We start from the raw sequence: 115,343 nt of genomic DNA on the forward strand, positions 1-115,343 counted from the left end.
ATCAAGAGCTCCTCGAGATGGGCGAGGTCGTTATGGCGCCAGATCTGGCGCTCGCAGCCGGACTGGCGCACGCCCTCGATCATCGAATTATGGTTCAGCGCGTCCGACAGGATCAGGCAGTTCGGGATCAGCTTGGCCAGCGTGGAAATGCCGGTCTGGTTGGAGACGTAGCCGGAGGTGAACAGCAGCGCCGCTTCCTTGCCGTGGAGGTCGGCGAGCTCCGCCTCGAGCTGCACCAGCGGGTGGTGCGTACCGGCGATGTTGCGGGTGCCGCCGGCGCCGGTGCCGACGCGGGTCGCGGTCTCGACCATGGCGCCGACCACCTTCGGATGCTGGCCCATGCCGAGATAGTCGTTGGAGCACCAGATCACGACGTTGCGCGGGCCGTTTGGCGAATGCCAGATCGCGTGCGGGAACCGGCCGGCGATGCGTTCCAGATCCGCAAATACACGGTAACGGCGCTCCTCATGCAGACGACCGAGGGCGGCACTGAAATACTGGCTATAGTTCATCACGAAACCTAACGTGGCGCGCTGCAGTGCAGCACCGAAAACGGAGCCTCGCGGCAGCGAAGTCTGACGATCTTATTAGAGCGTTTCCAGCTCGGCTGTCGAGTTAGAATCCCGAGCCCGGCGTTGGGCGATTTGTCCAAGCGCCAGCCCTCGGGGCTCAACCATCAAGCGCCGACGATCGCGACTGAACCGCGCTCGCATTGCGGCGACGCTGCGGCGGGATCGCAGCCGGTTCGGGCCGGCGGATTTGCCGCGGCCTCAGGTCGTCCGATACTGGAGCACGCCGCCCACTTCCGCCGCCGTGAGGCGGCCTTCGACCAGCATGTAGTTGACATGTGCGATCAGCTCGCCCGCGGCAAAGCCCATCTGGTGCGGATCGAGCACGTGCTTGTGGAACACGACCGGCACCAGCTGCGCCGAGGTCTTCGGCTCATCGAGGCAGGCTTCCGCGATCATGCGGCAGCGCTCCTCGTGATGATCGGCGAGCTGCTTGATCCGCGTCTTCAGGCCGTAGAACGGCACGCCATGGCCGGGCAGCACCAGCGCGTCGTAGGGCAGGGTGGTGGTGAGGCTCGCCAGCGAGGCCAGATATTCGCCGAGCGAGTTCTGGTCGGGCTCGACCGCCCAGACGCTGACGTTGGGCGAGATCTTGCTCAGGACCTGATCGGCCGAAAGGAACAGCTTGTCGGAGGCACAATACAGCATCACCTGGTCGAGCGCATGGCCGCCGCCGGTGATCACCTTGAAGCGGCGGCTGCCGATCTGGATCTCGTCGCCGTGGGAGATGCGCCGATAGGAGGGCGGCAGCACCGAGACCCGCTTCAGATAATCCTGGCCGCGGCCGAGCAGCTTGTCGGTCAGCGTTTCGTCCATGCCGTGGCGGCGGAAGAACTGGCGCTGCGCGCCCAGCCGCTCCTCGCTGCCGCGGTTCTGGTGATAGACCGACTGCAGATACTCGACCTGCGACATCAGAAGCGAGCAGTTGAAACGCTCGACGATCCATCCCGCGAGGCCGACGTGATCGGGATGCGAATGGGTCACGATCAGCCGCTTGAGCTTCACATGCTGCAGCGGTCCTTCGAGCAGCCTGGTCCAGGCCGCAATCGACTCCTCATTGCCGAAGCCGGAATCGATGGCGGTCCAGCCGTCGCCGTCTGCGAGCAAATAGATGTTCACATGGTTGAGGCGGAACGGCAGCTTCAGCCGCAGCCAGAGCACGCCGGGCGCGACCTCGACGACCTGATCCTCCCCGGGATGGCTTTCCCAAGGGTATCGCAATGCCTCGGCGGAGGAGTGAACGGGGTGTGTCTTCGAATGCATGCCATCGGCTTAAACGCCGCCGCGGACGAGCGCCAGCCGAAAAAATGCGGGCGGGTAGCGGCTCGGCGCAAGGCTGCCAATCGCACGGACATTCGGGGTCTGGCGCTTCGCGCCATCCCGGAATGACGACTCCCCTACGCCGCCCGGATATTGGTCAGGAACGCGTCAATCTCGGCGCGCAGGCTGTCCGCTTCATGTCGCAGGGCGTCAGACGCGCTCAAGACATCTGCCGCCGCGTTGCCGGCCTGGGCGGCCGCGCTGGAGACGCCGGTGATGTTGCCGGAGACTTCGCTGGTGCCGCCGGCCGCTTGCTGGATGTTGCGGGCGATCTCGCGCGTGGCGGCGCCCTGCTGCTCGACTGCGGCGGCGATCGTCGTGGTCACGTCGTTGATCTCGGCGATGGTCTCGCCGATGTTGCGGATCGCCGTGACCGCCGACGATGCGACCTGCTGCATGCCGGCGATCTGGCTGCGGATCTCGTCGGTCGCCTTGGCGGTCTGGCTCGCGAGGCTCTTGACCTCCTGCGCCACCACGGCGAAGCCGCGGCCGGCTTCGCCGGCGCGCGCGGCCTCGATGGTGGCATTGAGCGCCAGCAGGTTGGTCTGCGAGGCGATCACCTGGATCAGGTCGACCACCACGCTGATGCGGCTCGCATTGTCCGCCAGGCCCTGCATGGTGGCGTCGGTCGCGCCGGCCTCCTCCACCGCCTTCTTGGCGATCCCTGCCGAGGTCACGACCTGTCGGCTGATCTCCGCGATCGAGGATGACAGCTCCTCGGTGCCGGCCGAGACGGTCTGCACATTCGCCGAGGTCTGCTCCGCCGCCGCGGCCACCGCGCCGACCAGCGAATTCGATTGCTCGGCACTGTCGGACATGCTCTGCGCCGTCGTCTGCATCGCGTTCGCCGAGGCCTGCAGGTTGGCCAGCGCATCGCGCACCGTCGCTTCGAATTCGGCGATCCGCGCTTCCATGCGCGTGGCCCGCTCGGCTTTGACCAGGCGATCCTGATCCTGCTCGGCCGCAAGCGTACGGGCGTTGATCATGCCCTCGCGGAACACCGCGAGCGTCGCCGCCATCGCACCGATCTCGTCCTTCTGGCCGCCATGCCGGATCTCGGCGTCGAGGTCGCCGCTCGAAAGCCGCTGCATCGCCCGTTGCAGGCGGCTGATCCGGCGCAGGATGTTGCCGCCGACATAGAGCCAGACGAACAGAACCGAGCCGATCAGCGTTGCGGTGCCGGCCCCGATCATGATCAGGGTCGCGAGCTCAATGTCCTTGCCCGCGCGCGTGGTCGCGGTCTCGGTCGTGGTGCGGACACCCTCGACCAGCTGCTGCACGCTGATCTCCAGCCCGATATTGAGCTTGCGCGTCTCCTCCAGCACGGTCTGGCCGTAATCGAACGCGTCGAGTTCCTTTTCGCGCAGCTTGAACACGCGCGTCTTGCCTTCGCCGAGCGCAGCGAGCTTCGCCGCCGCCTCGCGCAACGCGGCGGTCGCGCGATTGTTCGGCAGCAGTTCGAGGTTGGATTTCAGCTGCGCCAGCGCTTCCTTGAAGGCCTTCTCGGTCGTCTCCAGCGTATCGGCATCGTTGGCGGAGAGCGCGGCGGCCATGTGCGCGGCAATCAGGTTGCCGCTGGCGATAACATTGCCGAGCTGTTCGACGAACCGCGCGGCGGCGGTCGCGTCGTCGACGGAGATCTCGGCGGCGCTGAGCACGGCGTTCAGCTCGGTCTGCGCGTCCAGCATGGGCGCGCTTGCGGCCGCGGTGAAATCGGCCTGGGCCCGGCGCAGCGCGTCGTATTGCTTGTTGTGAGTTGCCGTCACCTCCAGCCGCTCGCGCGCGGCCGAGACCAGGCTCTGGTTAGCCTCGCTGATGTTCTTGATCGTTTCGGCAAGTGGAGCGACGACACTCTTGTCGGCGCCGAGCGTTGCGATCTCCTTCAGCCGCTGCTCGGTGATCTTCTGGATCTCCTGCATCTTCTTCAGCCGCTCATCGAGGGCCTCGTGAGTCTGTGATCCCAGGAGGGCGGGGCCGAGGCTCGCAAGGCTCTGGCTCTGCGCGAGCAGCTGCAGGCTTGCGGTGAGGCGCGGAATGTCGCGGCCCGACAGGTCGACCATGGTGCCGCCGATATAGCGCAGCATCACGCCGGCTCCGGCGCTGATGAGGATGGCCATGCCGGCAATCACGGCAAAGGCGGCGAACAGGCTGCCCTTGACGCCCCATCGCGGACGCAACAAGGCGAACGCCCTGCCGATGCTGAACCGAACCGCCATTCTGTTTCCCCCGACACACAACGACTTGGAGCCGAATTTTGGGCGCAGTATCGCGGTCGCGAGTTAACAAATCCGGGAAAACACTGGATCGATGCAGAAATTTTAGGCGCCTGCGCATTTCATCCAGCGGGATTTAACGGAACGGCAACGCTTGGTCGTGCTGCGCGGAGCGCGACGCCGTCGAAGCGACATGCGGCGACGAGCGGGTGCGCAAAAGGAAGGGGCCGGCATCGCTGCCGGCCCCCTTTGACGTATGTAGGTCGTTGGATGCGGCTCAGTAGCGCGCGGCCACCGGAGCGCCCCAGTTGAAGCGATAGTTCACGCCGGCCTTGAAGGTGTGATCGTCGGTGGTGAAGCTGCCGGTCGGCACCAGTGCCGGCGGCGCGGTGAAGCTCGCGCTGCCGAAATTGTAGTAGTCGTACTCGACCTTGGCCGACCAGCTCGGGGCGAACATGTATTCGAGGCCCGCGCCGACCGTGTAGCCGTTGCGATGGTCGCCGGTGGTGCCGAACCCGACCGGAATCCCGCCCAGCGTCACGCTCTCGTTGTTGTCGGAATAGGCGTAGCCGCCCTTCACGTAGACGAGGCCCGGACCCCAGGTGTAACCGAAGCGGCCGGTGATCGAGCCGAGCCCGCGCTGGCTGTTCTTATAGGTGTAGCCGCCGGGGAACACGGCGCCCACGTTGCCGCCGACCCAGCTGTACTGACCCTCGGCACCGATCACCCAGTTCGGGGCGAACTGCCAGTCGGCACCGACCTGCAGACCACCGAGGAAGCGGCCGTTCGAATTGTTGCCGGTGGCAAGGCCGGAGAAATTGCTGTCGCTGGAGAAGGCGCCGCCGAGATGCGCGCCGAGATAGAAGCCGGTCCAGTTATAGATCGGCGCGACATAGGCCGGAGCCTTGGTCGCATAAGGATAGGAGCGCGCTCCGAGATCGGCAGCGCGAGCGGACTGCGCGCCGGCCAGGACCGCGAGCGCCACAGTCACGAGCAGAAACTTCTTCATCGTTCATCTCCAACGCATACAAACGTCAAGTCGGACACCAAGTGCGGCGTCATCGATGCGTCAGGAGATAGATCGCTTTTGAATAAAATGCTGTCACTCGCGAAACACAGGGGTCCTTAACCCAACCTGTTGGCGTGCGAACGTTTTCTCGTGGTTAGCGGAAGCTTAAGGAAGGCTGAAGCGGGCGTTAAGGTCGGCTCGCGCCGTGTCGGTTTGAGACATCGGAATTAAGGTGCGTTAAGCGCTGCGTGAAGAGCTGCGACGGCCTCGGCCAGCTGGTCGCGATGCAAGACATCGTCCTTGGGAATCGTTCCGATGTCGGCGGCGATCTCGCGCAGGATCGCGGCGAGCAGGCCATAGTTCAGATGGAGGTGGATCGACTTGCGGACTTCCTCCGATCCCGGATGTTCCAATGTCAGCGCGAGCCCGCTCGGTTCGAGACGAGCCTCGAAGCGGGAGGAGTGCTCGAAGGTGCCGACGTAGAATTTGTCGGGATATTCGAGCGCGACCTCAGCCTTGTCCGGAACCGGTTTTGACATCAGGTACCTCATTCAGATCGAGCGAATGTTGGCGGGATGGCGCCAATCGGCTTTGCGCCAGATCATGTCCTGCGCCTGCGGCTCGCAGTGGGCACCCGCAGTTCTAGAGCATGATCCGGAAAAGTGGAAACCGGTTTTCCCTCGCGACAAACGCCATAGGCGTTTGCGCGGAGATCATGCTCAATCAAAGAGATGAGATCATGAGGCGAGCCCAAGGAGCGATCGCCTTTCCGGAGGCGAGCAACGTTCCATCAGTACTGTCCATTTTGAGTTCCCGCGGCTCGCTGCTGGTCATCTCACCGCTGCGTAGCGGCTTCAATTCCTCATCGGCTGATCGAAGATAAGGGGACGGCTGCCGGGATCTTGGATGTATCCTGCTAAGCGATATCGTCGATATCGACGCGGAGCGCAGCCGCGATCTTCTTGAACGTATCGATCGTTCCCTCACGATTGCCGGTTTCGAGTTGCGAAATGTACGGCGCGGCAAGGCCGGTTTTCTCGGCCAACTCTTTGCCGGTCATGCCGCGATATTCGCGCCAGACACGGATCTTGTTCTCGCCGTTGATGAGTCTGTCCGCGAATTCAGCGGGGATCAGCTCCTCCTCACCCGTCGCAAGCTTGCGCTTGATCTCATCAACAGCGCGCGCGTCGGCAGCCTCCTCGGCAGCTTCGATCAGGCGCTCATATTCTTCGAAAGGAATCACCACCATACGATCCCCGCTCGGGGAGGTGATGATGTTCAGTTTGCGCATGATCCTAATCCTCGTAAACGCTGCCGCGCGGGCCCACCTTCAGGACGTCCATGACAACGCCGTCTTGGGTAAAGATGACGCGCCAATCACCCACCCGCAGCCGCCATTCGTCCTCGCGCCCTTGAAGCTTCTTCACGTTGTTCGCCAAACTTGCCGGATTCTCCGCGTATTGACGGATTTTCTCCTGGATCAGCTGCGCCGTGTTGCTTGGCAATTTCGCTAGGGCCTTGATGGCGGCTTTGGTGTAGCGAATTTCCATGGGTTGAATATTAGCAAATAGCTAATCGATGTCAATTTCAAAATAGCAAATCGCTAATATTTGTAACTGCCCCTTTTAGCTCGGGCAAAATGCCGCTCCTGAGTTTCTTGCCAGCTACAAGGACATCGGACCGCCTCGATCCGGGCGTTCACGGCACGCGCAGCGATGCCGGAACAGGGCCGGGACCGCGGCAGCGGCCCCGACCGCCAGTTTAACGCTTCAGGAACGCTGTCATTCCGAGGCAGTAGCGCTCCATAGTTCGATACTGTCGCATCGCTCCGGAATGACGCCTGCTAGTTGGTTTGCCGCACCAGGTCGCTGATCCGCACCGGGAAGCGCCGGATCCGCACGCCGGTGGCGTGCCACACCGCGTTCGCCACTGCACCGGCCGAACCGGTGATGCCGATCTCGCCGACGCCTTTGATGCCGAGCGGATTGACGTACGGATCGTGCTCCTCGACCGTGAACGCTTCCATCGCCGGGATGTCGGCATTCACAGGCACATGATACTCGCCGAGATTGGCGTTCATGATGCGCCCGGTGCGTCGGTCGGTGATCGCCTCCTCGTGCAGCGCCAGCGAAATGCCCCAGATCATGCCGCCGAGCAGCTGGCTCTCCACCAGCTTCGGATTGATCACCCGGCCGGCTGCGAATGCGCCGATCATGCGGCTGACCCGGACCTGGCCGAGATCGGGATCGACCTTCACCTCGGCGAACACCGCGCCATGCGAATGCATGGCATATTGCTCGTTGAGCGCCGGATCGGGCGCGCCGCTGCCGGAGGCGTCAATCTCGGCGAGGCCGGCGCGCGCCAGGATGTCGCCGTAAGCTTCGCCGCGGCCCTCGTCGTCGCGCCGGAACAGCCGGCCGTTGCGCGCGATGACGCCGGCATTGCCGGCGCCGAACAGCGGTGAGCGTTCGTCCGAGGTCGCAAGCTCCGCGAGCTTGGCGATCACGGCCGCGCCGGCGTTGTGGATCGCGGTGCCGACGGTGGCGGTATGCGCCGAACCGCCGGCGATTCCGGCATCCGGCAGGTCGGAGGTGCCGGCCTTGTACGCGACCTGATCGATGTCGAGTGCCAGTGCATCGGCCGCGACCTGCGCCAGCGCCGTCCAGGCACCCTGGCCCATGTCGTGCGAACCGGTTTCGATGGCGCCAGTGCCGTCGCGGCGGATCACCGCGCGGGCTTGGCCTGCGAACATCAGCGCGTGGAAGGTCGCCGTCCCCATGCCCCAGCCGACCAGGAAGCCGTCCTTGTCGCGCATCATGCGGGGCTTCAGCGGCCGATCCCACCAGCCGAAGCGCGCCGCGCCCTGCGTGTAGCATTCGCGCAGCGCTTTCGAGGAGAATGGCTTGCCGGTGGCCGGCTCGACCTCGGCGTAGTTCTTGACGCGGAAGGCGAGCGGATCGAGGCCGCAGGCTTCCGCCATCTCGTCCACCGCGCTCTCCAACGCGATCGATCCCGGCGCAATGCCGGGCGCGCGCACGAACAGCGGCGTGCCGGTATCGACGCGCACGGCGTCATATGTGGTCGCGATCGCCGGCGCCGCATACAGCGTATGCGTCAGATGCGCCGCCCCCTCGTAGAAGTCTTCGAAGCTGGAGGTCACCACCCGGGCGTGATGATGAATCGCCGACAACTGGCCTTCGGCGCTCGCACCGAGCCGCAGCGTCTGACGGGTCGGCGAGCGATGGCCGAACGGACCATAGAGCTGCTCGCGACGGACCACGAGCTTCACCGGACGTCCCACCAGTTTGGCGGCGAGGATGCCGAGCACCTGCGGCCCCGCCATGATCCCCTTGCCGCCGAAGCCGCCGCCGAGGAATGGGCTGCGGATCAGGATGTTCTCCGGCGGGATGCCGAACAGGCCGGCGATGCGCGCCTGCATCATCGCAAGCCCTTGCGTCGGCGTGTCGATCACCAGCCTGTCGCCCTGCCAGTTCGCTACGATCGCGTGCGGCTCCATCGCATTGTGGTAATGCGGCGGCGTCTCGTAGGTGGTCTCGATCGACTTGTCGCTGCCGGCCAGCGCCGCCTCGACGTCGCCATGGCGGCTTTCCGCGGGAAAGCCCATGCCGACCACGGGAGGCACATAGGCCCCGTCGGCATCGAGGCCGATGCGCACCGGCTCGACTTCATAACGCGGCGCCAGCAGCGCCGCGCCTTCGGTCGCGGCCTCCAGTGTCTCGGCGATTACGACTGCGATCGGCTGGTTTACATAGCGGACGCGATCGTTCTGCAGCGCCTCGAACCTGAAGGCGAACGGATTGGGCTTGCCGTCGGGATCGTCCGCGAGCGGCGGACGGTTGGCTGAGGTCCTCACCTCGATCACGCCGGGATGAGCCTTGGCCGCTTCGACATCGAGCGAGACCACGCGGCCGCGCGCGATACTGCTCACGGCAAGCACCGCATGGAGCAGGCCAGTCGGATTGTTGTCGGCGGCGTAGCGTGCGGCGCCGGTGACCTTCAGCACGCCGTCGCGGCGGGACAGCGGCTGGCCGATGGTCGAGCCGTGCCGGACGTGGGCTGGATCACGGGACAGGTTGAGTTCAAGCATGATGGAGAACTCCTGGAACGGAGGAAACGGGAACGGAAGAAAACGGAGAGGCGGGTAGCGCCGGCACGCGGTCGGGCGTGCCTTGGGCGGCGGCTTGCAGCGCGCGTACGATCAGGTTGGTTGCGAGCGGGATCTTGTAGGCGTTGTCGCCGGACGGCTTTGCGCCGGCGAGTGCCGCAGCGGCCGCGCGTTGAAACGCGCCGGCTTCGGCGGCTTGGCCGGCGAGCAGGGCTTCGGCTTCGCGCGCCCGCCACGGCTTGGCGGCGACGCCACCGAGCGCGAGGCGCGCTTGCTTGATCGCGCCGTTCTCGACGATGAGACCGGCTGCGGCCGAGACCACGGCGAAGGCGTAGGAGGTGCGCTCGCGCACCTTGAGATACCGCGCGTGTGCGGCGAAGGCGCGCGCGGATGCCGGCAGCCTGATCCCGACGATCATTTCGCCCGGCTCCAGCACGGTCTCGCGCTCCGGCGTGGTGTCTGGCAAAAGGTGCAGTGCCTCCAGCGCGACCTCGCGCCGCCCCGGTTTGCCCTCGATCTCGACGACCGCATCAAAGGCCGCGAGCGGCACGCAGAAATCCGATGGGTTGGTGGCGATGCAGGCCTCGCTCCAGCCCAGCACCGCGTGCTGGCTGTTCTCACCGTCCCGCGCGTCGCAGCCGGCGCCGGGGCTACGCTTGTTGCAGGCCGAGGCCGGGTCGTAGAAATAGGCGCAGCGCGTCCGCTGCAAGAGGTTGCCGCCGACGGTCGCCGCGTTGCGCAGCTGCGCCGAGGCGCCGGAGAGCAGCGCTTCCGCCACGGCCGGGAAGTCGTTTGCGAACACCGGATCGTGCGCAAGGTCGGCATTGCGCACCAGCGCGCCGATCCTGACGTCGCCATTGCCGAGCCGCTCGATGCGGTTCAGTTCGGGCAGGCGGGAGATGTCGACCAGCCGTGATGGCCTGACCACATTGCCCTTCATCAGGTCGAGCAGATTGGTGCCGGCGGCGAGATAGGCGGCGCCGGGCTGGCTCGCGGCAGCAATTGCTTCGGCAATGCTCGCCGGCTTCACATAGTCGAACCGGTTCATGCCGCGCGCTCCGCCTTCGTCTTGCTCGCAAGGGTCTGCTGGGCGTCCTGCACCGCCTCGACGATGCCGACATAGGCGCTGCAGCGGCACAGATTCCCGCTCATGCCTTCGCGGATGCGCTCGGGGTCATCGCCGGCCTGGCCTTCATTGATCAGGCCGATCGCGCTCATGATCTGGCCCGGCGTGCAGAAGCCGCATTGCAGGGCGTCATGGACGATGAAGGCGTCCTGCACCGGGTGGAGCTGGTCGCCGTCGGCCACGCCCTCGATCGTGGTGATCGCGGCGCCGTCGAGGCTGGCGGCCAGGGCGAGGCAGGAATTGATGCGGCGGCCGTCGACCAGCACGGTGCAGGCGCCGCATTGGCCGCGGTCGCAGCCCTTCTTGGTTCCGGTGAGGTCGAGGCGTTCACGCAGGAGGTCGAGCAGCGTGACACGGGGGTCGTCGAGCGCAAGCGTTCGCGGCTCACCGTTGACGGTGAGTCTCACAGTCCAATTCATGCGTTGTTCCGATCGAAGCTATGGCCTAATCGGATCGCGGGCGGCCACGCCTTACGGGCGGTGGTCCGTGCGGGATCCGGGCACCCCTGGGCTTGGCAAGGAGAAGTGACTGGCCCGGGGTGACACGCCCATTTATACGGAGGACTCCTCCGTTTATCAAGGGGGACCTCACAGGGGTTCATCAAGAGCTGGTGAGATGGCGACCAAATCACAAGAGCGGCCCCGGAAGCCGCGTGCCGATGCCCTCCGCAACCGCGAGCGCGTGCTGGAGGCGGCCAAGGTCGTGTTCTCGGCCGGTGGCGCGGACGCGAGCCTCGAGGCGGTGGCGCGGCAGGCCGGCGTCGGCATCGGCACGCTCTATCGGCATTTCCCGACCCGCGAGGATCTGTTCGAGGCGGTCTATCGCCGCGAGGTCGAGCAGCTCTCCGAGCTGGCTGAGCAATTGAAGAGCGAGCCCTCGGCGCTGGAGGCGCTGCGGCGCTGGCTGCGCTCGACCGTGCAATTCGTCGCCACCAAGAAAGGCATGATGGCGGCGCTCGCCATCGTCATGAATGCCAATTCCGAGCTCGCCGCCTATTCGCATGCGCATCTCATCGCTTCGATCGGCGCGTTGCTGTCGCGCGCGGTCGCGGCCGGCGAAGTCCGCGGCGACGTCACCGCCGACGACCTGCTCCGCGCCCTCATCGGCATGTGCTACATGCACGACCAGACCGGCTGGCATCAGAGCGTGCTGCGGCTGCTGGATGTGTTCGTGGATGGGTTGCGGGTGACGAGACCTGGAGCAACTCCATCAATTGATTGATGCTCGCCGATGTCGCCGGCGTTGTGCGCTATGATCTAGGAAGATGAAGCGGCCCTACCGCTTCGGCAAAATGGCTGCGCCTTTCGCCAGCGCGAATCCCCGGGGATGACGGCGCTCCAACGCGAGCCATTTTAGCCCCGCAGCCACTCCACCAGCGCCTGCGCGGTTTCCTCCGGCTGCTCCAGCTGCGGCAGGTGGCCGCAATTGTCGAGCACGACCAGCCAGCTGCCGGCGATCTCGTCGGCCATCTCGGTGGACAGACTGTTCGGGATCATGTCGTCGGTGTCGCTGGTCAGCACCAAGGTCGGGCAGCGGATTGCGGTCAGCGTGGGGCGAGAGTCCGGTCGTGCGATCATCGCGGTCTGCTGCCTGACGAAGCCGTCGACGCCGACATCGTCGGCCATATCGCGCACGAGCCTGCGCAAGCGTGCATCCTCGCGCCGCGACGGATGCACGAAATTCACGGCTAGCCCGTCGACGATGGCGTGATACTCGCCTTCCCTGGCGCGGGTGATCATGGTGCGGCGTCGCGCACCGGCTTCCGGCGCATCCGGCCGCGCCTGGGTGTTGATCAGCGCCAACTTGGCGACGCGCTCCGGAGCCTGGCGCATGATCTCGAAGGCGATGTAGCCGCCCATCGAATGGCCGGCGAGCGCGAAGCGCGGCGGCGCTTCTGACAGGATGCGGCGCGCGATCGCGCCCATGCTGTCGTCGCGGATGTGGTTGGCGATCATCACCGGCCCGTGCCGCCACAGCGCGGGAACAAGAGGCGCATAGATCCGGGGCGAGCAGATCAGCCCGGGCACCAGCACGATCGGCAAAGTTTCCGTCATCAGCCTCCCCCCCATGTGTGCGCGTTATTGATCCGGCCACGCCGGCGGCCTAGCCTTTGCCGCCACCTGCGATGCGGCGGTCTGCTACCTCAGTAACACTGCGTCATTGCGCGGACATTCTGCGGCACTATCGCCGGATGACCGGAGCGTATCACAGCCAAATCGGGAAACGCCATGCGCCATCTGCTTGTCCTGCTCGTCTTCGGTCTTGCCGCCTTGCAGCCCGCCGCCGCCGCCGAGCCATGGGAGATGCTGCCGCCGACGCCGCAGCCGGTTGCTACGCAGCGCGCCGGTCAGGCCGCCGTGAACGGCATCAAGATCTATTATCGTGTTTACGGCCAAGCGCCGCAGCAGGGCGGCACGCCGGTGATCCTGCTGCATGGCGGCCTGGCGAACGCCGATTATTGGGGGCATCAGGTCGAGGCGCTGGCGCCGCATCACATGGTGGTGGTGATGGACAGCCGCGGCCATGGCCGGAGCACCCGCGATGCGCGCGCTTACGGCTACGATCTGATGGCCGACGACGTCGTGGCGCTGATGGACGAGCTCAAGATCGCCAAGGCCGACATCGTCGGCTGGAGCGACGGCGGCATCATCGGCCTGGATCTCGCGCTTCGCCACAAGGACCGCGTCGGCAAGGTGTTCGCCTTCGCCGCCAATTCCGTCACCTCGGGCGTCAAGGACGGCGTCGAGAAGAATCCGACCTTCGCCGCCTTCATCGAGCGCGCCGGCCACGAATACCGGTCGAATTCCGCCACGCCGAATGCCTATGAGGATTTCGTCGCCCAGATCAGTAAGATGTGGGCGGAGCAGCCGAACTGGAGCGACGCGCAGCTGCAGTCGATCACTTCGCCGGTGTGGATCGTCGACGGCGACCATGACGAGGCGATCAAGCGCGAGCACACCGAATATCTCGCCGCCACGATCCCGCATGCGGGGCTGTTGATCCTGCCGAATACCAGCCACTTCGCCTTCCTGCAGGACCCGGAGCTGTTCAACGCCGCGATGCTGCGCTTCCTCGACGGCAAATAGCGCGACCGAAGGACGCGCCCGGCTCCGCATTACTACGGAGAGTGGTCCGTACTTAGCCAATTGTTAGTTGTCCAGGTCACATGTTCCAAACAAATGATAAACATGTGGTGGAAGCCGGACCTATGAAGATCGGTCAGTTGTTTGCGGTGTCGATGCTGTCGGTGACGGCGCTTGCCGTCGTGCCCGCGGCGGAGGTCGTGGTTGGGCAATATCGGATCCTGGCCGATAGGGCGGATGCCATCAAGACAGTCGAGGCGTTCGGGGCGGTTCTCCTGTTTGCGCAGAACATGGTGGGCAACCGGGCGCCCTACATCACCCCGTTGTTTGCGGAGGGGCCGGCCACCGAAGCGCAGCTGGCGGTGATCGCCAAGACCAGGCAGTCGACCGATGCGGCGTTGGCGAAGGCGCGAAGCGCCATTGCGGAGCTCGGCGACGGCAAGGCGGTTGGCCAGACTCTCGATCAGGCCGGAGCCAAATTCGCCGAGATCCGTGCCGCGACGGACGCCGCGCTCTCCCGTCCGCTGAGCGCCCGCGACCCGGCCGTGACCAAGGGCTTCCTGCCTGGCGTCGCCCAGGTCGCGGTGATGATCGAGCCGATTCTGAACCGCCTGCAAAATGATGTCGCCAACGCGGATGCCTCGCTCACGACGCTGCTCGACGTCTCGCGCACGGCTCAGGACTTGCGCGTCACGGCCGGTGGCCGCGCGGCCCTGCTGTCGCCTGCGCTGAGTGCTCACCGCCTGGTGACGCCGACGGAGAAGGCCACGATGGACCGCGGCCAGGGCCGCATCGAGACGGACCGCGACCGCATGGAAGCGGGCGTCCAGCAGCTCGGCGATCCGGCCGGCCTTGCGGCGGCGCTGAGGAACGCCAAGGAGTCCTATTTCGGGCAGGCGGGGCCGCTGATCGACAAGGAGATCGCGGCGGGGCTGAGCGACACCAATTATTCCATCACCGCCGAGCAGCTGGGTGAGCGGGTGGTTCCGGCGGTCGAAAAGTTCTTCGCGGTTCGGGATGCCGCGATCGCGGAAGCGCGCGACCGCGCCAGCGCCTCGCGCGACTCGGCGCGCGTGATGCTGGCCGTCGCCGCCGCGCTCGTGATTGCCTTGCTCGGGCTCCTGGTCGGCGTCACCATGCTGCTACGCCGCCGTGTGATCGCGCCGATCGTGAACCTGACCAAGGTGATCGGCGAGATGGCCCAAGGCCGCGACGATGTCGCGATCCCTGCGAGCGATCGCGACGACGAGATCGGAGCCATGGCAGGATCGCTGGAGACGTTCAGGGAAGCGCTGCTGGCGAACAAGGCCGCCGAAGCCGCGGCTGCGGCCGATGCGCAGGCCAAGATCGAGCGCGGCCAGCGCGTCGAGCGCTTCACGCGGGAGTTCGAGACCGCGATCGGCGAGGTCATCAGCGTGGTCTCGGAGGCCGCAGGCGAATTGGAGCGCTCCGCCGGCACGCTGACCGCCACCGCCGGACGCTCGCTGGAATTGGCGACCGTGGTCGCCGGCGCCTCCGAGGAGGCGTCGACCAACGTGCATTCGGTTGCTGCAGCGGCCGAGCAGATGACCTCCTCGGTCGACGAGATCAGCCGCCAGGTGCATGATTCCGCGCGCATCGCCGGCGAAGCCATGGAGCAGGCCCGCCGGACCACCGATCGCGTCGGCGAGCTCGCCAAGGCGGCGTCGCGGATCGGCGACGTCGTCGAGCTGATCAACGCGATCGCCGGCCAGACCAATCTCTTGGCGCTCAACGCCACCATCGAGGCGGCGCGCGCGGGCGAAGCCGGCCGCGGCTTTGCCGTGGTCGCCTCGGAGGTGAAGGCGCTCGCCGAGCAGACCGCGAAAGCGACCGGCGAGATCGGCCAGCAGATCGGCGGCATCCAGAGCGCGACGCAGGAGTCGGTGGGCTCGATCCAGGAGATCAGCGAGACCATCTCGCGCATGTCGGAGATCGCGTCCGCAATTGCCTCCGCAGTCGAAGAACAGAGCTCGGCGACGCGCGAGATCTCCCGCAACGTCCAGCAGGCCGCCCACGGCACCCAGGAGGTGTCCGCCAACGTCGCCGATGTCCGCAAGGGCGCCGACGAGACCGGCTCGGCCTCCTCGCAGGTGCTGTCGGCCGCGAAGTCGCTCGCCGGCCAGAGCAGCCGCCTGCGCAGCGAAGTCGCGCGCTTCCTGGATTCCGTCCGCGCGGCGTGACGGCAGAGGACGAGTAGTTGGGCAAAGCGACTTGTCCGTCGTAGCCCGGGGGCGAAGGCGGAAGCGCGCCCGCCGCCCAGCTACCAACTCAGTGTGGTAGGCTTCAATGTGATGCCCTTGGTCGGTGATCGCTGAATGGCATTCAGGCTCGGCATCATCTCCGATACGCACGGCCTGTTGAGGCCGGAGGCCGTGCATCGGCTCGCCGAGGTCGATCACATCATCCATGCCGGCGATATCGGCCGCCCAGATGTGTTGGACGGACTCCGCCGCATCGCGCCGGTCACGGCGATCAGGGGCAATGTCGATAGCGCCGAATGGGCCAGAGGCTATCCCGAGACGGCGACGGTGCAGCTTGAGGGCCGATCGTTCTATGTCCTGCACGATGTCAATGCCCTGAGCATCGACCCAGTCGCGCGCGGCATCGACGCGGTGATCTCCGGCCATTCACACAAGGTTCGCATCGAGACGATCGGCGGCGTGCTCTATCTCAACCCCGGCAGCGCCGGCCCGCGGCGCTTCCGCCTTCCCATCACGCTGGCGACGCTCGACCTCGGGCTGGGTGACCTGCAGCCGGTGATCCACGACCTCAGTGGTGGTTGAACGGATGAGTGCGGCGGTGCGCTCCCGTCGAGCACTGTCAGGCACTTCTCCTGCACTGCGGCACACTGGGTTTTGGCTGCGCGGAGGCTCGCGCCGGCTTGGAAAAGGCGCTACGATGGAAAACGTGATGTCAATTGAGCCCAGGGAGGCTCGTCATGAAATCACAAGCTGTCCCCTTCGAAAATCGCTGGACCAACGGTGAGCACGCCCGGCAGTGGCATCGCGAGCTCGAGCGGCTCGGCGTGCAGAATGTCAGGACGATGTTTTGCGAGCACGAAACGCATCATGGCGAGGAGTGCGCCGTCGTCTTCGATATCCCTGCGGGATTTGTGCGAGACTGGCTCGCCTTCCACGACCGCCAGACCGCGCGTCAGCAGCTCCTCTGGCGCGGCGGCGTCATTGCATTGGGCCTGATCGCCGCCTCAGGAGCCGTGCTCGGGCTTTTGAGATAGAGGCGCTTGACTGGCTTCGCCGGATTGCGCCCGCGAATATCCCGTTGCCGAGTTGAACGCAACTGATAGGCGCCAGTGGCGCGGTGACGGCTTAGTCGGAACTATAAACGTGTTCTTCTAATTGGAATGGCGGGGCAATAGGGGAGTAATTCTCGCAAGCTCGTTGCAGAACCGGTTTTGATGGCCGTTTCCCGGGAAAGGGAGCGAATAGACGGTAGCATTGCTTCCGGCTGCTCTGGCGGCTTCCGCAACAAAAGGCGCAATGCTTGTCATCAGAGATACAATCGCTTGTGGCTGATAGATGGCGATGCGATCACGTAGACTGCTTACCGCGTTCCGAAGCTCGGCTTTGCGCGCAGCGCCTTTGAGGCGGTCGACCGGCTTGGTTAGAACAAGGTCGTCGAGATACCAGCCGTAGGCCTTGAACCGCTCGAAGAAGTCCCGCGTGTCAGGTAGCGCAGTTTCGATTGCTCGCCGCGTGTACGTCAGCATCGCGTTATTTCCATTGTAGAAGAACTTGCCGCCCGTTGGGGCGGACTCGCCTACGAAAAGAGTCATGACTTTGGCCGGTCGATGGGAGAGTCGCGCGGCCTCTATCGCTTCGATCGCATCGGACATTTCGAGTTCACCCAAGTGATGGTCGCCGCCAATTCGCGCTTTGTTGAAGGCCCGTGATGACATTTCTCCTATGGCCCGACGCTCTAGGATCTACGGAGCCGTGTCTGCTCGGCTCCTATCATAGGGAGAAGACAAATGACCAAATTTAACTTGGTGTCGGTCGCGCTGATTGCGGCAGCCGTATTTGTAACTGAAGCCCAGGCGGCCCGCAGCAACAATGCCGCGGCACATCGTGCCATGAGCAAGACCCATGCTATCACGGATTGTGTGCGGGCTCCGAAAGCGGGCGCGTTTGCCTCGGATCCCTACACCGAACCTCCTTGCATGCCAAACACCATCAACTGAAAGCACAAGAAGTCGGGTTGGCGGAAATCCGCCAGCCCCGATCATGCGCAATCCGACTTTCGGTGACAGTGCACTCAACCGGATGGGTGAGCTAAGGTCGTATAAGGGCGGATCGGTGAGCGCACAGGTCACCAGTGCGTCTCATCCAGTGCCGCAGTGGAATTTAGTGGACTGGACCGTCGCCGGAATTGGATGCCACCCATAATGAGAGGGGAGTTGTCGTGTGTGCCGCTTTCGTCGATGTAAACTGTGATCAACATTGGTCTAAAGAACTAGCCCTCCTTACCGGCTCAGGCAGCTACGTTGTGCCTCTCTCTGAAGGAAGGTGCTTGCGTGGGTCCTGCGACCGCTGGCAGCGGGTGGGAGGCTGTGTCACTCAACAGCTGAATACCCATGATGCGGCGGCGCCCTTGCTCAGTCGTTCCCTGCGTTAGCTTGATTGCGAATGCTCGCAAGTCTTCGATGCGCCGGTCGATTTCCTTATCGAGGGATTGAAAGACCTGAGTCGCCGTGGTGTGACGAAATGCCTGCGACCAGCCTCTTACCGTCTTGTGAAGCAAGACCATTGCCTGATGATAGCCCTGTCCATTGGTCGGAGATTGTCCCATCGCCGCTAGGCTCATTTGCTTCTTGGCCTGTTCTACGATGACATCGCACCTCTTTCGGAACGCCTGAATGGCCGCTGCGGAAGGTTGCCGAGATGTGCCTGACACCCTGTAGCCAAGCACGTCGGTGCCGTCGTACACGTTGCCTTCATCGAACTTCCCTGCGCGTCGAGCGGCTTCGTCGGCATGATCGTAGACATCCATGCCTAATCGTGCGAGGTGCTCGCGTGCTGCGTTGTACGCCGCTCCGACCTTCGTGCGGGATGCACCCAGCATGATGAAGTCGTCAATGTAGCGGACGCAAACGATCCCGCGGCCATTCATCAGTTCGTCAAAGGACCGAAGGGCAACGTTTGCCGCAAGAGCAGACAGCGCCGACCCCTGAGCTACACCGACGTCTTCGTCGGGGAATAGCTTAAAGTGTTTGCGCTCCTCCAACTGTGCCCTGTTCCTCAAGTTCGTGGCTAGTGCCGACCTGAAGATGTCTACGAACTGCCGATCAGGTACCGCCTCAGCGATGAACGCATTCACGTCCGCGAGCGGAATGCGGGTGAAGAAGTTCTTGATGTCAGACCTCACAAACCAAGTTTTACCATTGCGGACCGCTTCATCAATCAAGGATAGTCCATGAGGAACGCCCCGATCTTTGATCCCGCCGACGCTGGTTCTTGTTTCCATGATCTGTCTGACCGCAGGAACACCTAGCCAAGCCTTTCGCGAGTTGTCGGATCCATAGCCTTGCAGCACTTCGAGGATAGCTCGACGTACGATCCGGTTCGCGATCGGAGCCATCACCACCGGGCGGAGACCTTTTCCTTTCCCCTTGGGGATGGTGATCCCCTCTTCTCCATCGAAGCGGAGCTTGCCGCTTCGGAGCCGCTTGCTGATTTGCTCGAGATTGCTCAACCACGCATCATCATAGCGCCTGATTGCGCTCACGGTGGTCTCGCTGGGCGATGTGAGCCCGCTCTGTTTCACAGCCGCCCACGATCGATGAAGAACCTCTCGGGACCTGAGCCTCTTGTAGAGATCGTCGGCCATCAACAAGCCTGTGGTGTGAGGGCCTATCGGTTCGCCCGCCCTCGGCCAGAGCTCTAAGTCCGATCCCCAAGGCTCCGAAGGCGCAGTGTGCATCCCTCGGGTGCGACCTGATCCGATGTAGCAACAGCCACCCGGACCTCACCCCCGGAACAACCGACGCTCAGATCGAGCCCGGCCCCCAGAAGCGAGTGGACTGGATGTTCCTACGATAACTGATTCGGTTCGCTACCACAATGGGTAGTGGCGATGGATATCGGTTAACCCTATATGCTGTGGGTACCTGCAGGGACTGCAAGTGGAAAAGCGCTGATTGCACCGAATGGAACCTTATACCGTGAGTCGTGCCGCAACCCGAGCTACCTGTGTTGCTGTCCACTGATTTCCTCGGCGCGGCGTGGGGGTGCGCCGCGCGTTGAGTGCACGTGCGATAGAGCTCCACGAGGTGATGCCATGTCGTTTCAACTCGCTGAAAATGGGACGAGGTCAGCGGCGCGATTGCGGGCTCTCGCTGCTTGCGCGTCGCGGCCCGCTTTGCGAGCAACCTGCGAAAGCCGAGCGCCACGGTCGCCGCCAAGCCTCACTCCACGCTTCTTCGCTTCCGCCAGGGCGGCCTTGGTTCGCTGCGAGATCATGTGCCGCTCTTCATCCGCCACCATCGCCATGATGCCTACAGTCAAATGATTTGCGTGCGGCATGTCCGCTGCTACGAAGTCAACGCCTGCTTTCTCCAAGCCCAGTAGGCAGTGCGCGTCACGGGACAGTCGATCCAGATTATAGTGACAGTGCACTCAACAGGATGGGTGAGCTAAGGTCGTATAAGGGCACATCGGTAAGTGCACAGGTCATCAGTCCCATTCAGCAGGCGGCAATGATGATGACGCTAGCCGAGGTAACGCGGGTATCTCCCGTCGGTTGCGGGAATAAGGCCGCTGCTGGATTGAGGAACAGCCACCATGACCCCAAATTCCTCTTTCGTTTTTTCAGAAATCATGCTATATCCCCCACATCCCGCCTCGGTGCGAGGGGCGTATCGCGGTCGTCACGAACGTGGAGGCGGGGAGCGGTGGCCGTGCGGGCGCGCAGCATTCTCTTGAATGCCGACGAGCGGGCTCGTGCGGACGGCGAAATCGTGTGGTCCTGACCTCCCGGTGCTGGGGTCAAGCTCGCGTGCTTCGACGCGCATGCGGGTGATGGGGGCAAGAGAGCCGGTCCCCAAGGAGAGCGCGTATAAGCCGTAAGCCCATCGCGCAGGGAAGGCCGGGTGTTTTCGGCCCAACCTGTGGTGACTGCCGCCTGCTTTTCTTTCTGCAGGCGGGCCACGGGCGCGGCCGGCGCCCGGCCTTCCCTGCGCCCTTGCGTTTTCGCGAGGGCGGTCGACCAGCAAAGCTCGGACGCGAAACGCGCCGCGAGACCGCGAAGCTGCGCGTTCGGCCAATTCAATGGATCATGAAGGGGAGGAGCCCTGGGTCCCATGGTGCTGCCGGACAGGATTGAACTGTCGACCTCTCCCTTACCAAGGGAGTGCTCTACCACTGAGCTACGGCAGCAGACGGGACATCGCGGGAATCGGCCCTCGAGGGCCGCGACCAAGCGCGGGCGGTTCTTGCCACAAGGTCTCCCCAGGTGCAAGCGCGGCGGCAGGGTGTCGAGGCCAAGAATGGGCCGACGGCGCACCAAATCGGTGAGAATCCTCGCCATGATGCACAAATGCCTGGGCCCGGGCTTGATCCAGGCCGGCGGGCGTCCGGTTGCGAGGCGGGACGGGGGGCTGCCTGTCTGCCGCAACCTCCCCATTAGGGCAGGAGACGCTGGCCGCGGTGGAACTTACCTGTGCCGGCGCTTGCGGGCCTGGTCTTTGCTTTGGCGCTTGCTCGGCTCTTCCTTGGCTTTTGACCGCGTGGCCCCAATTGTGCCTTGAAACGACGTGACGGGACGCTACCTGACGGTGCTTTACTTGACGGGACTTGGGCATGACGGACCAGAAGCAGAGTGGGGCAATTCCCGTGACAAGTCCGGTGAAGGGATCGCGGCAGGAGCGGTTGAAGCGGGCGCTGCGCGAGAATCTCAAGCGGCGCAAGGCGCAGACGCGCGAGCGCAAGCCCGACGACGCGGCGCCTGCGAGCCTTCATGACGCTGGATCGGATGATGCCACCGATCGCGGGCCGGACGGGTCCGCGGGCGGCGTGTGAACTCAGTGACGAAAAGGGGGAGAGCGATGACTGCGGAAAACGAATGGGACAGCGCCGCGGCGGGGCGTGCCGATCTCGCCAAGACAATGCCCCGCTTCGACCAGACCTTTCCGGAGCTGACGGCGCAGGAAATCGAACGGCTGCGCGGCTTCGGCGAGGTCAGGCGCTATCGTGACGGCGAGCAGCTGTTCGCGACCGGCAAGCCGGGGCCCGGCATGTTCGTGATCCTGTCCGGGCATGTCGCGATCACCCAGCGCGACGGCCTCGGCCGAATCACGCCGGTGATCGATCAGGGGCCGGGCCAGTTCCTGGGCGAGATCGCCCAGCTCTCCGGCCGCGCCGCGTTGGTCGATGGCCATGCCGAGGGCGACGTCGAGGTGATTCTGATCCCCCTGGAGCGGTTGCGTGCGCTTTTGATCGCCGAGGCCGAGCTTGGCGAGCGCATCATGCGCGCGCTGATCCTGCGCCGGGTCAATCTGATCCAGGGGGGCGCGGGCGGGCCGGTGATGATCGGGCCGCCGCAATCGGCGGCAACGGCGCGGCTGCAGAGCTTTCTCACCCGCAACGGCTTTCCGCATCATCTGCTCGATCCCGCCAGTGATCACGACGCCGCCGACCTGATCGCGCGCTATTCGCCGCGTCCGTCCGATCTGCCGCTGGTGGTGGTTGCCGACGGCAGCGTGCTGCGCAATCCGAGCGAGACCGAGCTGGCGCGTGCCATCGGCATGATCGGCGGGCCGCGCGGCGAGAAGGTCTACGATGTCGCGATCGTCGGCTGCGGGCCGGCGGGGCTCGCCACCGCGGTGTATGGCGCCTCTGAAGGCCTGTCGGTCGCCGTGCTGGATTCCCGCGCGTTCGGCGGCCAGGCCGGCGCCAGCGCGCGAATCGAGAACTATTTCGGCTTCCCGACCGGCATCACCGGGCTGGCGCTGACGGCGCGCGCCTTCAACCAGGCGCAGAAGTTCGGGGCCGAGATCATGATCCCGGTCTCGGTGACCTCGCTCGATTGCCAGCGCCAGAACGGCGCCTTCGTGCTCTCGCTCGATTGCGGCGACGAGGTGCGGGCGCGCTCGGTCGTGGTGGCGAGCGGGGCGCGCTACCGGCGGCCCGACATCGATCGCCTGAAGGAGTTCGAGGGCCGCGGTGTCTGGTATTGGGCCTCGCCGATCGAGGCGCGGCTGTGCTCGGGCCAGGAGGTCGCTCTCGTCGGTGCCGGCAATTCGGCGGGGCAGGCCGCCGTGTTCCTGTCCGGCCACGTCGACAAGGTGCGGATGATCATCCGCGGCGGCGGGCTCGCCGCCAGCATGTCGCGCTATCTGATCGAGCGCATCGAGGCGACGCCGAACATCGAGCTGATGTTCAACACCGAGATCGTGGCGCTCGATGGCGGCGCCGACACCGGACTGGAGCGCATCACCTGGAAGAGCAGGCTGTCGGCCGAGCAGACCACGGCCGACATCCGCAACCTCTTTCTGTTCGTCGGTGCCGATCCCGCCACCGGCTGGCTCGACGGCTGCGGCGTCACGCTGGATCGCGGCGGCTTCATCGTGACCGGCGCACAGTCGGAGCAGAATGCCGGACGCCTGGTGTCGTCCTTGGAGACCTCGGTTCCCGGGGTCTATGCGGTGGGGGACGTGAGGTCGGGGTCCGTCAAGCGCGTCGGCGGTGCGATCGGCGAGGGCGCGCAGGTCGTGGCGGCATTGCACGGGTTTCTCGCCGACAAGCTGACGCCGCCGGTCTGACGAGGAGGGGCTTATTTGTTGCACCGCTGTGGAACCTTCGCGGGTTCCGTGTGGCAATACCCATTTTCGCCATATCGATCCTGGCATTGTGGCGGGCTCGTCACGGGGGAGGAGCCTGCGCCATGATGCTCGGATTGAGCCTGTCCGCGTTCACCACGCTTCACGTCATCATCAGCCTGATCGCGATCGTGACGGGTCTTGCGGTTACGTTCGGCATGCTCGGCTCACGCCCGCTGCCGGCGCTGACCGCGACCTTTCTGTTGTTTACGATTCTGACCAGCGTCACCGGCTTCCTATTTCCGTTCACCGGGCTCTTGCTGTCGCACATCTTCGGCATCGTCTCGTTGGTGCTGCTCGCAGCCGCCTGCATCGCGCTCTATGGGATGAAGCTGAAGGGCCTGTGGCGGCCGATCTATCTCGTGACCGCGCTGCTCGCGCTCTATCTCAACATGGTGGTACTGGCGGTGCAGGGGTTCCTGAAAGTTCCCGCGCTGCATGCGCTCGCGCCCGGCAATCCGCCGGATGGCACCATCTTCCTGATCGTGCAGGGGGCGTTGCTGCTGTTTTTCGCCGGCCTGGTCGCGGGCATCCTGTTGCGCTTCCGGCCGAGGCCGCTCGTTGCCTAGCCGAGGAGCACGTTCCCCGGCCATTGCGAACTCATGAAATCGCCGTAATGTCGCGACTCTTGCCGGAACCCTCCCTTTCCTCCCGGCAGTCTCAGCAGGATCAGTATGGATCGCATTCGCATCATCGGCGGCAACCCGCTCAATGGCACCATCCCGATTTCGGGGGCGAAGAACGCCGCGCTGCCGTTGATGATCGCGGCTCTTTTGACCCCGGAGACGCTGATCCTGGACAATGTCCCGCGGCTCGCCGACGTCGCGCAGCTGCAGCGCATCCTCGGCAACCACGGCGTCGACATCACCGCGGTGGGCAAGCGGCACGGCGATGGCGAGTATCAGGGCCAGACCTTGCAGATCTCGGCCGGAGAGATCATCGACACCACGGCACCTTACGAATTGGTCTCGCGGATGCGGGCGAGCTTCTGGGTGATCGCCCCGCTGGTGGCCCGCATGCATGAGGCGCGGGTGTCCTTGCCCGGCGGTTGCGCCATCGGGACCCGGCCGGTGGATCTTTTGATCATGGCGCTGGAAAAGCTCGGCGCTCAGATCGAGATCGACGGCGGCTACGCGGTCGCCAAGGCACCCGGCGGCCTGCGCGGTGCCGAGATCGTATTCCCGAAGGTCACGGTGGGCGGCACCCATGTGGCGGTGATGGCAGCGGCCCTCGCCAGGGGGACGACCGTCATCAGCAATGCGGCCTGCGAGCCGGAGATCAAGGATCTTGCGGACTGTCTGAACAAGATGGGCGCGCGGATCGAAGGCGCCGGCACGCCGCGCATCGCGGTCGAGGGCGTCGAGGCGCTGCACGGCACCCGGCACAGCGTGCTGCCCGACCGGATCGAGGCCGGCACCTATGCGATCGCGACCGCCATGACCGGCGGCGATGTCCAGCTCGCCGGCGCCAGACCCGAATTGCTGCAGTCCGCGCTCGACGTGCTGGCGGAGGCCGGCGCCGAGATCACGGTCAACCGTGAAGGCATCCGCGTCACCCGCAACGGCGGCGGCATCCGGCCCGTTCAGGTGACGACCGCGCCGTTCCCGGGCTTTCCGACGGACCTGCAGGCCCAACTGATGGCCTTGATGGTGCGGGCGCAGGGGGCCTCGGCAATCACCGAGACCATCTTCGAAAACCGCTTCATGCACGTGCAGGAGCTCGCCCGCTTCGGCGCCAAGATCAGCCTCGACGGCGAGACTGCCCGGATCGAGGGGATTTCGACCCTGCGCGGGGCGCCGGTGATGGCGACCGATCTGCGGGCCTCCGTATCTCTTGTGATTGCGGGGCTTGCGGCGGAAGGCGAAACCATGGTCAATCGTGTCTACCATCTCGATCGCGGCTTCGAGCGGCTCGAAGAGAAGCTGCAGGCCTGCGGAGCGGCGATCGAGCGCATCCGCGACTGACGAATGAGGGTGGGATGCCGTGACCGACCGCCTCAAACTGATCGCGCTCGACGCCGATGATCTCGCGGTCATTTCCACCCATGTGCAGGATGCGCGGGTGCAGATCGCCGACATCATCTGGCGGCAGGCCGAGAAGCGGCTGGTCATCGGCATCAACCGGCTGGATTGGGAGCAGACGCTGTGCGGCCAGACCGAGCCGCGACGGCTGGTGGCGGCGCTGAGGTTCGACCGGGTGCTGGCCTGCAAGTCCCGCAAGATCGACCTCGAGACACCCGATGCCGTGCTGGAGCTGATCGGGATCGAATTCCATCCGACCGAGCCGCCCGGCGGCTGCGCGCTTCTGTTGTTCTCCCATGGCGGCGCGCTGCGGCTCGACGTCGAATGCCTGGAATGCGAGCTGACCGATCTCGGCCCGGATGAACTTGGTGCCGCCGATCCCGGCGAAGAGCCGGGGCCGGGCGGGAAGGGTTGACGGCCCGGCGCCGCCGCGCCATTGAGCAATGCTGGGTCGCACACCCAAAATCCTGCCGGAAAGCTCCAGAGATGCCCATCCGCCTGACCCGTAACAGCGCCGATTTCGACAAGAATTTCCGGCAGTTTCTCGCCGCCAAGCGCGAGGCCTCCGCCGACGTCGAAGCCGCCGCGCGCGTCATCGTCGATGACGTTGCCAGGCGTGGCGATGCGGCGCTGATCGAGGCGACGGCAAAGTTCGATCGGCTCGAACTGGATGCCTCGTCCCTCCGCGTCAGCCCTGCCGAGATCGCAGCGGCGGTGAAGGCTTGCGATTCCACCACGGTCGAGGCGCTCAAATTCGCCCGCGACCGCATCGAGGCCTTTCACCTCAAGCAGAAGCCGGCCGACCAGCGCTTCATCGACGCGGCCGGCGTCGAGCTCGGCTGGCGCTGGACCGCGATCGAATCGGCCGGCCTCTATGTGCCCGGCGGGACCGCCGCCTATCCGTCCTCCGTGCTGATGAACGCGGTGCCGGCCAAGGTCGCCGGCGTTGCGCGCCTCGTGATGGTGGTGCCGGCGCCGGACGGCAGGCTCAATCCGCTGGTGCTGGCGGCCGCCCAGCTCGGCGGTGTCTCCGAGATCTACCGCGTCGGCGGCGCGCAGGCGATCGCCGCGCTGGCCCATGGCACCGCGACCATCGCGCCGGTCGCCAAGATCGTCGGGCCCGGCAACGCCTATGTCGCGGCCGCCAAGCGGCTCGTGTTCGGCAAGGTCGGCATCGACATGATCGCCGGGCCCTCCGAGGTGCTGGTGATCGCCGACGACACCGGCAATGCCGACTGGATCGCCGCCGATCTGCTGGCGCAGGCCGAGCACGATGCCAGCGCGCAGTCGATCCTGATCACCGACAGCCGGCGGCTGGCGGATGACGTCGCCCGCGCCGTCGAAGGCCAGCTCAAGACCCTGCCGCGCGCCGCGATCGCCGGCGCCTCCTGGGCCGATTTCGGCGCCATCATCGAGGTCGATCATCTCGACCAGGCGGTGCCGCTGGCGGATGCCATCGCCGCCGAGCATCTGGAGATCATGACGCGCGACCCCGACGCCTTCGCCGCCAAGGTCCGCAACGCCGGCGCGATCTTCCTGGGCGCCCATACGCCGGAGGCGATCGGCGATTATGTCGGCGGCTCCAATCACGTGCTGCCGACCGCGCGGTCGGCGCGGTTCTCTTCCGGGCTCGGGGTGCTCGACTTCATGAAGCGCACCTCGCTGCTGAAATGCGGCCCCGACCAGCTGCGCGCGCTCGGACCGGCCGCGATGACGCTGGGCAAGGCGGAAGGGCTCGACGCCCATGCGCGCTCGGTGGGATTGCGCCTCAATCTGCCATGACCCAGAACCCGCCAGCCGACGATGCGACCAATCGGATCGTCGCGGTGACGCTCGACGAGGAGTCGATCGGCCGCTCCGGTCCGGACATCGAGCATGAGCGGGCGATCGCGATCTACGATCTCATCGAGCAGAACCTGTTCGCGCCGGAGGGCGCTTCCGGCACCGGGCCGTTCACGCTGCATCTCGGCATCACCTCGAACCGGCTGATGTTCGACATCCGGCGCGAGGACGGCACGCCGGTGGTCACGCACCTGTTGTCGCTGTCCCCGTTCCGGCGGATCGTGAAGGACTACTTCATGATCTGTGACAGCTACTACCAGGCGATCCGCACCGCGACCCCGGACAAGATCGAGGCGATCGACATGGGCCGGCGCGGCATCCATGACGAGGGCTCGCGCACCCTGCAGGAGCGACTCAAGGGCAAGGTGCGGATCGATTTCGAGACCGCGCGGCGGCTGTTCACGCTGATCACCGTCCTGCACTGGAAGGGCGAGGGCGGCTGATGCGCGCGATCCCGTATCTCGCGGCGGCCCTCCGGGCCGAAGGCCCGTAAGCGCATGGCGGAGGCTCCGCGTGCGCACCATCCGCAGGCGGTGCTGTTCGCCTGCGGCCAGAACAGCGTTCGTTCGCCGATGGCCGAGAGCCTGTTGCAGCACATGTTCCCCCAGGCCCTCTACGTCCGCTCCGCCGGCGTGAAGAAGGGCGAACTCGATCCGTTCGCGATCGCCGTGATGGCCGAGCTCGGCCAGGACATCTCGCACCATAAGCCCATGACGTTCGAGGAGCTGGAGGACTGGGAGGGGCTGAATTTCGACCTCATCATCACGCTGTCGCCGGAGGCGCATCACAAGGCGCTGGAGTTGACCCGCACGCTCGCCGCCGATGTCGAATATTGGCCGACGCCCGATCCGACCGGCGCTGAGGGCAATCGCGAGCAGAAGCTCGCCGCCTATCGCGAGGTCCTGGACGGTCTGCTGGCGCGGATCCGCAGGCGTTTCGCCCGGCCCGCCGGATTGTGATCGGCTGCGGCCGGTTCCACCCCGGCTGTCATCGAACCGAAACATCGACGTCGCGTCCCGCTCACGTTACCGTCTTAGACGGAACGTGAATCGCCTCATCTGCAGCGCCGGCGTCGGGTTGTGGAATGACAGCCCATCCGATAGGTTCCGCGCGCCTCATTCATCCGAACGAATCTGTTTAGCCCCTCACGCATGCTCGGCCGCCCCAAAATCGTTCTCGCATCCGGTTCGCCGCGGCGTCTGGCGCTGCTCAATCAGGCCGGCATCGAGCCCGACGCGCTGCGTCCGGCCGATGTCGACGAGACCCCGAAGCGCGGGGAGCTGCCGCGCGCCTGCGCCAACCGGCTGGCGCGGGTCAAGGCCGAGGCGGCGCTGAAATCGGTCCAGATCGACGACGAGTTGCGCGGCGCCTTCATCCTTGCCGCCGACACCGTGGTCGCGGTCGGCCGCCGCATTTTGCCCAAGGCCAATCTGGTCGACGAGGCCGCGCAATGCCTGCGGCTGCTGTCGGGCCGCAATCACCGCGTCTACACCGCGATCACCCTGGTGACGCCGCGCGAAGGCTTCCGCCAGCGCCTGGTCGAGACCCGCGTCCGCTTCAAGCGCCTCAGCGACGAGGACATTCAGGCCTATATCGGCTCCGGCGAGTGGCGCGGTAAGGCCGGCGGCTATGCCGTGCAGGGCATCGCCGGCTCCTTCGTGGTCAAGCTGGTCGGCTCCTACACCAATGTGGTGGGGCTGCCGCTCTATGAGACCGTGAGCCTGCTCGCCGGCGAGGGGTTCCCGATCCGCTTCGGCTGGCTCAACACGGTGGGCGTGTAAGCTGCCTTCCGGCAGGGATGGACCCGCGGGCCATCGTGCCTAGATAGAAGACGATGTCGAACGAATCGCACCTTCAGTCCAAGGGCGCCGTGAAGGCCTCCGCCAAGCCCGTCCGCCGCTGCCCGATCTGCTCCCGCCCGGCCGCCGACGACGTGCGCCCGTTCTGCTCGCCGCGCTGCCGTGACGTCGACCTGCACCGCTGGCTCGCCGGCGCCTACGTCATCCCGTCTCGGGAGGGCGAGGAGGACGACGTCGAATAGGCCAGCTTTTTCAGCCTCTTGTCTGCGCGGCGTGCCTTCGTCACGGAGCCGCCGGCCCGGTTCAGCGATGATCCCCGGCATGTGGAAACAATCCGTGCGCAGGCGGTAGACAGCGCCGTCCCGGCCCACTATAACCCGCCGGCTTGTCGGGCTTTTTCCGCCCCGGCGAGTTCGCCCAGGTAGCTCAGTTGGTAGAGCATGCGACTGAAAATCGCAGTGTCGGTGGTTCGATTCCGCCCCTGGGCACCACGCTTCGCCCGTTGGGCTACGCGTGGCGCGGCCACGCTCGACGCTCTCTTCGACCGCAAAGCGGTGAAGCTTACCCGGCGAAGCTCCCGAGCGAAGCCGGACCGCTCCGCATTCTGATTCAACTGTCAAACAGCCCCGAATTGATGGCCGCCGTCACTTCGGCTGTCATCGCCCGGTTCAACCTGGCGATCCAGTATCCCAGAGACCGCAGTCTTTGCCCGTGACGCCTCTCCGAGCGCCGTCATGGCGAGGCGCAACGCGCCGAAGCAATCCAGGGCCAGGCACGAGATGCTGGCAAGAGATTCTGGATTGCGTCGCTTCGCTCGCAATGACGGCGGCATAGGTCCACATCCTCGCGGCGCGATCGGCGTCCGAGCTCTGCATCAGGCCGCCCTTTCGAAAATCGAGAGGGCGCGGGGAAGGCCGGGCATCGGCTGATGCCCGTGGCCCCCGTGCGAACAAAAAGCACGGGGCAGGAACCACAGGTCCAGCCGGATGATCCGGCCTTCCCCGCGCGATGGGTTACGGCTTACTCCGTGCTCTCCCCGGGGATCGGCATTCTTGCCCCCGTCCGCGTGATGCGAGGCATCATCGCGTTGCGACAACGCGTGAAGCGTTGCGCAGAGCGCCAGCACCGAGGCGCCAGGACCACACGGCTTGACCGTCCGCGAAAGCCTGCGCGCGCGAACCGAACCGACGGACTTGGTACCCTCCCGTCGAAGCCTCGCGCGAAAGCCGATCGGCTCGTTCGTCGGCGTCATCAGACGCACATCGAGCCGTCGCGGCCACCGCTCCCCGCCTCACGTTCGTGACGATCGCGATCCGTCCCTCTGCTCGAGGCGGGATGCGCGAGAAGATGCAGGTGATTTGCCCGACGCAGCAAGGCGCACGGACTGCGACAGAGTGGCACGACGGGCAGTTTGCGCAGAGCTGGGATAGGTCGAGCAATGGAGTGCGTGCCTGGTCAGAGGATTGATTGAATGCACTGTGACCGTAATCCGCAGCCGACAGGTGGATGTGACCGATGCTGAAGCCTTTGATGCGCGATGTGCATGCACGGCGTGGCGTACTCGTCTGCATGGATGGCCATTCGGAAGCGGCAGTTATGCGAGAGGAGCAGGCAATCGACATCCGGCTCTTGAGTGAGATCGAGGTTTTGGAGATCGACCATGCGGCGATCCCTGTCCGCATTGTCGAGACGAGAAGCGCAAGCGGGAGGCGGCCGCTCGCCGAGGCGCCCGTATGTCCGAGCAACTCACTCGAAAACACAGGTTGAAATTTGGTAGTTTTTTCTTGGCGGAGAATCATGCGCTCATTAAACTCTCCAGTTGTGGGGCCTCTGCGGGATGTCGAGCTCGGTTGCAGGAGGAGCGAGGTAACGGCGGACTAATGCCGTGACGCTACCGTCTGTGTGCCGCGTCGGCGACCAATCCATTTCGATCGGACAAGCCGGAGCCGGAGGCGTTCGTTCTGCCACGGTTAAGCGGAGGAAAGACACGGAGTTTGTGGTGAATAGTAGTGACCTCGCCGAGAAGAAGAACGCCGCGAAGAGGGCGCGTCGCAAGAGCCATCCGAAGATCGTCGCTATAGATTTGTTTTGCGGAGCTGGAGGTCTTACCAACGGGCTTGCAAAAGCTGGGGTCGACGTTCGTCTAGGGGTCGATATTGATCCTGCGTGCGAGTATCCTTATACCGCCAACAACGACAGTAAGTTCTTGCTCAAATCTGTCGTCGATCTTTCGGCCGAGGATGTCGACGTCGGTGGCGGACCTTCCTTAAAGCTATTGGCGGGTTGTGCTCCCTGTCAGCCATTCTCAAGCTATCACCAGAAGGCAACTACCGCAGATCAGCGCTGGAATCTCCTGAATCACTTTGGCCGTTTGGCCGAAGAGGTTCAGCCGGATCTCATTACGATGGAGAACGTACCCAACCTCGCCAAGCAAGAAGTGTTCAGCCAATTCGTCAGCCGCCTGAAAAAGGAAGGGTTTCACGTCTCACATGAGGTGATCGATTGCTGCGAGTTCGGTGTTCCGCAAACAAGACGTCGACTCGTGCTGCTCGCATCGAAACTCGGTCCCATAAGCCTCATAAAAGAGCGGAAACGAAAAGTCAGGACCGTCAGGCAGGCAATCTCCAAGCTGCCGCGTTTGAAAGCGGGGCAAGCCTCTGAGCACGACCCTCTGCATCAGGCTTCCAAGTTGTCGGAATTGAATCTGAAGCGCATCCAGGCTTCAAAGCCGGGTGGATCATGGCGTGATTGGGATGATGACCTTATTGCGCGTTGCCACAAGCGCAAGACGGGTAAGTCGTATCCCGGCGTATATGGTAGAATGTCCTGGAACGAACCAGCGCCCACCATAACAACCCAATATTTTGGATTCGGGAATGGACGCTTCGGTCATCCCTCGCAGGATCGCGCCATTTCGATCCGCGAGGGTGCAATACTTCAGAGCTTTCCAAAGGGATATCGGTTCGTAAAATCCGGAGATCCTATATACCTGAAGACGATAGGACGGCTGATCGGGAACGCCGTGCCCGTAAAGCTTGCCGAAGCGATCGGCGAAACATTGATCGCGCACAGTGCGAAATACGCACGCAGTAGATCGAAGAAGAATTCGAAATTGGCGAAGGCATGAGATGGCCCCGAGAAACAATTTCAACTTCGAAATATCCCTCAGTGTTCTAAATCACCTGGGGCGAAATCTTTATCGCAATTCCATCACGGTGTTGGGCGAAGCGATTTCGAATTCGTGGGACGCGGATGCCAAGAACGTTTGGATCGCTATCGATCATCATAGCGGATCATTCACTATCAAAGACGACGGCACTGGTATGGATGCTAGGGACTTCCAGGGTAAGTTCCTGAAGATCGGGTACACCAAACGGGCCAATGGAAAAATGCAAACACCGGGCAAACGCCCATTCATCGGCGCGAAGGGCATCGGGAAGTTGGCGCTTCTATCGTGTGCAGATCGGATCACGATTTTCTCGAAAAAGAAGGGCAAGGCCTATGTCGGAGGTACGATTGACAATTCGGGTCTCGACAAAGCTATCACGCACGATCTGACGCCAGATCAATACCCTCTTGAAATGCCGGACACAAAGCTACTCGCTGCGCTGTCGAAGGACCACGAATCCGGCACCATCATAATTTTTCAAGGCACCAAAGAGCAAATCAGGAGTTCCGTCGACCACATTCGGAAGATGCTCGCCCTGTATTTCCGCTTTTCGATTTTGGACGAGGGCTTCTCGATCTACGTCAATGACGACAAAGTTGGGTTAAACGATCTAACGGACCTTCTCGATTCGACAGAGTTCGCGTGGATTATCAACAAATACGAAGATGAATTCATAACGTCGCTTCCTCGGCTAAAAAGCAAACCGATCGCACTTGCGACCGCGCTAGGTGTTCGCGGTTTCATCGCCACGGTTGAAAAGCCGCGGAACTTGAAGATAACGGGTACGGAGGAGCGGGCGACCTTAGACCTTTTTGTGAATGGCCGATTGCGCGAAAAGAATATCCTTCGGCACATACCGTCGCAAAGGATTATCGAAAGTTATCTGTATGGGCAAATTCATTTCGACAAGATGGACAAGAAGGGGAGCGACCCCTTCACCAGCAGCCGCGAAGGCATTGTGGAGGGCGACAAGAATTTTGCCGCACTCCTGAAATACCTGAAAGAAAAGGCGCTCCCCAAAATCTTCGACACGTGGGACGATCTTCGTCTGAAACGGGGTGAAGAAGGCGACGACGAAAATTCTCGCAAATCGAAGAAAGAGCGGAAAGCGCGCGATCTTTATAACATTGCAAGCGGAGAATATTCTCCAGACGCGTCCTCCCCTCGAAGAGATGTTGTCGATGGCTGGCTCGACCAGCTTCGGGATGACGCCGAGTTCAATATCGGCGCCTACGTTGATTGCTTTCTATCGGAAAATTTGGCTCGTCGTTACATTGCAGAGAGAACGCTCCCATTGAGCCAACGCACAAAGTCAGAGGCCGACCAATGGCGCGAAAGAGAGGCAGCAAAAAAGACAAAGGCCAATTTGAGTTATGGTATTCGCAAGAACGACAAAGACATTGACTATCTCGGCATGGACGACTTGGCCTTTACCGTCGAAGGGAAGAAAGGTAACGCCGGAGAAAAGTCTCTCACGCTTGATGCCATCGAATACGCGCCTGTCAGGAATGTCGTCGGCCATACCGGGCTCTTGACCGCCAATGGAAAGTCGTTGCTCAGCCTTAAGCACGAAAACATCAAAGCTCGCATCAAAACGTTGGTGGCGGAGAATCTCCCAGCAAAGAAGAAGGGTAACGCAAAAAAGGGCGCGCCTCCGAAGTAGCCAGATTAGCCGATGACATTGCCTGGGGCGATGAAAGCGAAAAAAGCTCTCGATACGATCGATCCGCAGAGAAGCGCTCTAATGGCGCGCGTGCGGCAACGTCATTCGGCTCCAGAGCAGGCGGTGCGCCGAATTCTTCGGTCGCTTGAAATCCCATATCGACTTCATCGAAAATCGTTGCCAGGCACGCCGGATATTGTCTTGCCGGACCGAAAATGTGTGATTTTCGTCCACGGATGTTTCTGGCACCGCCATACATCCTGCTCCAAGGCGACAATGCCTAAATCTCGCATTTCATTCTGGGCCGATAAATTCGAGAAGAATGTTGCACGGGACCGACGAAATGCAAGAGCTATCAGGAAGCTCGGTTGGAAAGTCGTGACAGTGTGGGAGTGTCAATGCAAGCACCCCGAGAAGCTATCCAAGCGGTTGAAGCGCTCCCTTAGTCTTTGATTTCGCGAATGCCCCCGCGTTATGACCGGGGATTGAACGTAAAGAGCGCAGGTTAACCGGCTGGATCACCAGGGTCGGATACACGAAGCGCTGCCCGGCGGCCCCCTACGCTAGCGCCAATCCGCCCGCACAGCTGCGTTTACTCCGCCTTTGACTCCAGGTTGCCGAGGTGATCATCTTCTCCCGATACGGGAGAATCGGAATCAAGCAATTCACACATGTCGAGGGGAGGGCGACCATGAACGGCAACGGCAACAAGCTTGTGGCGGAGGCGATCGGGACGTTCTGGCTGACGTTCGGCGGATGCGGCAGTGCGGTGATCGCGGCCGGAGTGCCCGATGTGGGAATCGGAATGCTCGGCGTGGCCCTGGCGTTCGGTCTCACCGTGCTGACGATGGCCTATGCGATCGGGCACATCTCCGGCTGCCATCTCAATCCGGCGGTGACGGTGGGGCTGGCCTGCGGCGGGCGGTTTCCGACCGGCCTGATCGTGCCTTACATCATCGCGCAGCTCATCGGCGCGATCGTTGCCGCTGCCGTGCTGTATGCGATCGCCAGCGGTGCGCCCGATTTCAGCCTTGCCGACGGCTTTGCCGCCAATGGCTATGCCGATCATTCGCCGGGCAGATATGGGCTCGGTGCCTGCCTGCTCAGCGAGTTCGTGCTGACGATGATGTTCCTGTTCGTCATCATGGGCTCGACGCACGGCAAGGCGCCGGCCGGATTCGCGCCGATCGCCATCGGCCTGGCGCTGACGCTCATTCACCTGATCAGCATCCGCGTCACCAACACCTCGGTGAACCCGGCGCGCAGCACCGGGCCGGCGCTGTTCGTCGGCGGCTGGGCACTGGCGCAACTCTGGCTGTTCTGGGTGGCGCCGCTGCTCGGCGGCGCCGCCGGCGGCTTCATCTATCGCTGGCTGAGCCCGGAGCCCGCCGGCGAGGTGATCGGAGAGAGCAAGATCCAGAAGGTCGCGTAAGCGCTTTCTCGCCCGACAGGCTGCGGGGCCATCGCATATGGCTGGAAATAGCTTCCGGCGGTTTTCTTTGCGGCCATCCTTCGAGACGCCCGCCTGCGGCGGGCTCCTCAGGATGAGGACATCTTCCGCGGCGAAATCGTAGACCCTCATGGTTCTCTCGGCGATGCGTAGCATCGTCCGGAGATACGCCGCATGCGGCGCATCTCACCATGAGGTCTGCCATTTTGCCGCAAACAAGCCCTCGTCCTGAGGAACTCGCCGGAGGCGAGCGTCGAGAACCAGAACCTGTTGCTGGTCGGCCCGGACCGGACGATCGTCGATGTCATCCATCGCGACCGCCGCCTCTGAGGCAAGATCGCGAGAGCGTCAGGATATGACGGCGCGGTACTCTCGCCCTCACGCCTTCACGTCGAGCAGCGCCTTGCTCATCTGCTCGTCCGCCTTCATGACCTTCAGATTGGCCACGTAACTATATTTGGCGACCATCTGGCCGATCATCTCCTGCGCGAGGTCGACATTGGGCGCGGCGACGAGGCCGTTCTGGTTGGCGAACGGCGCCTGCGGGTCCGAGCTTGCGACGGTGGACGGATTGCTGGTCCTCACGCTGGTCTGCGTGCCGCCATCGGCGCTCGCAGTCTGCACCACATCGAGCGCCGCATAGGCCTGCGGCGCGCCTGAAGGCACCGTGCCGTCGGTGTTCGGCAGCGCGCCCGTGCTCGTGACATTGGCGACGTTGCTCGCGGACACTTCGAGCCGGCGCGACGCCGCATTCATGCCGGACAATGCGATGCTGGAAATGCTGCTCATCGACGGGACCCGCGGAGGACGATTCGTGCCGTCATCTAACTAGCGCCTGCGACCGCAAGCAGGACCTAAAATAGAGCGCGGCATTTGCGCGCGGCCGGTGAGGCGCCGTTTACCATGAAGGCCGGACAGCCCGGGATCAGCCTGAGCGCCGCGCGCCGGCGTGCAAAGGCGCGGGGCGCCACTTGCGGGAAGCTTTACCGCGCTACCTTAAGGTTTGGCTTACTCTCTGCACCGATACTGCCGCCAGGGGAAGTCATGCTGCTTCGATCCGGCAGATCGGAGCGCGTTGCGCGCGCCGGATGAGACCTTGCAATCTGCACGGCCCGCGCGTCGCAAAGCATCTGATTGGGGACCGGAGATGAGACTGACTGTCAAGACGAAGTTGGCCGCGGCTTTTGGCCTCGTGATCCTGCTGTCCGCCGTTGCAGGTGCGGTCGCCTACCTGAAGCTCAACGATCTGGCGACGACGACGGAGGTTCTGACCGGCGCGGCCGGCCGCCAGGACAAGGCCGCCCAGCTCAAGGAGCTGATGCTGCTGCAGATCCGTGCCGAGAAGAACGCGCATCTCGCCTCTGCCGAGGCCGACGTGGAGCGCTACACCAACGATGTGCGCGATCTGCGTGTGAAGTTGCTGAAGACCAAGGACGACGTCTACGCCACCGCCACCGAGACCGGCAAGAAGCTGCTCGACCGCTTCGTTGCCGCCTATGCCCAGATGAACAATGCGCAGGACCAGGCGCTGAAGATAGCCAAGACCGATCGCGCCAAGGGCGTCGAGGTGTCGACCACCGAGGTTCGCAAATCGGTCGGCGAAGCAGGCGCCATTCTCGATGAATATGTCGCCTTCCTGCGCAAGCTGATGGCGGACCGCTCGGACGAGGCGAAACAGGAAGGCGCCCGCGCCGAGATGATCGTCGTCAGCCTGGTCCTCGTCTCCCTGCTGGTCGCGATCGCCGCCGCCGTGCTGATCGCGCTCAACATCAGCCGCGGCCTCGGTCGCGCCGTGAACCTTGCCAATGCGGTCGCAATCGGCGACCTCGGCCAGACCATCGAGGCCTCCAGCGACGACGAGGTCGGCGACCTGATCAAGGCGTTGACCGCGATGACTGCCAACCTCAACGCGACCGCCGCCGTGGCCGGCGAGGTCGCGCAGGGCAATCTGGATGTCGTGGCCAGGCCGCTCTCCGACAAGGACACGCTGGGCCTTGCGTTGCAGAAGATGCTGGCGAGCCTCAACGCCACCGCCGCGGTCGCCGATGAGATCGCGCAGGGCAATCTCACCGTCGAGGCCAAACGCATCACCGACAAGGATAAGCTCGGCATCGCGCTGGAGCGCATGGTCGAAAAGCTCCGCCAGGTGGTGTCCGAAGCGCTGACCGCGGCGCAGAACGTCTCCGCCGGCAGCCAGGAGCTGTCGGCCTCCGCCGAGCAGCTCTCGCAGGGCGCGACCGAGCAGGCGTCCTCCGCCGAAGAGGCTTCGTCCTCGATGGAGGAGATGGCGGCGAACGTGAAGCAGAACGCCGAGAACGCCAGCCAGACCGAGAAGATCGCCGCGCAATCCGCCAAGGACGCGGAGGCGAGCGGCGCCGCCGTCGGCCGCGCGGTGCAGGCGATGCAGACCATCGCCGAGAAGATCACCATCGTGCAGGAGATCGCGCGGCAGACTGATCTGCTCGCGCTCAACGCGGCGGTCGAAGCCGCCCGCGCCGGCGAGCACGGCAAGGGCTTCGCGGTGGTCGCCTCCGAAGTGCGCAAGCTCGCCGAGCGCAGCCAGGCGGCCGCGGCGGAGATCGGCACGCTCTCGACCGACACCGTGAAGGTGGCGCAGGAGGCCGGCTCCATGCTGGCCAAGCTGGTGCCAGATATCAAGAAGACGGCCGAATTGGTCGAGGAGATCACCGCCGCCTGCCGCGAGCAGGATGTCGGCTCGGCGCAGATCAACCAGGCGATCCAGCAACTCGACAAGGTCGGCCAGCAGAACGCCAGCGCCTCCGAGCAGGTGTCGTCCACCTCGGAAGAGCTGGCCTCGCAGGCCGAGCAGCTGCAGGCGACGATCTCCTACTTCCGTATCGAGCAGGGCCACGACCGCGCCTACGCGCCGGTCGATCACGCCGTCGAGCAGCTCCGCGCCAAGGCGTCCGCGATGGGTTCAAGCCCGGCCGCCGGCCGCGGCGCGCGCAAGCCGATCCCAGCGGCAAAGCCGGTGCGCGCGGCGAAGGTCGCGGCGGGCGGCGGCTTCGCCTTCGACATGAATGGCGGCGGCGATCAACGCGATGCCGATTTCGAGCGCTAGGCGCCCGACCGATCAACATCGACCGCAATGAGAAAGCCCGCAGCGGGTGACCGCTGCGGGCTCTTTGTTGTTGATGGCTGCTTTCGCGATCAGTAGCGCCAGCCCCAGTTCCAGGCCTGGTGGCCGCCGAAGACGCCGTGCTCGTTCCAGCCGTGATGATCGTCACGGTCATGATCGCCGTCGTCGTCGCGATCGCCGAAGGTGAAGAGGTTCATCAGGTCGCCGATCGCCGGACGGTTGAGCGGCTTGTAGCGGTGCTCGGACCGGTCGTGGATCGGGTTCGGCAGGTGGTCGCGGCTGAGCGAGGAGATCTTCGGCAGGCGCCAGTTGCGCTCGATGAATTTCAGCACCGAGACGTGATCATAATAGGTGTGATCGACATAGCCCTGCTTGGCATAGGGCGACACCACGATGAAGGGGATGCGGGTGCCGTCGCCGAAGAAGTCGACCGGCTGCACATACCCTGAGTCGTAGTAGCCGCCGCCTTCGTCGGTGGTGATGATGATCGCGGTCTTGGCCCACAGCTGCGGATTGGCCTTGACGCGATTGATCAGCTCCCCGAGGAACTTCTCATAGAGGTCGGTCGTGGAGTCGGCCGGATGCCCGGCCAGCGCCTCGAACGGACGCACGAACGACACCGCCGGCAGCGTGTTGTTCTGGACGTCGTTGAGGAAGGCGCCGTAGTTCTGCAGCTTGGCTTCCTCAGTCGGGTTCTTCATGATGCTGAGATAACCCGTCAGCGGATCGCAGATGCCGCAATAGGAGTGGAACAGCAGCGACACACCGTCGACCGAGCTCGCGAAGGTGGTCGGATCGTTGCCGCGGTCGGCGCTGTAATACTTCCAGGAGATGCCGTGCTTGGTCATCACGTCGGCGATGGTCGGCGCCGACTGCGGCGGCAGCGTGAACTGGTCCGAGCCCAGCTTGCGCGTCGCGCTGGAGGTCTGGTTCCAGTACATGTTGTAGTTATTGACGAGGTAATAGGTATTCGACGCGCACTTGCCGTCGGCGACGCCGTGCTTGTAGAGCTGCTCGTTGACGGACGAGACGCCCGGCGCGCTCGGATCCGAGCAGTTGACGTAGGAGCCGCCGCTATAGCCGTCCTGCGTGTAGTAGTTGTTGGTGCCGGCGACCGGATCGGGATTCTCGATCTGGTTGGCGTAGGGCACCGCGGCCGAGCCGTCGAGCTTGTCCGGATTGGTGAAGAAGGCGGCGTGACCGTTCACCAGCGCCTGGAAGTTGGCGCCCGTGCCGCCCATGATCGCCTGGTGATAATTGTCGCTCATCGCATAGGTGTCGGCGAGCTGCTTGAAGAACGGCGCATCGCCGCTCTGCGCCTTGCCGGACGCGTCCGTGTAGGGATTCATGTTGTAGAATCCCATCGAGATCGCGCCTTCTTTCGGGTTGAAGCCGCCGGCGGGATAGGGCGCGCCGTTCGAGCCGGTGCCGATGGTCTGTTCGACCCAGACGAACTTGTCGTGCTTGCCGCCGTCGATGTCCTGCCACATCTGGAAGAAGCGGTGCACGGGGTCGCCGGAATAGGCGGCGTAAGGCACGTATTTGGAGATCTGGTACGGGCCGTTGGGCAGGTTGGCCGGGAAGCGGGTATCCGGCACGTTCTGCGGCAGGCCGATGCCGTAGGTCGTGTAGGGCTGCGGCAGCGTCGTGTAGGCGCCGGTCGAGGCGGTCTCGGCGTTGTAGCGGACCTCGTCGCGGCCGATGCGCTGCTCGGCCTTCTTGAAGTGCGGCCCCGGCGTGCCGTCCTCGTTGACGATCCCCTTGCTCAGGAGGTTGTCGATGGTCTGGCCGGCCTTCGGCTTGTAGGTGCCGAACAGGTTGTCGAACGTGTGGTTCTCGCCGACGATGATGATGACATGCTCGATCGGCGTGGTGGTCGACGCGCCGGCAAAGGCCGGCATGACGCTCGTGGCGGTGAAGAGCACGGATGTGGCGAGGCAGAGCGCCTTGAACCGCCCTGTGGGCACTTTCATGAATCGTCTCCAATTGGGAAAGCTGAGGCGCGACGAAACGTCGCGAAGGTCCTCGCCGCCCTTATCGTGTCCCCACATTTCCGTGCGTTGTCAGTTGCGAGTCGGTTTGATGAAACCAATGTGACGTGGCGGTCACGAACGCTCTTGCAACGCAATCGCAAATAGCCGCTGCCGTGCATGGCGGAGGACGCGGAGCGGCCGATCGGACGGGACAACGCGGTTGCCTCGCGGCGCGAGCTATTGCCCATATGAAGATCATATGTTCTGGTGCGCCGATGCCCGCCCCAGAGAGGGATTTTTAACGGCGCCATGGCCGCCAACGACAGCGACAAGTCCCGTCTCGACGACGCCGCGCGCGCCGGCTGGCTCTATTTCATCGCCGGTCATACCCAGGACGAGATCGCCAAGATGCTGCAGGTGTCGCGCGCCTCGGCGCAGCGGCTGGTCTCGCTCTGCCTCGCCGAGCGTCTCATCACCTTCCGGCTCGAACATCCCATCGCATCCTGCATGGAGCTGGCGGCGCAGCTCAAGAGCCGGTTCGATCTCGTGCATTGCGAGGTGGTGCCCACCGATCCGGCCGCGCCGGCAGCGGCGGCCGGCATCGCTGAGCGCTGCGCCAACCTTTTGGAATTGACCCTGCGCGCGGAGACGCCGGTCATCATCGCGCTCGGCACCGGGCGCGCGGTGCGCGCCGCGGTCGAGCGCGTTTCCCCGATCGATCGGCCCGAGCATCAGATCGTCTCGCTGGTCGGCAACATCCTGGCCGACGGCTCGGCAAGCTTCTTCGATACCGTCGGCCGGCTCGCGGACCGCACCGGCGCGCGGCATTACCCGATGCCGCTGCCGTTCCTGATGGCTTCCGAAGACGAGCGCGACCGCATGGTCCGGCTCGATGCGATCACCAAGGTCAAGGCGGTGGCCGACAAGGCCGACCTGAAGCTGATCGGCATCGGCCAGATGGACCAGAAGGCGCAGATGTATGTCGATGGCTTCGTCACCCGTGACGAGCTCACCGAGATGATGCGGCTGGGCGCGGTCGGCGAGATCACCGGCTGGGCCTATGATGCCAAGGGCCGGCTGATCCAGGGCGGCACCAACCGCCGCCTGACCAGCATTCCGCCGGACGTGCCGGCGAAAGCGATGACCATCGCCGCGGCGCTTGGGCCGGCAAAAATTCCGGCGATCCGCGCCGCGCTTGCCGGGCGCCTGATCAACGGCCTGATCACCGACGAGGCGACCGCGCGCGCCATTCTTGCGTGACGTGCTGCGACTGAGACCGCCGCGGCCGGTTGCGGACTGGCTGCAACCTCACTCCGCCAGGTGAGGGAACGCATCGCACTCGTCTTTGACCTGCCCGCACCCGCACAGCAGCAATCTTCCGCATTGCGTAACTACAAGGCGCCGGGCTGTCCTTGACAAAACTTGACTGCTGTAGTGAACATCAGCTCAACGCGTGAGCATATATTCAGAATGCGCGGGTAAGGGAGGATGCTGTGAGGAACGATGCTGCAAGGCACGCTGCTGTAAGGCACAGTTACAGTTTGAGGACCGGCTTCACTGCGACACGACTTCTGGGCGGCCTGTTCGGCGCCGCGGCGTTGCTCCTGGCAATGCCGGCGAAGGCCGAGACCACCCTGACCATCGCCACGGTCAATAACGGCGACATGATCCGCATGCAGGGTCTGACCGGCGAATTCACCAAGGCCAACCCCGATATCTCGGTCAAATGGGTGACGTTGGAGGAGAACGTGCTGCGCCAGCGCGTCACCACCGACATCGCCACCAAGGGCGGCCAGTTCGACATCCTCACCATCGGCACCTACGAGGTGCCGATCTGGGCCAAGAAGAGCTGGCTGGTGCCGCTCGACAAGCTCGGTCCCGACTACGACGCCGGCGATCTGCTGCCGAAGATCAAGGATGCGGTCTCCGTCGACGGCAAGCTCTATGCCGCGCCGTTCTACGGCGAGAGCTCGATGACGATGTATCGCACCGACCTGTTCGACAAGGCCGGGCTGAAGATGCCGGAGAGCCCGACCTGGGACTTCGTGGTCGATGCCGCCAAGAAGCTGACCGACAAGCAGGCCGGCGTGTTCGGCATCTGCCTGCGCGGCAAGGCTGGCTGGGGCGAGAACATGGCCTTCCTGACCGCGATGTCGAATTCGTTCGGCGCGCGCTGGTTCGACGAAAAATGGCAGCCGCAGTTCAACACGCCGGAATGGAAGAAGACGCTGACAACTTACGTCGAGCTGATGAAGGAGGCTGGCCCTCCCGGCGCGAGCTCGAACGGCTTCAATGAAAATCTGGCGCTGTTCGACGCCGGCAAATGCGCGATGTGGATCGATGCCACCGTCGCTGCATCCTTCGTCACCAACCCGAAGGACTCCAAGGTCGCCGACAAGGTCGGCTTCGCGATGGCCCCGAATACCGGGCTCGGCAAGAGCGCGAACTGGCTCTGGGCTTGGAGCCTCGCAATCCCCGCCGGCTCGAAGAAGGTCGATGCGGCCGAGAAGTTCATCGCCTGGGCCACCGGCAAGGACTATCTCAAGCTGGTCGCCGCCAAGGAGGGCTGGGCCAACGTGCCGCCGGGCACCCGCACCTCGCTCTATCAGAACCCGGATTATCTGAAGGTCGCTCCGTTTGCGAAGCCGACGCTGGCCTCGATCAATGCCGCCGATCCGAACCATCCAACGGTGAAGCCGGTGCCTTACGTCGGCGTGCAATATGCGGCGATTCCGGAATTCCAGGGTATCGGTACGGCGGTCGGCCAGCAGTTCTCGGCGGCGCTCGCCGGCTCGACCACGGTCGATGCAGCGCTCGCCGCGGCGCAGTCGGCGACCGAACGGGAAATGAAGCGGGCCGGCTACATCAAATAGGCCGCGATTTGTGTCAGCTCGTCAAAATTCCTCCCGAGCTGATCCTTGCGGCCATCCCTTGTACAGCTTGGGATGGCCGCCTTTTTCTCTCTCTCTTCTCCGTAGGCTGTTGTGCAGGGCGTAGGGTGGGCAAAGCGAAGCGTGCCCATCGAGAGATGATCAACTCGAACTGACGTGGGCACGGCGCACCGCGCCTTTGCCCAACCGACGCAAGCCATCGGTTCGTCATTGCGAGGAGCCGAAGGCGACGAAGCAATCCAGGATCTTTCCGTTCGACGATACTGGATTGCTTCGCTCCGCTCGCAATGACGACCTCTCATCGCGCGTAAGGAACGACGATATGGCCACCAGACAGACGCAATTGCTGGCGCGGGCGCTGATGTCTCCGGCGGTGCTGCTGCTGTTCATCTGGATGATCGTGCCGCTGGCTCTGACGATCTACTTCTCGACCTTGCATTACAGCCTGCTCGATCCCGGCTCGGAAAGCTTCGTCGGGCTGGAGAATTACACCTACTTCCTCACCGATCCCGCCTTCCTTGCCTCGCTGCAGAACACGCTGGTGCTGGTCGGCTCGGTGCTGGCGCTGACGATCGGACTCGGCATCCCGCTGGCGATCCTGCTCGATCAGCCCGTGATCGGCCGCAATTTCGTGCGGCTGATGGTGATCGCACCGTTCTTCGTGATGCCCACGGTCAGCGCGCTGGTCTGGAAGAACCTGTTGATGCACCCGGTGTCCGGCCTGTTCGCCTGGATCGCGACCTCGCTGGGGTTGACGCCGATCGACTGGTTCACCGACGCGCCGCTTCTCGCCATCATCTTCATCGTCGCCTGGCAGTGGCTGCCCTTTGCCACGCTGATCCTGCTCACCGCGCTGCAGTCGCTCGACGAGGAGCAGAAGGAGGCGGCGGAGATGGACGGCGCCAGCGCGTCGTCGCGCTTCATCTATCTGACGCTGCCGCATCTGGCGCGTCCGATCACGGTGGTGATCCTGATCGAGACCATCTTCCTGCTTACGGTCTTCGCCGAGATCTTCGTCACGACGGGTGGCGGGCCGGGCCTGCAGACCACCAATATCGCCTTCCTGGTCTATTCGCAGGCGCTGATCCAGTTCGACGTCGGCAGCGCGTCGGCCGGCGGCCTCGTCGCGGTCGTCATTGCCAACATCGTCGCCTTCTTCCTGGTGCGGATCGTCGGCCGCAATCTGGAGGCTTGATAAATGGCGCGCAAGGTCACCGGACGACACGTTGCGATCTCGACCATCGCCGCCTGGCTGGTCGGCTTCCTGATCTTCTTCCCGATCCTGTGGATGGTGCTGGCGAGCTTCAAGACCGAACTCGAAGCCTTCGCGACCCCGCCGTCCTTCCTGTTCTTCCACTGGACCACCGAGAACTATGCCACTGTGCAGGAGCGCAGTGACTATCTGCACCACGCGCTCAATTCGATCATCATCGCCGGCGGCTCGACGCTCATCGCGCTGTTGATCGCGATTCCCGCGGCGTGGTCGATGGCCTTCTCGCCGACCAAACGCACCAAGGACATCCTGCTCTGGATGCTCTCGACCAAGATGATGCCGCCCGTCGGCGTGCTGGTGCCGATCTATCTGATCTACAAGAATGCCGGGCTGCTCGACACCCGTGCCGGCCTCGTCTTCATCCTCTGTCTTGGCAATCTGCCGATCGTGATCTGGATGCTGTTCACCTATTTCAAGGAAATCCCGAAGGACATCCTGGAAGCGGCGCGGATGGACGGCGCCACGATCGGCCGCGAGCTGATCTATGTGTTGACGCCGATGGCGATCCCGGGGCTGGCCTCGACCCTCCTGCTCAACCTGATTCTCGCCTGGAACGAGGCATTCTGGACCTTGAACCTGTCCACCTCGGAGGCGGCGCCGCTGACCACCTTCATCGCCTCCTATTCGAGCCCGGAAGGCCTGTTCTGGGCGCGGCTGTCGGCGGCGTCCACGCTCGCGATTGCGCCGATCCTCATCATCGGCTGGTTCAGCCAGAAGCAGCTCGTGCGCGGGCTGACGTTCGGCGCAGTGAAATAACGAAAGGCCGGATCATGGGACGGATCACGTTGGAAGGAGTCCAGAAGTCGTTCGGGCCGGTCCACATCATCAAGGGCGCCGATCTCGACGTCGCCGACGGCTCGTTCGTCGTGTTCGTCGGGCCGTCCGGCTGCGGCAAGACCACGCTGCTCAGGCTGATTGCCGGCCTCGAAGACGTTTCGGACGGCAAGATCCTGATCGACGGCAAGAACGTCGTGAATGTGCCGCCGGCCAAGCGCGGGCTCTCGATGGTGTTCCAGTCCTACGCGCTCTATCCGCATATGAGCGTGCGCGGCAACATCGCCTTCGGCCTCAAGATGGCGGGCCTGCCGAAGGACGAGATCAACCGCAAGGTGGAGGCGGCCGCCGCCACCTTGAACCTGACGCCGTATCTCGACCGCAAGCCGCGCGAGCTTTCCGGCGGTCAGCGTCAGCGCGTCGCGATCGGCCGCGCCATCGTGCGCGAGCCGAAGGCGTTCCTGTTCGACGAGCCGCTGTCGAATCTCGATGCCGCGTTGCGGGTGCAGATGCGGCTCGAAGTGACGCGGCTGCAGAAGCAACTCGGCACCACGGCGATCTATGTCACTCACGACCAGGTCGAGGCCATGACCATGGCCGACAAGATCGTGGTGCTGAACGCCGGCAAGATCGAGCAATATGGCTCGCCGATCGAGCTGTACCAGAAGCCGGCCAACCTGTTCGTCGCCGGCTTCATCGGCTCCCCGAAGATGAATTTCATCACCGGCGCGGAAGCCGCTATGCGCGGTGCCGCCACCATCGGCGTGCGGCCGGAGCATTTCAACATCGTCAGCGACGGGCAGGGCTGGCCGGGCAAGGTCTTGGTGGCCGAGCATCTCGGCAGCGACACTTTTCTTTATGTCGACGCCGGAGCGCTCGGCACCTTGACCGTGCGCTGCGTCGGCGAGAAGAGCCTCAAGCCCGGCGACCAGATCGCGCTGCAGCCCGACCCCAATCGGATCTACCGCTTCGACGACAACGGCAACGCGATTGTTGCGTGAGAGGTGACGTCCCCTTTGGGCGTCAATGAGAAAGACGGACGACGACCATGTATCTGGAAAAATTCAGGCTCAACGGACGGATCGCGCTGGTGACCGGAGGCGGGCAGGGCATCGGGCTCGCCTGTGTCGAGGCGCTGGCGGAAGCCGGCGCCAAGGTCGTCATCGCCGACCGCGATCCCAAGGTTGCCATTGCGGCGCAGGCCGAGATGAAGGGCAAGGGCTTTGACACCGAAACCGTGATCATGGACGTGACCGACTCGGCGCGCGTCACCGAGGTTGCCGATGAACTGGCGGCGCGGTTCGGCAAGGTCGACGTTCTCGTCAACAATGCCGGCATCGCCCGGAGCGAGACGCCGGCGGAGACCGTCACCGATGAGCATTGGCTCAACGTGCTGGACGTGAACCTGAACGGCACCTTCTGGTGCTGCCGCGCGTTCGGCAAGCACATGATGGCGGCGAAATCCGGCAACATCGTCAATATCGGCTCGATGTCCGGCTTCATCGTCAACAAGCCGCAGGAGCAGTGCTTCTACAACGCCTCCAAGGCTGCAGTGCACCATCTGACCAAGTCGCTGGCAGCCGAATGGGGTGCGCGCGGCGTACGCGTCAATGCGGTCGCGCCGACCTATATCGAGACGCCGCTGAACGCCTTCGTGAAGAACAATCCGCGCATGTATGATGCCTGGATTGGCGGCACGCCGATGGCGCGGATGGGGCGGGTCGACGAGATCGCGTCGGTCGTTTTGTTCCTCGCCTCCGAGGCGGCCAGCCTGATGACCGGCAGCGTCGTCGTGGTCGATGGCGGCTACACTTGCTGGTAAGCTCGCGTCAAATCATTGGCGGGAGTGAAACATGCGGCAGGCCTTTATCGGCGTCGATGTCGGAACGTCGAGCACACGCGCAGGGATATTCGACGAGGCCGGCCACCTGCTCGCAGCGGCGCGGCACCCGATCAGACTGTGGCAGGAGGCCGGCGACATCGTCGAGCAGTCGTCCGACGACATCTGGAGCGCTTGCTGCATCGCGGTGCGGGCGGCGCTGGCGGAGGCCGGCGTCACCCCTGATGCGGTCAAAGGCCTTGGCTTCGATGCGACCTGCTCGCTGGTGGTGCTGAACAAGCAGGGCGGGCCGCTCACCGTCAGCACATCGGGCGATCACGCGCGCAACGTGATCGTCTGGATGGATCACCGCGCCGTCCCGGAAGCGCGCGACATCAACACCGCTGGGCACGAGGTGCTGCGCTACGTCGGAGGGGTGATCTCGCCGGAAATGGAGATGCCGAAGCTGCTGTGGCTGAAACGGCATCTGCGCCAGAGCTTCGATGAAGCCGGTCATTTCTTCGATCTCGCCGATTATCTCACCTTTCGCGCGACCGGTTCGCCGGCGCGCTCCATGTGTACTGTCACCTGCAAGTGGAACTACCTCGCGCATGACGGGCGCTGGAGCGCCGACTATTTCCGGCGGATCGGGTTGCAAGACTTCGTCGAGGAGAACTATGCGCGGATCGGCACCGACATCGTGGCGCCAGGCACGCCGCTTGGCGCGGGGCTTTCGCGCGCCGCGGCGCAGGATCTCGGCCTCACTCCCGGCACGCCGGTCGGAGCTTCGCTGATCGACGCCCATGCCGGCGGCGTCGGCGCGATCGGCGGCCGCGAGGCCGATGGTGCCGAGGTCAATGTCTGCGAACGGCTCGCTTACATCATGGGGACGTCGGCCTGCATCATGGCAACCACGGTCGAGCCGTGCTTCGTGCCAGGTGTGTGGGGGCCTTATTACCAGGGCATGGTGCCGGGCTTCTGGCTCAACGAGGGCGGTCAATCGGCGGCGGGTGCGGCGATCGATCATCTGCTCCGTTCGCATCCCTGCTATGGGGAGGCCAGCGCCGCCGCGCGGGCTCAGGGCATCGACGTCATCGACTATCTGGAGCGGCGGATCATCGCGCGCGTGAAAGCTCCGGGTGCGGCCGCACTCCTTGCACGCGACATTCATGTCCTTCCCGAGTTTCTGGGCAATCGCTCACCTTACGCTGATCCGGATTCACGCGCGGTGATCGCCGGCCTCGACCTCGCGTCCGACATCGGCGCGATGGAGCGGCTGTTCGTCGCCGCCCTTTGCGGCCTCGCCTATGGTCTCGCCGACGTCATCGATGCGTTCGCAGCGAACGATGTGAAAAGCCGCATCGTGGTGATGGCGGGCGGCGCGTCGCGCAGTCCGCTGGTGCGACAGATCATGGCCGACACCACGGGGCTCGTGGTGGCGCTGCCGCGCACCCAGGAGCCGGTGCTGCTGGGTGCGTCCATGCTCGGTGCGGTCGCGAGCGGCACCTTCCGCTCGATCGGCGACACGATGGCGGCGATGTCGGCACTCGGGCGTTCGAGCGATCCGACCAACCCGAAGCTCGCCGCCTTTCATCGCAGGAAGCGTGAGGTGCACGGGCTGATGCGCAGGCTCGATCGCGACAGTCGCGCGATGATGCGCGACATCGTAACGGAGGGACGCGCATGATCCTGAGTTGTGGCGATGCGCTGATCGATTTCGTGCCGGCGGCTACGGCGGACGGACGGGCCGCTCTGCGGCCGGTCGTCGGTGGCTCCTGTCTCAATGTCGCGGTCGGGCTGGCACGGCTGGAGGTGCCGACCGGCTTTGTCGGCGGCATCTCGACCGACATGTTCGGCCGCATGATCGCCGAGCACGCGCAGAGTTCGCAGGTCGACCTGCGTTATGCGACCCGCAGCGCCGACCAGGCCACGCTCGCCTTCGTGCAGCACATCGCCGGCGAGGCGCAATATGCGTTCTATGACGCCGAGACCGCGGCGCGGAAGTGGACCTATCGGCCGGGCAGCATCCCGTTCGATACGGTGGAAGCGCTGCATGTCGGCTCGACCACCCTGGTCCACGACCACGGCGCGGCCGAGACGCGTGCGTTGATCGACGCGGCCCGTCATCATGCGACGATCTCGTTCGATCCGAACTGCCGGCCGAACCTGGTCACGGACAAGGCGGCCTATCGGGTGCGGATGGACGAATTCGCCAACCTGGCTGGCATGATCAAGATGTCGGATGTCGATTTCGAATACCTCTATGGCGGCGACGATTATGCCGCACGCGCCGAGATCCTGCTGAGAGGTGGCTGTCATCTTTTCGTCGTGACCTGCGGGCCGAAGGGGGCTTTGGCCTGGCACCGCAAGGCCGGTGCGGTCGAGGTCATGGCGCCCGCAATCGAGGTCGTTGACACGATCGGAGCCGGCGACAGCTTCCAGGCCGGCCTGTTGTTTGCACTGCGCGCATTGGGCCGAGTCGGGCGGGATGATCTGGCCGCGCTCAGTGCGGCGGAGCTCCGCCGGACGCTCTCCTTTGCTGCCGCCTGCGCGGCAGTGACCTGCACCCGGCCGGGGGCGGACCCGCCACGATGGCCTGAGATGGTGGCGACCTGGCATCGGCTCGGCTGACCGCGGCCTTGCACAGCGCAACGGGCATTGCATAGCGCAAACGGAACTGGTTGGCTGTTCCTCAGTCATATTAAGGTGGGCAACGGCCCGGTTGCATGCCGGTTCGGTATGCGGGCGGACCGATCGCACTGCCGACGCAAAAGGAGGAAACCATGGCACCCGCCGGAACTGAGCCGCTATCACGCCACGCGCTCGCCTTCGTGCTGGCAGGGGGACGCGGCAGCCGGCTCCTGGAGCTGACCGACCGCCGCGCCAAGCCCGCGGTCCATTTCGGCGGCAAGTCGCGCATCATCGATTTCGCGCTGTCAAACGCGGTCAATTCCGGCATCCGCCGCATCGCGGTCGCCACCCAATACAAGGCGCACAGCCTGATCCGCCATCTGCAGATGGGCTGGAATTTCTTCCGTCCCGAGCGCAACGAAAGCTTCGACATTCTCCCGGCAAGCCAACGTGTGTCCGAGACCATGTGGTACGTCGGCACGGCTGACGCAGTCTATCAGAACATCGACATTCTCGAGACCTACAACAGCAAGTACATCGTCGTGCTCGCCGGCGACCACGTCTACAAGATGGATTACGAACTGATGCTGCAGCAGCATGTCGACCAGCGCGCCGATGTCACTGTCGGTTGCCTGGAGACGCCGCGCGCGGAATCCTCGGGCTTCGGCATCATTCACATGAACGAGGATGAAACCATCCGCGATTTCATCGAGAAGCCGAAAGATCCGCCGCCGATCCCGGGTAAGCCCGACATGTCGCTCGCCAGCATGGGTATCTACGTGTTCGACGCGAAGTTCCTGTTCGACGAGCTCAAGCGCGATGCGGCCGATCCCAACTCGAACCATGATTTCGGCAGGGACATCATTCCCTATCTTGTCAAGAACGGCCGTGCGGTCGCACATCAGTTCAACCGCTCCTGCGTGCGCACCGACCACGATCCGCGCAGCTACTGGCGCGACGTCGGCACGGTCGACGCCTATTGGGCGGCCAATCTCGACCTGACCGACGTGACGCCCGAACTGGACCTTTATGACCGCACCTGGCCGATCTGGACCTATTCCGAGATCACGCCGCCGGCGAAATTCGTCCATGACGAGGATGGCCGCCGCGGTGAGGCGACCTGTTCGCTGGTGTCCGGCGGCTGCATCGTCTCCGGCGCCTGCGTGCAACGCTCGCTGCTGTTCACCGGCGTGCGCCTGCACTCCTATTCCAGGCTGCACAATTCGGTGCTGCTGCCTTACGTCAATGTCGGCCGCCATGCACGGCTGCAGAACGTGGTGGTCGATCGCGGCGTGCAGATTCCGGAAGGATTGGTCGTGGGCGAAGACCCCGAATTCGACGCCAAGCGTTTCCGGACAACCGAGAACGGCGTCACTCTCATCACCCAGCCGATGATTGACGGGCTCAATCGATGACGCCCATGCGCGTGTTGTCGGTCGCGTCGGAGATCTATCCGATCGTGAAGACCGGCGGGCTTGCCGATGTGGCCGGTGCGCTGCCGATTGCGCTCAGGACCGAAGGCGTCGAGATGCGCACGCTGGTGCCGGGCTATCCTGCGGTGATGAAGGCGCTGGAGCAGACCAGCGAGATCAGCTCGCTGCCGAATTTCTTCGGCGGCAACGCGCGGCTGCTCGGCGGCTCGCATGGCGAACTCGACCTGTTCGTGCTCGACGCGCCGCACCTCTATGCGCGCGAGGGCAATCCTTACGTCCAACCTGACGGCACGGATTGGCCGGACAATGCGTTCCGCTTTGCCGCGCTGGCGCGCGCCGCGGCCTATATCGGGCTTGGCTCCGCGCCCGGCTTCGTGCCGGATGTGGTCCACGGCCACGACTGGCAGGCCGGGCTGATGCCGGCCTATCTGCTCTACAGCCATCAGCCGCATCCGGTCACGGTCATGACCGTGCACAACATGGCGTTCCAGGGCCGCTTTCCCCGCGACCTGCTGGGCCCCCTTGGGCTGCCGCCGGAATCGTTCTCGATCTATGGGGTCGAATATTACGGCGACATCAGTTTCCTGAAGGCGGGCCTCCAGTTCGCCGATCGCATCACCACGGTGTCGCCGACCTACGCCGTCGAGATCCAGAGCGACGAATACGGCATGGGGCTGGCTGGTCTGCTGCGCCAGCGCGCGGGCGATCTGTCCGGCATCCTCAATGGCATCGACACGGCGGTATGGGATCCCGCGACCGATTCCGCGCTTCCCGCGAACTACAGCGTCGAGCGGCTCGAAGCGCGCGCCGCCAACAAGGCGGCGCTGCAAAGGCGCATGGGGCTCGAGGTCTCGCCGGATGCCTTCCTGCTCGGTGTGGTCAGCCGGCTGTCCTGGCAGAAGGGGCTCGATCTGTTGCTGGCGTGCCTGCCGACATTCGCGAGCGGCGGCATGCAGCTGGCGCTGCTTGGCGACGGCGATGCGGACCTGCGCGATGCGTTTCGCGCTGCTGCTGCTGGCGATCCCGGCCATATCGGCGTCGTCACCGGTTATGACGAAAAGCTGGCGCATCTGATCCAGGCCGGTTGCGACGCGCTGGTGGTGCCGTCGCGTTTCGAGCCCTGCGGCCTGACCCAGCTCTGTGCGCTCCGCTATGGCGCGATCCCGATCGTCGCGGCGGTCGGTGGCCTCGCCGACACCGTGCGCGACGAGAGCGCGGCAGGTCCGGATGCCACCGGATTCACCTTCGGCCCGGTGACGGCTGAAAACCTCGACCAGGCGGTGCGGCGCGCTGCGGCGGCGTTCTTCGCCTCACGCAGCCATGCCTCGAACTGGCCGCGCATGCAGCTCAACGGCATGCTGACAGACGTTTCGTGGCGGCACCGCGCCGGCAGATATGCCGAGCTCTATCGCAGCCTCGTCGCCCAGCACGGCGGCTGATTGTAGCCGCCGCGAGACTCAGCTCTTCAGCGGCAGCCGCGCCGTCTCCGGCGTCGCCAGCACGGCCAGCGCGCTGATCAGCGAGAGCGCGATGATGTAGAGCGAGATCGCCCAGGATGCGCCGGCCCAGACCAGCAGTGCGGTGGCGATCATCGGCGAGAATCCGCCGCTGAGTGCCGCCGCGACATTGGCGCCGAGCGAGGCGCCGCTATAGCGCACGCGTGTACCGAACAACTCCGGCATGAAGGCGGCCTTCGGCCCGAACAGCAGCGCGTGTGTCATCGTCATGGTGACGATCATCGCGACCGTGATGATGGTCGGATCCTTGGTGTCGAGCAGCCAGAACAGCGGGAAGGCGAGCACGATCGTGGTCAACGCGCCGGTCAGGTACAGCGCCTTGCGGCCGTAGATGTCGGAGAGCCAGCCCGCCAGCGGCAAGGTGATGAATTCGACGAGAGCGGCATAGACCACCGCGTTGAGCACGACCTCGCGCGGCAGCGCCAGCCTGCTGTTGGCATAGGTGATCACGAACACGGTCAGGATGTAGGCGAGACCGACCTCGGAGACGGTGATCCCGACAGCCAGCAGAAAGCTCCACCAGTCGCGCCTGATGACCTCCACCACGGGCTGAGCGACCCGCTCCCGACGCGCGACCAGTTCCTGAAATGCAGGCGTTTCGGCCAACCGGAAGCGGACGAACAGGCCGATCGCGACCATGATGATGCTCGCGAGAAACGGCACGCGCCAGCCCCAGCTCAGGAAGCTCGCCTCGGGAAGCGCGCTCATCACGCTGAAGATCGCGGTGGAGGCGGCGACGCCGGCCGGAAATCCGACCTGCACCAGGCTGCCCCAGAAGCCGCGGCGATCGCCGGCATGCTCGGCCACCATGATGACCGCGCCGCTCCATTCGCCGCCGAGCCCGATGCCCTGCACGAAGCGCAGCGCGACCAGGAGGATCGGCGCCCAGATGCCGATCTGCTGGTACGTCGGCAGGCAGCCGATCAGGAACGTGCCGGCGCCCATGATCAGCAGCGTTGCCATCAGCATCGTCTTGCGGCCGAGCCGATCGCCGAAATGGCCGATAATGGCACCGCCGATCGGCCGGGCCACGAAGCCCACGGCATAGGTGCCGAACGCTGCGATCGTCCCCATCAACGGATCGAAGGCCGGGAAAAACAGTTTGTTGAACACCAGCGCGGCAGCCGTGCCGTAGATCAGGAAATCGTACCATTCGATCGCGGTGCCCAGCACGCTGGCGCTCACCACATGGGCGATCGGCGAAGCCGTGGTGCGGTCGGATAGGGTTTCGGTCGCCATCGTCATCGTGCAATCCCTTTTGATGCAATCCACCAGGCTGGCATTCAGTAACAGCCAGGCCTCGATCAAAATGCAGGCTCAGTCGTCAGCATGTGTCATGCTACCGCCGTTTGCGGAAGCCAACCAGAACGCGGCGTGAGCCGTCCACGCAAAACAAGAGCGAGCTGAGCGCGCCACCGCCACGCTCAGCCGCATGGCAGCCCGTGCTCGATCCGACGGAAGCGCACGGGCGCGATCGCCGCCGCGCGCTCCCACCACTCGACCACACGTTGGTCGAGCGCGCTGCCGCCGCGGCCCTGGCCGGGAAATATCGCGATGCGCCGGATCGCCTCCGCCTGATAGCCTTTGTCCAGCCGCCGGATCCTGATCACGGTGCCTTCGCGCGAGGGGCCGGTGAGCGGCAGCAGCAGCCGTCCTCCGGGCCGCAGCGCGTTGATCCATGCCGGATGCGGCTGCGTGAAGCCGGCATGGACGATGATCACGTCGGCCTTGCCGCCGATGTCCCGGCAGCCGTCGCCGCAGACGACCTCGACATTCCCGTAGCTGCGCAGGTTGGCCCCGGCGCGCGCGGCGAACGCCGCGTCGCATTCGATGGCGCGGACGTTACCTTTGGGGCCGACGATCTCGGACAGGATCGCGGAGTAATAGCCGAGGCCGCAGCCGATCTGCACCACGCGCTCGCCCTCCGCGACGTCGAGCACGTCGATGAAATGAGCCCAGAGACTCGGCAATCCGGTGTCCAGGCGCCGGCGCGCATCGATCGCAACCAGCACGTTGTCGTAGAGATGGACCGGATCGGCGCTTTCGGTCTTGTAGTAACTGCGTGAGAATTCGCTTCTGATCCGCCAAGGGCCCTTGCGCAGGAAGGCTTCCCGCGGCACGGCTTCGAGTGCTGCAAGCAGCCGCGCGGAGGCGATGTGCTCCCGGCCCGCAATGCGCGCGACGTAATGCTGCCGCGCGGCTGCGAGCTCGTTCAATCCGTCGGCTCGCTCCATGGCTGATCCTTGCTGTCCAGGCCGAGCTCGTCCATCAGCTGGATCGCGTCCTTCATGTCGGGCGTCTCAAACCCTTCGGTGAATTTGCGGCACACCGGCAGGATGAGCTCCGCGGCCTGCTGCTGCCGTCCGGTGTCGCGCAGCAGGCGGGTGAGGCTGACGGAGCTGCGCAGCTCCCACGACAACGCGCTCTGCTCGCGGGCAATTTCGAGCGATTGGCGAAACAGCTCCTCGGCATCAGGCGCAGCGGTCAGGCCGCCTTGCATCAGGGTGATGTCTCCCTGCAGGCGGTAGATCTCGGCCAGGAGGAAATGGTCGCCGGTGCGCTTGGCCATGGCGAGCGCACCGTCCAGCGCGCGAAGCGCCGCGTCGGGCATGCCGGCGCGGACATAGGCGCAGGCAAGCATGCTTCTGAACCAGGAGCTGGCGAGCCAGGAGTCCGTACCCTCATAGGCATCGAGGCCGGCCTGCAATTGCTTCAGACCGTCATCGATGTCGCCAAGCTCGGCGGCGGCCCAGCCTTTGAGGATGCTGGCTTGATATTTGTAATGCAGAAAGCCGTGTTCGGACGAGATCGCGAAGGCGCGCTCGGCGTGCCGCATGGTGCCCTCGACATCGCGCAGATGCTGGCACAGATAGGCACCGAACTCGCACGCAAAGGCCAAGGTGAACGGATGGCGCAGCGTGCCAGCGATCGAAATTGCCCGTTCGCTGTATTCGCGCGCCATGTCGGGATGGCCGAGAAACCAGAGCAGATAGCCGAGATAGGACAGCGACACGACGCCGGAATCGATGCCATGGCGCTCACGCAGGTCGTCATAAAGATCGCTGCCGTAGAGATTGATGCAGCGCTGCAGATGGTGATGTGAGGCGGTGAACCGGCCGCGATACAGCATGGTCATCGCGATCGCCCGGTGCGCCTCGATCAGATATTCCTTCCTGTGATGCGCCACCTGCTGCGTTTGATTGGCGCGATCGCGCTTGGCGAATTTCAGCAGCTCCACGCTGAGATCGTGAGCCTTCTTGAGATCGGCGCGGATGAAGTGGCAGACCCAAAGCCCGCGCATCGCGGCGAACACCTTGGCCTCGTCGTCGAGGCGCTGACCCAGCTCGAGCGCGCGCGCGAAATTCTCCTCGACCTCCTGCACCGCATAACCTTTGGCGGCGATCAGCGCGGTCCCGAGTGCGAGCCGGAGCTCGAGCTCCATCTCGTCGCACCGTGGCATGTGCGGATTGCCCTGGACGACGCCAAGCCCGCGCCGCAGATGGCCGATGGCTTCGAGATTGGCGCCGGTCTGAGCCGCCTGCCGGCCGGCTTTGAGCCAGAAGCCCGCAGCCGGTTCGCTCTGGCCGGATTCGGTCAGGTGATAGGCAAGCAGTTCCGGCTCCCGCTCGGCCTTGTCGGGATATTGGCTCGCCAGCACCTGCGCGATCCTGGCGTGCAGCTTGCGCCGGTCGCTGTGCAGCAGGCTTGCATGCGCGGCATTCTGGATCATCACATGCTTGAAGGTGTAGGCCGCCTCCGGCGGATAGCCGCGGCAGACGATCAGCCCTGCCTCCTCGAGATGATCGAGGGCCGCTTCGATATGGTCCGGCGTGGCGTCGGCCACCGCGTTCAGGATCTTGTAGGAGAATTCCCGTCCGATGGTGGCGCCGACCTGGGCGATCTTCTTGAACGGCCCGGTGCGGTCGATGCGCGCCATCAGCGAGTCCGTCAGCGTTGCCGGGATCGCGAGCTGCCGCCAGGGTCCCGCGAACACATAGCGTCCCTGCTTTTCGGTCAGCATGTTGGATTCGATCACCGCCTTGGTCAGCTCTTCCAGGAACAGCGGTACGCCGTCGGTCTTGACGATGATCTCCTCGATCACCTCGCGGGGCAGCTCGGTGCGGCCGGCGACACGTTCGACCAGGGTCGTCCGCAGCTCGCGGTTGAGCCGGCTCAAGGTCAGCATCGCCATATGGTGATCGGCCTTCCAGCTGGGCTGAAATTCCGGACGGCAGGTGATCACCAGGAGAATGCCCGCGTTCTGGACCTTCTCCACCAGCAGATCGAGCACCTCGAGCGAAGACGGATCGATCCAGTGCACGTCCTCAAAGCCGACCAGCAAGGGCCGGTCGCTGGCCAGGCCGATCAGGTGGTTGACCAGCGCCACCACCATTGCGTCCTTCTGCTGTTGCGGAGAGAGGTCGAGGCGGGCGTAGCGGTCGGCGGTCGGTATCGACAGCAACGCCGCAAACAGCGGCGCCACGCGCTCCGCATCGCCCTTGGCCGCGGCGACCGTCGCCTCGAGTCCCGACAGCGACGGCGCGCCGGGACTGTCATAGTCGAGGCCGAGGGCGAATTTGAGCTGTTCGACAAAGGGGTGAAACGGGGTGCTGACATAGTAAGGAGAGCACTGGAACGACACATGGCCATGCGGCTCACCCGCGACCCTCTCGCGGATCTCCTGCACGATGCGCGACTTTCCGATGCCGGGATCGCCGGACAGCAGCACGACCTGGCCCTTGCCTTCCTTGGCCTGCAGCCAGCGGCTCATCAGCACCGTTAGCTCTTCGTCGCGATTGACGAGCCGGGTCAGTCGCGGTCCCATCGCGGCGAAACGAGTTTCGACCCGAGACGGGCGGACCACGCGCCATGCCTGGATCTTTTCGGTGATCCCTTTGAGCGCGTGCATGCCGAGATCTTGGTAGTCGAACTTGCCCTTGAGCAGGGACTGCGTCGACTGCGCAATGACGAGGCCGTTGGCCGGCGCAAGCCCCTGCAGCCGCGCGGCGAGATTCAGCGTCTCGCCGACGGCGGAGTCGCGCTCCTCCGTGCTCTGGCCGATGAGGTCGCCGACCACGGCGAGTCCCGTCGCAATGCCGATCCGAACCGCGGGTGTGTGGCTCGGCTTGCCGGCGGGCTTGTCGTCCCGCGCCATCGACAGCGTTCGCACGATCTCAAGGCCGGCGCGCACCGCACGCTCGGCATCGTCTTCATGCGCGTTCGGATACCCGAAATAGACCAGAATGCCATCGCCGACATAGCGGGCCGCGAAGCCTTCGTAGCAGCGCACCACCCGCACGCAGGTCTCGCGGAAGCTTGCGATGATCTCGCGGACGTCCTCCGGATCGAACTGTTCGGACAGCGAAGTCGAATCCACCATGTCGCAGAACATGACGGTGAGCTGTCGCCGCTCGGCCAGCACGGTCGTGCGTGGCGCGGCGCTCTTTGAGTTCTCTTGAGTCTCGGGAGCCGCCGCGCGTAGCGAGGCTGCCGCGCGTTGCAGCCGCTTGCGATCGCCGAGCGGGATGCCGAGTTCGGCGAAATTGGCCTCATTCAGATCGGGGATGACGTCGAGATCGATGCGATGAAGAACGAACAGGTCGTGATATTGGCCAAGTCCGAAATCTTCGAGCCAGCGCGCTAAACCTTCTCCGCGTCCGGAGCTCAGCTCTTGTTTCGGCATAACGACCTGTCTGGCTTAAGCGTCGCCGCAAACGTACCGTCTCCGCATTATTAGATAAATTGGGGACTCCGCTCTACGTTGGGCTGGACACGCTCTCAAAGGTTTAAAACAATAGCCTACACTTTCAGAAAAGGCACCAATTTGCCAGATATTGATTTTCAGTCGTCCCCAGGATCAGCCGCCGAGCCATTCTTCTCGAGCATCGGGGCACTTTTGCAATGTCATGCAGCAGCGAGTCCCGATCGCGCAGCCATTATTGGTCCAACGGGCGCCGCGGTTAGCTATGCGGAGCTCTGGGCGCTCACGTCCGAGCTCTTGCGCGATCTCCGCGCGCTGGGCATCGGCTCCGCCGACCGGCTCGCAGTCATGCTGCCGCGCGGCTCGGAGAACGCGATCATCTTGACTGCAGTCGCTGCAAGTGCGGTCTGCGTTCCCGTCAATCCGGATTTCACCGCGGATGAGCTGCTGCGCTATTTCAGTGACCTCCGCCTTTCCGCCCTGGTGACGCGTGCAGACATGTCGTCCGCCAGTCGTGGCGTCGCGCACACGCTCGGCATTCCCGTCATCGAGATCGCGCCGAGAGAGCGTGCAGGTTTCGTGTTGACCGGCCGTCCGATCCGGCCCGCCGTGGCAGCGGGTGTGGCGACGTCAGCGGACGACGCTTTCATCTTGCTGACGTCGGGGACGGCCTCGCGGCCGAAAATGGTGCCGCTCACGCAGGCGAGTGTCTGTCGTTCGGCCTACAATGCGGGTGCGGTGTTGCGGCTGACGGGCGAAGACCGTCTGCTCAATGTGCTGCCTTTGTTCCATGCCCATGGTCTGATCTCCGGCGTGCTCACGGCGCTGAGCGCCGGATCGAGCGTGATCTGCACGTCGGGCTTTGATGCGCAGGGCTTCTTCGCCTGCCTGCGCGAGTTGCGGCCGAGTTGGTACACCGCGGTGCCTGCGATCCATCGCGCGCTGCTGTCGGCGGCGGAAGCGCAGGCCGATTCTGTTTCCGACTGTTCGCTGCGCGTGATTCGCTCTGCCTCGTCATCCCTGGCGCCGGCCGTCCTCGAAGGCCTGGAGGCGCTGTTCGGCGTGCCGGTCATCGAGACCTATGGCATGACCGAAGGCGCATCGCAGATCGCGGCCAATCCGATCGAGCTCCGCAAGGTCGGGTCGGTCGGGCGGTCGGCCGGTCCTGAGATCGCGATCATGGACGAGCAGGGCGGGGTGCTCCCGGTGGGCGCCCGCGGCGAGATCATGCTGCGCGGCCCGACCATCACGCGCGGCTATTGCGATGATCCCGCCGCAACCGCAGCCGCGTTTCGTGACGGCTGGTTCAGGACGGGCGATCTCGGCTATCTCGACGCGGATGGCTATCTCTTCATCGCCGGGCGGATCAAGGACATCATCAATCGCGGCGGGCAGAAGGTGTCGCCGGAGGAGGTCGAGCAGGTCCTGCTTCGTCACCCTGACGTGCTGGAAGCGGCCGCTTTTGCGATGCCGCATCCACGGCTTGGCGAGGCGGTCGCAGCCGCGATCGTCCCGAAGCCAAAAGCGAGGTTGGATGCGGACCAACTGCGGCAGTTCGCCGGGACGCAGCTCGCCGGATATAAAGTCCCCAGCGTGATCCATCTCGCGACGGCGCTGCCGAAAGGAGCGAGCGGCAAGATCAAGCGGAGCGCTCTCGCAGAGACGTTTGCGGCGCCTGTCAACGCGCCGGCGGCGGGCGCGTCGGCACCGCGGACCGAGGCGGAAATGCAGCTCGCCGGGATCTGGGCTGGACTGCTCGAGTGCAGCGAGATCGGTGTCGATCAGGACGTGTTCGCGCTCGGTGCCGACTCGATCCTGGTGACGCAGTTCCTCTCCCGCGTGCGCGACCAGCTTCGGGTCACGCTGTCATTTCGGGATGTATTCGACGCACCGACGGTGGCGGCCCTCGCCGCGCGGCTGCAGGCAACCTCGCGCAGGCGGGCAATCGCCGCACCAGGCTGGCGCGCCCCGGCCGCCTATGAGGTCGCAGCACCGCTCTCCTTCCAGCAGCAGCGAATCCATTTTCTGGCCGATCTCGATCCGACAGGCTGTCATTATAATGTCGTGGAAGCCGTGCGGCTCACAGGTCCGCTCGACGTTGCGGCTCTCGACGCCAGCATTGCCGAGATCTGCCGGCGCCATGACACCCTGCGCAGCACCTTCTCCGAGCGGCGCGGCAGGCGGGTTCAAATCGCTCAGCCAGCGCCGGCTGAGCTGCATCGGATCGACCTGGGCGACACTCCGGCCGCCGACCGGGATGGGGTGGTGCGCAACGAAGTGCTGCAGATCATGCGGTCGAAAGCCGACCTTGCGCAGCAGCCGCCATTCCAGGCCTGGCTGTTTCATTTGGCTGACGCCGACCATGCACTCGTCATCCGCATCCACCATGTCGCGACGGACGGCTGGTCGCAGCGGCTGTTTTGGGAGGAGCTGGGCGCCCATTACGGGCGCCATTGCGGCCTTTCGGCCGATCGGCTGCCACCGCCTGCGATCCAGTATCGCCAATTCGTCGCCTGGCAACAGGGTTGGCTACGCACCCAGGCCGCCAAGCAACAGCTGGCCTATTGGCATGCGCAGCTCGAGGGCCTCACGGTGTTGCCGTTGCGGACCGATCGTCCGCGCCCGGTGAGCTTGAGCGGCCGCGGTGCCCGCCATGCTCTGGCGTTCACGCCCGTTTTGTCTGAGCGAATCCGAGCATTCTGCCGCGCCGAAGGCGTCACACCGTTCATGACGCTGCTCGCGGCGTTCCAGGGCCTTCTCTATCGCGTCACCGGCCACGCCGACGTCGCGGTTGGCTCGCTGATCGCCAACCGCAACCAGGTCGAGATCGAGCGGCTGATCGGCATGTTCGCCAATACGATCGTGCTGCGCACCGATTTATCGGGCGATCCGAGTTTCCGTGCGCTGCTCGCGCGCGTCCGCACCGTCACCATCGATGCCTATCGCAACCAGGATCTGCCGATCGAGGAGGTGCTGCGGACCGCGCCGCTGTTGCGCGGCCAGGATGCAGCGCCGCTGTTTCGGGTCATGTTCATTCTGCAGAATGCCACGACCACGACGCCGACGCTTCCAGGATTGTCGGTCGATCTCATCGACGTCGATCCGGGACTCGCGCGCTTCGATCTGACGCTGGAGCTCAACGATTCCGGCGAGGCCTATGCCGGCTTCTTCGAATACAGCACTGACCTGTTCGAAGCCGGCACGATTGCGCGAATGGCGGCGCATCTCGACGCGCTACTTCAGGCTGCCCTCGACGATCCGGGCGCGCCGATAACGCAGTTGGAGATGCTGCCCGCCTCGGAGCGGCGTGAGGTTCTGAAGCTGGCGGCGGGCTCGCGGATCGATTTCGGATCGCAGGGCGATGTGCTGGCGGGCCTCGCCGCGCAGGTCGCGCGCATGCCGGAGGCGATCGCGGTGTCCGATGCCGGGCATCGCATCAGCTATCGTGAACTCGATGCGTCCAGCGCAGCGATTGCCGGCCGGCTGATCAGCGAGGGTCTAGGGCCGGAAGCGGTGGTCGCCCTATGGGGCGCGCGCTCGCCGCATCTGCTGGCGGCTATGGTCGGCGTGCATCGTGCCGGCGCCGCGTTCCTCTGTCTCGATCCTGCGCAGCCGGCGGCGCGCCTCGTCCATATGCTCAAGGACAGCGGCGCAGCCTTCATTCTGGCGTCGGAGGGCGAGGTCGCGGCGCTGCAGCCGGTCATGGATCAATTTGCGACCGAGGTTCAGCCGAGGATTGCTCTGATCGACGAACTGGTCACGACGCCTCCGTCCGGTGGCGCTGCGTTGCCGAGCGTCGCAGAGACTGGTCTCGCCTATGTCATCTACACGTCGGGCTCGTCGGGTTGGCCGAAGGGTACGCTGATCGAACGGCGCGGGCTGGCAAATCACCTTGCCTCGGTGGTTGCCGCGTTCGGACTTGGCCCTGGCGACGTAGTCGCGCAGACTGCGCCGCAAAGTTTCGTCATCGCGGTGTGGCAGTGCCTGGCTGGACTAACGGTCGGCGCCCGCATTCATGTCTGCGCCGCCGAGGTGGTGAGGGATCCCATCCTGCTGGCGCAGGAGATCGGCGCGCACGGCATCACTGTGCTGCAGATCGTACCGTCGCTGCTGCGCGCGCTGCTGGAGCAGGTCGAGGACCAAGCCATCACGCGCGCGCTGTCCGGCCTGCGCATCGTCATTGCAACCGGCGAGCCGCTGACCGTGGATCTTTGCCGCAGCTGGTTGACGCACTTTCCGGATATCCCGTTGGTCAATGCCTATGGCGCATCGGAATGCTCCGATGACGTCACCTTGCATCGCATGACCTCTGCACCGGAGCCGGGCGGCGTGGTTTCGATCGGCCAATCATTGCCGAACACGCAGGTCTATGTGCTGGACGGACAGTTTCAGCCGGTGCCGATCGGCGTGGTCGGCGAAATCTGCGTCGGCGGCGCCGGCGTGGCCCGTGGCTACCTCAATGACCCGGCTCGGACAGCTGAGCGGTTTGTGCCCGATCCCTTCTCGGCCATCGCCGGTGCGCGGCTCTATCGCACCGGCGATCTCGGTCGCCGGCGTGCGGACGGGGCGCTCGAATGCCTCGGGCGCATGGATCGCCAGCTGAAAATTCGTGGCCACAGAATCGAGCTGCAGGAAATCGAGCAGGTTCTGCTCGATCACCCGCTGGTCCGCCACGCGATCGTCGAACCGCATGGCCTCGCTGGCCGCGACATCCGGCTGATCGCCCATGTGGTGCCGGCCTCTGGCGGTCGGCTGACCGCGAGCGAGCTACGCAGCTTTATCAAGGCGAAGCTGCCGGGCCATATGATCCCCTCGGCCTTCCTGTTTCTCGACCGGCTGCCATTGAATGCACATGGCAAGGTGGATCGCGCGGTCCTGAGGGTAAGCCCGATCGCGGATGTCACGGAGGGGCCGGAGCCGATTGCGCCCGAGAACGCGATCGAGACGCTCGTCTGCGAGATCTGGGCCGAGGTGCTGAAGCGACGCCGCATTGGCGCCACCGACAATTTCTTCGAGCTTGGCGGCCACTCCCTGCTGGCGGGCCAAGTCATGGCTCGCCTCGCCGCAGCGTTGCAGCTGTCTCTGCCGATGAAGGTTCTGTTCGAGGCGCCGACCGTGACGGCGTTCGCGCAACGGATCGATCAGGCCCGGGCCCAGCAGCTCCAGCCAATGCAGCTCATTCCGGCGATCGCACGGGGGGCTGGGCCGCAGGCCTCAATGGCGCAGGCGCAGATGATCAGGATGGAGCATGCGCTGCCTGGGCTGCCGCAGTTCAATCTGCCCTTCGCATTCCGGCTTGTCGGCCCCATCAAGATCGACGCGCTCGCGCGAGGTCTTTCCGATGTAGTGAGACGTCATGACGTCCTGCGCACCGGGTTCGGCAGGGGTGACGACGAGCCTCACGCGGTCGTGATCGCTCCCGATCAGGTACCCGGAATCCTGTCGGTGGAGGATCTGGCCGATGGTGTTGCTGACGACGATGATCGGCCCAGCCAACGTTTGCGCCTGAGGGCTGCGAAGCTGATCGCACAGCAGGAGGCCTGGACACCGTTCGATGTCAGTCATGCTCCGCTGCTTCGCGCGCGGCTGTTGCGGCTCGCCGCCGACGATTATGTCCTGCTGATCACCTTCCATCATGCCGTCGTCGATGGCTGGTCGATCGGGCTGCTGCTCGAGGAGATCTCGCAAACCTGCTCGTCGTTGCCCGCACCCGAGCCGCTGCTTCCGCCCCAGGGCAAGCTGACCTTCTCCGATGTCGCCCGATGGCAGCGTGCGTGGTGTACGACCGCCGCCGCGGATGGGCAGATGTGTTATTGGCGCGAGGTTCTGCATGCGGCGACGCCGGTGTTTGGTCCTGGGGGGCGCGGCGTCGCAGCGCGGCTTGGCGCACGCACTGGCCACGAGCCCGTCCAGCTTACGCGCAGCCTGATCAAACGGTTGGACGCGTTCGCGAAATCGCAGAACGGGACGCTGTTCATGGGCCTGCTGACCGCGCTCAACGCGGTGCTCATGAAGCGGACCGGACAGCAGGATATTTGTATCGCGACCTCGATGGCCAATCGCGTCCAGCCGGCGACCGAGCGCGTGGTCGGGCCGTTGGAAAACACGGTCATCATTCGCACCCGACTCACGCCGGAACTGTCGTTTGCTGAAGCCTTCGATCGGGTGCGCCGCGCGGTGCTCGATGCGCATGCCCGGCAGGAACTGCCCTTCAACGTTCTGGCCGAGCAGCTGGCCGAAAAGGACGGCATCGATCCCGCCGGTCTGATCCAGGTGTATTTCACTTTGCAGAATCCGCTGCGCCAACCGTTGAGGCTGCCGGGCATCGCTGTGAAGCCGTTCGGAGATGTGTCCCGCGAAGGCCAGCCGGTGCTCCCGGTCAATCAGACCTGGCTGAGCCTGATGCTCAAGGAGCGTCCGACCGGCGTCACCGGCACGCTGGGCTACAAGGCCGATCTGTTCGCGTTCGACGACATGGCGACATGGGTGGCGGATTTCAGAGCGATCCTCGAGATGGCCATCGCCGGCTCTCGAACGTCATTGGCCGAACTGCTCGATCGCCAGGCGGCTTGAACCGGTTGACGACGCCGAACTCGGATGTTCGGCCTGTGAGTAGCGCTGGATCGATCTTGATTGTTCGCTGGCGCCGGGCAACAGTGCGCCCCGTTGCAATCGGCAACCGCGAGCCGAAAGGAAGGGGTTACTATGGGCTTTGTCAAATATATTGATTTCAGCGCCTTGTCCGATGAAGAGCGGGAAGCTCTGCAGAAGATGCTCGAAAGCCAGAAAGAAGAATTGATGGAGGCCCTGAAGAACGCAAATCAGGGTCTTTCCGCACTGAAGAAGCAGGCCAAGAAGTCTGCGAAGAAGGCCAAGCCCAAGAAGGGCAAGAAGTAAACGGGCCTTGCGCCGGCGCCTTGTCCATTCGATGAGTTCGCCAATTGCCGCCCATTCGTACTCGCCAATGTCCGAAGTTCGCCGGAGTCCGGGGGGCAAGATATCGTGCCGATGTCTGCGAATGCTGAGTTGCGAACTTCGGCAAGAAGGTGCTGGCGCGAGGCATTATGACTGAGCAGACCCCGGGCTTCGATCTCCTTATCCGCGGCGGCGTCGTGATCGACGGAACCAAGGCGCCGCGATTTGCTGCCGATGTCGGCATTCGCGACGGCCGTATCGCCGCGATCGGCGATCTCGCTGGCCAGTCTGCTCACCGGACGATCGATGCAGACGGCAAGATCGTCGCGCCGGGCTTTATCGATTCCCATACCCATGATGACGGCGCGGTGCTGCTCGACCGGCAGATGGTCTGCAAGATCTCGCAAGGTGTGACCACCGTCGTCACCGGCAATTGCGGCGTCAGCATCGCCCCGCTCAAGCCGGGAACGCCGCGGCCGATGCCGCTGGGTCTGCTTGCCGCCGGCGACGGCCGCAAGGCCGAGTTCGCCACCTTCGCCGCCTATATGGCTGCGCTGCGTGCGGCGCCGGCTTCCGTCAACGTTGCGCCGATGGTCGGGCACACCGCGCTGCGCGCGTCCGTCATGAGCGACCTCGGCCGTGCGGCAACGGATGCAGAGGTGGCCGAAATGCGCGCCTTGGTGCAGGAGGCGCTGGATGCCGGCGCGCTGGGCATCTCCACGGGCACCTATTACCCGCCGGCGGAAGCGGCGCCGACCGAAGAGATCATCGAGGTCTGCCGTCCCTTGACGGGGACAGGCGCGGTCTATGCAACGCATATGCGTAATGAGGCGGATCGCTGTGCCGAGTCGCTCGAGGAGAGCTTTGCGATCGGCCGGGCACTCGACGTGCAGGTGGTGATCTCACATCACAAGCTGGCGGGGCCGGCGAATTTCGGCAAATCCAAGCTCACCCTGCCGATGATCCGTGGCGCGATGCAGTGCCAATGCGTCGCGCTCGACTGCTATCCCTACAACGCCTCCTCGACGATGCTGCACCTCGATCCTGCCAAGCTGCAGGTGAAGGTGGTCGTCGCGGCCTCCAAGCCGCATCCGGAGATGGCCGGCCGCGATCTCTCGGACATCGCCGCCGAGTGGGGCGTCGACCGGCTCGAAGCCGCGAAGCGGCTGCAGCCGGCCTCGGCGATCTACTTCTCGATGGATGAGGCCGACGTGCAGAACATCCTGGCGTTCGAGCCGACCATGATCGGCTCCGACGGGCTGCCGTTCGGCGAGCGGCCGCATCCGCGGCTCTGGGGCACGTTCCCGCGCGTGCTCGGCTATTACTGCCGCGAGCTCAATCTGTTCTCGCTGGAAACCGCGGTGTGGAAGATGAGCGGGCTGACTGCGGCGAATTTCGGCATCCGGGAGCGCGGGACCATCGCGGTCGGCAACCGCGCCGACATCACGATCTTCGACCCGGCCACGGTGCGAGACACCGCGACCTATGACGAGCCCTGCGTGCCCGCCGCTGGCATCGAGGCCGTCATCGTCAACGGCGCGCTCACTTGGTCACAGGGTGTACATCAGGGCGCCAACGCCGGACAGGTGATCACGCGCGCCATGCCGGACGGCAAAGCGCTCCAATAACATCCGTTACCGTCAGCGCTGCGCAGGTCCCGACGTCGAGCCGCGCACGATCAGGCTCGGCGCCAGCACGACATGCTCGCGTTTCGCCGCCGGACTTGCAATGCGGTCGAGCAGGAGCCGGGCTGCCGCTTCGCCCATCTGACGTTGCGCGATGCGCACCGTGGTCAGAGGCGGCGAGACCATATCCACGAAGGGCATGTCGTTGTGGCCGACCACTGAGATGTCCTGCGGGCACTTGAGCCCGCGTGCGGCGAGCGCGTCGTAGACGCCGAGCGCCAGCAGGTCATTGGCCGCGACGACCGCGCTGGGGCGCGCCTTGCGGTCGAGCAGCCTTAGCGCCGCAGCTCGCCCGGCCTCGCGTGTATAGGCTGCGGCAGTCTCCACCATGATGCCGTCCGCAGTTAGTCCGAGCTGCTTGGCGCTGGCCTCGAAGCCGGCGCGGCGCCGCGCGCCGGTCGAGACGTTTGCCGGCCCGGCGACGTGAGCGATGCGCCGATGGCCGAGACCGACGAGATGATCGACCGCAAGCCGCATGCCTGTTTCGTCGTCGCTGGCCGCTGAAGGCAGCCGCGCGCCGGCATCGACCCGGTTGACCAGCACGACCGGCAGTGCCGCATCCAGGCAATGCTTTACGATTCCGTCGCGCAAGCCGACGGTGGCGAGTACGAGGCCGTCGACGCCGCGGGCGATCAGGCGATCGATCAACTCCTGCTGCGAGCCGTTTGCTCCGACGTCGACGACGATGGTCGCATAGCCGGCGGCCTCGAGCTGCTCGGCAATGCCGGACAGGATCGGCGGGAAGCCGGGGTCGGCGATATCGGGCGCGAGCACGCCGATCAGGCCGCTGCGCCCGGTGCGCAGGCCCTGGGCCGCCGTGTTCAGGCGATAGCCAAGGGCGTTTGCGATCCGCTGAACGCGCTGCGCGACATCGTCCGCCACGAGATGCCTCATGGCCGGGCTCAGCGCGCGCGACACGGTCGAGGGATGCACGCCGCAGCGCTCGGCGATGTCCTTGATGGTCGGGCGCGCCGAGAAATTTGTTGCGCGCTTGCGCGGCGATGGCAGCGGGTTCCGTTTCATCTGCGTGATCTTCATGCCGCGTCGCAGCGACGTTTGAACGTCCGTCCGCCTTGACAGCTTTCGGCCATCTGCAATAAACCCGCATTTGCAATCGATTGCAAGCCGGAGATCCGCAGATGACTGCCAGCGCTCTCAAGCCGCATCTTGTCAGTCCCGAGCATCTCGATCCGCATTGGCGTTGGAACCGCGCCATTCCTTCGCATGGCCACGTCTCGGTCGATTTCGAACGCCGTGTCGATTTCGACCGGCTGCGGCGCTACCGGCTGGCGCGCGCGCGTGCGGCGCTGAAGGCGTCGGGCTGCGGCGCGCTGCTGCTGTTCGACGTGAACAACATCCGCTACGTCTCCGGCACCAAGATCGGCGAATGGGAGCGCGACAAGCTCTGCCGCTTCGCGCTGCTGGCGGGCGATGGCGAGCCGATCGTGTGGGATTTCGGCTCGGCGGCCGTGCATCACCGGATCTTCTGCGACTGGCTTGCGCCGGAGAATTGCCGCGCCGGCATGCTCGGCATGCGCGGCACCGTGCCGCCTGCGGTCGGGCTGATGAAGGCGCATGCCGAGGAGGTGATGAGCCTGCTGCGCTCCGCCGGCGTCGCCGACATGCCCGTCGGCGTCGACCTCGCCGAGACCGCGATGTTCTTCGAGCTCCAGAAGGCCGGCATCAAGGTCGTCGATGGCCAGCAGGTGATGCTGGACGCGCGCGAGATCAAGAACATCGACGAGATCATGCTGTTGAACCAGGCCGCGGCCATGGTCGACGGCGTCTATCATTCGATCTACGAGCATCTGAAGCCGGGTGTGCGCGAGAACGACATCGTCGCGCTCGCCAACAAGCTGCTCTACGAGATGGGCTCCGACGACGTCGAGGCGATCAACGCCATCTCCGGCGAGCGCTGCAATCCGCATCCGCACAATTTCACCGACCGGATCCTGCGGCCCGGCGACCAGGCCTTCTTCGACATCCTGCAGTCCTACCAGGGCTACCGCACCTGCTACTACCGCACCTTCAATGTCGGCCGCGCCACGCCGGTGCAGCACGATGCCTACAAGCAGTGCCGCGAATGGCTCGACAACGCGATCGCGCTGATCAAGCCGGGCGTCTCGACCGATACGGTCGCCAAGGTCTGGCCGAAGGCGGAGGAGTTCGGCTTTCCATCCGAGATGGCCGCGTTCGGCCTGCAATTCGGCCACGGTCTCGGCCTTGCGCTGCATGAGCGTCCGATCATCTCCCGCCTGGTCTCACTGGAGAATCCGATGGAGATCAAGACCGGCATGGTGTTCGCGCTGGAGACCTATTGTCCCGCCGCCGACGGTTACTCCGCGGCGCGTATCGAGGAAGAGGTCGTGGTCACCGACAAGGGCTGCCAGGTGATCACGCTATTCCCGGCGGAAGAGCTGCCGATCGCCAACCGCTATTGAGCAAAAGGACTTGGCGACCAATAAAGTTGTTGTTTTGGCGCTTTCGTCATTGCGAGCGAAGCGATCCAGGGCGGTGGACATGACTCTGGTTTGCTTCGTCGCTTCGCTCCTCGCAATGACGGAAGCCGTCGTAAGTAGGACGGAGAGATGACAATGACGGCGACGCACACGCTGGGCTGGATCGGCATGGGCCGGATGGGCTTTCCGATGGCCGAACGGCTGTTGAAGGCCGGCCACAAGGTCTCGATCTTCAACCGCACCCGCGCCAAGGCAGAGCCGCTCGCCGCCAAGGGCGGCGTGATCGTCGATCGCCCGAGCGATCTTTCCGCTTGCGACATCGTGTTCTCGATGGTCTCCACGGCCAAGGATCTCGAGCAGGTATATTTCGGCGAGCATGGCCTGGTCTCCGCCAGCTCTGGCACGCGGCCCAAGATCCTGGTCGATTGCTCCTCGATCGGCGTCGAACAATCCGAGGCGATCGCGGCCCGGTTGAAGGAGAAAGGCTGTGAGTTCGTGCGCGCGCCGGTCTCCGGCAACGGCAAATGCGTCAAGGCCGGCAAGCTGTCGTCCGTGGTGTCGGGATCGAAGGCGGCGTTCGATCAGGTCGCGCCGTATCTGGCGAAGATCGCGGCTTCCGGCGTGTCCTATGTCGGCGACGGCGAGCTCGCGCGCATCTGCAAGATCGCGCACAACGTCTTCCTTGGCGTCGTCATCCAGAATCTCGCCGAGATCACGATCCTGGCGCAGAAGGCCGGCGTGCCGCGCCATGCCTTCCTCGACTTCATGAATGCGAGCGTGATGGGCTCGACCTTCACCAAGTACAAGAGCAATGCGCTGGTCAATCTCGACTGGACCACGACCTTCACGCCGGCGCTGCTGCGCAAGGATCTCGACCTCGGACTTTCGGCGGCGCGTCAGCTCGATGTGGCGATGCCAGTGACGGCGGCCACGCGCGAGGCGCTGCAGGCCCATGTCGGCGCCGCCAGCTTGCAGCCCGATCCCGCCGGCTATCTGGAAAAGGACTTTGCCGCGCTGCTCGAGACCGTCGCGCTCGCCGCTGGCATCAAATTGCAGCCTGAGAACGTGCCGATGCCGACGGGGCTGGAGACGGAAGGATAGTCGAGGCCTACGCGCTCGCCAATGCCCGCCACCGCGTGTCGCGTGCCGAGGGGCGGCGGTGCAGGCGAGCATCGAGCACGGCACGCGCCCGCGCGAGCTTGCCACTGCGGATCAGTGCCAGAATGTAGGTGTCCTCGATCACCTCGCGCTGGGCATGGCTGCCGCCGATCCTGGCGAGATCGCCGATGACGGGGGTGAGCTGATCGACGCAGGCGCGCCAGTTGCTCTCGGCGAACGCGCGCAGCGCGCGCACCATGTGCGGAACGATGCGACCGGCCGCGAGCTTGCCCTCGGCCAAGCGTCGTTCGATCGCAGCGAGCCGTCCGCTCAGCGCGGCGCGATCATGCGTCGCTGCTGCGATCAGCGTCAGGTGCATCTCGACGAACGGCAGGCTCGACCCCGCGAAGCGGTTGTGTGCATAGCTGGATAGATCGGTCCAGGCGCCGGGCGGTACGGATTGTCCGTCTGCCGCGAGCCGCCACAGCAGCGAGGCGCAGTCGGAGAGCGCGTTGAGCGGCGGCGCGGAGACCATGGCCGGCGCGAGCACGTCGGAGTAGAGGGCCAGCGCCTTGGCGGAGTCGCCCTGGTCCAGTGCACCGAGCGCCTGATGCCAGCGGATATGGCCGTGCAGCATGCCGGTCCGGTCGTAGTCGTCGATCCAGTCGGTCACGAGCGCGTCGGCCTCGCCGATCGAACCCTCCTCGAACATCGCATGCAGCAGCGCGTGTACGACATAGGCGTTCTGGCGACGCAGCGCAAAGCTGCGCTCGGTGATGGCGCGCCCTCGCGTGAGCTCGCCGGCCTCGGTCAGCGCCCAGCCATGGTTGGACTTGAACCACCAGTCATCGCCATAGGCGTCTGCGTAGCTGTCGCACAGCTCGCGCCGGGCGGCGTCATGATCGGCACGGCCGGAGAATGCCAGCAGGCCGAACGCCCCGAGCGGCAGTGCCATCACCATCGCGTCGCGCGGCCAGCTCGCAAGATGCGACAACGTCGCGGTCAGCGCCTCCGCGCTGCGGCCCTGGATGGCGAGCGATAGCGTCGCGACATGGCTCCGCTCGCGTGCGGTGCCGTGCCGTTCGACCAGTTCGCGCGCGCGTCCGATGGTCTGCAGGGCAGGCTCGCGCTGCTGATAGATGGCGTGGACCCGAGCGCGGGCGGCATGGGCCAGCGCGAATTCCGGATCGCGCATGATCGCCCGCTCGAATGCTTCGGCAGCACCGGGCCAGAATGCGAGCAGGAGATCGACGCCCTCGCGATAGGCCGTAGCGGCCTCGGCGGAGGTGGTCGACAGTGGCAGCCCGTAACGATCCTCGTCCATATCAGCCCACCAGCGGCCTGCGGCCTTCGATCGGATAGGCCGGATCGTTGTAGCCCGGCGTCGAGGCGTGGCCGGTGACGACGAGGCGATCGATCAATGCCTCGTCATCGGCCGCGAAGGGGTAGTCGAGCGCGCGGAGGTAATCGTCCCATTGCGCCTCGGTGCGAGGGCCGGCGATCACCGAGCTCACAAAGGATGAGTTCAGCACCCAGGCGACCGCGAACTGGCCGGCGGTGAAGCCTTTGGCCTCGGCGTGGCGCTTGATCTCCTGGGCGAGCCGTAGGGACTCCGGCCGCCATTCGGTCTGCATCATCCTGGTGTCGTTGCGTCCGGCGCGGCTGTCCTCGGCCGGCGGAGCATCGGGGCTGTATTTGCCGGTCAGCACGCCGCGCGCCAGCGGGCTATAGGGCACCACGCCGAGACCGTAGTAGCCGCAGGCCGGCAGATGCTCGACTTCCGGCATGCGGTTCATCGCATTGTAATAGGGCTGGCTGACCGCCGGACGGTCGATGCCGAGCCGGTCGCAGATGTTGCAGATCTCGGCCAAGCGCCAGGCGCGATAGTTGGAGACGCCGAAATAGCGGATCTTGCCGGCCCGCATGAGGTCGCCGATCGCGCGTACCGTCTCGTCCAGCGGCGTCGCGTGATCCTCCTTGTGCAGATAGTAGATGTCGATGTGGTCGGTGCCCAATCGCGCCAGGCTTTCATCTGCCGCCTGCAGCACCCAGCGCCGCGACAGCCCGGCGCGATTGGGATCGTCGCCCATCGGATTGGCAAGCTTCGTGGCAAGGACCCAGCTGTGGCGGTCATTCGCAATGGCGCGCCCCACCACCTGCTCGGAGAGACCCTTGTTGTACGCGTCCGCGGTGTCGATGAAGTTGATGCCGGCGTCGTGAGCCCCGGCGATGATGCGGGCCGAGGTTGCCTCGTCGGTCGGGCCGCCGAACATCATGGTGCCCAGGCAGATCGGCGATACTTTCAGGCCGCTGCGGCCGAGCTGGCGGTAGTGCATGGGGTGAGCCTTGTCCTGCTTTATCTTGCCGCGTACGCGGAGATCGGATGGAAACATAGATCTCTCAGCGCGTCATTGCGAGCGCAAGCGGGTGGACGCGTCATTCCGGGGCGATGCGAAGCATCGAACCCGGAATCTCGAGATTCCGGGTTCGCTCGTTTCACTCGCGCCCCGGAATGACGGAGTGAAGGCCAAGCCATCACTCGCTCTTCAGGATCTTGAACACGCCGCTCGCCATCGCGATCACGCGGTGCTCGACGGTGATCTCGGTGGTGATGAAGACCAGGCTGCGCGTGGTGCGCACCACATGTGGCCGCGAAATCAGGATTTCGCCGATCTTGCCGGCTTCGACGAAATGGGTGTCGAACTGCACGGTGGCCATGTGCGGCTTGCCGGCGACGTGGCGCGCGGTCATGCCGCAGCTGCGATCGGCCAGCGTCATGATCACGCCGCCCTGGACCAGGCCCCGGCGATTGTGATGCTTGTCCTCGGTCACCAGTGCGTGTTCGAGAGCACCCTCGACCTGACGCTGCCACAGCGGCCCGATCAGGTGCAGGAAGCCCGTGGTGTCTACGATCTCCCAGCCGTCGGAAATCATCCTGGTTGCGACCTTCTGACTCATCGGCGGCGGTTCCATCCCTGCTACGGCTGCTCGAAAGACGTCATCGCCGGCGGTTCCTGCAGCGTCAAGTTCCCGGAAGCTGCCATCGGCCGGTCTCCGTCTGGAAGTCGCCGCGGTTTCGGCTACAACCGAGCCATGCTCCATCGTCCGATTCGCGCATCCCTGTTGATACTTGCCTGCGGGCTGTCGCTCGCAGCCCCGCCGGCGCTCGCCGCCGGGCCGAACGCGTCATTGCGGGCGGCTGCGGACGCCATGGCGCAAGCCGCTTCGCCGGAGGCGATCGCCGATTATCGCCGCAAGCTTGCCGAATATCAGGAGGCGAGGGCCGCGTTCGAGCAGGAGGCTGGCGCCTATTGGAAGGCCATCGCAGAGAAGCGGCGCGGTCGAAATGCCAAGCGGCGCGAACACCAGCCGATCACGCTGGACGACTACGTCCTGGAGCAGCCGCCGGTTTATACCGGGCCGAAGCGGCCGGTGAATCCGGAGCCCGAGCAGGAACCGCCGCCGCGCGAGCGCAAATACATCCCTGTCGTCGCCGATCTCGTGAAGGCGGCACGGGAGCAATTCCAATGGCAGCCGCAGCAACCGGCCAATGACATCGATTTCAAGCGTGCCTATGCCCGCTTCGCCGCCGCGAGCGGGCTGACGCGCGAGCAGGCGGTGCGGGTCTATGCGTTCGAGACCGGCGGCAACGGCCGGCACGACTCGCAGTCCGGTTTCAAGGCCAATCGTGCGATCTCGACCGCGGTCGGCTACAATCAGCTGCTCACCACCAACAGCGTCGAGCTTCTGGCGGAGCAGGGACCGCTGTTCATCCGGTTGTTGGGGGAGCGCGTCGCCCAGGCGTCCGGCCCGGCTCGGGCGGCGATGGAGCGCAAGCTCTCGGTCCTGAAGAAGATGGTCGCGATCGCGCGCTCGGTGCCGGACGATTGGTCGGCGCACGAGAAGATCGGCGACACCGAGCAGGGCTGGGCCATGCATGCGATGGTGCTCGACATCGATGTCGGCCCGATGCTGCAAACTCATAAACTCCTCACCTCGGTGCTGTTCGCGCGCGCCAAGGGCTACACGCGTCCGCTGACCGCGGCCGAGCTCGAGATGATGAACCTGACCGGAGACGGCACCGGCTTCGACATGGTCACCATGCCGCTGGCGATGCGCGACCAGGTGCCGACCACCAACTTCTTCCAGCGCTCAGGCTATGAGCGCAATCCGGTCGCGGTCCGCCATAACACCGTGGCGAAGCTGCTCGCGGTCACTGACGCCAGGATGGATTCGCTCAGCAACCTGCCGGGCGCGAAGGAATTGGCCGCGGCATTTTAGCGCGGCCAACAGGACGAGTTGGACGAAAGCGCCGGCGCAAATGCGCTGGCTCACCTCCTTCTTCCACGTGGGATTGGGTGAGCACCGCTACCGAGTCCGGAGGTCGCTCGCGCCAGCGACGAAGCTCTATTCGTCTGCGCCGAAGGAGAAGCTGCCGTCCCCCTCCAGATAGGGGCCGGTGCGCATATAGAGCTGGCCGTTCTCGCCGAGGAAGAACAACGTACCCTTGGGGACCTTCCTGGCCCCCTTGAACAGCATGCCGGCGTTCCTGGTCCCCATCTTATAGGCGAGCGTCTTGCCGTCCTTGCCATAGGCATAGCCCATGTTCGGCTTGAGCTCCCACGGAACAGGCGCGGCGGGCGCCGCAAAGGCCGTGACCGCCACCAGGCCGAAGAGGCCGGCCGTCACAAATGTCTTTGATATTAAACTCGTCATCTGATCCTCCCACAGCCCCGTCGGCCGCTATCCCCATCGAACAAATCACGAACGTCATCTGCCCCGCCAATGCAGGGTAGCGGCGAGTTTGTCGCACCGCCTAGCGATTCATTTTACGACTTTTCACCCGGGATCTCGCGACTATGTTGGTGCCATCGTCTAGAAATGAACCGCAAAGCAAATGCGTGCAGGGATGATTCGAATGAACCTCGTCACGAAGATCGGTTTGGGGTTGGCATTGGTGGCGCTGGTTCCGGCAGCGCAGGCCGATCAATTCAAGCTATCCAGCAACCAGCGGATCGCCTGCAGCCGCGGCCTGTCTGCCGGCAAGCTCAACACGGCAACCTGCAAATCCTACAGCTATGTCTTCAACGTCAAGACTTCAGAATATTACCGCTGCCAGATGTCGCTGTCGCTGACGCGCGACAACAAGGAGGTCATCAACGTGCAAGCCGATGGCGGCTGCGCCCAGAAGCCGCGCGTCTTCGACACCGACTCCAACTACGAATTCGATGCCACCGAAACCGAGCCGGCGAACACCAACTCCTTCTTCGGCAACGGCGGCTATTCGATCTGGGTGGCCGACACCACCCAGCAGAAGGTCCGCGGCTGCATTACCATCTCCTCCGGGTTGGGCTCTGATATTTCGAAATGCCTGGACATGACGTTCCGGTGAGACCGGGGAGCAGTATTTATCGGCCGACATCCGGCGACGATCCTCGCCAGCACAAAATCAGGCGGTGCGGCGAGCCGGTCCGGCCTGCAGTCCTTCGGATGGGTTGACCGGAGCTGCACATCCGGCCAATTTGCCGGCAAAATCAAAATAGGGAGGAACGATGCGTTCTATCAAAATCGTAGGCTTGGCACTTTTTGTCGCAGGCTTGGCCTACAGCCCCGTTGCCAAGGCGCAGAGCTTCATCAACGTGCTGACCGGCGGTACCTCGGGCGTTTACTATCCACTCGGCGTTGCGATCGGAAAGATCTACAGCGACAAGATCCCGAACGTGAAGACCCAGGTCCAGGCCACCAAGGCCTCGGTGGAGAACCTGATCCTGCTGCAGCAGGGCCGCGGCGAGCTCGCCTTTGCGCTCGGCGACTCCCTGAAATCGGCCTGGAACGGCGAGGAGGAGGCGGGCTTCAAGAGCAAGCTCGACAAGCTGCGCACGATCGGCGCGATCTATCCCAACTATATACAGATCGTGGCCACCGGCGATTCCGGCATCAAGACATTAGCGGACCTCAAGGGCAAGAGCCTGTCGGTCGGTGCGCCGAAATCGGGCACCGAGCTGAATTCGCGAGCGATCCTGGCCGCCGCGGGCATGAGCTACAAGGATCTGGGCAAGGTCGAATATCTGCCGTTCGCCGAATCCGTCGATCTGATGAAGAACCGCCAATTGAACGCGACGCTGCAGTCGGCCGGTCTCGGCGTCGCCTCGCTGAAGGACCTGTCGACCTCCAGCGAGATCACCGTCGTGGCGGTGCCGAAGGAGGTCGTGGAGAAGATCGGACCGCCGTTCGTGGCAACCGTCATCCCGGCCGGCACCTATAAGGGACAGGACAAGGATGTGCCGACCGCCGCCGTGATCAACTACCTGGTCACGAACGCGACCGTATCGGACGATCTCGCCTATCAGATGACCAAGCTGATCTACGAATCGCTGCCAGAACTCGCGAATGCGCACGCAGCCGGCAAGGAGATCAAGCTGGAGAGCGCCGCGCAGGGCAGTCCGGTGCCGCTGCATCCGGGCGCTATCCGCTACTACAAGGAGAAAGGCCTGATGAAGTAGCGGCTGCATCGCAGTCGTCCTCTCGGCGTTGCCTGATGTCGAACAGGCTGGAATGAGACGCGCACATGGCGATCTGCGATCGTAAATCACTTGAGCTCGGACGAGGCGGCCATCCGGCAGCCCCGCCCGCGCAGGCGCTGGGGGAAGCATGACGTTAGAAGCAGTCAGCATGGAAACGCCGGTCAAGGTCGAGTTCGACAATTTCGAACACGGCTTTCCGGAGGGATTTGGTCCCGGCCGCTGGGGCCATCTGGCGTATGGGATCGGCATCGTCTTCGCCGCCTTCCAGCTCTATGTCGCAGCCTTCAACTATCTGCCGAGCCAGGTGGTCCGCGGCGTCCATGTCGGTTTCCTGCTGCTGCTGACCTTTGGCCTGATCGGAAATTTCACGGCCAAGAGCAATGCCGGCCGCGCGGCGGCCTGGCTGATCGGTGCAGCCGGATTCCTGTGCGGCCTCTACCAATGGATCTTCTATGCCGACTTGATCGCGCGTGACGGCGATCCCACCTATGGCGACCTCGCGGTCGGGACGCTGCTTGCGGTCCTGATCTTCGAGGGCACGCGCCGGCTGATGGGTCTGGCGCTACCTTTGATGTGCGGGGCCTGCCTGCTTTATTGGTTCTTCGGGCAGTATCTGCCGGCGCCGCTCAACCATCGCGGCTACGATTTCGATCAGGTCATCACGCATCTGTCCTTCGGCACCGAAGGCTTCTATGGCGTGCCGATCTATGTCTCGGCGACCTACATCTTCCTGTTCATCCTGTTCGGCTCGTTCCTCGAACACGCGGGCATGATCCAGCTGTTCACCGACGTCTCGCTCGGCCTGTTCGGACGCACCCGCGGCGGCCCCGCCAAGGTCGCCGTGTTCGCCTCGGGCATGATGGGCACGATCTCGGGCTCCGGGGTCGCCAACGTCGTCACCGTCGGCCAGTTCACGATTCCGCTGATGATCAGGTTCGGCTATCGCCGCGCCTTCGCTGCCGGTGTCGAGGCGACGGCATCGATGGGCGGCCAGATCATGCCGCCGGTGATGGGCGCGGTCGCTTTCATCATGGCTGAGACGCTCGGCGTCGACTATTCCGTGATCGTCAAGGCGGCGGTCATTCCTGCCATCCTCTACTTCGCGTCGGCCTTTTGGATGGTGCATCTGGAGGCCGGCAAGCATGGCCTGACCGGCATGAAGGCCTCCGAGATCCCGAGTGCTTGGCACGCGCTGGTGGCGCGCTGGTACCTGGTCCTGCCGCTCGCCGCGCTGGTCTACATGCTGTTCGAAGGCTTCACGCCGCTTTATGCCGGTTCGATGGGCCTCGCGCTGACGGTGGCCCTGATCCTCGGCACCTGCATCACCATGGGCGTTTCGAATCAGGTGCTGCGTTACGTCTTCTGGATCGGCCTGTCGCCTCCGTCGTCGCTGGCCTCGTCGTGATCACCGCCTTCGTGCGCGGCGGCATGGGCACGCTGCACGCCTGCAGGGATTCTCTCGCCGAGAGCGCCAAGTCGGCGCTGACCGTCGGCATGGCCTGCGCCATCGTCGGTGTCATCATCGGCATGATGACCCAGACCGGCGTCGGCTCGATCTTCGGCAGCTGGGTGATCGGACTCGGGCAGACGAGTCTGTTCGGCGCGCTGATCATGACCATGCTGCTCTCCATCCTGCTCGGCACCGGCATCCCGACCATCCCGACCTACATCATCACCGCGGCGCTCGCCGCCCCCGCTTTGGCCAAGCTCGGCGTGCCCCTGATCGCGAGCCACATGTTCGCGTTCTATTACGGCATCATGGCCGACCTCTCGCCGCCGGTGGCGCTGGCCGCGCTGGCGGCTGCGCCGATCGCCAAGGAGAACCCTGACAAGATCGGCTGGGAGGCGATGCGGATCGCGCTTGCGGGCTACGTGATCCCCTTCATCTTCGTCTATTCGCCGGCCTTGATGCTGCAGCCTGGCGATCCGATGGCGGCCGAACTCGGCTTTGCCGGTGCCGTGGTGTTTGCCACCGTCAAGGCGCTGATCGCGATCGGCCTGTTCGGCATGGTTGCCATCGGCTTCCTGTTTGCCCGGATGAGCGTGATCGAGCGCATTGCCGCGCTGGCCGCGTCGATCTGCCTGCTCGGCGAATTCGCCTACAGCGACGCCGTCGGCTTCGTGATCGCGCTTGGGGTGGTGCTGTGGCAATGGCGGCAACGGCCGTCGCGCGCGGCGGTTGCCGCCGCGTGAGTCTCTGCCTTGCGTCCGCGGGCGTGGTGAAAACGCTGTCGATCGCGGCGTTCACCCTTGCGTGGACTCATTCGGTCGAGAAGACCGCCTGGCAGGAGGACTGGCAGACGACCCCGCGCGGGCTCGAACTGGTGCGGGCGCGGGTGAAGGGTTCCGGTGCCGGCATGGAGCCGCCGCCCGAGGCGCGGCTGGTCGAGGGCTGGTTTCAGTGGAGCCCGCAGCGGGCGCCGCTGGCCGAGGTCGTGCTCGGCAATTCCGGCGCGGCTGGGGAATGGCGGATCTGTTCGGACGGACGATGCCGGACCTTCTCCGATATTTTCGGTCATGATATCGGCTCGGCGACGATCACCATGAGCGTCTGCAACAAATAACAACAGATGGAGGAAACGATGGAGCGTCTCGAGGGCAAGGTGGCCATGGTGGTCGGGGCCGGCTCGATCGGTCCCGGCTGGGGCAATGGCAAGGCGACCGCAGTCACCTTCGCCCGTCACGGCGCGCAGGTGTTCTGCGTCGACCGCAACCGGGATGCCGCGCTGGAGACGGTCCGCCTCATCGAGGGCGAGGGCGGTAGCGCCACGGCCTTCACCGCCGACGTGTCGCGCGGGGCTGAAGTTGCGGTGATGGTGCAGGCTTGCCTTGCGACCTATGGCCGGATCGATGTGCTGGACAACAATGTCGGCATCGCCGAGACGGGCAGCGTCGTCGAGGTCGAGGAGACGGAGTGGGACCGCGTCTTCGCGGTCAACCTGAAGAGCGCCTATCTCGCGATGAAGCATGTGGTGCCGGTCATGATCGCCCAAGGCGGCGGCTCGATCGTCAACATCTCTTCGGTCGCCTCGATCAGCCATGTCGGCATTTCCTATGTCAGCTACGGCGCCAGCAAGGCGGCGATGAACCAGATGACGCGGACCTCCGCCGTGGAGTTTGCGCCGCATCATGTGCGGGTGAATGCCATTCTGCCCGGATTGATGAAGACGCCGATGGTCGAGCACTCCGCCGGACTGGCGGCGAGCTACGCCAAGGGTGATGTCGAGGAGATGTGGAGGAAGCGCGATGCCCAGGTCCCGATGGGACACATGGGCGACGCGTTCGACGTCGCCAATGCGGCGCTGTTCCTGGCCTCCGACGAATCGCGCTACGTTACCGGGATCACCTTGGTGGTCGATGGCGGGCTGACATGTCGGAGTTGACATGGTTGGCCGCCGGCCGACGTGCGAAGGCGACGGCGGCCATCGTCGCGGCGATTGCAGGACTGTCCTAAATGACAGGCTGATGATCCATTCGTGTGTCGTCAAACGAAACGACCTGCGCTAGGGTGCTCGTCGTCCCAGCGCAGCATCCAAAACATACGTCGGGATCGGTGCCGCAAATTGCTCCTTCAGCTCGGCTGCGCCCACTCATTCTTGCTCACCGTCGCGAACTCTTGATGCGTAAGCCTTCGAATGCCCGTACCGTCGGTGTCCTTTACGTGATGGTGGGCGCCGCCATGTTGTCGCTCGCGGCCCAGGCGCATGCAGTCGGCGCCGCCGATCCGGCCAAGGAGCTGCCGGTCGATCCCGCGGCCTGCGTCACCGCTTCCCAGGCCAGCGATGCGGACAAGGTGCTGAGCGAATGCAGCGCGCTGATCGACAATCCCAAGGCGACCAAGACCGACCGCATCAATGCGCTGATCGCGCGGGCGTCCGTCCTGATCAGCAGAGGACAGACCGATCGCGCGATTGCCGATTACGACGTCGTGCTGCAGCTCGATCCCACCTTTGCCGACATTTTCAATGCGCGTGGCGAGCTGCAGCGCAAGCGCGGCGACCGGCCGAAGGCGCTCGCTGATTTCGCAGCCGCGCTCAAGCTCAATCCCACGCATGCCAGCGCGCGGAGCAATTATCGTTCATTGGCCCAGGAGATCGAACGGCTCGGCGCGCGAATGGCGGTCGCGGGTCGGCCGAGCTTCAACTGCGACACGGCCCGCCGGCCGGTCGAGAAGGCGATCTGTGCCGATCCGGAATTGGCCGATCTCGATCGTGAAATCTCGGTCGTCAACGGCTGGGTCGTCCGCGAGGCCTCCAAGGTCGATGCCCGCGCGGCGCGATTGCGCCAGCGCGAGCAGGAGGCCTATCTCTCCCGCCGCAACGCCGATTTCGGCCGTCCCGGCTACGACTTGAAAAAGGCGATGCGCGACCGGCTGCAGCAGCTGCAGGGTGCGGACGGATATTAGCCGGATGGCGGGGCCGCGCGAGCCGCACTTTCCGGCTTGAAATGCGCCCGCTTCGCGGGACAATGCCGCCAAATCGTCGTTGGAATTGATCCGGATCATGGCTGGGGCGGCCGCCCTGATCCACTCGATCCCACCAGAAAAACATGCCGGAGGTAGCCCATGAACGTTCAGGGACAGAGCCGATATTTCGAGGTCCATGCCCGGTCGCTGCAGGACCCTGAGGGTTTCTGGGCAGAGGCGGCGCGGGCGATCGACTGGATCGAGCCGGCCAAGAAGGTCTTCGACCCCACAATGGGCGCCTATGGCCGCTGGTTCGCCGGCGGCGTCGTCAACACCTGCTACAACGCGCTCGACCGCCATGTCGCCTCCGGCCGCGGCGATCAGCCGGCGCTGATCCACGACTCGCCGCTGACCAATTCAGTGACGACCTTCACCTATGCCGAGATGCTGAAGGAGGTCGAGACGCTCGCGGCCATCATGCAGGACTTTGGCGTCGTCAAGGGCGACCGCGTCATCCTCTATATGCCGATGGTGCCGGAGGCGATGGTGGCGATGCTGGCCTGCGCACGGATCGGCGCGGTGCATTCGGTCGTGTTCGGCGGCTTCGCGGCGAAGGAGCTCGCCACCCGGATCGACGATGCCGCGCCGAAGCTGATCCTCTCTGCAAGCTGCGGCATCGAGCCCGGGCGCATCGTGCACTACAAGCCGCTGCTCGACGAGGCGATCAAGCTCGCAGACAAGAGGCCGCAGGCCTGCATCATCCTGCAGCGGCCGCAGCACGTCTGCGAGCTCATGCCCGGGCGCGACTATGATTGGGCCGCCTTGCGTAAATCCGCTCTCGTCAACGGCAAGCGCGCGCCCTGCGTCCCCGTGCTCGCGACCGATCCGCTCTACATCCTCTACACCTCGGGCACGACCGGCAAGCCGAAGGGCGTGGTGCGCGACAATGGCGGCCATCTCGTTGCGCTGAAATGGTCGATGGAGAATCTGTACGGCATCAAGCCGGGCGAGGTCTGGTGGTGTGCCTCAGATATCGGCTGGGTGGTCGGCCACAGCTACATCATCTACGGGCCGCTGATCCACGGCGCGACCTCGATCATGTATGAAGGCAAGCCCGTCGGCACGCCCGACGCCGGCGCGTTCTGGCGCGTGATCAACCAGCACAAGGCCGTGGCATTGTTCACGGCGCCCACGGCCTTCCGCGCCATCCGCAAGGACGATCCGGACGGCAAGCTGCTGGGCCAATACGACCTGTCGCAATTCCGCACGCTGTTCCTGGCCGGAGAGCGCGCCGATCCGCCGACGGTGGAATGGGCGGAGCAGCAGCTCAAGGTGCCGGTGATCGACCATTGGTGGCAGACCGAGACCGGCTGGTGCATCGCCGGCAATCCGGTTGGGCTCGGGCTGTTGCCGGTCAAGCACGGTTCGCCGACCGTGCCGATGCCGGGCTATCAGGTCGATGTGGTGGACGAGGCCGCCAAGCCGGTGCCGGCCAACACGATGGGCTCGATCGTGATCAAGCTGCCGATGCCGCCGGGCTGCTTGCCGACGCTGTGGCAGCAGGATGTGCGTTTCAAGGAGTCCTATCTCAGTGAGTTCCCCGGCTACTACAAGACCTCCGATGCCGGCTTCAAGGACGAGGATGGCTATATCTTCGTGATGGGGCGCACCGACGACATCATCAATGTCGCGGGCCACCGGCTGTCGACCGGCGGCATGGAGGAGATCCTCGCCTCCCATCCCGATGTCGCCGAATGCGCGGTGCTCGGCATCAAGGACGCGATCAAGGGCGAGGTGCCCTGCGGCTTCATCGTGCTCAAGGCCGGCGTGGCGCGCAAGCCTTCGGAGATCGAGAAGGAGATCGTGGCGCTGGTGCGCGACAAGCTCGGTCCGGTGGCGGCGTTCAAGCTCGCGATCACGGTCGGCCGGCTGCCGAAGACCCGTTCCGGCAAGATCCTGCGCGGCACCATCAAGAAGATCGCCGATGGCGAGGAATGGACCATGCCGGCTACCATCGAGGATCCCAAGGTGCTGGACGAGATCGGCGAGGCGCTGAAGAGCCGGGTATAACGGGGCGGGTTCCGGGCCGGCGCGCGGGCGCGAGCCCGGCGCAGGCCACTTACAAACCCCGCATTTTCGGCTAAACAGGGCGCCCATTCAGGCTGTGAGTCCGATGCGCCCGATCCGTCCGCTCCTCGTCGTCCCGTTCTGTTTTGCCTTGGTCCTCGCCGGCTGCGCCGCTCGGCACCAGGGGCCTGCCGCCGCAGCAGGCAATGACGACGATGATTCGTTCTGCCAGGCCGGGGGAACCGTGGCGCCCGGCTCGGCGCAATACGTCGCCTGCCGCAGGGACCGCGACGTGCAGAGGCAGCGGGCCGAAGCCCGCGCCGACCGCAGGCAGCGGGATCTGGGCGAATACATGCTCAACCATCCCGACCGGCCATGAAATACCAGGACGGCGCGGCGGCGTAGTTGCGATCTGCTGTCGCGTTCCGTGGCCTCCCGGCCACAGTTGCATGACATTGCCGCCACAACGGTCGCGATTGATCTAGATCAAATCGGGTAGGTTCCCCTCTCTGCCACATCTTCGCCCGTAACGCGCGGCTTGGCCCGCGCTGAAGTGTGGCGATGGGGACTTTCTGATGAACAAAATCCAAAAACTCACGTCGTCGCTGCTGGTGGCGGCGGCGTCGATCTGCGGGGCGGTGGGCTTCGCGCAAGCGGCCGATCTGCAGGCGGCGCCGGTCTACAAAAAGGCGCCTCCGGTGGTGGAGACCTGGAGCCCGTGGCAGATCCGCCTTCGCGCCCTCGGCGTGCTGCCGGATTCGGGCGGCAGCTCGGTCAATGTGCTGGGCATCCCGGCGCTGTCGTCGCCGAATTCCGGCCTCAAGATCGGCGACTCGGTCGTCCCTGAGCTCGATATCAGCTACTACTTCACCCCGAACATCGCGGCCGAACTGATCCTCGGCGTGACCCGGAACAAGATCAGCGGCACCGGATCTCTGGACGGCCTCAGCATCGGCAAGACCACGCTGCTGCCGCCGACCCTGACCTTGCAATACCACTTCACCAATTTCGGCGCGTTCCAGCCCTATATCGGCGCCGGCGTGAACTACACCGTGTTCTTCAACAATAGCGCCAGCAACACCACCTCGATCATTGGCGGTCTGCCGCTCACGGTCACCAATCTGCATGTCAGCAACCAGTGGGGCGGCGCAGTGCAGTTCGGCTTCGACTACATGATCGACCGGCACTGGGGTCTCAACCTCGACGTCAAGAAGCTGTGGCTGCGGCCGAACTATTCGGCCACCGTCAACGGCGTGATCCCGGTCACCGGCAGCGCCCATATCGATCCCTGGCTGATCGGCGGCGGCGTGACCTACCGGTTCTGAGCCGGACGGCTTCTGAATCGTTCCTGAAAAACGAAGGCGCCGGAAACCCTCCGGCGCCTTTTTTCTGTCCTGAGTTGAGGCGGCTTGCCGCGCCTACTCGTCGTCCTCGGCCTTCTTGCCGCCGAGCGTCTTCAGCTTGGCGAACACGGCGTCGACGTTGAGGTCGTCCTGGTCGCGGTCGGCGTGCTCGAATTCATCCTTGCGGGTGGTCTCCGAGGCCGGCAGCAGGGTGGCCCCGCTGTACTGGGCGTCGATCGGCCGCTCCTTGGCGGCACGCTGCACCTCGAAATCGAGCTCGATCTGCGAGCACAGGCCGAGGGTCACCGGATCCATCGGGGTGAGCGTCTGCGCGTTCCAATGGGTGCGGTCGCGGACGCTGGCGATCGTGCTCTTGGTCGTTCCGACCAGGCGCATGATCTGGGCATCCTTCAGCTCGGGATGGTTGCGGAGCAGCCAGAGGATGGCGCTGGGGCGCTCGTGGCGGCGCGACACCGGGGTATAGCGCGGACCTTTGCGCTTGCCCTGCGCGGGCAGCACGACCTTGCTTTCCTGCAGCCTCAGGCGGTAGTTCGGGTCGCGCTCGCCCTTTTCGATCTCCTCGCGGGTGAGCTGGCCGGTGGAGATCGGGTCCATGCCCTTGATGCCCTGGGCGGCGTCCCCGTCGGCAATGGCGCGCACCTCGAGCGGGTGCATCTTGGTGAAATCGGCGACCTGGTCGAAGGTCAGCGCGGTATTGTCAACCAGCCACACGGCAGTTGCCTTCGGCATCAGCGGGGCGTTGCTCATGGCAAATCTCCTTTGTGCTCCGCCCCCTGCCTCGGAGGCGAAACTGCGGTCATCGACGATGACGGGAATTGCCTCCTATATAATCTGTCCGGGGGCTCTGGCGCAATGGCCTCAAGAACAGCCTTGACAGGGCCGGAAACCGGTCCCAAGTCGTGTCTGGACGCGCATTTGCAACGACCGCCCCTGCTTGCCGGCCCGGGGATGTTCGGTCGCCGAAATCAGCCCGCACAGATCAGCTTCATGGCAGCCAAACCAGACCTTAAAATCGTGCTTTGCTCGCCGCGCGGCTTCTGCGCCGGCGTGGTTCGGGCCATCGATACCGTGGAACGGGCGCTCACCATCTATGGCGCGCCGGTCTATGTCCGCCACGAAATCGTCCATAATAAATACGTCGTGGACAGCTTGAAGAAAAAAGGCGCGATTTTCGTCGAGGAACTGGCGGAAATTCCCGACAGCACCAATGCCCCGGTGGTATTTTCGGCGCATGGTGTGCCGAAGTCGGTTCCGGCCGAGGCCCAGGCACGCAATTTCTTCTCGCTGGACGCCACCTGTCCGCTGGTGACGAAGGTGCACCGGGAGGCCGCCATCCACTTCAAGCGCGGCCGCGAGATCCTGCTGATCGGCCATTCGCATCATCCGGAGGTGGTCGGTACCGTCGGCCAGCTGCCTGTCGGGGCGGTGACGCTGATCGAGACCGCCGAGGATGCCGAGACCTTCACCCCGAAGGACCCGAACAACCTCGCCTTCGTCACCCAGACCACCCTGTCGATCGACGACACCAAGGATATCGTTGCGATCCTCAAGGGGCGCTTCCCGAACATCTCGGGCCCGCATAAGGAAGACATCTGCTACGCCACCACCAACCGTCAGCTCGCGGTGAAGAAGGTGGCGCCGGTGGTCGATGCGCTGATCGTGGTGGGCGCGCCGAACTCGTCGAATTCGCAGCGGCTACGCGAGGTCGCCGAACGCGAGGGCTGCCCGATTGCAGTCTTGGCTCAACGTGCCTCGGAGATCGACTGGACGCGCTTCGAGGGTATCAAGAGCCTCGGTATCACCGCCGGCGCCTCGGCGCCCGAGGTGATCGTCGAGGAGATCATGAGCGCTTTCGCCGAGCGCTTTACGCTGCATGTGGAGACGGTGTCGGCGGCGGAAGAGAATGAGTTCTTCCCACTGCCGCGTTCGCTCAGGCCCGAAGCGGCGGCGGAATAAGCTTACATGGCGGTCTATACCGACGTCGCCGCCGATGAGCTCGCGGAATTCCTGAAACAATACGACATCGGCGATCTCCTCTCTTACAAGGGCATCGCCGAGGGCGTCGAAAACTCCAACTTCCTGCTGCACACCAGCAAGGGCTCGTTCTTCCTGACGCTCTATGAGAAGCGCGTCGCGAGGGGCGATCTGCCGTTCTTTCTCGGGCTGATGGCGCATCTGGCCGGGCACGGCATCGTCTGCCCGCAGCCGGTCAGGATGAGGAGCGGCGAGACGCTGTCGAGCCTCTGCGGACGGCCGGCTGCAATCATCGACTTCCTCGAAGGGGTATGGCCACGCAAGCCGCATGCGAGCCATTGCGCTGCGATCGGTCAGGCGCTGGCGAAGCTGCACCTCGCCGGCCGTGATTTCCCGATGCACCGCGCCAATGCGCTCTCGGTCGCCGGCTGGCGGCCCTTGTTTGCGCAAGCCGCACCGCGCGCCGACGGCGTGCAGGCCGGGCTTGCCGCCTTCCTCGCGGCCGAGCTCGATCATCTCGAAAAATCCTGGCCGACCGCGCTGCCCGCCGGCGTCATCCATGCCGATCTGTTTCCGGACAACGCGCTGTTCCTCGGCGACCAATTGTCCGGCTTGATCGATTTCTACTTCGCCTGCAACGACATCCTGGCCTACGACGTCGCGATCTGCCTCAATGCCTGGTGCTTCGAGGCCGATCATTCCTTCAACGTCACCAAGGCGCGCGCCTTCCTTAATGCCTATGGCCGCGAGCGTACGCTCTCCGAGGCCGAGCAGGAGGCCTTGCCGCTGCTGGCGCGGGGGGCGGCGATCCGCTTCCTGCTGACGCGGCTGGTCGATTGGCTCAACGTGCCGCCCGGCGCGCTGGTCAAGCCGAAGGACCCGCTCGAATATGTCCGCAAGCTGCGCTTCCACCAGAGCGTGGCGAGTATTCGCGACTACGGGCTCGGCGTATCCGGAGCCATGGCGTGAGCGGTCTTCCCCTGGTCATCGTCCATACCGACGGCGCCTGTTCGGGCAATCCCGGCCCGGGCGGCTGGGGCGCGATCCTGAAGTTCGGCGACAAGGAAAAAGAGCTGAAGGGCGGCGAGCCGCACACCACCAACAACCGGATGGAGCTGATGGCCGCGATCTCGGCGCTGGAGGCTCTGAAGAAGTCGTGTCAGGTCGAGCTCTATACCGACAGCCAGTACGTCCGGCAGGGCATCACGGGGTGGATTCACGGCTGGAAGCGGAACGGCTGGAAGACCGCGGACAAGAAGCCGGTCAAGAATGCCGAACTGTGGCAGCGGCTCGATGCGTCGCTGAAGCCGCACCAGGTGAACTGGCATTGGGTCAAGGGCCATGCCGGCCACGCCGAGAACGAGCGCGCCGACCAGCTGGCGCGCGATGGCGTCGCGATGGCAAGGCTGCAGAAGAATGTGAGAGGGTAGTAACCGAGCGAAGCTCGAAGCTCCTATCTCGCCGTCATCGCCCGGCTTGACCGGGCGATCCAGTATTCCAGAGACGGCAGTGATCGATCGAGAAGCCGCGGCGTACTGGATTCCCCGCTTCCGCGGGGAACGACAGCTGTTATGTGGAGGCCGTATGCCTCAAGCTTGCTTGGCTGCGCGCTTCACAGCTGCCCAAGCAGCGTGTCGCCGCCTGAGACCTCGACCTTGCCCGGGGCGGGCTCGAGGTTGAGCTTCTTCACGACGCCATCCTCGACCAGCATCGAATAGCGCTTGGAGCGGATGCCGAGGCCGGCGCCGGAGGCATCGAGCTCCATGCCGATCGCCTTGGTGAAGTCGGCATTGCCGTCGGCGAGGAAGATCGCTTCGTCCCGCTGGTCGGTGTCGCGCTTCCACGCATTCATCACGAAGGCATCGTTGACCGAGACGATCGCGATGGTGTCGACGCCCTTGTTCTTCATGGCGTAGGCGTTGAGGAAGATGCTCGGCAGATGCATCTTGTGGCAGGTGCCGGTATAGGCGCCGGGCACGGCGAACAGCGCGACCTTCTTGCCCTTGAAGATGTCGTCGGTGCTCCTGACCTGGGGGCCTTCTTCAGTCATGACCCTGAACTGGGCCTGCGGTAGCTTGTCGCCTACTTGGATCGTCATCCTCAATCTCCCTCGGTGCATTCATTCATGCGTGGCGCGTGTACCTTATTCGCGGCTAAGAAAACGGCAACGGCGGCCCGCGTTCACGTGTCCGTCATCGCCGCTCATGCGGCGGCGATGATCATCAAGCGGCTGCAGGCGGCTTCTTCTCGTCCCGCAGCTGTCGGCGCAGGATCTTGCCGACATTGGTCTTCGGCAACTCCGTCCTGAACTCGACCTGTTTTGGAACCTTATAGTTGGTGAGCTGCTCGTGGCAGTATTTGACGATGTCGTCGGCCGTCAGATCCGGGTCTTTCTTGACCACGAAGGCCTTCACCACTTCGCCTGATTTCTCGTCCGGCAGGCCGATGACGGCGGTTTCCAGCACGCCCGGATGGGTCGCGATGACTTCCTCGACTTCGTTCGGATAGACGTTGAAGCCCGAGACCAGGATCATGTCCTTCTTGCGGTCGACGATCCGGATATATCCGTCGTCCGACATCACCCCGATGTCGCCGGTGCGGAAAAAGCCGTCGGCGGTCATCACCTTTGCGGTCTCGTCCGGGCGATTCCAATAGCCCACCATGACCTGCGGTCCCTTGGCGCAGATCTCGCCGGGCTGGCCGAGCGGCACTTCGTTGCCCTCGTCGTCACGGATCGAAATCCAGGTCGACGGCACGGGAATGCCGATGGTGCCGTTGAATTCGGTGGCGGTCGGCGGATTGCAGGTCAAGGTCGGTGACGTTTCCGACAGCCCGTAACCTTCTGCGATGCTGCAGCCGGTGATCTTCTGCCACTGCTCCGCGACCGGACGCTGGACGGCCATGCCGCCGCCATTGCAGATCTTGAGCTTGGAGAAATCGATGTTCTTGAAGTCGGGATGATGCATCAGCCCGTTGTAGAGCGTGTTGACGGCCGGGAAGTTGTTGACCTGATACTTCATCAGCTCCTTGATGAAGCCGCCGATATCGCGCGGGTTCGGGATCAGGAGGTTGGTCCCGCCGGCGCGCACGCCGAGCAGGAAGCAGGCGGTCAACGCAAAGATGTGATAGAGCGGCAGCGCGCAGACGATCAGCAGTTGATCGACGTGCGGCGGCTTCTCCAGGGCCGGCTGCAGCCAGGCATCGTTCTGCAGCACGTTGGCGACGATGTTGCGATGGACCAGCGTGGCGCCCTTGGAAACGCCGGTGGTGCCGCCAGTATATTGCAGGAACGCGACGTCGTCGGGACCGATCGAAGGCTTGGTGAAGCGCTTGGTGCGGCCATTCGCAAGCGCCTCATTGAACCGAACGGCACCCGGGAGCGAGTAGGCTGGAACCATCTTCTTCAGCCGACGGACCACCAGGTTCACGATCACGCCCTTGAAGCCGAGCAGGTCGCCCATGCTGGCCACCACGACGTGCTTCACCTGCGTGTGGCTCAACACATGCTCGACGGTATGCGCGAAATTCTCCAGCACGATGATGGCCTCCGCGCCGGAGTCCTTGAGCTGATGCTCGAGCTCGCGGGGTGTATACAGCGGATTGACGTTGACGACGGCAAAGCCCGCGCGCAGCACGGCCGAGATCGCGACCGGATATTGCAGCACGTTCGGCATCATCAGTGCGACGCGTGCGCCTTTGGCCAGACCTAAGCCCTGGAAATAGGCGGCGAGCGCGACCGACATCTCGTCGAGCTCGCGATAGCTGATCGCCTTGTCCATGCAGATGAAGGCACGGCGATCGGCGAATCTTGCGAAGCATTCTTCCAGCAGTTCGACCAGCGAGGAATATCGGCCCGGATCGATATCGGCGGGAACGCCGGCCGGATATTGCTTGAGCCAGATGCGCTCCATGGTCTTCCTCTCTCGTTTCTCATGTTCGCCGCGTGTGGCGAGGCTCTTGGCGGCCAATATCGAATGTCCAGCCGCTCAAGGCAAGCAGCCGGGAACCGTCGTGGCGACGAGGATTAACGCCAACAGGGGCTCGGCCGAGCGCGCAGAGCCGGTCGAGGATGTTCCTCTCGCTCTCGGGTCAGCCGTTCTTCGGCGCTGGCTTGGCGTCGGTGCTGCCGGTCCCGGCCCCGCTCTTCGGCTTGGCCGCGGCTTTTGGCTTGGCTGGCTTGGCGGAGGCGCTGTCGGAGCTTGCCTTGTCCGCCGGCTTATTCGCCGATTTGCCTGCCGGGTCCGGCTTGGCATTGGCATGGCGCGACGGCGCCTGCTTGGCGTCCGGCTTTGCCGCCTTGCCAGGCTTGACGTCGATCTTCATTTCGGTCCGGGTCGCCGTCTTGGAGCCTTTGTTGGGGCCTTTGGCGTCGGCTTTGCTGTCGGCCGCGTCGACCCCACCTTTCCTGGCAGCGATGCGCGCCTTTTTGCCGCGGTGCTTTGGCGGTGTCTGGGCGTCGGCATCGGCGGCTATGGCAGCGATCAGCGCCGCGCCGGTGCGGGTCGGGCCGGTATAGACCGGGATCGGTTCGGACGGTTGGGGCGCCGCAGCTAGCAGTTCCGACGGCTTGAGCGCAGGCGGCTGCAGGCCAGCGAGCACGGTGCTGCCGCCATTGTCGCTGCCTGCACTGGCCACCGTATCCTCGTCTTCGTCGCTGGCGGGTTTGTGGCGCTTGCCGCCGCACATCTCGTCGCGAAGATTGGGTGGCGGGGCATCGACCGGCACTAGGCTATCCACCGTGCCGAGCGACGGCTTCAGCCAGGCGAGCTGGTTGCCGTTGAAGCCGCGCTCCAACAATTGGGCAGCGCGCACCGCGCGCATCTGTCCCGAGGAAGCGCCGAGCACGACCGCAATCAGGCGGCGGCCGTTGCGCGTCGCGGAGGCCACCAGATTGTAGCCGGAGGCACAGATGAAGCCGGTTTTGAAGCCGTCGGCGCCGGGATAGCGGCCGATCAGTTTGTTGAAGTTCTGGGTAATCCGCTTGCCATAACGGATCGAGGGAATGTGGACGAAATACTCGTATTCCGGCAGATCGCGGATGATCGCGCGCGCCAGGATCGCAAGATCGCGGGCGGAGGTGATCTGGCCGTCGGCCGGCAGACCGTTCGGATTGACGTAGCTCGTCTGGGTCATGCCGAGCTTCTGCGCGGTCTCGTTCATCATCGTGGAGAAGCCGTCGATCGAGCCGCCCACGCCTTCCGCCAGCACCACCGCCATGTCGTTGGCGGACTTCACCAGCATCATCTTCAGCGCGTTGTCGACCGTGACCTGGGTGCCGGGGCGGAAGCCCATCTTCGAGGGCGATTGGGAAGCCGCGGTCGGCGACACCGTGAACAGCGTGTCGAGCGTGATCTTGCCGTCCTTCACCGCCTTCAAGGTCACATAGGCCGTCATCAGCTTGGAGAGCGAGGCGGGGTACCAGGGATTAGTCGGGTTCTGCGCCTCCAGCACCTTGCCGCTGTCGGCTTCGACGAGCAGCAGCGCTTCGGCCAACGCGAGGCGCGGTGCTAACAGCGTCACCAAGGCAGCGACGATGAGAGATTTGAAGGGCGACTTGCGGAGCAACGGACGACGAGGCTGCACTATTCGATTCCGGTCCTTTGAGAACCCGCCTCTGTCGGGAGAGGAGGGCAAGTGTGTCTCGGGTTTCAAGCGTATCCGGTGCCGATGGTTGCGGCAGGGCCGCAAACCTATACCGGCTCGGCAGTCCGGGGTAGGGGCCAACTCATCAATTCCACGATGAAGGCGTGTGACGTCTAACGGGTGACGGCAGGGCTGTCCTTGGCCGGCTTCGCAAGGCTGGCTTGCAGGTCGTTGTGCACCATGAATTGAGCTTTGGCGAGTTCCGCGAAATGGCCGCCTTTGGCGACAAGTTCGTCGAATGTTCCGCTTTCGATCACGCGGCCTGCTTCGAACACCAGGATCCTGGTGGCATTGCGGATGGTGGAGAGCCGATGCGCAATCACAAAAGTGGTGCGGTCCTTCATCACCTCGTCGAGCGCCGCATTGAGCTTGGCCTCGGTCACCGCATCCAGCGCGCTGGTGGCCTCGTCGAGAATCAGGATCGGCGGATCCTTGAGCAGCGCACGCGCGATCGACAGCCGCTGGCGCTCGCCGCCGGACAGCATGCGCCCACGCTCGCCGGCATTGGAGTCGAAGCCCCGCTCGGAACGCTCGATGAAATCGAGCGCCTGCGCCCGGGCTGCCGCCGTGCGCAACTCGTTCTCGGTTGCATCGGGCTTGCCGACCAAAAGATTCTCCCGGATCGAGCGGTTGAACAGCAGCGCTTCCTGGAACACGACGCCGATGTTGCGCCGAAGCGCCGACAGCTTCAGCCCGCGCACATCCATGCCGTCGATCTTGATGAAGCCGGATTGCGGATCGAAGGCGCGATGCAACAGCGCGATCGCCGTCGATTTGCCGGCGCCGGTCGGGCCGACCAGCGCAATGGTCTGGCCCGGCAGCGCGGTGAAGGTGAGATCCTCCACGGCCGGCCGCTTGCCGTCATAGGAGAACGACACGTCACAGAATTCGATGAGGCCCGACAGCCGCCCGATGTCGATCGCATCGGGCCGCTCGCGCACCGCCGGAACCGCATCAAGCACGGTGAAGAATTCGGCCAGCCGCGGCGCCTCCATGAACACGTTGTTGATGAAGGCGACCACCTGTTCCAGCTTCTGGATCAGCATGGTCGCGAAGGAGACGAACATCACGATCTCGCCGACCGACGACAGTCCGGCCTGATGCAGCGCGATGCCGAGCGTGAAGATGGCGAGCACCGTGATCGTGGTCGAGGCGCGGGTGATGACGGAGACCACCGCCCACCAGCCCAGCACCGGCATCTGCACCGAGAGCAATTGGCTCGCGACGTGGCGCAGGCCCTGCACCTCGGCATCGATGCGCACGAAGCTCTGCACCAGCGCGACGTTGCCGAGCGCGTCCGAGGCGCGCGCCGAAAGATTGCTGGCATGCTCCTCGACCTCGCTCTGCATGCCATAGGTCTTGCGCACGATCAGCGTCGTCATCGTCGTGAACACGACGCAGAGCACGAACAGCAGGATCGCGAGCCGCCAATTGAGATAGAGCGACAGCGGCAGCAGCACGATGACCGACATGATCGCGGCGAAATGCTCGCGGAAGAACGACAGCCAGAGCCGCCACAACGCGTCGGTGCCGTTCAGCATCACCTTCATCAGGCGTCCCGAATGGGTGCCGGAATGGAAGGTCAGCGGCAATTGCAGGACGTGCTCGAAATAGCTGCTCAAGACCGCCTGGCGCTGCCGGTGCGCCAGCCGGTCCGCGTGCAATGCGACCGCGGCGCCCGCCAGAATCGTGAACAGGCCGAACCCGGCCCAGGCGGCGAGCAGCGGCCAGGCCGCCGCTCCGGATGCATTGCCGGACAACGCATCGATGATACGGCCGAACAGCACCGGCTCGGCGAATTGCGCGCCGGCGAGCGCCAGGTTGGCGAATGCGAGAATCCAGCCGAGCCGGGCCTCCTTGCCGAGCAGGCGAAGCACGCGGACATAGAGGCGGAGCAGGGACATGGCGAGAAGCTTGCATTGGCGGAACGAGCCAGCGAGAGTGCGGGCGCGCTATTTAACCCGGGATGGTGACGGAGCGACAGCGCTTAATTGGAGCGCTCAATCGATCAGGCGACTGTCGACCGGCGGCAGAAAGCTGTCGTCGAAGATGTCGGTCGCCTTGGGCCGCGTGTGGAATTGATAGTCCTCGGCGATCTGGTCGATCGCGCGCTCCAGCCGGGCGGGATCGATTCCGCCGATCCCGTTACGCCGCACCTCCGGCGTGAGCACGTTGTCGGCCAGCACAGTCTCCAGCCGGCTGAGTTCAAGCTCGCGGGAGCCGTCATCCATCCGGCTGACCACCTCGGCCGCGGCGACCGGCGGGTCCTTGATCGCGAGGTGCAAGCCGCCCACCAGGGCGCGCAGGAATCCTTTCACCGCGGCCGGCTGCGCCGCCGCGAAAGCCGGGCTGACGATGATCGCCTGCCCATAGGCTTCGCAGCCGTAATCGGCAAAGCGTAGCACTGCGAGGTCCGCCGCCGGCACGCCGCGGTCGCGCAGGTTCACGGCGGAGAGATAGGAAAAGCCGCTGACGGCATCGACCTGACCGGCGGAGAGAATCGGCTCGCGCACCGCGGCTCCGATGCGCGACAGTTTGACGGCGGAGGTCTTGATGTCGTTCTGCCGCGCCAGCGCCGGCCACAGCCGGATCGAGAGATCGCCTTCGGTCACGCCGAGCGTCTTGCCCTCGAGATCCGCGAGGGCATGAATGCCGCGGCTCTTGCGCGCGATGATGGCGTAGGGCGCCCGGTTGAACAGCACGAACACCGCTTTGACCGGCGGGTTCGCGGTATTGTCACGGTAGCGGATCAACTCATTGATGTCGGCGACTGCAAGCTCGCTCTCGCCGGATGCGACGCGCGCAATTGCATCCGCCGATCCCTTCGCGATCGTCGTTGTCACCGCCACGCCTTCGCCGCCGAACAGCCCGTGGCTGGTTGCCAGCACGACCGGCGCCATGCTGGCCTCCAGCGGCCGCTCGAGCGCGAGTTGGATGGCGACCTGCCGTTTCGTCTCCTCCGCCAAGGCTGCACATGCACCAAGCCCGGCCAGTACGACTGCTGCCAGCAGCACCGGACGCCAGAGGAGGGGGGATCGTTGCACGCGCATCTGATGACGCCCGGCGCCCGGGGGACGCGCTTTCGAATTTTGAGATCTGCCCGCCGGCTGTATGTCAGCTTTGTGACGGACGGCGCGGCCCAGGCCGACGCGCCTTATCGTGCTCGATCGAAGCTGAACAGTTCATGAGCGCACCTGCGGCGATTTGCTCCGGAAGCGCCGGTTTCAATGGGGGAACCCACTCTCCATATTGATCGTTGACTACCCGGACCAAGAGCATTGGAGGTTTTGGAGATGATCACGACCCATGGAGGACGTGCCCGTACCGGTCGCGCCGCGGTGCTGGCGACGGTTACGGCCGTGGCGCTCACCGCTGTCCAGCCGACCCTCGCTTTCGCCGGCGCCGCGCCGTCGGCTCGTCCATCGGCTGCGGCGGCCAAGGATACCGGTCCGACCGATATCAGCGCCCGCCGGCGTCACCATCATTATCGCGGCAATGGCGGTGCTGCGGCTGCGGCGGCCTTTGCCGGCATCGTCGGCACCGGGCTTGCCATCGCGGCCGAGCAGAACCGGCGCTCCTATTATGAGGATCATTACGGGTACGGGTATTACGGGCGCCCGGCCTATTACGGCCCGGGCCCCTATTACTACGGCGGTGGCCCGTATTACGGTTATGACCAGGGCTGGTGATCCAGTTCTGCTTCGCCTGAATCCGCCGGCCTCGCGCCGGCGGATTTTTTGATTTTCGACACAGGCGTTAACGTGCCTGCCATGGCCTTTAACTATTCTGCCGTCATGGGTGATTCGATCGAGCGGCTCTATCTCGCGGTGCTGGCGGCCAGAGACCTGGATCCTGCCCGCTCGCGCACGGCCAAGCTGTTGCAGCAGGGCACGCCCAAAATGGCCAAGAAGCTCACCGAGGAGGCCGTCGAGGTCGCCATCGATGCGGTCAGGGGCGACGCCCAAGCGGTGGTGCGCGAAAGCGCCGACCTGATCTACAATCTCGCGGTGCTGTGGGCCGAGATCGGCGTGCGGCCGGACGACGTCTGGCGCGAGATGGCGCGGCGCGAGCTTTTGCTGGGCATCGCCGAGAAGCTGCCGAAGTCGCCGGTAAAGGTCCCCAAACCGGCGCAGGCTCGGCTGGCCCGGCGGCCAATTGTCGCGACCGAAGCGCGCGCTTTGCGCAAGCGGCACTAATCCGGCTGCCATCCGGAGCGGGGGCGAAGCTCGCCTTGAACAAATGGGCCGTGGACAAATGGGCCGCGGTTTGCTTCATCGCGGACCATGCTCAGACGGATCTACGATTGGTGTCTCGACGCCGCCCACAAGCCGCATGCCCTCTGGATCATGGCTGCGGTTGCCTTCGCCGAGAGTTCCTTCTTCCCGATCCCCCCGGATGTGATGCTGATCCCGATGTCGCTGGCGAAGCCGCAGCGGGCTTGGCTGTTCGCCGGCGTCTGCACGCTGGCGTCGGTCGCGGGTGGAATGCTCGGCTATGCGATCGGCGCGCTGCTCTACGACTCGCTCGGACATTACCTGATCCAGCTGTACGGGCTCGGCGGCAAAGTCGAGGCTTTCAGAGCCTCCTATGCCGAATGGGGCGCGGTCATCATCCTGCTCAAAGGTCTGACGCCGATCCCCTACAAGCTCGTGACCATCACCTCGGGCTTTGCCGGCTACAATCTGCTGCTGTTTGTCTTGTGCTCGATCGTGGCCCGCGGCGCCCGCTTCTTCATCGCCGCCGTTCTGCTCAACCGCTACGGTGACTGGATCAGGGTTCGGATCGAAAAGCATCTCGGGCTGTGGGTTGCGCTTGGCGCTGCGGTCTTGGTTCTCGGCTTCGTCATCGCATTCAAGATGATCTGATGGGGTCTTTGCTGGAGAGTTCTCTGTGCTTTGCGAGGCCTCTCACGCGGTCTAGATTGCGGCAATGACCCTCCGATCCGGCGCGCCCTTCTCCAGCCTGCAATATTCGGCAGTCACCGCGTCGATCCTGGTTGCACTCTGGCTGATTGGGGCCGGCGCAGCATGGGCGCAGTCTCAGCCATCCCTCGGCCTGCGGGAGCAGCCACCGGCCACGCCAGCACCGCCCAATGCGGGAGAGGCGCCGGCGCATTCCGACGGCTCGGGGATCGTCGACGAGCTCGGCAAGCTGTTCGAGAAGATGTCGATCCTGCCGCTCAAGAGCGCAGGCGAGACGGGCGGCGACAAAAATGCGGCCCCTGCCGAGCCGGCAAAGGATGCGGCGAGCATCCTGGGCAAGGACGGCGACGGCGAAACGGTCAAGGACGCGCTCAAGCAGAGCGGTGAGACCCTGTCGCGGCTCGCCAAGCCGTCGAGCATGGTCTCGGGCCGCTCGGTCTGTCCCCTCGCCGCGAACGGCACGCCGGATTGCAAGCTCGGCGCGAACAAGCTCTGCCAAGGCAAGGGCTACAAGGAAGGCAAGAGCCTCAACACCGATGCGGCCGAGTCCTGCTCGGCCAAGGTCTTGATTCCCGGACGCCAGCGCAAACCGGGTGATTGCCGCACCGATACCTACGTGACTTCGGCGCTCTGCCAATAGCCGCGCACGGCGATGGACACGCAACGCGCGGCAGCATGTCCACGCAAGACCCCGTCAGCAATCTCCTGATCGGTTCCCTTCCGTTTGCGTTGCGGTCATGATGTCTGGCATCGTCGGCGCTGCCCGTTGATCCCCGAAGAAGAGTGAAAAAGAGGAAATCCCGTCCATGTCCATGCCTGCCTTGTTCAAGGGCCGCCTGTCGATACCCGTGATCGGGTCGCCGCTGTTCATCATCTCCGTGCCCGATCTCGTGATCGCCCAGTGCAAGGCCGGCGTGGTGGGCGCGTTTCCGGCGCTCAATGCCCGTCCGCCGGAATTGCTGGACGAATGGCTGGCCCGGATTACCGAGGAGCTGGCGGCCTATGACAGGGCGCATCCGGAACGTCCGTCGGCGCCGTTCGCGGTCAACCAGATCGTGCATCGCTCCAACAACCGGCTCGAGCACGATCTCGCACTGTGCGAGAAATACAAGGTGCCGATGATCATCACCTCGCTCGGCGCCCGCGAAGAGCTCAATCAGGCCGCGCATCGCTGGGGCGGCATCGTCTTCCACGACGTGATCAACCAGACCTTTGCGCACAAGGCGGTCGAGAAGGGCGCCGACGGGCTGATCCTGGTCGCGGCCGGAGCCGGCGGTCACGCCGGCACCATCTCGCCGTTCGCCTTCGTGGCGGAGACCCGGGCCTGGTTCGACGGCCCGATCGCGCTGTCAGGCGCGATTGCCAACGGCCGCGCGATCCGCGCGGCGCGGATCCTGGGCGCCGATTTCGCCTATGTCGGTTCGGCCTTCATCGCCACCGAGGAGGCCAACGCGGTCGAGGCCTACAAGGCTATGATCACCGCTTCGGGCGCCGACGACATCGTGTATTCGAATTTGTTCACCGGCGTGCACGGCAATTATCTGAAGCCGTCGGTCGTCGCGGCCGGTCTCGATCCCGACAACCTGCCGACCTCCGATCCATCCAAGATGAGCTTCGGCACCGATGCGTCCGGCGAGCGCGCCAAGCCGAAGGCCTGGAAGGAGATATGGGGAAGCGGGCAGGGCATCGGCGCGATCAAGAAGGTGGTGCCGGCGGCCGAACTGATCGCCCGCTTCAAGAAGGAATATGACGAGGCGGTCGACCCGCCGCTCTGACGCAAAGATGCGCAAAGCAAAGCGCGGCAGTTTTGGCTGCCGCGCTTGCGAGATCAGGCGTATCGGTCCGGGGATCAAGCCTATTCCAGCTCGATCGCCTGGTACTTGCCGCGCTCGTCGAGCGCCGTACCCCAGATCTTGTGCGAGGCCTGGTGCTCCGCGCGACCGAAACCGAGCTTCGCGCCGAGGCCGAGATCGACGTCGCGCATGTTCTCCAGCGTGTCGATCAGCGCTTCGGTGTCGAGCTGCGGGCCGACGCGCTTCAACGCCTGGATCAGGACGTTGGCCGAGACGTAGCCTTCGAACGAAACGTAGGACGGCGCTTCGCCGGGGAAATACTTCTCCAGCGCGGTCTTGTATTCGAGCACGGCGCTGGAATAGCCGCCGACCGCCGGCACCACCTGGGTGACGATGACGCCGCTGGCATAGCGCGGGCCGAGCAGCATCAATTCATCCGACAGCTCGGTCGAGCCCACGAACGACACGTTGGTGTAGATCATGTTCGGATACAGGTCGCGCGTCCGCTCGATGAACTTGGCTGCCGCGCGATAGGTCGCCACCATGACGATGGCCTTGGGCGGGTTCTTCATTGCCCGCATTTGGTTGACAGCCTCCTCGACGTCGACGGTATTGCGCTTGTAGTTCAACCGCAGGATGGCCGAATCGGGCAGGCCGAGCGCGCGGAACGCCTTGGACACGCCGGCGAAGCCGGCGTCGCCATAGGAGTCCTGCTGTGCGAAGACGGCGATGTCCTTCGGCTGCAGCCGGCGGATCTTCAGCAGATAATGCACGACCGAGTTGGTTTCTTCGGCGTAGCTTGCACGATAGTTGAAGACATAGCGGTCCGGCGGATCGTTGCGCAGGATATTGGCGCCGGTGAATGCGCCGTAGAACAGCGCCCGGTGCTGCAGCGCGTAGGGCATCGCGACGGCGGCGGTCGGCGTACCGACGTTGCCGACGAAGCCGAACACCTTGTCCTTTTCGTAGAGCTGCCGCATCGCTTCGAGCGTGCGCGCGGGCTCGTAACCGTCGTCGGCGGCAAACAGGCGCAGCGACCGGCCGGCGATGCCGCCGGCGTCGTTGGCGCGGTTGAATGCTGCCTCGATGCCGAGCTTCATCTGCCGGCCGAGCTCACGCGAGGCGCCGGAGAACGGGCCGCAGATGCCGAAGCGGATCTCGTTGGCGGTGACGCCCTGGACGTTGCTGGTGAGTGTCGCCGGCAGGGTCGCGGTCGGCGCCGTGGCCGCCGCGGCCGGGGTCGCCCCGATGACGCCGCCGAAGCCGGAGCTGGACTGGCTGGGGGCGGCCTGGCCGAGCGAGCGCTCCAACTCGGCGAGCTGGCGGCCCGCCGTGGTGCAGTCGGTCTGCGATGCGCCCACGCGGTTGCGCCCGTCGGCGACAAAGCCGTTGAAGACGCGGGTGAGCTCGTCGCGGTCGGAAGCGCCCGCGGAGGCTTCGCGGATCACCTCGCGAAACTTGTCGACGATGGCCTGAACCCGGCCCTGGTCGATCGCCTGGCACGCGGAAGCTGCGCCTACGATCGGTCCGACCCGGCTCGCGAGATTGCGCACCACGTCAGCGCTGGTGCCAGCGGCGTTAGCTGCTCCTGCAAGCAGGGTCGCCACCAAGAATACGCTTACACGAAAGATCATTTTGCCACTATCCCACTTTGGACCCCATCCAGGTCTTCGCCTGGTGATTGACGCCTGGGCGTGATGACGGGAGGTTGGAAACATCATCGCGCACATCCTAGCATTTTCGAAGAGCATGACCTTTTCGGTAATACGCCGTGCTTTTTTTGATCATGCTTTAGGATTAGCTAATACGTCACGTCGCCAGAGCGTCCTCCTCTCTGAGCAACACGATTGCAGTTACGTAGTCTGAACTTGCGTAGCTGTGATACGTCACAGCGCGAGAGCGCATGACCTTCGGCCATGTCCCGGTTGAAGTTGTGGGTCGGCGAGGGAAGTCGAGGTTAGCGGATGCTTGTCGGACTTCGCGGAATTTAGCGACGATCATATCGAAAGAGTGCACGACTTCACGGCATCGTGCGGCCCATCCGGGCATCAGCCCACCGCGGCTTGCCGAGCTGCGCAGAATGCCGACGGGAGCGAATGCGGAGCCGGCGGCCGCCGCAAGGAATGTCCCGGTCAACAACGCAGACCCGCTTAGGAACATCGTCATATCCGCATATTCTAGGTCAAGGGCCTCGTGATATCAGCCATACGTCGGCATTGCGAACCAATTGGGTTTCCCCACCCCATTTTAGCGTGCCCGCCGGCGTTTCCGTCGGCCAAGCAGTATCCTATTCGAGCTCAATCGCCTGGTACGTCCCGGTTTCGTCGAGCGCCGTGCCCCAGATCTTGTGCGAGGCCTGATGCTCGGCGCGGCCGTAGCCGAGCTGCGCGCCAAGCCCGAGATCGAGATTGCGGATGTTCTCGAGCGTGTCGACGAGCCGCTCCGTATCGAAGGTCGGGCCGACCCGCTTGAGGGCTTCGATCAGGATGCTGGCGGAAACGTAGCCTTCGAGCGAGGTGTAGTCCGGTGCCTCGCCGGGGAAGTACTTGGCCAGTGCGTTCTTGTAGTCGAGCACCAGGCTCGAATAGCCTGACACGCCGGGCACCACCTGGGTGACGATCACACCGTTTGTATAGCGCGGGCCGAGCAGCGTCAGTTCGCTGGCGAGCGAGGAGGCTCCGACCGCCGACAGGTTGGCGAAGATCAGGCCCGGAAGCTGCTCCTGCGCCTTCTCGATGAACTTGGCCGCGGCGCGTGTCGTCGCGACCATGATGACGGCGCGGATCGGGATCCTCTGCGCCTTCAGCTGGCTGACCGCAGGCTCCACGTCGACCGTGTTGCGCGTATAGTTGACGCGGAGAATGGCGTTGTCGTTGGCGCCCAGCGTCCGGAATGCTTTCGCCACGCCGGCATAGCCGGCGTCGCCATAGGCGTCGTCCTGGGCGAATACGGCGATCTGCCGCGGCTGCAGGTGACGCATCTTCACGAGATAATGCACCAGAGCTTCGGTCTCTTCGGCATAGCTCGGGCGGTAATTGAAGACGTAGCGGTCGGGCGGGTCGTGCCGCACCACATTGGCGCCGGTGTAGGCGCCGAAGAACAGGGTGCGCCGCTCCAGCGCATAGGGGATGGCCATGGCCGCATTGGCCGTTCCGAAATTGCCGATGAAGCCGAAAACCTGTTCCTTCTCGTAGAGCTGCTTCATCGCATCGAGGGTGCGATTGGGGTCGTAGCCGTCGTCGGCGGCGACCAGCTTCAGCATGCGGCCATTGATGCCGCCGCTCTCGTTGGCGCGATCGAATGCAGCTTCGATGCCGAGCTTCATCAGCCGGCCGGTCTCCCTCACCGGACCCGAGAACGGGATGACGATGCCGAACTTGATCTCGCTCTGGGTGACGCCGCGCACGTTCATCGGCGGCGGCAGGGTTTGCGTCGGCGCGATCGCCGCCATCGCAGCCGGCGGTCCAAACCTCACTTCCGGCAAGCCCGATGTGGTCTGCGGCGGACTTGCGATCGACTTTTCCAGATCGGCAAGCTGGCGATCGGCGGCGCGGCAATCGATCCGTCCGCTCGTCACCATGCTGCGGCCTTCGGCGACATAGCGATCCAACAGGCGTGTCACCTCATCGCGATCGGCCTCCAGCGTGGAGGCCTCGCGGATGACACCCTGAAATTTCTCGATGATGAGCTGGATGCGGGGCCGGGCGATGTCGCGGCAGGCCAGCGCGGAGCCGACGATCGGACCGACCTTGCTGCTGAGTTCGCGCACCACCTTGAGATTGTCGCCGGGCGCCGCGTGGACAGTCCCGGCGAATAGCGCGCCGAACAGCAAGGCAGCCAGACGAACGGAGATACGCACGTCTCGCACCGCGGCCACACGGGGCCAGAGGTCAGACATAATAGTCATGGTGATGCCGTTTCAGCTCGCTTGACGCCTAGTGCCCCTGTCGTACTCCGAATTCCGAAGTTCGCATCATGTCGCGCACCCTCGTTTGCGAACTTCGGAATTCGGAGAGCACTGCAAAACCTTTGGTTCTGGTGCGGCGTCGAACTTGAAGTTCCGATCAGGGCTGCGAGACGCCGATCGAAACTTCAATTCGCCGCACCAGAGCGAATCATTGGGCTCTGTCGGATTGGCTCGCTCTCTGATTCCACTGCATGAATTGCTGCAGCAGCGGCTTTTCCGAGCTGGCGCTCTGGCCTTGCGCATCCGACGGCAGCAGCGACTGGAATTGCGACAACGCGGACGTCGTCTTGACGTCTGTCTTGTCCACCTGCGTGTCGTCCAGTTCGGCCTTGATATCCTTCGCTTCCACTGCGGCCGGGGGCGGCGGCAGCGTTGTCTTCATCGCCTGGACCGCCGCCACGAACGACGAGCTGGCGTCCTGCTGTCGGGACGAGGGGACGATATTGACGAAGAAGAGCGCAACCACGGCAGCGACTCCGGCCGCGGCGGCCAGGCGGCCTGCGATCTTGAACGTCACGGAGCGACGGTCGCGTTCGCGTGTGAACTCAGGCGGCTCGCGCATCACCTGCGGGTCGAGCGAGTGGCGCAGCGATTCGAATACTGCACTCTCAAGCCGCGATTCGATGGTGGTTTGCCCGGCGGGCGCTCGCTCGCTGCGTTCGCCCGTCTGGGGCTTCTCTCGGGTTTCTTCGACGAGAGAAAGTCGGGAGGCCTCTGGTCTTTCGCGGACCCAGCGCGGTGCATAATGCAAAGGATCCTGCGGGTTGGTCGTCGGATTCTGCTCACTCAAGGAACTCATACGCTACTCCTCTAACGCTCAACTCCGGTATACGTACGCCACTGCCCTCGCCGCAGGCGACAAAGGTGCTAATGGAAAAAGGGGGCGCGTGAACGGTCGCATGCGACCCCATCGAGCCGGAATATCTGCAGCGACCGAAGCAAAGCGCCGGCGCGCCTCTGTGCGCGCAGCCTCGTCCCCTGCATCGCGCTACGAGCTCTCATTTGCGCTCGCAACGCTTCCATCGATCCCATGCCCCGCCCCCTGACGAGTGTCAATCTTCGAACAGGCCGGTCCTCCGCAGGACCATCGTTATATGAACCTTAAGGTTATCAGCTGGATGTGATTAAAATGAGGCGCGTAATGCCTTGACTTGGGAGTGCCGGCACTCGGCCACGATTCTGCTGCGAAAGGGACGTGGTTCGGTCGCGTTCCACGTACGGCCGTACCGCCGGCAGTTTAATTCAAGTCGATGACGTGTTCTTAACTCTCCATTAACCAACGCCGTCCGACAGTTAACCAATCGCTAAGAAAGGCTGGTCGGATGGTCATGAACGTCAAGATGGAGCAGACACGTCAGTTCATTCGTCTACGCGGCCGTTCCTATGTCGCCTTCGTGTTTTCTCCCGTTGTGCCTATTGCCGGTTGGCTTGCGGAGCTTGATGCAACGCTGGCGGGTTCTCCGGGCTTTTTCGTCGGCAAGCCAGTGGTTCTCGACCTCTCCGCGGTGGATCTGAGCCCGCTTGCGATCACGCATCTCATCAAGAGCATCGAGGCGCGCAACATCCGTGTGTTGGGCCTCGAGGGCGTCGAGCCCGGCCGTCTTGCGATCGGCATGCCGCCGCTGCTCACCGGCGGGCGTCAATGCGCCGTGCTCGAGGTGGAGCCTGACAAGCCGGCGCTGCAGCCTTTGAAATCGATGCTGCTCGAACATCCGGTACGCTCGGGGCAATCGATCGTCTTTCCCGACGGCGACGTCACTGTGCTCGGGGCCGTTTCGTCCGGCGCCGAAATCGTCGCCGGCGGCTCGATCCATGTGTATGGCGCGCTCCGCGGCCGCGCGATGGCCGGCGTCAACGGAAACGCGGCGGCGCGCATCTATTGCCAGAAGATCGAGGCCGAGCTGCTTGCCATCGACGGCTACTACCAGACAGCGGAGCAAATCGACGTCGCATTGCGCGGCAAGCCCGCCCAAGCGCGGCTGGAGGGCAACTCCATGAAAATCACGCCGTTGAACTGAACGACAGGAGACAATCAAAAATGGCAAAGGTGCTCGTTGTAACTTCGGGCAAGGGCGGCGTCGGCAAGACCACGACCACGGCCGCCATCGGGGCGGCGCTGGCGCAGGCCGGCCAGAAGGTCGTGGTGGTGGATTTCGATGTGGGCCTGCGCAATCTCGATCTCGTCATGGGCGCAGAGCGGCGCGTCGTGTTCGATCTGATCAACGTGGTGCAGGGCGTCGCCAAGCTGCCGCAGGCCTTGATCCGCGACAAGCGGCTGGAGAACCTGTGGCTGCTGCCCGCATCCCAGACCAAGGACAAGGACGCCCTGACCGAAGAGGGCGTGGGCCGCGTCATTGCGGAATTGCGCAAGATGTTCGACTGGGTGTTGTGCGACAGCCCCGCCGGCATCGAGCGCGGCGCCATGCTCGCGATGCGCTTTGCGGATGAAGCGATCATCGTCACCAATCCGGAAGTCTCCTCGGTGCGCGATTCCGATCGCATCATCGGAATGCTCGATTCCAAGACGGTGCGCGCCGAGCACGGCGAGCGGGTGGAGAAGCACATCCTGATCACGCGCTACGATCCGGCGCGTGCCGCGCGCGGCGAGATGCTCTCGATCGACGACGTGTTGGAGATCCTGGCCACGCCGCTGCTCGGCATCGTGCCGGAGAGCCAGGACGTGCTGCGCGCCTCCAATGTCGGCTGCCCGGTCACCTTGAACAGTCCGGCCAGCACGCCGGCGCGCGCCTATCTCGACGCCATGCGTCGGCTGCTGGGCGAGCATATCGAGATGATGGTGCCTGCCGAGCGCAAGGGCCTCATGAACCGGCTGTTGGGACGGAGGGCTGCATGAGCATGCTGCGGCTATTCTCCGGGCGCACGGCCTCCGCGCCGATCGCGCGGGAGCGGCTGCAGATCCTGCTCGCGCATGAGCGCAGCCTGCGCAGCCAGCCGGATCTGCTGATGCAACTGCGCGAGGAAATCCTCGCGGTGGTTTCGCGCCATGTGGTACTCGATCCCGACAAGGTCATCGTGCGGATGGATCGGGGAAAGCATGTCTCGACGCTCGAGGTCGACATCGAACTGCCCAATGGCGCCGATCGCGCCCTTGCCACCGCCGGCTGAGGCGCGGCGACGGCGTTTGCCCGCAACGAGACGCGCGAGCAGGGGCGCGCATTGCGGGGCGCGGTATTGAGTTGATGCAGCCGATTTTTCGTGTCGAGGACAATCGCGTCATCGTCAGTCCGGACGCGGCCGGTCCGTGGAATCCGAGCATGCAGCACGGCTCGCCGCCGGCGTCGCTCGTGGTCTGGGCCGCCGAGCGCATGCCGACCAAGGCGCCGATGCGCATCGCCCGTCTCACCATCGATCTGATGCGGCCGGTGCCGCTCTCCGAACTCACGATCGAGACCGAGGTGCTGCGCGAAGGCCGCAAGATCCAGCTCTGTGCGATCAGATTGCGCGCGGCCGGCGTGGTCGTTGCCGCCGCGACCGTGCTGAAGGTGCGGCAGGAATCCGTCCCGCTGCCGGGCGACATCGCCGATCTGCCGGTCGATTATCCGGCGCCCGATGCCTCGCGTCCGGAGCCGGTGGATTTTTCGTCAAGTCCGTTCGTCACGGGCATGTCGCTGCGCGCCGCGCGCGGCCGTTTCGGCGTGAAGGGCAAGGGTGCGATCTGGTATCGCGTCGATTGGCCGCTGGTCGACGGTCACGCGGTCTCACAAGCGATGCGCGCCGCGGTCGCTGCCGACTTCTGCAACGGCACCTCGCCGGCGCTGGATTTCAATCTCTATACGTTCCTCAATGCCGATCTCACGCTCAGCATGGCGCGCGAGCCGGTCGGCGACTGGATCCTGCTCGATGCCGACAGCTGGATCGGTCCGGACGGGACAGGGCTCGCGATGGCGCGGCTCGGCGATGCCAGGGGCTATTTTGGTCGCGTGGTGCAGAGCCTCGTGATCGAGAAGCGGTGAGGGCGGACGCTCTCTCTGCGCAATTCCTCGCCATCTTCCTCCTGTCATCTGCGCCCCCAACGCTCATTGGGCTTGGCCGGAACATCGCCGCCGTGAGGGCGTTGCCCGGCCAACCATAAGGAGCGGGATCATGCGCAACTCGACAGCCTATTTTGCGGGTGCGGGAACCGTCGCCATTGCGATCGCGGTGGGTCTCGGCGGCGGACTCGTGATCGCGGAGAAGATGAATCCGAAGACACCGCCGTTGGAATCCACCAAGCTGGAGCGACGCGCACCGGAGCCTTCGCCCTTGCCCAGCGCATCGCCGAGTTCCTATCTCGCTGCGACGCAGGCCGCGACGACGGCACCCATCGTGGTGACGCCGACCGCGGCGAAGGCCGCCGATCAGCCGCAGCCTGCTGCGGATCAGGGGACGCCACAGCCTGCGCCGTCGCCGGTGAACTCGGCGTCCAATGCGCCCGCCGCGCAGTCCTCCCCGTCGCCGTCGATCCCGCCAGCTCCGCAGCAGCAGGCGAAAGCGCCGGAGCAAGCGAAGGCCTCCGAAAACGCGATGGCCAAGGCGGACGATGCCGATCTGAAGTCGCACGACAGCCAACGCAAGCACAGCGATCGGCGCCATGCCGAACGGCACCAGCAATGGTCCGAGCGCCGGCATTGGACTCGGCGCCGCGAACCGGATCTGAGCGACGTCGAACAGGCGGTGCGGGAGGACAGCGCGCCGCGCGCCTATGTGGCGGAGCCGGTCGACATGCCGACGCCGCGCTTCAGCCTGTTTGGCGACGATTGAGCGCCGCGTCTGGGGGCAGGTCGCATCCTGCCCGGAAAACCGCGCATTCCCGCAGGACCCCAGATCCCATCCGGTTGCAACTTTAACGCGGCATTAACCATCCCAGGCCGACAATCCGTGCGTGGCGGTATCCCGTTCACCGCGGGAGACTCGCAAGGCTCGAATCACGAGGGATGCGCGATGGGCTTCGGGACGCTGATGGACAAGACGCCGGCGACGCTGGAGGAAATCAGGGTCCGCGTCGGTCACGCGCTGCAGCGGCACCCGCTATGCCGTGCCGTGCGCTTCGATATTGTCAGCGTTCCGCGCACCGCCCGCGGCGGCAACTGGACCATCAGCCTGCGTTCGGTGGAACCTGCGGCCTTGTGGGAAGCCTCCGATATCGTTGCCGATATTCAGGCGGCCTACGACCTGCACGCGGCTGCATAAGGGCGCCCTGAGAGCGCAATTGAGCCGGTCAGTGAGGCCCTCCGGCAACAATGGAAACCGAAAGCCTTAATTTGCTCCCAGTTTTCGGCAAAGTGCGGCGTACCGCCGGGGATACGGAGATGTGCGTGACGAAATCGATCACCCTTGTGGCCTTGGTGTGCGTGCTCGTGGCAGGGGCAGCTGCGACCAGCATCCTGTTCCGCGACAGCGTGCCGGCAGCCGGTATTGAGATGCCGGCCGTGGTGGCAAAGAGCCCTGTCTCCAACCGGCAGGCCAAGGGCGACCGCCTCACTGTCGCTCACTTTTCATCGCTGACCGAGGACACGCAACCGACCGCTGCGCCGAGCGAGCCGGTGCGCCAGGCCTTTGCCTATGCCGCCGCCGACGCTGAGATGCCGAAGCCGGCTACGCCAGCGCAGATCGCCGGCGCCATCGTGGCGTCCGCACAAGTTGCCGAGCCGGCCGCGCCGAGGCAGAAGCCCTTGGTGGCGCTGCGGCCCGAGGTGCAGAAGGCCTATGCCCTGCTCAGCGATGGCCAGATCGCCGGCATCAAGGAGCGGCTGAAGCTATCGCCCGATCAGGAATATTACTGGCCTGCGGTGGAGACCGCGCTGCGCGCGGTCGCCCGCAAGATCCACGCCACGCGTCAGGGCAATCCGAAACCCGGCAGCATGCCGATCGACCCGGATTCCGACGAGGTGCAGCAGCTGAAATCGGCGGCGATGCCGCTGCTCTGGCAGCTTCGCGACGACCAGAAGGACGAGGTGCGCAAGCTTGCGCGCATCATCGGTTTGGATAAGGTCGCCGCCGCGATCTAAACGCGGCCGACGACGAGGATTTGGTGTCCGACTACGACTCCTTACGCGATTTTCTGAAACAGCAGACGCTTCCCGAACTTGTGCTCAGCTTCGATCAGATCGAGGAGCTCATCGGCGCGAGCCTGCCGCGTGCGGCGCAGCGCGCCTCGTGGTGGGACAGCCTGCGCAGTCCGCAGGAGAGGATGCCGCAGCGTGAGGCTTGCCTGGACGCCGGCTATGTCGCCACCCGGCTGCCGGACGGCAAGAGCGTCCGCTTCAAGAAGATGAAGCGCGAGAGATAAGGCAGAGCGCCCCGCGGCTGCCGTTTTCGGACCTCTGCTGACCGTTCTGCGTCGCGCCGGGCCGGCATTGACACCGTCACGTCCCTCCTTCTATGTGCCTCCCGACGGTTCCCCTTCGCCGGGGATCAAAAGGGAATGCGGTGCCGGGAGATCTTCCGCGATGGAGATCGCCCGAAGGCCGCAGCTGCCCCCGCAACTGTAAGCGGCGAATCTCGCGTCAGATGCCACTGGGAATCTCGGTCCTGGGAAGGCGGCGCAAGGTGACGACCCGCGAGCCAGGAGACCTGCCGTCAGCCGTGGTCACACGCGAGGATGTCGGTCGGGGAGTACTGACATCGTTTCACCCGAGGCGCGTTGCCGCGTCCTGGCGTGAGACCTCGTTCGCGGTGACGTGCCACTGCCGTCCCGCCGAGGTCTTCGACCCATGTCTCCGCCATTCTTGTCTCAGCGTTGCATCCGTCTTCCTCTCATCGCCGCTGCGCGCTTGCGCGCCGGCCCCGTCGCGTCTCGTGTTGTCGCTGCCATCGTCATGGCCGGTCCGCTCGCCGCCGAAGCGCAGCAGTCGGCCTCACCCGATCTGCTGCCTCCGGTCGAGGTGGCGGCGCCCAAACCCAGACCTAAACCCAAGTCGCAGCCGAAGCGTGCGCGACCTTCAGCTTTCCATGCGCCAGCGGATGCGCGGACGCAGTCGCCTACGCCTGCAGCATCGACGTCCGCGAATGCCGTATCTGTCGCCGTCAGTCCGACCGGCATCGTGAGCCCGGCGGCCCAGGCGGCAAGCTCGATCAGCATCGTCACCGCCAAGGACATCCAGACTCAGCAATACCGGACCGTGCCCGACCTGCTGAGCACCATTCCCGGGTTGAATGTGGTCCAGGCCGGCGGTCCTGGCGGACAGGCCTCGGTGTTCGTGCGCGGCACCAATTCCAACCACACCAAAGTGCTGATCGACGGCATCGAGCTCGGCAATCCCGCCACACCGAACGGCGCCTTCGACTACGCGCATCTGCTCACCGCCGACATCCAGCAGCTCGAAGTGTTGCGCGGTCCGCAAAGCGGTCTCTATGGCTCGGATGCGATCGGGGGCGTGGTCTCGATCGTCACCCGCAAGGGCGAGGGTCCCGCCCGCGCCGTTGCGTCGGTTGAAGCGGGCTCGTTCAATACGTTCAACCAGACCGCGGGCGTCAGCGGATCGCAGGACAATTTCAACTACGCAGTCAACGTCGCGCACCTTCATGCCGGCGATGTGCCGGTGACGCCGTTGCAGCTGCTGCCGCCCGGACAGCAGGCGATCGGCAACAGCTACGACAACATGACGTATTCCTCGAAGCTCGGCCTTGCGCTGAACGACGAGTGGACCGTCAATTCGGTGGTCCGCTACACTGATGCGACTTTGTTGTTCACCGGCGACGGCGGCTTTCCCAGCGTGCCGAATGCCGCGCAGAGCCGGCACAATGTGCACCAGCTCGCAACGCGCCAGGAGGCGGTGTGGTCGCTGCCCGGCGGCCGCATCACCAATTATTTCGGCGTCAACTACACCAGTGATAGGAGCTCCGATCTCGCACCCGGAGATCTCTCCTCCACCGTGGGGCAAGGCGAACGGCTCAGATACGACTGGCACGCGGTCACCCGGATTGCGCCGGGAAACGACGTCATCGTCGGTGCGGAGCAGCAGGCTGAACGCCTGACCACGGCGGCGCTCTCGGCGGAAAACGGCAACAAAGCGGGCTTCATCGAACTGCAGTCGTCATTCGCCGAGCGATTTTTCCTGGTCGCGAATGTGCGCGATGATCTCAACGACGCATTCGGCTCGCATGCGACCTATCGGATCGCGCCGGCCGTGATCGTGCCGTTGACCGAGACCAAGCTGAAGGCAAGTTACGGCACCGGCTTCAAGGCGCCGACGCTCAGCCAGCTCTACCAGGATTTTCCGGCGTTCAATTTCTTCGGCAATCCCAACCTGCGGCCGGAGGAAAGCACTGGCTATGATCTCGGCTTCGAGCAGCCGCTGTTTGCCAGCCGCATCCGGTTCGGCACGACCTATTTCCACAACAGCATCACCAATCTGATCGCGACCAACGACACGTTCACCTCCTACGCCAATGTCGGCCTGGCCAGGACGGAGGGAACCGAGAGCTTTGTCGCGGCCGATGTCACCGGCCGGCTGGCGGTCCGCGCCGACTACACCTTCACCCGCGCGGTCGATGCGATTACCGGCCAGCAATTGCTGCGCAGGCCCAAGCAGAAGTGGAGCGCCACCGCGACCTGGCGGCCGGTCGATCCGCTCACCGTGTCGGCCACCGTGCTGCATGTCTCCGATTGGCGCGACGTGAGCCGTGACGGCTTGGTCTCCGGCCTGACCGCGCCGGGCTATACCATCGTCAATCTGCGCGGCGATTATGCGCTCAGCGACCAGGTGAAGCTGTTCGCGCGCGTCGATAATCTCTTCAACAGGCACTACCAGAACCCGACCGGTTTCCTGGCGCCGGGGCTCGGCGTGTTCGGTGGCATCCGGGTCGCCAGCTATGGCGTGCAATGAGGGTGTCTCCCGAGCGCGGCCGCTCCGAGGCGGATCGTGCGGCCTATCGCCATCCGACAGAAAAGTTTAGACTTAGCAACCGAAGGAGAATTGTCATGGCTCTTGATCGTCAGTTCCGCCCCGCGATGGGCATTTCGCTCGCATCGGTCGCGCCGCGATATCAGCCATTGTTCGCATTTGCTCTGCTGTCCGCCGCGAGTTGCCTCGCCAGTCTCGCGCTCGCCTGTGCGACGCCGTTCGCGGCGTTCGCCGTGGTGGCGGCTGCGATGCTGCCGCAGGGCTCGGCGCTCGCGGTGATCGCCGGCGCATGGCTCGTCAATCAGGGCATCGGCTTCTGCGCGCTGGGCTATCCGATCGACGCCACCACGTTGGCGTGGGGCTTTGCCATCGGCGCCGCCGCGCTGGCCGCAACCCTGCTCGCATCGGCGGCGTTGCGCGTCTTGCCGCGGCTTGTTCCAGCGCCGCTCGCGCTCACCGCCACGCTGCTCTGCGCCTATGCCGCTTATGAGTTCGTTCTGCTCGCCGCGACGCCGGTGCTCGGCGGCGCGGCGGCTTTCGAGCCCGCGATCGTGCTGCGCATCGGTCTCACCAGCATGGCATGGTTGATCGGATTGGTCGCGGTTTGCGAGGCCGTTCGCTTGCTGGGCTCGTTCCGCGCCGAGCGCGCCTTGTAATTGTGGTGCGGCCTGCCGGTAGTTCCATTTTCCGGTATCGCCCTGGAATGATCCTGCCGCAGCTGCGAAGCGAATCCCGCGGCAGGTCATCTAACGAAGGTCGAATCAAAGGTTGGCCCGGAATCTGCTTTGACAGTTGCTCCGAACGCTGATCCAATTTCACGCCGCTCCAGGCATCTGCATGGAGGCGTAACGTTTTCTTGGATGAGCATCAGCTGGAGCTGTTGAATGTACGAGCGCGACCTTCGAAACCAGATCACCGATGTCAAAGCCGGGCGCCTGTCCCGCCGAGAATTTGTGCAACGGATGATCGCCGTTGGGCTGAGCGCACCGATGGCCGGTGCGATGCTGGCCCATTCTGGGGTCGCAATTGCCGCGGAAGAGATCGTCTATAAGCCGACCAAGGCCGGCGGCGGCGGTCCGCTGAAGCTGCTGTTCTGGCAGGCACCGACCCTGCTCAATCCGCATTTCGCGATCGGCACCAAGGATCAGGAAGCCTGCCGGCTGTTCTATGAGCCGCTGGCCGGCTGGGACGCCGACGGCAATCTCGTACCTATCCTCGCGGCCGAGATTCCGACCAAGGAGAATGGCGGCCTTGCGGCCGACTACACCTGGGTGATCTGGAAGCTGAAGCAGGGCGTGAAATGGCATGATGGTCAGCCGTTCACGGCCGACGACGTCATCTTCAACTGGCAGTATGCTGTCAATCCCGACACGGCTGCGGTCTCGATCGGCAGCTATAAGAGCCTGAAGTCGGTCGAAAAGATCGACGATCACACCGTGAAGCTGACGTTCGTTCAGCCCACCCCGTTCTGGGCCGATCCCTTTGTCGCGGCCTTCGGTCAGATCATCCCCAAGCACGTATTTGCCGATTACATCGGCGGCAAATCGCGCGAGGCGCCGGCCAATCTGAAGCCGATCGGCACCGGCCCTTATATGTACGTCGATTTCAAGCCCGGCGATTCGATCGCCGGCAAGCGCTTCCCGGACTATCACCAGCCGAACCGGCCTTATTTCGACACGGTCGAGGCCAAGGGCGGCGGCGATGCGGTGTCCGCAGCGCGCGCGGTGCTGCAGACCGGCGAATACGACTATGCCTATCTTCTCCAGGTCGAGGACGAGATCCTGATGAAGCTGGAGGCGGGCGGCCAGGGCAAGGCCCAGCAGACGGTGACGGGCTATATCGAATACATCGCCCTCAACGTCACCGATCCCTGGACCGAAGTCGACGGCGAGCGCGCCAGCGTCAAGACCAAGCATCCGCTGTTCTCGGATCCGGCCGTGCGCAAGGCGATGAACCTGCTGATCGACCGCGCCTCGGTGCAGAAATTCATCTATGGCCGCGCCGGCATCGCCACCGCGAACTTCCTCAACAATCCCGAACGCTTCCGCTCGCCGAATAACAAGTTCGAGTTCAACATCGAGAAGGCGAACCAGATCCTCGAGGAGGCCGGCTGGAAGAAGAATTCGTCCGGCATCCGCGAGAAGGACGGCAAGCAGCTCAAGGTCGTGTTCCAGACCTCGATCAATGCGCCGCGCCAGAAGAACCAGGCCATCATCAAGCAGGCCTGTCAGAAGGCCGGCATCGAGGTCGAGCTCAAATCCGTGGTCGCCTCGGTGTTCTTCTCCTCGGACGCTGCCAATCCGGACACCTATACCCACTTCTATTGCGACATGGAGATGTACCAGACCACCATGCCGCAGGCCGACCCGCAATTCTTCATGAATCAGTTCGTCTCGTGGGAGATCGCGAACAAGGAGAACAAGTGGCAGGGGCGCAACGTCTCGCGCTGGCAGAACAAGGAATATGACGAGACCTACCGCCAGGCGCAGAGCGAGCTGGACCCGGTCAAGCGCGCGGCGATGTTCATCAAACTCAACGATCTCGTCGTTCAGGACAACTACATCCTGCCCGAGATCAACCGCAAGAATTGCATCGGGTTGAAGAACGGCATGGTGGTGAACAAGAGCGGCTGGGACAACGATCTCTGGCAGATCGCCAACTGGTATCGCGAGACTTGACGCGCATCACGCCACCCCGATGATCACCGCAACTTTGTAAGGCGGGAGCGATGGGAAATTACCTTCTCAGGCGCCTTATCGTCGCTGTGCCGAGCCTGCTCGGCATCAGCCTCATCCTGTTCGTGCTGCTGGCGCTCGCCCCGGGCGATCCGTTCGGCGAGCTCGCGAGCAATCCGAACATCCCTCCCGAGGTACGCGAGGCGCTGCGCCTCAAGTTCGGGATGGATGATCCAATCATGGTGCGCTACCTGCATTGGCTGATCGCCATGCTGCATGGCGATTGGGGCTTCTCCTTTGCCAGCCGCGTCAACGTCGACACGCTGATCATGCAGCGGATTCCGGCTACGCTCTACGTGGTCGGCACCGCGCAGCTTCTGGCGCTGGCGGTGGCGCTGCCGATCGGCGTGCTGGCGGCGATGCGGCCTTATTCGGTGTTCGACCAGATCGCCAATACCTTCGCCTTCATCGGCTTCTCGCTGCCGACCTTCTTCACCGGCCTGCTGCTGATCCTGATCTTCAGCGTCAACCTCGGCTGGCTGCCGTTCGTCTATCGCACCGACATCCACGCCACCGGCTGGCTCTGGTACTGGGAGAACATCAAGCAGGCGATCATGCCGGTGGCGGTGCTCGGCCTGTACCAGGCCGCGT

At 64.4% G+C, this 115,343-nt stretch carries 99 protein-coding genes, 2 tRNA genes, 1 pseudogene and 1 riboswitch (2 of these 103 only partly in view); of the genes and pseudogenes, 68 read left to right on the forward strand and 34 right to left on the reverse strand.

Going from position 1 to position 115,343, the window contains the following annotated elements:
• The 10 genes from hemA to QX071_RS06250 form a co-directional block, all read right to left on the reverse strand.
• A protein-coding gene (gene hemA, locus QX071_RS06205; protein WP_315701767.1) for a 5-aminolevulinate synthase crosses the window boundary here: on the reverse strand, nucleotides 1–512 show its beginning. 718 nt of this gene lie to the left of the window's left edge; only the first 512 of its 1,230 coding nucleotides appear in the window; it begins with the start codon at nucleotides 510–512; the stop codon falls past the left edge of the window.
• A 258-nt stretch (nucleotides 513–770) separates the two neighbouring features.
• Nucleotides 771–1,832 carry an MBL fold metallo-hydrolase gene (locus tag QX071_RS06210; protein ID WP_315701766.1) on the reverse strand — a complete coding sequence of 354 codons (1,062 nt, stop codon included), beginning with the start codon at nucleotides 1,830–1,832 and terminating at the stop codon, nucleotides 771–773.
• A gap of 134 nt (nucleotides 1,833–1,966) precedes the next feature.
• Nucleotides 1,967–4,105: a HAMP domain-containing methyl-accepting chemotaxis protein gene (locus QX071_RS06215; RefSeq protein ID WP_315701765.1), complete on the reverse strand. Its 2,139-nt coding sequence runs from the start codon at nucleotides 4,103–4,105 to the stop codon at nucleotides 1,967–1,969.
• Nucleotides 4,106–4,379: 274 nt separating this feature from the next.
• Nucleotides 4,380–5,111, reverse strand: coding sequence for an outer membrane protein (locus QX071_RS06220; protein WP_315701764.1), 732 nt, complete (start codon nucleotides 5,109–5,111; stop codon nucleotides 4,380–4,382).
• A gap of 227 nt (nucleotides 5,112–5,338) precedes the next feature.
• Nucleotides 5,339–5,650 (reverse strand): hypothetical protein, encoded by a 312-nt coding sequence (locus QX071_RS06225; RefSeq protein WP_315701763.1) that lies wholly within the window; start codon nucleotides 5,648–5,650, stop codon nucleotides 5,339–5,341.
• Between the two features lie 377 nt (nucleotides 5,651–6,027).
• A complete protein-coding gene (locus QX071_RS06230; protein ID WP_315701762.1) occupies nucleotides 6,028–6,402 on the reverse strand; it encodes a helix-turn-helix transcriptional regulator in 375 nt (124 codons plus the stop codon).
• 4 nt (nucleotides 6,403–6,406) lie between these two features.
• On the reverse strand, nucleotides 6,407–6,661 hold the full coding sequence (locus QX071_RS06235) for a type II toxin-antitoxin system RelE/ParE family toxin (RefSeq protein WP_315701761.1): 255 nt from the start codon (nucleotides 6,659–6,661) through the stop codon (nucleotides 6,407–6,409).
• Nucleotides 6,662–6,954: 293 nt separating this feature from the next.
• Complete coding sequence (locus QX071_RS06240) at nucleotides 6,955–9,219, reverse strand: xanthine dehydrogenase family protein molybdopterin-binding subunit (RefSeq protein ID WP_315701760.1); 2,265 nt, start codon at nucleotides 9,217–9,219, stop codon at nucleotides 6,955–6,957.
• On the reverse strand, nucleotides 9,212–10,285 hold the full coding sequence (locus tag QX071_RS06245; RefSeq protein ID WP_315701759.1) for a xanthine dehydrogenase family protein subunit M: 1,074 nt from the start codon (nucleotides 10,283–10,285) through the stop codon (nucleotides 9,212–9,214). The genes QX071_RS06240 and QX071_RS06245 overlap by 8 nt, the downstream gene beginning before the upstream one ends.
• A complete protein-coding gene (locus QX071_RS06250; RefSeq protein WP_315701758.1) occupies nucleotides 10,282–10,782 on the reverse strand; it encodes a (2Fe-2S)-binding protein in 501 nt (166 codons plus the stop codon). The genes QX071_RS06245 and QX071_RS06250 overlap by 4 nt, the downstream gene beginning before the upstream one ends.
• 196 nt (nucleotides 10,783–10,978) lie before the next feature.
• Between QX071_RS06250 and QX071_RS06255 the strand changes: the two genes are divergently transcribed.
• Nucleotides 10,979–11,584 carry a TetR/AcrR family transcriptional regulator gene (locus QX071_RS06255; RefSeq protein ID WP_315701757.1) on the forward strand — a complete coding sequence of 202 codons (606 nt, stop codon included), beginning with the start codon at nucleotides 10,979–10,981 and terminating at the stop codon, nucleotides 11,582–11,584.
• A gap of 131 nt (nucleotides 11,585–11,715) precedes the next feature.
• Here the strand turns inward: QX071_RS06255 and QX071_RS06260 are convergent, their stop codons facing one another.
• Nucleotides 11,716–12,417, reverse strand: coding sequence for an alpha/beta fold hydrolase (locus tag QX071_RS06260; protein ID WP_315701756.1), 702 nt, complete (start codon nucleotides 12,415–12,417; stop codon nucleotides 11,716–11,718).
• Nucleotides 12,418–12,591: 174 nt separating this feature from the next.
• On the opposite strand from QX071_RS06260, the gene QX071_RS06265 reads away from it, so the two are divergent.
• From QX071_RS06265 to QX071_RS06280, 4 genes are all read left to right on the forward strand, one after another.
• A complete protein-coding gene (locus QX071_RS06265; protein WP_315701755.1) occupies nucleotides 12,592–13,449 on the forward strand; it encodes an alpha/beta hydrolase in 858 nt (285 codons plus the stop codon).
• Between the two features lie 122 nt (nucleotides 13,450–13,571).
• Nucleotides 13,572–15,647: a HAMP domain-containing methyl-accepting chemotaxis protein gene (locus tag QX071_RS06270; protein WP_315701754.1), complete on the forward strand. Its 2,076-nt coding sequence runs from the start codon at nucleotides 13,572–13,574 to the stop codon at nucleotides 15,645–15,647.
• A gap of 135 nt (nucleotides 15,648–15,782) precedes the next feature.
• Nucleotides 15,783–16,250, forward strand: a complete 468-nt coding sequence (locus tag QX071_RS06275) for a metallophosphoesterase family protein (RefSeq protein WP_315701753.1) — start codon at nucleotides 15,783–15,785, stop codon at nucleotides 16,248–16,250.
• A 155-nt stretch (nucleotides 16,251–16,405) separates the two neighbouring features.
• On the forward strand, nucleotides 16,406–16,702 hold the full coding sequence (locus QX071_RS06280; protein ID WP_315701752.1) for a hypothetical protein: 297 nt from the start codon (nucleotides 16,406–16,408) through the stop codon (nucleotides 16,700–16,702).
• A gap of 117 nt (nucleotides 16,703–16,819) precedes the next feature.
• On the opposite strand, the gene QX071_RS06285 is transcribed toward QX071_RS06280, so the two are convergent.
• A complete protein-coding gene (locus QX071_RS06285; protein WP_315728917.1) occupies nucleotides 16,820–17,320 on the reverse strand; it encodes a hypothetical protein in 501 nt (166 codons plus the stop codon).
• A gap of 135 nt (nucleotides 17,321–17,455) precedes the next feature.
• On the opposite strand from QX071_RS06285, the gene QX071_RS06290 reads away from it, so the two are divergent.
• Nucleotides 17,456–17,665 (forward strand): hypothetical protein, encoded by a 210-nt coding sequence (locus QX071_RS06290; protein WP_315701750.1) that lies wholly within the window; start codon nucleotides 17,456–17,458, stop codon nucleotides 17,663–17,665.
• Nucleotides 17,666–17,955: 290 nt separating this feature from the next.
• Here the strand turns inward: QX071_RS06290 and QX071_RS06295 are convergent, their stop codons facing one another.
• The 3 genes from QX071_RS06295 to QX071_RS06305 all read right to left on the reverse strand — a co-directional run bounded on the left by QX071_RS06295 (nucleotide 17,956) and on the right by QX071_RS06305 (nucleotide 20,858).
• A complete protein-coding gene (locus QX071_RS06295; RefSeq protein WP_315701749.1) occupies nucleotides 17,956–19,209 on the reverse strand; it encodes a reverse transcriptase domain-containing protein in 1,254 nt (417 codons plus the stop codon).
• Nucleotides 19,210–19,769: 560 nt separating this feature from the next.
• Nucleotides 19,770–20,099, reverse strand: a complete 330-nt coding sequence (locus QX071_RS06300) for a recombinase family protein (RefSeq protein ID WP_315701748.1) — start codon at nucleotides 20,097–20,099, stop codon at nucleotides 19,770–19,772.
• A 684-nt stretch (nucleotides 20,100–20,783) separates the two neighbouring features.
• Nucleotides 20,784–20,858: transfer RNA gene (locus tag QX071_RS06305), tRNA-Thr, on the reverse strand.
• 423 nt (nucleotides 20,859–21,281) lie between these two features.
• Here QX071_RS06305 and QX071_RS06310 point away from each other — a divergent pair.
• The 16 genes from QX071_RS06310 to aqpZ all read left to right on the forward strand — a co-directional run bounded on the left by QX071_RS06310 (nucleotide 21,282) and on the right by aqpZ (nucleotide 35,225).
• Nucleotides 21,282–21,500, forward strand: a complete 219-nt coding sequence (locus QX071_RS06310; RefSeq protein WP_315701747.1) for a hypothetical protein — start codon at nucleotides 21,282–21,284, stop codon at nucleotides 21,498–21,500.
• Between the two features lie 26 nt (nucleotides 21,501–21,526).
• Entirely contained in the window at nucleotides 21,527–23,242 is a 1,716-nt protein-coding gene (locus QX071_RS06315; RefSeq protein WP_315701746.1) for an FAD-dependent oxidoreductase, read from the forward strand.
• Between the two features lie 122 nt (nucleotides 23,243–23,364).
• Nucleotides 23,365–23,868 carry a hypothetical protein gene (locus QX071_RS06320; protein WP_315701745.1) on the forward strand — a complete coding sequence of 168 codons (504 nt, stop codon included), beginning with the start codon at nucleotides 23,365–23,367 and terminating at the stop codon, nucleotides 23,866–23,868.
• A gap of 105 nt (nucleotides 23,869–23,973) precedes the next feature.
• Nucleotides 23,974–25,263 carry a UDP-N-acetylglucosamine 1-carboxyvinyltransferase gene (gene murA, locus QX071_RS06325; RefSeq protein ID WP_315701744.1) on the forward strand — a complete coding sequence of 430 codons (1,290 nt, stop codon included), beginning with the start codon at nucleotides 23,974–23,976 and terminating at the stop codon, nucleotides 25,261–25,263.
• 19 nt (nucleotides 25,264–25,282) lie between these two features.
• Nucleotides 25,283–25,735 carry a DUF2948 family protein gene (locus tag QX071_RS06330; protein ID WP_315701743.1) on the forward strand — a complete coding sequence of 151 codons (453 nt, stop codon included), beginning with the start codon at nucleotides 25,283–25,285 and terminating at the stop codon, nucleotides 25,733–25,735.
• 71 nt (nucleotides 25,736–25,806) lie between these two features.
• Entirely contained in the window at nucleotides 25,807–27,102 is a 1,296-nt protein-coding gene (gene hisD / locus QX071_RS06335) for a histidinol dehydrogenase (RefSeq protein ID WP_315701742.1), read from the forward strand.
• Complete coding sequence (locus QX071_RS06340; RefSeq protein ID WP_315701741.1) at nucleotides 27,099–27,605, forward strand: UPF0262 family protein; 507 nt, start codon at nucleotides 27,099–27,101, stop codon at nucleotides 27,603–27,605. The genes hisD and QX071_RS06340 overlap by 4 nt, the downstream gene beginning before the upstream one ends.
• 54 nt (nucleotides 27,606–27,659) lie before the next feature.
• Nucleotides 27,660–28,121 (forward strand): arsenate reductase ArsC, encoded by a 462-nt coding sequence (locus tag QX071_RS06345; protein ID WP_315701740.1) that lies wholly within the window; start codon nucleotides 27,660–27,662, stop codon nucleotides 28,119–28,121.
• A gap of 192 nt (nucleotides 28,122–28,313) precedes the next feature.
• A complete protein-coding gene (locus QX071_RS06350; protein ID WP_315701739.1) occupies nucleotides 28,314–28,943 on the forward strand; it encodes a Maf-like protein in 630 nt (209 codons plus the stop codon).
• A 53-nt stretch (nucleotides 28,944–28,996) separates the two neighbouring features.
• Nucleotides 28,997–29,203 (forward strand): DNA gyrase inhibitor YacG, encoded by a 207-nt coding sequence (yacG, locus tag QX071_RS06355; RefSeq protein WP_315701738.1) that lies wholly within the window; start codon nucleotides 28,997–28,999, stop codon nucleotides 29,201–29,203.
• Between the two features lie 173 nt (nucleotides 29,204–29,376).
• Nucleotides 29,377–29,452: transfer RNA gene (locus QX071_RS06360), tRNA-Phe, on the forward strand.
• 1,024 nt (nucleotides 29,453–30,476) lie between these two features.
• Nucleotides 30,477–30,728 (forward strand): hypothetical protein, encoded by a 252-nt coding sequence (locus QX071_RS06365; protein ID WP_315701737.1) that lies wholly within the window; start codon nucleotides 30,477–30,479, stop codon nucleotides 30,726–30,728.
• A 232-nt stretch (nucleotides 30,729–30,960) separates the two neighbouring features.
• The gene (locus QX071_RS06370) at nucleotides 30,961–32,088 is read left to right on the forward strand and encodes a DNA cytosine methyltransferase (RefSeq protein ID WP_315701736.1); all 1,128 of its coding nucleotides are present in this window, start codon (nucleotides 30,961–30,963) and stop codon (nucleotides 32,086–32,088) included.
• A gap of 1 nt (nucleotide 32,089) precedes the next feature.
• The gene (locus QX071_RS06375; RefSeq protein ID WP_315701735.1) at nucleotides 32,090–33,793 is read left to right on the forward strand and encodes an ATP-binding protein; all 1,704 of its coding nucleotides are present in this window, start codon (nucleotides 32,090–32,092) and stop codon (nucleotides 33,791–33,793) included.
• Nucleotides 33,794–33,823: 30 nt separating this feature from the next.
• Nucleotides 33,824–34,246 (forward strand): DNA mismatch endonuclease Vsr, encoded by a 423-nt coding sequence (locus tag QX071_RS06380; RefSeq protein WP_315759776.1) that lies wholly within the window; start codon nucleotides 33,824–33,826, stop codon nucleotides 34,244–34,246.
• Between the two features lie 238 nt (nucleotides 34,247–34,484).
• Nucleotides 34,485–35,225, forward strand: coding sequence for an aquaporin Z (gene aqpZ, locus QX071_RS06385; RefSeq protein ID WP_315701733.1), 741 nt, complete (start codon nucleotides 34,485–34,487; stop codon nucleotides 35,223–35,225).
• A gap of 396 nt (nucleotides 35,226–35,621) precedes the next feature.
• Here the strand turns inward: aqpZ and QX071_RS06390 are convergent, their stop codons facing one another.
• On the reverse strand, nucleotides 35,622–36,032 hold the full coding sequence (locus QX071_RS06390; protein ID WP_315701732.1) for a flagellar basal body rod protein FlgC: 411 nt from the start codon (nucleotides 36,030–36,032) through the stop codon (nucleotides 35,622–35,624).
• 358 nt (nucleotides 36,033–36,390) lie between these two features.
• Here QX071_RS06390 and QX071_RS06395 point away from each other — a divergent pair, with 358 nt between their 5' ends.
• A complete protein-coding gene (locus QX071_RS06395; protein ID WP_315701731.1) occupies nucleotides 36,391–38,325 on the forward strand; it encodes a methyl-accepting chemotaxis protein in 1,935 nt (644 codons plus the stop codon).
• Nucleotides 38,326–38,414: 89 nt separating this feature from the next.
• Here the strand turns inward: QX071_RS06395 and QX071_RS06400 are convergent, their stop codons facing one another.
• The gene (locus QX071_RS06400) at nucleotides 38,415–40,316 is read right to left on the reverse strand and encodes an alkaline phosphatase family protein (RefSeq protein ID WP_315701730.1); all 1,902 of its coding nucleotides are present in this window, start codon (nucleotides 40,314–40,316) and stop codon (nucleotides 38,415–38,417) included.
• Between the two features lie 309 nt (nucleotides 40,317–40,625).
• On the opposite strand from QX071_RS06400, the gene QX071_RS06405 reads away from it, so the two are divergent.
• The 10 genes from QX071_RS06405 to glgA all read left to right on the forward strand — a co-directional run bounded on the left by QX071_RS06405 (nucleotide 40,626) and on the right by glgA (nucleotide 52,576).
• A complete protein-coding gene (locus tag QX071_RS06405) occupies nucleotides 40,626–41,576 on the forward strand; it encodes a sugar-binding transcriptional regulator (protein WP_315701729.1) in 951 nt (316 codons plus the stop codon).
• Between the two features lie 281 nt (nucleotides 41,577–41,857).
• A complete protein-coding gene (locus QX071_RS06410) occupies nucleotides 41,858–43,189 on the forward strand; it encodes a sugar ABC transporter substrate-binding protein (RefSeq protein ID WP_315701728.1) in 1,332 nt (443 codons plus the stop codon).
• 340 nt (nucleotides 43,190–43,529) lie between these two features.
• Entirely contained in the window at nucleotides 43,530–44,402 is an 873-nt protein-coding gene (locus QX071_RS06415) for a sugar ABC transporter permease (protein WP_315701727.1), read from the forward strand.
• A gap of 3 nt (nucleotides 44,403–44,405) precedes the next feature.
• Complete coding sequence (locus tag QX071_RS06420) at nucleotides 44,406–45,236, forward strand: carbohydrate ABC transporter permease (protein ID WP_315701726.1); 831 nt, start codon at nucleotides 44,406–44,408, stop codon at nucleotides 45,234–45,236.
• Between the two features lie 14 nt (nucleotides 45,237–45,250).
• Nucleotides 45,251–46,255, forward strand: a complete 1,005-nt coding sequence (locus QX071_RS06425) for an ABC transporter ATP-binding protein (protein ID WP_315701725.1) — start codon at nucleotides 45,251–45,253, stop codon at nucleotides 46,253–46,255.
• Nucleotides 46,256–46,302: 47 nt separating this feature from the next.
• Complete coding sequence (locus QX071_RS06430; protein ID WP_315701724.1) at nucleotides 46,303–47,076, forward strand: SDR family NAD(P)-dependent oxidoreductase; 774 nt, start codon at nucleotides 46,303–46,305, stop codon at nucleotides 47,074–47,076.
• Between the two features lie 31 nt (nucleotides 47,077–47,107).
• Entirely contained in the window at nucleotides 47,108–48,760 is a 1,653-nt protein-coding gene (locus tag QX071_RS06435) for an FGGY-family carbohydrate kinase (RefSeq protein ID WP_315701723.1), read from the forward strand.
• A complete protein-coding gene (locus tag QX071_RS06440; protein ID WP_315701722.1) occupies nucleotides 48,757–49,704 on the forward strand; it encodes a carbohydrate kinase in 948 nt (315 codons plus the stop codon). The genes QX071_RS06435 and QX071_RS06440 overlap by 4 nt, the downstream gene beginning before the upstream one ends.
• 152 nt (nucleotides 49,705–49,856) lie before the next feature.
• Nucleotides 49,857–51,119 carry a glucose-1-phosphate adenylyltransferase gene (gene glgC, locus QX071_RS06445; protein ID WP_315701721.1) on the forward strand — a complete coding sequence of 421 codons (1,263 nt, stop codon included), beginning with the start codon at nucleotides 49,857–49,859 and terminating at the stop codon, nucleotides 51,117–51,119.
• Nucleotides 51,116–52,576 (forward strand): glycogen synthase GlgA, encoded by a 1,461-nt coding sequence (glgA, locus tag QX071_RS06450; protein WP_315701720.1) that lies wholly within the window; start codon nucleotides 51,116–51,118, stop codon nucleotides 52,574–52,576. The genes glgC and glgA overlap by 4 nt, the downstream gene beginning before the upstream one ends.
• Before the next feature lie 18 nt (nucleotides 52,577–52,594).
• Here the strand turns inward: glgA and QX071_RS06455 are convergent, their stop codons facing one another.
• From QX071_RS06455 to QX071_RS06465, 3 genes are all read right to left on the reverse strand, one after another.
• Nucleotides 52,595–53,899, reverse strand: coding sequence for an MFS transporter (locus QX071_RS06455; RefSeq protein ID WP_315701719.1), 1,305 nt, complete (start codon nucleotides 53,897–53,899; stop codon nucleotides 52,595–52,597).
• A gap of 179 nt (nucleotides 53,900–54,078) precedes the next feature.
• Nucleotides 54,079–54,870, reverse strand: a complete 792-nt coding sequence (locus QX071_RS06460) for a protein-L-isoaspartate O-methyltransferase family protein (protein ID WP_315703110.1) — start codon at nucleotides 54,868–54,870, stop codon at nucleotides 54,079–54,081.
• The gene (locus tag QX071_RS06465; protein ID WP_315701718.1) at nucleotides 54,867–58,337 is read right to left on the reverse strand and encodes an adenylate/guanylate cyclase domain-containing protein; all 3,471 of its coding nucleotides are present in this window, start codon (nucleotides 58,335–58,337) and stop codon (nucleotides 54,867–54,869) included. Before QX071_RS06465 ends, QX071_RS06460 begins: the two co-directional genes overlap by 4 nt.
• Before the next feature lie 213 nt (nucleotides 58,338–58,550).
• Here QX071_RS06465 and QX071_RS06470 point away from each other — a divergent pair, with 213 nt between their 5' ends.
• From QX071_RS06470 to QX071_RS06480, 3 genes are all read left to right on the forward strand, one after another.
• Nucleotides 58,551–64,928, forward strand: coding sequence for a non-ribosomal peptide synthetase (locus tag QX071_RS06470; protein ID WP_315759774.1), 6,378 nt, complete (start codon nucleotides 58,551–58,553; stop codon nucleotides 64,926–64,928).
• 60 nt (nucleotides 64,929–64,988) lie between these two features.
• Nucleotides 64,989–65,252 (forward strand): hypothetical protein, encoded by a 264-nt coding sequence (locus QX071_RS06475; RefSeq protein WP_315701716.1) that lies wholly within the window; start codon nucleotides 64,989–64,991, stop codon nucleotides 65,250–65,252.
• A 167-nt stretch (nucleotides 65,253–65,419) separates the two neighbouring features.
• Entirely contained in the window at nucleotides 65,420–66,898 is a 1,479-nt protein-coding gene (locus tag QX071_RS06480) for a D-aminoacylase (protein WP_315701715.1), read from the forward strand.
• 12 nt (nucleotides 66,899–66,910) lie between these two features.
• On the opposite strand, the gene QX071_RS06485 is transcribed toward QX071_RS06480, so the two are convergent.
• Nucleotides 66,911–67,978: a LacI family DNA-binding transcriptional regulator gene (locus tag QX071_RS06485; protein ID WP_315701714.1), complete on the reverse strand. Its 1,068-nt coding sequence runs from the start codon at nucleotides 67,976–67,978 to the stop codon at nucleotides 66,911–66,913.
• Between the two features lie 116 nt (nucleotides 67,979–68,094).
• Here QX071_RS06485 and QX071_RS06490 point away from each other — a divergent pair, with 116 nt between their 5' ends.
• Together QX071_RS06490 and QX071_RS06495 are read left to right on the forward strand one after the other, a co-directional pair.
• Nucleotides 68,095–69,396, forward strand: coding sequence for a Xaa-Pro peptidase family protein (locus QX071_RS06490; protein WP_315701713.1), 1,302 nt, complete (start codon nucleotides 68,095–68,097; stop codon nucleotides 69,394–69,396).
• Nucleotides 69,397–69,549: 153 nt separating this feature from the next.
• Nucleotides 69,550–70,515: an NAD(P)-dependent oxidoreductase gene (locus tag QX071_RS06495; protein ID WP_315701712.1), complete on the forward strand. Its 966-nt coding sequence runs from the start codon at nucleotides 69,550–69,552 to the stop codon at nucleotides 70,513–70,515.
• Nucleotides 70,516–70,522: 7 nt separating this feature from the next.
• Here QX071_RS06495 and QX071_RS06500 read toward each other — a convergent pair whose 3' ends face one another.
• From QX071_RS06500 to QX071_RS06510, 3 genes are all read right to left on the reverse strand, one after another.
• Nucleotides 70,523–71,836 (reverse strand): tetratricopeptide repeat protein, encoded by a 1,314-nt coding sequence (locus QX071_RS06500; protein WP_315701711.1) that lies wholly within the window; start codon nucleotides 71,834–71,836, stop codon nucleotides 70,523–70,525.
• A gap of 1 nt (nucleotide 71,837) precedes the next feature.
• Nucleotides 71,838–72,848, reverse strand: coding sequence for an aldo/keto reductase (locus QX071_RS06505; protein WP_315701710.1), 1,011 nt, complete (start codon nucleotides 72,846–72,848; stop codon nucleotides 71,838–71,840).
• Nucleotides 72,849–73,047: 199 nt separating this feature from the next.
• Nucleotides 73,048–73,470 (reverse strand): PaaI family thioesterase, encoded by a 423-nt coding sequence (locus QX071_RS06510; RefSeq protein ID WP_315701709.1) that lies wholly within the window; start codon nucleotides 73,468–73,470, stop codon nucleotides 73,048–73,050.
• Between the two features lie 135 nt (nucleotides 73,471–73,605).
• Between QX071_RS06510 and QX071_RS06515 the strand changes: the two genes are divergently transcribed.
• The gene (locus tag QX071_RS06515) at nucleotides 73,606–74,793 is read left to right on the forward strand and encodes a hypothetical protein (protein ID WP_315701708.1); all 1,188 of its coding nucleotides are present in this window, start codon (nucleotides 73,606–73,608) and stop codon (nucleotides 74,791–74,793) included.
• A 126-nt stretch (nucleotides 74,794–74,919) separates the two neighbouring features.
• Here the strand turns inward: QX071_RS06515 and QX071_RS06520 are convergent, their stop codons facing one another.
• Nucleotides 74,920–75,228: a hypothetical protein gene (locus QX071_RS06520; RefSeq protein WP_315701707.1), complete on the reverse strand. Its 309-nt coding sequence runs from the start codon at nucleotides 75,226–75,228 to the stop codon at nucleotides 74,920–74,922.
• A gap of 202 nt (nucleotides 75,229–75,430) precedes the next feature.
• Between QX071_RS06520 and QX071_RS06525 the strand changes: the two genes are divergently transcribed.
• From QX071_RS06525 to QX071_RS06565, 9 genes and pseudogenes are all read left to right on the forward strand, one after another.
• The gene (locus QX071_RS06525; protein ID WP_315701706.1) at nucleotides 75,431–75,904 is read left to right on the forward strand and encodes a hypothetical protein; all 474 of its coding nucleotides are present in this window, start codon (nucleotides 75,431–75,433) and stop codon (nucleotides 75,902–75,904) included.
• Between the two features lie 160 nt (nucleotides 75,905–76,064).
• Nucleotides 76,065–77,015, forward strand: a complete 951-nt coding sequence (locus tag QX071_RS06530; RefSeq protein WP_315701705.1) for a TAXI family TRAP transporter solute-binding subunit — start codon at nucleotides 76,065–76,067, stop codon at nucleotides 77,013–77,015.
• Between the two features lie 169 nt (nucleotides 77,016–77,184).
• Nucleotides 77,185–79,229: pseudogene (locus QX071_RS06535) on the forward strand (TRAP transporter permease).
• A complete protein-coding gene (locus QX071_RS06540) occupies nucleotides 79,226–79,600 on the forward strand; it encodes a DUF1850 domain-containing protein (RefSeq protein ID WP_315703108.1) in 375 nt (124 codons plus the stop codon). The pseudogene QX071_RS06535 and the gene QX071_RS06540 overlap by 4 nt, the downstream one beginning before the upstream one ends.
• An 18-nt stretch (nucleotides 79,601–79,618) precedes the next feature.
• Nucleotides 79,619–80,419, forward strand: coding sequence for an SDR family oxidoreductase (locus QX071_RS06545; protein ID WP_315701704.1), 801 nt, complete (start codon nucleotides 79,619–79,621; stop codon nucleotides 80,417–80,419).
• A gap of 236 nt (nucleotides 80,420–80,655) precedes the next feature.
• Complete coding sequence (locus QX071_RS06550; RefSeq protein ID WP_315701703.1) at nucleotides 80,656–81,441, forward strand: tetratricopeptide repeat protein; 786 nt, start codon at nucleotides 80,656–80,658, stop codon at nucleotides 81,439–81,441.
• A gap of 159 nt (nucleotides 81,442–81,600) precedes the next feature.
• Entirely contained in the window at nucleotides 81,601–83,511 is a 1,911-nt protein-coding gene (locus QX071_RS06555; RefSeq protein ID WP_315701702.1) for a propionyl-CoA synthetase, read from the forward strand.
• Between the two features lie 103 nt (nucleotides 83,512–83,614).
• On the forward strand, nucleotides 83,615–83,887 hold the full coding sequence (locus QX071_RS06560; RefSeq protein WP_315701701.1) for a hypothetical protein: 273 nt from the start codon (nucleotides 83,615–83,617) through the stop codon (nucleotides 83,885–83,887).
• Between the two features lie 196 nt (nucleotides 83,888–84,083).
• On the forward strand, nucleotides 84,084–84,833 hold the full coding sequence (locus QX071_RS06565) for an OmpW/AlkL family protein (protein WP_315701700.1): 750 nt from the start codon (nucleotides 84,084–84,086) through the stop codon (nucleotides 84,831–84,833).
• A 93-nt stretch (nucleotides 84,834–84,926) separates the two neighbouring features.
• Here QX071_RS06565 and QX071_RS06570 read toward each other — a convergent pair whose 3' ends face one another.
• Entirely contained in the window at nucleotides 84,927–85,619 is a 693-nt protein-coding gene (locus tag QX071_RS06570) for a DUF1013 domain-containing protein (protein WP_315701699.1), read from the reverse strand.
• Between the two features lie 240 nt (nucleotides 85,620–85,859).
• Here QX071_RS06570 and ispH point away from each other — a divergent pair, with 240 nt between their 5' ends.
• From ispH to rnhA, 3 genes are read left to right on the forward strand one after another with little or no spacing between them, the layout of a single operon-like run.
• Nucleotides 85,860–86,828 (forward strand): 4-hydroxy-3-methylbut-2-enyl diphosphate reductase, encoded by a 969-nt coding sequence (gene ispH / locus QX071_RS06575; RefSeq protein WP_315701698.1) that lies wholly within the window; start codon nucleotides 85,860–85,862, stop codon nucleotides 86,826–86,828.
• A gap of 6 nt (nucleotides 86,829–86,834) precedes the next feature.
• Complete coding sequence (locus QX071_RS06580; RefSeq protein WP_315701697.1) at nucleotides 86,835–87,815, forward strand: homoserine kinase; 981 nt, start codon at nucleotides 86,835–86,837, stop codon at nucleotides 87,813–87,815.
• The gene (gene rnhA, locus QX071_RS06585; protein WP_315701696.1) at nucleotides 87,812–88,276 is read left to right on the forward strand and encodes a ribonuclease HI; all 465 of its coding nucleotides are present in this window, start codon (nucleotides 87,812–87,814) and stop codon (nucleotides 88,274–88,276) included. Before QX071_RS06580 ends, rnhA begins: the two co-directional genes overlap by 4 nt.
• Before the next feature lie 182 nt (nucleotides 88,277–88,458).
• On the opposite strand, the gene QX071_RS06590 is transcribed toward rnhA, so the two are convergent.
• The 5 genes from QX071_RS06590 to QX071_RS06610 form a co-directional block, all read right to left on the reverse strand.
• Nucleotides 88,459–88,944, reverse strand: a complete 486-nt coding sequence (locus QX071_RS06590) for a peroxiredoxin (protein ID WP_315701695.1) — start codon at nucleotides 88,942–88,944, stop codon at nucleotides 88,459–88,461.
• Nucleotides 88,945–89,068: 124 nt separating this feature from the next.
• Entirely contained in the window at nucleotides 89,069–90,757 is a 1,689-nt protein-coding gene (locus QX071_RS06595; RefSeq protein WP_315701694.1) for a long-chain fatty acid--CoA ligase, read from the reverse strand.
• A 178-nt stretch (nucleotides 90,758–90,935) separates the two neighbouring features.
• The gene (locus QX071_RS06600) at nucleotides 90,936–92,429 is read right to left on the reverse strand and encodes a D-alanyl-D-alanine carboxypeptidase family protein (protein WP_315701693.1); all 1,494 of its coding nucleotides are present in this window, start codon (nucleotides 92,427–92,429) and stop codon (nucleotides 90,936–90,938) included.
• 173 nt (nucleotides 92,430–92,602) lie between these two features.
• Nucleotides 92,603–94,393 carry a glucan ABC transporter ATP-binding protein/ permease gene (locus QX071_RS06605; protein WP_315701692.1) on the reverse strand — a complete coding sequence of 597 codons (1,791 nt, stop codon included), beginning with the start codon at nucleotides 94,391–94,393 and terminating at the stop codon, nucleotides 92,603–92,605.
• Between the two features lie 96 nt (nucleotides 94,394–94,489).
• Nucleotides 94,490–95,539 carry an ABC transporter substrate-binding protein gene (locus QX071_RS06610; RefSeq protein ID WP_315701691.1) on the reverse strand — a complete coding sequence of 350 codons (1,050 nt, stop codon included), beginning with the start codon at nucleotides 95,537–95,539 and terminating at the stop codon, nucleotides 94,490–94,492.
• A gap of 243 nt (nucleotides 95,540–95,782) precedes the next feature.
• On the opposite strand from QX071_RS06610, the gene QX071_RS06615 reads away from it, so the two are divergent.
• The 5 genes from QX071_RS06615 (at nucleotide 95,783) to QX071_RS06635 (ending at nucleotide 99,186) form a co-directional block, all read left to right on the forward strand.
• Complete coding sequence (locus QX071_RS06615) at nucleotides 95,783–96,178, forward strand: hypothetical protein (RefSeq protein WP_315701690.1); 396 nt, start codon at nucleotides 95,783–95,785, stop codon at nucleotides 96,176–96,178.
• Between the two features lie 105 nt (nucleotides 96,179–96,283).
• Nucleotides 96,284–96,685: a phosphoribosyl-ATP diphosphatase gene (gene hisE, locus QX071_RS06620; RefSeq protein WP_315703107.1), complete on the forward strand. Its 402-nt coding sequence runs from the start codon at nucleotides 96,284–96,286 to the stop codon at nucleotides 96,683–96,685.
• An 87-nt stretch (nucleotides 96,686–96,772) separates the two neighbouring features.
• Nucleotides 96,773–97,354 (forward strand): YqaA family protein, encoded by a 582-nt coding sequence (locus tag QX071_RS06625; protein WP_315701689.1) that lies wholly within the window; start codon nucleotides 96,773–96,775, stop codon nucleotides 97,352–97,354.
• 64 nt (nucleotides 97,355–97,418) lie between these two features.
• On the forward strand, nucleotides 97,419–98,051 hold the full coding sequence (locus QX071_RS06630) for a hypothetical protein (protein ID WP_315701688.1): 633 nt from the start codon (nucleotides 97,419–97,421) through the stop codon (nucleotides 98,049–98,051).
• A 166-nt stretch (nucleotides 98,052–98,217) separates the two neighbouring features.
• Entirely contained in the window at nucleotides 98,218–99,186 is a 969-nt protein-coding gene (locus QX071_RS06635; protein ID WP_315701687.1) for a nitronate monooxygenase family protein, read from the forward strand.
• An 80-nt stretch (nucleotides 99,187–99,266) separates the two neighbouring features.
• Here QX071_RS06635 and QX071_RS06640 read toward each other — a convergent pair whose 3' ends face one another.
• The 3 genes from QX071_RS06640 to QX071_RS06650 all read right to left on the reverse strand — a co-directional run bounded on the left by QX071_RS06640 (nucleotide 99,267) and on the right by QX071_RS06650 (nucleotide 103,970).
• A complete protein-coding gene (locus tag QX071_RS06640) occupies nucleotides 99,267–100,838 on the reverse strand; it encodes an ABC transporter substrate-binding protein (RefSeq protein WP_315701686.1) in 1,572 nt (523 codons plus the stop codon).
• A 653-nt stretch (nucleotides 100,839–101,491) separates the two neighbouring features.
• Complete coding sequence (locus tag QX071_RS06645) at nucleotides 101,492–103,102, reverse strand: ABC transporter substrate-binding protein (protein ID WP_315703106.1); 1,611 nt, start codon at nucleotides 103,100–103,102, stop codon at nucleotides 101,492–101,494.
• A 217-nt stretch (nucleotides 103,103–103,319) separates the two neighbouring features.
• Nucleotides 103,320–103,970: a hypothetical protein gene (locus QX071_RS06650; RefSeq protein WP_315701685.1), complete on the reverse strand. Its 651-nt coding sequence runs from the start codon at nucleotides 103,968–103,970 to the stop codon at nucleotides 103,320–103,322.
• A gap of 529 nt (nucleotides 103,971–104,499) precedes the next feature.
• On the opposite strand from QX071_RS06650, the gene minC reads away from it, so the two are divergent.
• From minC to QX071_RS06710, 12 genes are all read left to right on the forward strand, one after another.
• Nucleotides 104,500–105,189 carry a septum site-determining protein MinC gene (gene minC / locus QX071_RS06655; RefSeq protein ID WP_315701684.1) on the forward strand — a complete coding sequence of 230 codons (690 nt, stop codon included), beginning with the start codon at nucleotides 104,500–104,502 and terminating at the stop codon, nucleotides 105,187–105,189.
• Nucleotides 105,190–105,209: 20 nt separating this feature from the next.
• A complete protein-coding gene (minD, locus tag QX071_RS06660; RefSeq protein WP_315701683.1) occupies nucleotides 105,210–106,025 on the forward strand; it encodes a septum site-determining protein MinD in 816 nt (271 codons plus the stop codon).
• Nucleotides 106,022–106,297 (forward strand): cell division topological specificity factor MinE, encoded by a 276-nt coding sequence (gene minE / locus QX071_RS06665; protein WP_315701682.1) that lies wholly within the window; start codon nucleotides 106,022–106,024, stop codon nucleotides 106,295–106,297. The genes minD and minE overlap by 4 nt, the downstream gene beginning before the upstream one ends.
• Nucleotides 106,298–106,371: 74 nt before the next feature.
• Entirely contained in the window at nucleotides 106,372–107,145 is a 774-nt protein-coding gene (locus QX071_RS06670) for a thioesterase family protein (RefSeq protein WP_315701681.1), read from the forward strand.
• 130 nt (nucleotides 107,146–107,275) lie between these two features.
• Nucleotides 107,276–107,932, forward strand: coding sequence for a hypothetical protein (locus tag QX071_RS06675; RefSeq protein WP_315701680.1), 657 nt, complete (start codon nucleotides 107,276–107,278; stop codon nucleotides 107,930–107,932).
• Between the two features lie 180 nt (nucleotides 107,933–108,112).
• On the forward strand, nucleotides 108,113–108,361 hold the full coding sequence (locus tag QX071_RS06680) for a hypothetical protein (protein WP_315730835.1): 249 nt from the start codon (nucleotides 108,113–108,115) through the stop codon (nucleotides 108,359–108,361).
• Nucleotides 108,362–108,486: 125 nt separating this feature from the next.
• Nucleotides 108,487–109,179 (forward strand): hypothetical protein, encoded by a 693-nt coding sequence (locus QX071_RS06685; RefSeq protein WP_315701678.1) that lies wholly within the window; start codon nucleotides 108,487–108,489, stop codon nucleotides 109,177–109,179.
• A gap of 23 nt (nucleotides 109,180–109,202) precedes the next feature.
• Nucleotides 109,203–109,460 (forward strand): hypothetical protein, encoded by a 258-nt coding sequence (locus tag QX071_RS06690; RefSeq protein WP_315701677.1) that lies wholly within the window; start codon nucleotides 109,203–109,205, stop codon nucleotides 109,458–109,460.
• 88 nt (nucleotides 109,461–109,548) lie between these two features.
• A riboswitch (cobalamin riboswitch) is annotated at nucleotides 109,549–109,767 on the forward strand.
• Between the two features lie 222 nt (nucleotides 109,768–109,989).
• On the forward strand, nucleotides 109,990–111,999 hold the full coding sequence (locus QX071_RS06695) for a TonB-dependent receptor plug domain-containing protein (protein ID WP_315701676.1): 2,010 nt from the start codon (nucleotides 109,990–109,992) through the stop codon (nucleotides 111,997–111,999).
• Nucleotides 112,000–112,094: 95 nt separating this feature from the next.
• On the forward strand, nucleotides 112,095–112,673 hold the full coding sequence (locus QX071_RS06700; RefSeq protein ID WP_315701675.1) for a hypothetical protein: 579 nt from the start codon (nucleotides 112,095–112,097) through the stop codon (nucleotides 112,671–112,673).
• Between the two features lie 228 nt (nucleotides 112,674–112,901).
• Nucleotides 112,902–114,695, forward strand: coding sequence for a peptide ABC transporter substrate-binding protein (locus QX071_RS06705; protein WP_315701674.1), 1,794 nt, complete (start codon nucleotides 112,902–112,904; stop codon nucleotides 114,693–114,695).
• 50 nt (nucleotides 114,696–114,745) lie between these two features.
• Nucleotides 114,746–115,343, forward strand: partial view of an ABC transporter permease gene (locus QX071_RS06710; protein ID WP_315701673.1) — the 5' portion only. 362 nt of this gene lie beyond the right edge of the window; 598 of the gene's 960 nt are visible here — the first part of the coding sequence; it begins with the start codon at nucleotides 114,746–114,748; its stop codon lies beyond the right edge, outside the window.

This window comes from Bradyrhizobium sp. SZCCHNS1022 (assembly GCF_032484835.1).
Taxonomy (GTDB): Bacteria; Pseudomonadota; Alphaproteobacteria; order Rhizobiales; family Xanthobacteraceae; genus Bradyrhizobium.

Bases quoted from the DNA above. Each gene is read 5' to 3' on its own strand.
- QX071_RS06635 (WP_315701687.1), top strand. From the start codon at position 98,218: ATGTCCATGCCTGCCTTGTTCAAGGGCCGCCTGTCGATACCCGTGATC.
- QX071_RS06375 (WP_315701735.1), top strand. From the start codon at position 32,090: ATGGCCCCGAGAAACAATTTCAACTTCGAAATATCCCTCAGTGTTCTA.
- glgA (WP_315701720.1), top strand. From the start codon at position 51,116: ATGACGCCCATGCGCGTGTTGTCGGTCGCGTCGGAGATCTATCCGATC.
- QX071_RS06315 (WP_315701746.1), top strand. From the start codon at position 21,527: ATGACTGCGGAAAACGAATGGGACAGCGCCGCGGCGGGGCGTGCCGAT.
- QX071_RS06235 (WP_315701761.1), bottom strand. From the start codon at position 6,661: ATGGAAATTCGCTACACCAAAGCCGCCATCAAGGCCCTAGCGAAATTG.
- QX071_RS06285 (WP_315728917.1), bottom strand. From the start codon at position 17,320: ATGTCCGATGCGATCGAAGCGATAGAGGCCGCGCGACTCTCCCATCGA.
- QX071_RS06240 (WP_315701760.1), bottom strand. From the start codon at position 9,219: ATGCTTGAACTCAACCTGTCCCGTGATCCAGCCCACGTCCGGCACGGC.
- QX071_RS06505 (WP_315701710.1), bottom strand. From the start codon at position 72,848: ATGCACTACCGCCAGCTCGGCCGCAGCGGCCTGAAAGTATCGCCGATC.
- QX071_RS06275 (WP_315701753.1), top strand. From the start codon at position 15,783: ATGGCATTCAGGCTCGGCATCATCTCCGATACGCACGGCCTGTTGAGG.
- QX071_RS06340 (WP_315701741.1), top strand. From the start codon at position 27,099: ATGACCCAGAACCCGCCAGCCGACGATGCGACCAATCGGATCGTCGCG.
- QX071_RS06380 (WP_315759776.1), top strand. From the start codon at position 33,824: ATGAAAGCGAAAAAAGCTCTCGATACGATCGATCCGCAGAGAAGCGCT.
- QX071_RS06280 (WP_315701752.1), top strand. From the start codon at position 16,406: ATGAAATCACAAGCTGTCCCCTTCGAAAATCGCTGGACCAACGGTGAG.
- QX071_RS06225 (WP_315701763.1), bottom strand. From the start codon at position 5,650: ATGTCAAAACCGGTTCCGGACAAGGCTGAGGTCGCGCTCGAATATCCC.
- QX071_RS06610 (WP_315701691.1), bottom strand. From the start codon at position 95,539: ATGCGCGTGCAACGATCCCCCCTCCTCTGGCGTCCGGTGCTGCTGGCA.
- QX071_RS06695 (WP_315701676.1), top strand. From the start codon at position 109,990: ATGGCCGGTCCGCTCGCCGCCGAAGCGCAGCAGTCGGCCTCACCCGAT.
- QX071_RS06255 (WP_315701757.1), top strand. From the start codon at position 10,979: ATGGCGACCAAATCACAAGAGCGGCCCCGGAAGCCGCGTGCCGATGCC.
- QX071_RS06270 (WP_315701754.1), top strand. From the start codon at position 13,572: ATGAAGATCGGTCAGTTGTTTGCGGTGTCGATGCTGTCGGTGACGGCG.
- QX071_RS06670 (WP_315701681.1), top strand. From the start codon at position 106,372: ATGCAGCCGATTTTTCGTGTCGAGGACAATCGCGTCATCGTCAGTCCG.
- QX071_RS06515 (WP_315701708.1), top strand. From the start codon at position 73,606: ATGCTCCATCGTCCGATTCGCGCATCCCTGTTGATACTTGCCTGCGGG.
- QX071_RS06645 (WP_315703106.1), bottom strand. From the start codon at position 103,102: ATGTCTGACCTCTGGCCCCGTGTGGCCGCGGTGCGAGACGTGCGTATC.
- QX071_RS06425 (WP_315701725.1), top strand. From the start codon at position 45,251: ATGGGACGGATCACGTTGGAAGGAGTCCAGAAGTCGTTCGGGCCGGTC.
- QX071_RS06570 (WP_315701699.1), bottom strand. From the start codon at position 85,619: ATGAGCAACGCCCCGCTGATGCCGAAGGCAACTGCCGTGTGGCTGGTT.
- QX071_RS06615 (WP_315701690.1), top strand. From the start codon at position 95,783: ATGATCACGACCCATGGAGGACGTGCCCGTACCGGTCGCGCCGCGGTG.
- QX071_RS06230 (WP_315701762.1), bottom strand. From the start codon at position 6,402: ATGCGCAAACTGAACATCATCACCTCCCCGAGCGGGGATCGTATGGTG.
- QX071_RS06210 (WP_315701766.1), bottom strand. From the start codon at position 1,832: ATGCATTCGAAGACACACCCCGTTCACTCCTCCGCCGAGGCATTGCGA.
- QX071_RS06400 (WP_315701730.1), bottom strand. From the start codon at position 40,316: ATGAAAGTGCCCACAGGGCGGTTCAAGGCGCTCTGCCTCGCCACATCC.
- QX071_RS06345 (WP_315701740.1), top strand. From the start codon at position 27,660: ATGGCGGAGGCTCCGCGTGCGCACCATCCGCAGGCGGTGCTGTTCGCC.
- minC (WP_315701684.1), top strand. From the start codon at position 104,500: ATGAACGTCAAGATGGAGCAGACACGTCAGTTCATTCGTCTACGCGGC.
- QX071_RS06440 (WP_315701722.1), top strand. From the start codon at position 48,757: ATGATCCTGAGTTGTGGCGATGCGCTGATCGATTTCGTGCCGGCGGCT.
- QX071_RS06350 (WP_315701739.1), top strand. From the start codon at position 28,314: ATGCTCGGCCGCCCCAAAATCGTTCTCGCATCCGGTTCGCCGCGGCGT.
- QX071_RS06580 (WP_315701697.1), top strand. From the start codon at position 86,835: ATGGCGGTCTATACCGACGTCGCCGCCGATGAGCTCGCGGAATTCCTG.
- QX071_RS06465 (WP_315701718.1), bottom strand. From the start codon at position 58,337: ATGCCGAAACAAGAGCTGAGCTCCGGACGCGGAGAAGGTTTAGCGCGC.
- QX071_RS06265 (WP_315701755.1), top strand. From the start codon at position 12,592: ATGCGCCATCTGCTTGTCCTGCTCGTCTTCGGTCTTGCCGCCTTGCAG.
- QX071_RS06545 (WP_315701704.1), top strand. From the start codon at position 79,619: ATGGAGCGTCTCGAGGGCAAGGTGGCCATGGTGGTCGGGGCCGGCTCG.
- QX071_RS06605 (WP_315701692.1), bottom strand. From the start codon at position 94,393: ATGTCCCTGCTCCGCCTCTATGTCCGCGTGCTTCGCCTGCTCGGCAAG.
- QX071_RS06290 (WP_315701750.1), top strand. From the start codon at position 17,456: ATGACCAAATTTAACTTGGTGTCGGTCGCGCTGATTGCGGCAGCCGTA.
- QX071_RS06395 (WP_315701731.1), top strand. From the start codon at position 36,391: ATGAGACTGACTGTCAAGACGAAGTTGGCCGCGGCTTTTGGCCTCGTG.
- QX071_RS06490 (WP_315701713.1), top strand. From the start codon at position 68,095: ATGACTGCCAGCGCTCTCAAGCCGCATCTTGTCAGTCCCGAGCATCTC.
- QX071_RS06260 (WP_315701756.1), bottom strand. From the start codon at position 12,417: ATGACGGAAACTTTGCCGATCGTGCTGGTGCCCGGGCTGATCTGCTCG.
- QX071_RS06320 (WP_315701745.1), top strand. From the start codon at position 23,365: ATGATGCTCGGATTGAGCCTGTCCGCGTTCACCACGCTTCACGTCATC.
- QX071_RS06595 (WP_315701694.1), bottom strand. From the start codon at position 90,757: ATGGAGCGCATCTGGCTCAAGCAATATCCGGCCGGCGTTCCCGCCGAT.
- QX071_RS06430 (WP_315701724.1), top strand. From the start codon at position 46,303: ATGTATCTGGAAAAATTCAGGCTCAACGGACGGATCGCGCTGGTGACC.
- QX071_RS06420 (WP_315701726.1), top strand. From the start codon at position 44,406: ATGGCGCGCAAGGTCACCGGACGACACGTTGCGATCTCGACCATCGCC.
- QX071_RS06550 (WP_315701703.1), top strand. From the start codon at position 80,656: ATGCGTAAGCCTTCGAATGCCCGTACCGTCGGTGTCCTTTACGTGATG.
- QX071_RS06640 (WP_315701686.1), bottom strand. From the start codon at position 100,838: ATGATCTTTCGTGTAAGCGTATTCTTGGTGGCGACCCTGCTTGCAGGA.
- ispH (WP_315701698.1), top strand. From the start codon at position 85,860: ATGGCAGCCAAACCAGACCTTAAAATCGTGCTTTGCTCGCCGCGCGGC.
- QX071_RS06675 (WP_315701680.1), top strand. From the start codon at position 107,276: ATGCGCAACTCGACAGCCTATTTTGCGGGTGCGGGAACCGTCGCCATT.
- QX071_RS06700 (WP_315701675.1), top strand. From the start codon at position 112,095: ATGGCTCTTGATCGTCAGTTCCGCCCCGCGATGGGCATTTCGCTCGCA.
- QX071_RS06220 (WP_315701764.1), bottom strand. From the start codon at position 5,111: ATGAAGAAGTTTCTGCTCGTGACTGTGGCGCTCGCGGTCCTGGCCGGC.
- QX071_RS06480 (WP_315701715.1), top strand. From the start codon at position 65,420: ATGACTGAGCAGACCCCGGGCTTCGATCTCCTTATCCGCGGCGGCGTC.
- QX071_RS06555 (WP_315701702.1), top strand. From the start codon at position 81,601: ATGAACGTTCAGGGACAGAGCCGATATTTCGAGGTCCATGCCCGGTCG.
- murA (WP_315701744.1), top strand. From the start codon at position 23,974: ATGGATCGCATTCGCATCATCGGCGGCAACCCGCTCAATGGCACCATC.
- hisD (WP_315701742.1), top strand. From the start codon at position 25,807: ATGCCCATCCGCCTGACCCGTAACAGCGCCGATTTCGACAAGAATTTC.
- QX071_RS06525 (WP_315701706.1), top strand. From the start codon at position 75,431: ATGAACCTCGTCACGAAGATCGGTTTGGGGTTGGCATTGGTGGCGCTG.
- QX071_RS06625 (WP_315701689.1), top strand. From the start codon at position 96,773: ATGCTCAGACGGATCTACGATTGGTGTCTCGACGCCGCCCACAAGCCG.
- QX071_RS06630 (WP_315701688.1), top strand. From the start codon at position 97,419: ATGACCCTCCGATCCGGCGCGCCCTTCTCCAGCCTGCAATATTCGGCA.
- hisE (WP_315703107.1), top strand. From the start codon at position 96,284: ATGGGTGATTCGATCGAGCGGCTCTATCTCGCGGTGCTGGCGGCCAGA.
- QX071_RS06435 (WP_315701723.1), top strand. From the start codon at position 47,108: ATGCGGCAGGCCTTTATCGGCGTCGATGTCGGAACGTCGAGCACACGC.
- QX071_RS06405 (WP_315701729.1), top strand. From the start codon at position 40,626: ATGGCCGCCAACGACAGCGACAAGTCCCGTCTCGACGACGCCGCGCGC.
- aqpZ (WP_315701733.1), top strand. From the start codon at position 34,485: ATGAACGGCAACGGCAACAAGCTTGTGGCGGAGGCGATCGGGACGTTC.
- QX071_RS06560 (WP_315701701.1), top strand. From the start codon at position 83,615: ATGCGCCCGATCCGTCCGCTCCTCGTCGTCCCGTTCTGTTTTGCCTTG.
- minE (WP_315701682.1), top strand. From the start codon at position 106,022: ATGAGCATGCTGCGGCTATTCTCCGGGCGCACGGCCTCCGCGCCGATC.
- QX071_RS06215 (WP_315701765.1), bottom strand. From the start codon at position 4,105: ATGGCGGTTCGGTTCAGCATCGGCAGGGCGTTCGCCTTGTTGCGTCCG.
- QX071_RS06705 (WP_315701674.1), top strand. From the start codon at position 112,902: ATGTACGAGCGCGACCTTCGAAACCAGATCACCGATGTCAAAGCCGGG.
- minD (WP_315701683.1), top strand. From the start codon at position 105,210: ATGGCAAAGGTGCTCGTTGTAACTTCGGGCAAGGGCGGCGTCGGCAAG.
- QX071_RS06590 (WP_315701695.1), bottom strand. From the start codon at position 88,944: ATGACGATCCAAGTAGGCGACAAGCTACCGCAGGCCCAGTTCAGGGTC.
- QX071_RS06530 (WP_315701705.1), top strand. From the start codon at position 76,065: ATGCGTTCTATCAAAATCGTAGGCTTGGCACTTTTTGTCGCAGGCTTG.
- glgC (WP_315701721.1), top strand. From the start codon at position 49,857: ATGGCACCCGCCGGAACTGAGCCGCTATCACGCCACGCGCTCGCCTTC.
- yacG (WP_315701738.1), top strand. From the start codon at position 28,997: ATGTCGAACGAATCGCACCTTCAGTCCAAGGGCGCCGTGAAGGCCTCC.
- QX071_RS06365 (WP_315701737.1), top strand. From the start codon at position 30,477: ATGCTGAAGCCTTTGATGCGCGATGTGCATGCACGGCGTGGCGTACTC.
- QX071_RS06650 (WP_315701685.1), bottom strand. From the start codon at position 103,970: ATGAGTTCCTTGAGTGAGCAGAATCCGACGACCAACCCGCAGGATCCT.
- QX071_RS06565 (WP_315701700.1), top strand. From the start codon at position 84,084: ATGAACAAAATCCAAAAACTCACGTCGTCGCTGCTGGTGGCGGCGGCG.
- QX071_RS06250 (WP_315701758.1), bottom strand. From the start codon at position 10,782: ATGAATTGGACTGTGAGACTCACCGTCAACGGTGAGCCGCGAACGCTT.
- QX071_RS06390 (WP_315701732.1), bottom strand. From the start codon at position 36,032: ATGAGCAGCATTTCCAGCATCGCATTGTCCGGCATGAATGCGGCGTCG.
- QX071_RS06680 (WP_315730835.1), top strand. From the start codon at position 108,113: ATGGGCTTCGGGACGCTGATGGACAAGACGCCGGCGACGCTGGAGGAA.
- QX071_RS06495 (WP_315701712.1), top strand. From the start codon at position 69,550: ATGACGGCGACGCACACGCTGGGCTGGATCGGCATGGGCCGGATGGGC.
- QX071_RS06485 (WP_315701714.1), bottom strand. From the start codon at position 67,978: ATGAAACGGAACCCGCTGCCATCGCCGCGCAAGCGCGCAACAAATTTC.
- QX071_RS06245 (WP_315701759.1), bottom strand. From the start codon at position 10,285: ATGAACCGGTTCGACTATGTGAAGCCGGCGAGCATTGCCGAAGCAATT.
- QX071_RS06500 (WP_315701711.1), bottom strand. From the start codon at position 71,836: ATGGACGAGGATCGTTACGGGCTGCCACTGTCGACCACCTCCGCCGAG.
- QX071_RS06510 (WP_315701709.1), bottom strand. From the start codon at position 73,470: ATGAGTCAGAAGGTCGCAACCAGGATGATTTCCGACGGCTGGGAGATC.
- QX071_RS06455 (WP_315701719.1), bottom strand. From the start codon at position 53,899: ATGACGATGGCGACCGAAACCCTATCCGACCGCACCACGGCTTCGCCG.
- QX071_RS06415 (WP_315701727.1), top strand. From the start codon at position 43,530: ATGGCCACCAGACAGACGCAATTGCTGGCGCGGGCGCTGATGTCTCCG.
- QX071_RS06520 (WP_315701707.1), bottom strand. From the start codon at position 75,228: ATGACGAGTTTAATATCAAAGACATTTGTGACGGCCGGCCTCTTCGGC.
- QX071_RS06310 (WP_315701747.1), top strand. From the start codon at position 21,282: ATGACGGACCAGAAGCAGAGTGGGGCAATTCCCGTGACAAGTCCGGTG.